General features: G+C 66.4%; 98 protein-coding genes, 1 tRNA gene and 3 pseudogenes (2 of these 102 running past the window's edge). 52 read left to right on the top strand and 50 right to left on the bottom strand.

All coding sequences use genetic code 11. The features are described 5' to 3' along the window. The 4 genes from dnaG to rpsU all read right to left on the bottom strand — a co-directional run. On the bottom strand, positions 1–1,420 hold the 5' portion of the coding sequence (gene dnaG, locus ACCQ10_RS18675; protein WP_372361546.1) for a DNA primase. 329 nt of this gene lie to the left of the window's left edge; 1,420 of the gene's 1,749 nt are visible here — the first part of the coding sequence; it begins with the start codon at positions 1,418–1,420; its stop codon lies beyond the left edge, outside the window. Positions 1,421–1,512: 92 nt separating this feature from the next. Then, positions 1,513–2,469 (bottom strand): YihY/virulence factor BrkB family protein, encoded by a 957-nt coding sequence (locus ACCQ10_RS18670; protein WP_047694568.1) that lies wholly within the window; start codon positions 2,467–2,469, stop codon positions 1,513–1,515. Between the two features lie 514 nt (positions 2,470–2,983). Then, positions 2,984–3,430, bottom strand: coding sequence for a GatB/YqeY domain-containing protein (locus ACCQ10_RS18665; RefSeq protein WP_039408646.1), 447 nt, complete (start codon positions 3,428–3,430; stop codon positions 2,984–2,986). A 224-nt stretch (positions 3,431–3,654) separates the two neighbouring features. Further along, entirely contained in the window at positions 3,655–3,870 is a 216-nt protein-coding gene (gene rpsU, locus ACCQ10_RS18660) for a 30S ribosomal protein S21 (RefSeq protein ID WP_002808376.1), read from the bottom strand. A gap of 279 nt (positions 3,871–4,149) precedes the next feature. On the opposite strand from rpsU, the gene tsaD reads away from it, so the two are divergent. The 3 genes from tsaD to ACCQ10_RS18645 all read left to right on the top strand — a co-directional run bounded on the left by tsaD (position 4,150) and on the right by ACCQ10_RS18645 (position 8,036). Beyond that, complete coding sequence (gene tsaD / locus ACCQ10_RS18655) at positions 4,150–5,208, top strand: tRNA (adenosine(37)-N6)-threonylcarbamoyltransferase complex transferase subunit TsaD (protein WP_372361545.1); 1,059 nt, start codon at positions 4,150–4,152, stop codon at positions 5,206–5,208. Positions 5,209–5,292: 84 nt separating this feature from the next. After that, positions 5,293–5,649 (top strand): dihydroneopterin aldolase, encoded by a 357-nt coding sequence (folB, locus tag ACCQ10_RS18650; protein WP_039408607.1) that lies wholly within the window; start codon positions 5,293–5,295, stop codon positions 5,647–5,649. Positions 5,650–5,864: 215 nt separating this feature from the next. Further along, the gene (locus ACCQ10_RS18645; protein WP_372361544.1) at positions 5,865–8,036 is read left to right on the top strand and encodes a glycoside hydrolase family 3 N-terminal domain-containing protein; all 2,172 of its coding nucleotides are present in this window, start codon (positions 5,865–5,867) and stop codon (positions 8,034–8,036) included. Positions 8,037–8,162: 126 nt separating this feature from the next. Here ACCQ10_RS18645 and ACCQ10_RS18640 read toward each other — a convergent pair whose 3' ends face one another. The 7 genes from ACCQ10_RS18640 to ACCQ10_RS18610 all read right to left on the bottom strand — a co-directional run bounded on the left by ACCQ10_RS18640 (position 8,163) and on the right by ACCQ10_RS18610 (position 15,903). Beyond that, positions 8,163–9,341 carry a PQQ-dependent sugar dehydrogenase gene (locus tag ACCQ10_RS18640; RefSeq protein WP_349776359.1) on the bottom strand — a complete coding sequence of 393 codons (1,179 nt, stop codon included), beginning with the start codon at positions 9,339–9,341 and terminating at the stop codon, positions 8,163–8,165. Between the two features lie 637 nt (positions 9,342–9,978). Beyond that, positions 9,979–10,308: a hypothetical protein gene (locus tag ACCQ10_RS18635; protein WP_039408600.1), complete on the bottom strand. Its 330-nt coding sequence runs from the start codon at positions 10,306–10,308 to the stop codon at positions 9,979–9,981. 149 nt (positions 10,309–10,457) lie between these two features. Next, positions 10,458–10,955: a hypothetical protein gene (locus ACCQ10_RS18630; protein WP_039408598.1), complete on the bottom strand. Its 498-nt coding sequence runs from the start codon at positions 10,953–10,955 to the stop codon at positions 10,458–10,460. A gap of 86 nt (positions 10,956–11,041) precedes the next feature. Continuing rightward, positions 11,042–12,349, bottom strand: a complete 1,308-nt coding sequence (locus ACCQ10_RS18625) for an APC family permease (RefSeq protein WP_039408596.1) — start codon at positions 12,347–12,349, stop codon at positions 11,042–11,044. Beyond that, a complete protein-coding gene (locus ACCQ10_RS18620; RefSeq protein ID WP_372361543.1) occupies positions 12,346–13,122 on the bottom strand; it encodes a L,D-transpeptidase family protein in 777 nt (258 codons plus the stop codon). The genes ACCQ10_RS18625 and ACCQ10_RS18620 overlap by 4 nt, the downstream gene beginning before the upstream one ends. 274 nt (positions 13,123–13,396) lie before the next feature. After that, the gene (locus ACCQ10_RS18615; protein ID WP_372361542.1) at positions 13,397–14,494 is read right to left on the bottom strand and encodes a dipeptide epimerase; all 1,098 of its coding nucleotides are present in this window, start codon (positions 14,492–14,494) and stop codon (positions 13,397–13,399) included. Beyond that, positions 14,491–15,903, bottom strand: coding sequence for a C40 family peptidase (locus ACCQ10_RS18610; RefSeq protein WP_372361541.1), 1,413 nt, complete (start codon positions 15,901–15,903; stop codon positions 14,491–14,493). The genes ACCQ10_RS18615 and ACCQ10_RS18610 overlap by 4 nt, the downstream gene beginning before the upstream one ends. Before the next feature lie 353 nt (positions 15,904–16,256). On the opposite strand from ACCQ10_RS18610, the gene ACCQ10_RS18605 reads away from it, so the two are divergent. The 10 genes from ACCQ10_RS18605 to hglS all read left to right on the top strand — a co-directional run bounded on the left by ACCQ10_RS18605 (position 16,257) and on the right by hglS (position 23,798). Then, positions 16,257–17,063, top strand: a complete 807-nt coding sequence (locus ACCQ10_RS18605) for an N-acetylmuramoyl-L-alanine amidase (RefSeq protein ID WP_372361540.1) — start codon at positions 16,257–16,259, stop codon at positions 17,061–17,063. Positions 17,064–17,183: 120 nt separating this feature from the next. Beyond that, complete coding sequence (locus tag ACCQ10_RS18600; RefSeq protein ID WP_372363173.1) at positions 17,184–17,852, top strand: M15 family metallopeptidase; 669 nt, start codon at positions 17,184–17,186, stop codon at positions 17,850–17,852. Positions 17,853–17,996: 144 nt separating this feature from the next. Continuing rightward, the gene (locus tag ACCQ10_RS18595) at positions 17,997–18,191 is read left to right on the top strand and encodes a CPXCG motif-containing cysteine-rich protein (RefSeq protein WP_039405377.1); all 195 of its coding nucleotides are present in this window, start codon (positions 17,997–17,999) and stop codon (positions 18,189–18,191) included. 193 nt (positions 18,192–18,384) lie between these two features. Beyond that, positions 18,385–18,768 carry a hypothetical protein gene (locus ACCQ10_RS18590; RefSeq protein WP_123137701.1) on the top strand — a complete coding sequence of 128 codons (384 nt, stop codon included), beginning with the start codon at positions 18,385–18,387 and terminating at the stop codon, positions 18,766–18,768. A gap of 220 nt (positions 18,769–18,988) precedes the next feature. Then, positions 18,989–19,366, top strand: a complete 378-nt coding sequence (locus ACCQ10_RS18585) for an EF-hand domain-containing protein (RefSeq protein WP_372361539.1) — start codon at positions 18,989–18,991, stop codon at positions 19,364–19,366. Between the two features lie 236 nt (positions 19,367–19,602). Then, positions 19,603–20,010, top strand: coding sequence for an EF-hand domain-containing protein (locus ACCQ10_RS18580; RefSeq protein WP_184441779.1), 408 nt, complete (start codon positions 19,603–19,605; stop codon positions 20,008–20,010). A gap of 37 nt (positions 20,011–20,047) precedes the next feature. Further along, positions 20,048–20,806, top strand: coding sequence for an HAD family hydrolase (locus ACCQ10_RS18575; protein ID WP_372361538.1), 759 nt, complete (start codon positions 20,048–20,050; stop codon positions 20,804–20,806). Between the two features lie 258 nt (positions 20,807–21,064). Next, positions 21,065–21,634: a hypothetical protein gene (locus tag ACCQ10_RS18570; RefSeq protein WP_372361537.1), complete on the top strand. Its 570-nt coding sequence runs from the start codon at positions 21,065–21,067 to the stop codon at positions 21,632–21,634. A gap of 31 nt (positions 21,635–21,665) precedes the next feature. Further along, positions 21,666–22,283 (top strand): hypothetical protein, encoded by a 618-nt coding sequence (locus ACCQ10_RS18565; protein WP_372361536.1) that lies wholly within the window; start codon positions 21,666–21,668, stop codon positions 22,281–22,283. 147 nt (positions 22,284–22,430) lie between these two features. Next, positions 22,431–23,798: a 2-oxoadipate dioxygenase/decarboxylase HglS gene (hglS, locus tag ACCQ10_RS18560; protein WP_372361535.1), complete on the top strand. Its 1,368-nt coding sequence runs from the start codon at positions 22,431–22,433 to the stop codon at positions 23,796–23,798. A 51-nt stretch (positions 23,799–23,849) separates the two neighbouring features. Here the strand turns inward: hglS and ACCQ10_RS18555 are convergent, their stop codons facing one another. From ACCQ10_RS18555 to ACCQ10_RS18545, 3 genes are all read right to left on the bottom strand, one after another. Further along, complete coding sequence (locus ACCQ10_RS18555; protein WP_372361534.1) at positions 23,850–26,993, bottom strand: efflux RND transporter permease subunit; 3,144 nt, start codon at positions 26,991–26,993, stop codon at positions 23,850–23,852. Positions 26,994–27,207: 214 nt separating this feature from the next. After that, on the bottom strand, positions 27,208–30,441 hold the full coding sequence (locus ACCQ10_RS18550; RefSeq protein WP_372361533.1) for an efflux RND transporter permease subunit: 3,234 nt from the start codon (positions 30,439–30,441) through the stop codon (positions 27,208–27,210). A gap of 99 nt (positions 30,442–30,540) precedes the next feature. Next, positions 30,541–31,782, bottom strand: coding sequence for an efflux RND transporter periplasmic adaptor subunit (locus ACCQ10_RS18545; RefSeq protein WP_372361532.1), 1,242 nt, complete (start codon positions 31,780–31,782; stop codon positions 30,541–30,543). Between the two features lie 257 nt (positions 31,783–32,039). On the opposite strand from ACCQ10_RS18545, the gene ACCQ10_RS18540 reads away from it, so the two are divergent. The 5 genes from ACCQ10_RS18540 (at position 32,040) to ACCQ10_RS18520 (ending at position 37,986) form a co-directional block, all read left to right on the top strand. After that, entirely contained in the window at positions 32,040–33,356 is a 1,317-nt protein-coding gene (locus tag ACCQ10_RS18540; RefSeq protein ID WP_372361531.1) for a M20 family metallopeptidase, read from the top strand. Between the two features lie 191 nt (positions 33,357–33,547). Then, on the top strand, positions 33,548–34,363 hold the full coding sequence (gene queF, locus ACCQ10_RS18535) for an NADPH-dependent 7-cyano-7-deazaguanine reductase QueF (RefSeq protein ID WP_372361530.1): 816 nt from the start codon (positions 33,548–33,550) through the stop codon (positions 34,361–34,363). 102 nt (positions 34,364–34,465) lie between these two features. Beyond that, on the top strand, positions 34,466–34,759 hold the full coding sequence (locus ACCQ10_RS18530; RefSeq protein ID WP_039564919.1) for a LysM peptidoglycan-binding domain-containing protein: 294 nt from the start codon (positions 34,466–34,468) through the stop codon (positions 34,757–34,759). Between the two features lie 82 nt (positions 34,760–34,841). Then, complete coding sequence (locus ACCQ10_RS18525) at positions 34,842–35,402, top strand: RodZ family helix-turn-helix domain-containing protein (protein WP_372361529.1); 561 nt, start codon at positions 34,842–34,844, stop codon at positions 35,400–35,402. A 352-nt stretch (positions 35,403–35,754) separates the two neighbouring features. Next, positions 35,755–37,986, top strand: coding sequence for an NADP-dependent isocitrate dehydrogenase (locus ACCQ10_RS18520; RefSeq protein ID WP_372361528.1), 2,232 nt, complete (start codon positions 35,755–35,757; stop codon positions 37,984–37,986). Positions 37,987–38,059: 73 nt separating this feature from the next. Here the strand turns inward: ACCQ10_RS18520 and ACCQ10_RS18515 are convergent, their stop codons facing one another. Continuing rightward, a complete protein-coding gene (locus tag ACCQ10_RS18515) occupies positions 38,060–38,320 on the bottom strand; it encodes a hypothetical protein (protein ID WP_372361527.1) in 261 nt (86 codons plus the stop codon). A 102-nt stretch (positions 38,321–38,422) separates the two neighbouring features. On the opposite strand from ACCQ10_RS18515, the gene ACCQ10_RS18510 reads away from it, so the two are divergent. Both ACCQ10_RS18510 and aceK read left to right on the top strand, forming a co-directional pair. After that, the gene (locus ACCQ10_RS18510; RefSeq protein ID WP_372361526.1) at positions 38,423–39,370 is read left to right on the top strand and encodes a LysR substrate-binding domain-containing protein; all 948 of its coding nucleotides are present in this window, start codon (positions 38,423–38,425) and stop codon (positions 39,368–39,370) included. After that, positions 39,367–41,106, top strand: coding sequence for a bifunctional isocitrate dehydrogenase kinase/phosphatase (gene aceK, locus ACCQ10_RS18505; protein ID WP_372361525.1), 1,740 nt, complete (start codon positions 39,367–39,369; stop codon positions 41,104–41,106). The genes ACCQ10_RS18510 and aceK overlap by 4 nt, the downstream gene beginning before the upstream one ends. A gap of 143 nt (positions 41,107–41,249) precedes the next feature. Here the strand turns inward: aceK and rho are convergent, their stop codons facing one another. Next, positions 41,250–43,088, bottom strand: a complete 1,839-nt coding sequence (rho, locus tag ACCQ10_RS18500) for a transcription termination factor Rho (RefSeq protein ID WP_179456333.1) — start codon at positions 43,086–43,088, stop codon at positions 41,250–41,252. 219 nt (positions 43,089–43,307) lie between these two features. Then, positions 43,308–43,649, bottom strand: coding sequence for a thioredoxin TrxA (trxA, locus tag ACCQ10_RS18495; RefSeq protein ID WP_039405310.1), 342 nt, complete (start codon positions 43,647–43,649; stop codon positions 43,308–43,310). A gap of 197 nt (positions 43,650–43,846) precedes the next feature. On the opposite strand from trxA, the gene rhlB reads away from it, so the two are divergent. The 6 genes from rhlB to rpoH all read left to right on the top strand — a co-directional run bounded on the left by rhlB (position 43,847) and on the right by rpoH (position 49,925). Continuing rightward, the gene (rhlB, locus tag ACCQ10_RS18490; RefSeq protein WP_372361524.1) at positions 43,847–45,568 is read left to right on the top strand and encodes an ATP-dependent RNA helicase RhlB; all 1,722 of its coding nucleotides are present in this window, start codon (positions 43,847–43,849) and stop codon (positions 45,566–45,568) included. A gap of 76 nt (positions 45,569–45,644) precedes the next feature. Beyond that, positions 45,645–46,331 (top strand): cell division ATP-binding protein FtsE, encoded by a 687-nt coding sequence (gene ftsE, locus ACCQ10_RS18485; protein WP_003484499.1) that lies wholly within the window; start codon positions 45,645–45,647, stop codon positions 46,329–46,331. Then, positions 46,328–47,278: a permease-like cell division protein FtsX gene (gene ftsX, locus ACCQ10_RS18480; protein WP_372361523.1), complete on the top strand. Its 951-nt coding sequence runs from the start codon at positions 46,328–46,330 to the stop codon at positions 47,276–47,278. Before ftsE ends, ftsX begins: the two co-directional genes overlap by 4 nt. 8 nt (positions 47,279–47,286) lie before the next feature. Next, complete coding sequence (locus tag ACCQ10_RS18475; protein ID WP_039405267.1) at positions 47,287–48,129, top strand: response regulator; 843 nt, start codon at positions 47,287–47,289, stop codon at positions 48,127–48,129. After that, positions 48,126–48,851 carry a uracil-DNA glycosylase gene (gene ung / locus ACCQ10_RS18470; protein ID WP_372361522.1) on the top strand — a complete coding sequence of 242 codons (726 nt, stop codon included), beginning with the start codon at positions 48,126–48,128 and terminating at the stop codon, positions 48,849–48,851. Before ACCQ10_RS18475 ends, ung begins: the two co-directional genes overlap by 4 nt. A gap of 198 nt (positions 48,852–49,049) precedes the next feature. Continuing rightward, on the top strand, positions 49,050–49,925 hold the full coding sequence (gene rpoH, locus ACCQ10_RS18465) for an RNA polymerase sigma factor RpoH (protein WP_039564933.1): 876 nt from the start codon (positions 49,050–49,052) through the stop codon (positions 49,923–49,925). A gap of 149 nt (positions 49,926–50,074) precedes the next feature. Here rpoH and ACCQ10_RS18460 read toward each other — a convergent pair whose 3' ends face one another. Next, positions 50,075–50,689, bottom strand: a complete 615-nt coding sequence (locus ACCQ10_RS18460; protein WP_372361521.1) for a trimeric intracellular cation channel family protein — start codon at positions 50,687–50,689, stop codon at positions 50,075–50,077. A 52-nt stretch (positions 50,690–50,741) separates the two neighbouring features. Next, on the bottom strand, positions 50,742–52,034 hold the full coding sequence (locus ACCQ10_RS18455; RefSeq protein ID WP_372361520.1) for an NAD(P)/FAD-dependent oxidoreductase: 1,293 nt from the start codon (positions 52,032–52,034) through the stop codon (positions 50,742–50,744). A 118-nt stretch (positions 52,035–52,152) separates the two neighbouring features. On the opposite strand from ACCQ10_RS18455, the gene ACCQ10_RS18450 reads away from it, so the two are divergent. From ACCQ10_RS18450 to ACCQ10_RS18440, 3 genes are read left to right on the top strand one after another with little or no spacing between them, the layout of a single operon-like run. Next, complete coding sequence (locus ACCQ10_RS18450) at positions 52,153–52,707, top strand: hypothetical protein (protein ID WP_372361519.1); 555 nt, start codon at positions 52,153–52,155, stop codon at positions 52,705–52,707. Beyond that, positions 52,704–53,534: an NYN domain-containing protein gene (locus tag ACCQ10_RS18445; RefSeq protein WP_280302528.1), complete on the top strand. Its 831-nt coding sequence runs from the start codon at positions 52,704–52,706 to the stop codon at positions 53,532–53,534. The genes ACCQ10_RS18450 and ACCQ10_RS18445 overlap by 4 nt, the downstream gene beginning before the upstream one ends. Positions 53,535–53,569: 35 nt before the next feature. Next, positions 53,570–54,193, top strand: a complete 624-nt coding sequence (locus ACCQ10_RS18440) for a glutathione S-transferase family protein (RefSeq protein WP_372363172.1) — start codon at positions 53,570–53,572, stop codon at positions 54,191–54,193. A gap of 242 nt (positions 54,194–54,435) precedes the next feature. Here the strand turns inward: ACCQ10_RS18440 and ACCQ10_RS18435 are convergent, their stop codons facing one another. Further along, positions 54,436–56,673 carry a primosomal protein N' gene (locus ACCQ10_RS18435; protein ID WP_372361518.1) on the bottom strand — a complete coding sequence of 746 codons (2,238 nt, stop codon included), beginning with the start codon at positions 56,671–56,673 and terminating at the stop codon, positions 54,436–54,438. 460 nt (positions 56,674–57,133) lie between these two features. Here ACCQ10_RS18435 and ACCQ10_RS18430 point away from each other — a divergent pair, with 460 nt between their 5' ends. Then, complete coding sequence (locus tag ACCQ10_RS18430; protein ID WP_372361517.1) at positions 57,134–58,162, top strand: hypothetical protein; 1,029 nt, start codon at positions 57,134–57,136, stop codon at positions 58,160–58,162. Beyond that, a complete protein-coding gene (locus ACCQ10_RS18425; protein ID WP_372361516.1) occupies positions 58,149–58,721 on the top strand; it encodes a DUF3106 domain-containing protein in 573 nt (190 codons plus the stop codon). The genes ACCQ10_RS18430 and ACCQ10_RS18425 overlap by 14 nt, the downstream gene beginning before the upstream one ends. 213 nt (positions 58,722–58,934) lie before the next feature. Here the strand turns inward: ACCQ10_RS18425 and ACCQ10_RS18420 are convergent, their stop codons facing one another. Further along, on the bottom strand, positions 58,935–60,098 hold the full coding sequence (locus ACCQ10_RS18420; protein ID WP_372361515.1) for a DUF3667 domain-containing protein: 1,164 nt from the start codon (positions 60,096–60,098) through the stop codon (positions 58,935–58,937). Positions 60,099–60,367: 269 nt separating this feature from the next. Between ACCQ10_RS18420 and ACCQ10_RS18415 the strand changes: the two genes are divergently transcribed. After that, on the top strand, positions 60,368–61,744 hold the full coding sequence (locus tag ACCQ10_RS18415) for an MATE family efflux transporter (protein ID WP_372361514.1): 1,377 nt from the start codon (positions 60,368–60,370) through the stop codon (positions 61,742–61,744). A gap of 84 nt (positions 61,745–61,828) precedes the next feature. After that, positions 61,829–63,730 carry a signal peptide peptidase SppA gene (gene sppA, locus ACCQ10_RS18410; RefSeq protein WP_166752331.1) on the top strand — a complete coding sequence of 634 codons (1,902 nt, stop codon included), beginning with the start codon at positions 61,829–61,831 and terminating at the stop codon, positions 63,728–63,730. A 64-nt stretch (positions 63,731–63,794) separates the two neighbouring features. Here sppA and ACCQ10_RS18405 read toward each other — a convergent pair whose 3' ends face one another. Further along, positions 63,795–64,010 carry a hypothetical protein gene (locus ACCQ10_RS18405; protein WP_039414920.1) on the bottom strand — a complete coding sequence of 72 codons (216 nt, stop codon included), beginning with the start codon at positions 64,008–64,010 and terminating at the stop codon, positions 63,795–63,797. Between the two features lie 106 nt (positions 64,011–64,116). On the opposite strand from ACCQ10_RS18405, the gene ACCQ10_RS18400 reads away from it, so the two are divergent. Further along, positions 64,117–64,893, top strand: a complete 777-nt coding sequence (locus tag ACCQ10_RS18400) for an SDR family oxidoreductase (RefSeq protein ID WP_047694792.1) — start codon at positions 64,117–64,119, stop codon at positions 64,891–64,893. A gap of 370 nt (positions 64,894–65,263) precedes the next feature. On the opposite strand, the gene ACCQ10_RS18395 is transcribed toward ACCQ10_RS18400, so the two are convergent. The 9 genes from ACCQ10_RS18395 to ACCQ10_RS18355 form a co-directional block, all read right to left on the bottom strand. Further along, positions 65,264–65,923, bottom strand: a complete 660-nt coding sequence (locus ACCQ10_RS18395) for a DUF4124 domain-containing protein (RefSeq protein WP_372361513.1) — start codon at positions 65,921–65,923, stop codon at positions 65,264–65,266. Then, positions 65,920–66,693, bottom strand: a complete 774-nt coding sequence (locus tag ACCQ10_RS18390) for a DUF4124 domain-containing protein (RefSeq protein WP_372361512.1) — start codon at positions 66,691–66,693, stop codon at positions 65,920–65,922. Before ACCQ10_RS18390 ends, ACCQ10_RS18395 begins: the two co-directional genes overlap by 4 nt. A 521-nt stretch (positions 66,694–67,214) precedes the next feature. Further along, positions 67,215–67,778, bottom strand: coding sequence for an L-threonylcarbamoyladenylate synthase type 1 TsaC (tsaC, locus tag ACCQ10_RS18385; RefSeq protein ID WP_166752327.1), 564 nt, complete (start codon positions 67,776–67,778; stop codon positions 67,215–67,217). An 8-nt stretch (positions 67,779–67,786) separates the two neighbouring features. Beyond that, positions 67,787–70,282 (bottom strand): DNA topoisomerase I, encoded by a 2,496-nt coding sequence (locus ACCQ10_RS18380; RefSeq protein ID WP_372361511.1) that lies wholly within the window; start codon positions 70,280–70,282, stop codon positions 67,787–67,789. A 182-nt stretch (positions 70,283–70,464) separates the two neighbouring features. Beyond that, a complete protein-coding gene (locus tag ACCQ10_RS18375; RefSeq protein WP_372361510.1) occupies positions 70,465–71,742 on the bottom strand; it encodes an RDD family protein in 1,278 nt (425 codons plus the stop codon). Between the two features lie 41 nt (positions 71,743–71,783). Continuing rightward, positions 71,784–72,506 (bottom strand): pilin, encoded by a 723-nt coding sequence (locus ACCQ10_RS18370; protein ID WP_372361509.1) that lies wholly within the window; start codon positions 72,504–72,506, stop codon positions 71,784–71,786. A gap of 40 nt (positions 72,507–72,546) precedes the next feature. Next, positions 72,547–73,020, bottom strand: a complete 474-nt coding sequence (locus ACCQ10_RS18365) for a DUF494 family protein (RefSeq protein WP_003484452.1) — start codon at positions 73,018–73,020, stop codon at positions 72,547–72,549. 42 nt (positions 73,021–73,062) lie between these two features. Beyond that, on the bottom strand, positions 73,063–74,199 hold the full coding sequence (gene dprA, locus ACCQ10_RS18360; protein ID WP_372361508.1) for a DNA-processing protein DprA: 1,137 nt from the start codon (positions 74,197–74,199) through the stop codon (positions 73,063–73,065). A 71-nt stretch (positions 74,200–74,270) separates the two neighbouring features. After that, positions 74,271–75,407: a LysM peptidoglycan-binding domain-containing protein gene (locus tag ACCQ10_RS18355; protein ID WP_184555630.1), complete on the bottom strand. Its 1,137-nt coding sequence runs from the start codon at positions 75,405–75,407 to the stop codon at positions 74,271–74,273. A gap of 130 nt (positions 75,408–75,537) precedes the next feature. Between ACCQ10_RS18355 and def the strand changes: the two genes are divergently transcribed. The 5 genes from def (at position 75,538) to ACCQ10_RS18330 (ending at position 81,892) form a co-directional block, all read left to right on the top strand. After that, positions 75,538–76,050, top strand: coding sequence for a peptide deformylase (gene def, locus ACCQ10_RS18350; RefSeq protein WP_047694659.1), 513 nt, complete (start codon positions 75,538–75,540; stop codon positions 76,048–76,050). 400 nt (positions 76,051–76,450) lie between these two features. Continuing rightward, positions 76,451–77,374: a methionyl-tRNA formyltransferase gene (gene fmt, locus ACCQ10_RS18345; RefSeq protein ID WP_039413618.1), complete on the top strand. Its 924-nt coding sequence runs from the start codon at positions 76,451–76,453 to the stop codon at positions 77,372–77,374. After that, complete coding sequence (gene rsmB, locus ACCQ10_RS18340) at positions 77,374–78,684, top strand: 16S rRNA (cytosine(967)-C(5))-methyltransferase RsmB (protein WP_372361507.1); 1,311 nt, start codon at positions 77,374–77,376, stop codon at positions 78,682–78,684. Before fmt ends, rsmB begins: the two co-directional genes overlap by 1 nt. Before the next feature lie 48 nt (positions 78,685–78,732). Then, entirely contained in the window at positions 78,733–80,454 is a 1,722-nt protein-coding gene (locus tag ACCQ10_RS18335; RefSeq protein ID WP_372361506.1) for an ArnT family glycosyltransferase, read from the top strand. A 151-nt stretch (positions 80,455–80,605) separates the two neighbouring features. Then, the gene (locus tag ACCQ10_RS18330) at positions 80,606–81,892 is read left to right on the top strand and encodes an O-antigen ligase family protein (RefSeq protein ID WP_372361505.1); all 1,287 of its coding nucleotides are present in this window, start codon (positions 80,606–80,608) and stop codon (positions 81,890–81,892) included. Positions 81,893–81,911: 19 nt separating this feature from the next. On the opposite strand, the gene ACCQ10_RS18325 is transcribed toward ACCQ10_RS18330, so the two are convergent. Beyond that, positions 81,912–82,736, bottom strand: a complete 825-nt coding sequence (locus ACCQ10_RS18325) for a glycosyltransferase family 2 protein (RefSeq protein WP_039413609.1) — start codon at positions 82,734–82,736, stop codon at positions 81,912–81,914. On the opposite strand from ACCQ10_RS18325, the gene ACCQ10_RS18320 reads away from it, so the two are divergent. Next, positions 82,737–83,795, top strand: a complete 1,059-nt coding sequence (locus ACCQ10_RS18320) for a CDP-glycerol glycerophosphotransferase family protein (RefSeq protein ID WP_372361504.1) — start codon at positions 82,737–82,739, stop codon at positions 83,793–83,795. It abuts the gene before it with no gap. 22 nt (positions 83,796–83,817) lie between these two features. Here ACCQ10_RS18320 and ACCQ10_RS18315 read toward each other — a convergent pair whose 3' ends face one another. The 3 genes from ACCQ10_RS18315 to ribA all read right to left on the bottom strand — a co-directional run bounded on the left by ACCQ10_RS18315 (position 83,818) and on the right by ribA (position 87,071). After that, positions 83,818–85,326 carry a PH domain-containing protein gene (locus ACCQ10_RS18315; RefSeq protein WP_372361503.1) on the bottom strand — a complete coding sequence of 503 codons (1,509 nt, stop codon included), beginning with the start codon at positions 85,324–85,326 and terminating at the stop codon, positions 83,818–83,820. Beyond that, positions 85,323–85,832, bottom strand: coding sequence for a PH domain-containing protein (locus ACCQ10_RS18310; RefSeq protein WP_228334838.1), 510 nt, complete (start codon positions 85,830–85,832; stop codon positions 85,323–85,325). The genes ACCQ10_RS18315 and ACCQ10_RS18310 overlap by 4 nt, the downstream gene beginning before the upstream one ends. 105 nt (positions 85,833–85,937) lie before the next feature. After that, a complete protein-coding gene (gene ribA / locus ACCQ10_RS18305; protein ID WP_372361502.1) occupies positions 85,938–87,071 on the bottom strand; it encodes a GTP cyclohydrolase II RibA in 1,134 nt (377 codons plus the stop codon). 241 nt (positions 87,072–87,312) lie between these two features. On the opposite strand from ribA, the gene ACCQ10_RS18300 reads away from it, so the two are divergent. Beyond that, the gene (locus ACCQ10_RS18300; RefSeq protein WP_166749411.1) at positions 87,313–87,834 is read left to right on the top strand and encodes a GNAT family N-acetyltransferase; all 522 of its coding nucleotides are present in this window, start codon (positions 87,313–87,315) and stop codon (positions 87,832–87,834) included. A gap of 290 nt (positions 87,835–88,124) precedes the next feature. Here the strand turns inward: ACCQ10_RS18300 and ACCQ10_RS18295 are convergent, their stop codons facing one another. Then, positions 88,125–89,039 (bottom strand): lauroyl acyltransferase, encoded by a 915-nt coding sequence (locus tag ACCQ10_RS18295; protein WP_166749410.1) that lies wholly within the window; start codon positions 89,037–89,039, stop codon positions 88,125–88,127. 99 nt (positions 89,040–89,138) lie between these two features. On the opposite strand from ACCQ10_RS18295, the gene dtd reads away from it, so the two are divergent. From dtd to ACCQ10_RS18270, 5 genes and pseudogenes are all read left to right on the top strand, one after another. Further along, positions 89,139–89,579 (top strand): D-aminoacyl-tRNA deacylase, encoded by a 441-nt coding sequence (dtd, locus tag ACCQ10_RS18290; protein ID WP_047694681.1) that lies wholly within the window; start codon positions 89,139–89,141, stop codon positions 89,577–89,579. A gap of 108 nt (positions 89,580–89,687) precedes the next feature. After that, entirely contained in the window at positions 89,688–91,562 is a 1,875-nt protein-coding gene (gene rpoD / locus ACCQ10_RS18285) for an RNA polymerase sigma factor RpoD (protein ID WP_039564462.1), read from the top strand. Positions 91,563–91,799: 237 nt separating this feature from the next. After that, the gene (locus ACCQ10_RS18280; RefSeq protein ID WP_166749409.1) at positions 91,800–92,048 is read left to right on the top strand and encodes a DUF6566 family protein; all 249 of its coding nucleotides are present in this window, start codon (positions 91,800–91,802) and stop codon (positions 92,046–92,048) included. A gap of 270 nt (positions 92,049–92,318) precedes the next feature. Beyond that, a tRNA-Ile gene (locus ACCQ10_RS18275) sits at positions 92,319–92,394 on the top strand. Positions 92,395–92,654: 260 nt separating this feature from the next. Next, positions 92,655–92,855, top strand: a pseudogene (locus ACCQ10_RS18270) (DNA methyltransferase); the annotation flags it as partial. A gap of 175 nt (positions 92,856–93,030) precedes the next feature. On the opposite strand, the gene ACCQ10_RS18265 reads toward ACCQ10_RS18270, so the two are convergent. The 7 genes and pseudogenes from ACCQ10_RS18265 to ACCQ10_RS18235 form a co-directional block, all read right to left on the bottom strand. Next, positions 93,031–95,394 carry a response regulator gene (locus ACCQ10_RS18265; RefSeq protein WP_243851645.1) on the bottom strand — a complete coding sequence of 788 codons (2,364 nt, stop codon included), beginning with the start codon at positions 95,392–95,394 and terminating at the stop codon, positions 93,031–93,033. Between the two features lie 31 nt (positions 95,395–95,425). Next, positions 95,426–95,899: a response regulator gene (locus tag ACCQ10_RS18260; protein ID WP_166749406.1), complete on the bottom strand. Its 474-nt coding sequence runs from the start codon at positions 95,897–95,899 to the stop codon at positions 95,426–95,428. Further along, positions 95,896–98,103, bottom strand: a complete 2,208-nt coding sequence (locus ACCQ10_RS18255; protein ID WP_372361501.1) for an ATP-binding protein — start codon at positions 98,101–98,103, stop codon at positions 95,896–95,898. Before ACCQ10_RS18255 ends, ACCQ10_RS18260 begins: the two co-directional genes overlap by 4 nt. Before the next feature lie 1,674 nt (positions 98,104–99,777). Next, entirely contained in the window at positions 99,778–100,818 is a 1,041-nt protein-coding gene (locus ACCQ10_RS18250; protein WP_372361500.1) for a hypothetical protein, read from the bottom strand. A gap of 15 nt (positions 100,819–100,833) precedes the next feature. Beyond that, positions 100,834–101,467: pseudogene (locus tag ACCQ10_RS18245) on the bottom strand (transposase); the annotation flags it as partial. 256 nt (positions 101,468–101,723) lie between these two features. After that, the gene (locus ACCQ10_RS18240; RefSeq protein WP_372361499.1) at positions 101,724–102,002 is read right to left on the bottom strand and encodes a hypothetical protein; all 279 of its coding nucleotides are present in this window, start codon (positions 102,000–102,002) and stop codon (positions 101,724–101,726) included. Next, positions 101,999–102,217: a hypothetical protein gene (locus tag ACCQ10_RS18235; RefSeq protein ID WP_184375476.1), complete on the bottom strand. Its 219-nt coding sequence runs from the start codon at positions 102,215–102,217 to the stop codon at positions 101,999–102,001. The genes ACCQ10_RS18240 and ACCQ10_RS18235 overlap by 4 nt, the downstream gene beginning before the upstream one ends. 614 nt (positions 102,218–102,831) lie before the next feature. On the opposite strand from ACCQ10_RS18235, the gene ACCQ10_RS18230 reads away from it, so the two are divergent. Continuing rightward, positions 102,832–103,095: a type II toxin-antitoxin system TacA family antitoxin gene (locus tag ACCQ10_RS18230; RefSeq protein WP_372361498.1), complete on the top strand. Its 264-nt coding sequence runs from the start codon at positions 102,832–102,834 to the stop codon at positions 103,093–103,095. A 4-nt stretch (positions 103,096–103,099) separates the two neighbouring features. Beyond that, positions 103,100–103,588: a GNAT family N-acetyltransferase gene (locus ACCQ10_RS18225; protein WP_372361497.1), complete on the top strand. Its 489-nt coding sequence runs from the start codon at positions 103,100–103,102 to the stop codon at positions 103,586–103,588. Between the two features lie 312 nt (positions 103,589–103,900). On the opposite strand, the gene ACCQ10_RS18220 is transcribed toward ACCQ10_RS18225, so the two are convergent. Next, entirely contained in the window at positions 103,901–104,815 is a 915-nt protein-coding gene (locus tag ACCQ10_RS18220) for a universal stress protein (RefSeq protein ID WP_372361496.1), read from the bottom strand. A 14-nt stretch (positions 104,816–104,829) separates the two neighbouring features. After that, positions 104,830–105,738 carry a bestrophin family protein gene (locus ACCQ10_RS18215; RefSeq protein ID WP_372361495.1) on the bottom strand — a complete coding sequence of 303 codons (909 nt, stop codon included), beginning with the start codon at positions 105,736–105,738 and terminating at the stop codon, positions 104,830–104,832. A gap of 212 nt (positions 105,739–105,950) precedes the next feature. Here ACCQ10_RS18215 and ACCQ10_RS18210 point away from each other — a divergent pair, with 212 nt between their 5' ends. Next, positions 105,951–107,390 (top strand): sensor histidine kinase, encoded by a 1,440-nt coding sequence (locus tag ACCQ10_RS18210; RefSeq protein WP_123137678.1) that lies wholly within the window; start codon positions 105,951–105,953, stop codon positions 107,388–107,390. Beyond that, a complete protein-coding gene (locus ACCQ10_RS18205) occupies positions 107,383–108,027 on the top strand; it encodes a LuxR C-terminal-related transcriptional regulator (RefSeq protein WP_039405954.1) in 645 nt (214 codons plus the stop codon). Before ACCQ10_RS18210 ends, ACCQ10_RS18205 begins: the two co-directional genes overlap by 8 nt. Before the next feature lie 106 nt (positions 108,028–108,133). Here the strand turns inward: ACCQ10_RS18205 and ACCQ10_RS18200 are convergent, their stop codons facing one another. After that, complete coding sequence (locus ACCQ10_RS18200; protein ID WP_372361494.1) at positions 108,134–108,982, bottom strand: YoaK family protein; 849 nt, start codon at positions 108,980–108,982, stop codon at positions 108,134–108,136. Between ACCQ10_RS18200 and ACCQ10_RS18195 the strand changes: the two genes are divergently transcribed. After that, on the top strand, positions 108,981–110,774 hold the full coding sequence (locus ACCQ10_RS18195) for a methyl-accepting chemotaxis protein (protein ID WP_372361493.1): 1,794 nt from the start codon (positions 108,981–108,983) through the stop codon (positions 110,772–110,774). The two genes, ACCQ10_RS18200 and ACCQ10_RS18195, sit on opposite strands and share 2 nt — an antisense overlap. A gap of 197 nt (positions 110,775–110,971) precedes the next feature. Here ACCQ10_RS18195 and ACCQ10_RS18190 read toward each other — a convergent pair whose 3' ends face one another. Both ACCQ10_RS18190 and ACCQ10_RS18185 read right to left on the bottom strand, forming a co-directional pair. Then, on the bottom strand, positions 110,972–111,523 hold the full coding sequence (locus ACCQ10_RS18190) for a CPBP family intramembrane glutamic endopeptidase (RefSeq protein ID WP_372361492.1): 552 nt from the start codon (positions 111,521–111,523) through the stop codon (positions 110,972–110,974). A 538-nt stretch (positions 111,524–112,061) separates the two neighbouring features. Continuing rightward, positions 112,062–114,314, bottom strand: coding sequence for a methyl-accepting chemotaxis protein (locus ACCQ10_RS18185; protein WP_372361491.1), 2,253 nt, complete (start codon positions 114,312–114,314; stop codon positions 112,062–112,064). Between the two features lie 223 nt (positions 114,315–114,537). Here ACCQ10_RS18185 and ACCQ10_RS18180 point away from each other — a divergent pair. Continuing rightward, positions 114,538–114,621, top strand: a pseudogene (locus ACCQ10_RS18180) (BLUF domain-containing protein); the annotation flags it as partial. Positions 114,622–114,691: 70 nt separating this feature from the next. Here the strand turns inward: ACCQ10_RS18180 and ACCQ10_RS18175 are convergent. Further along, entirely contained in the window at positions 114,692–114,865 is a 174-nt protein-coding gene (locus ACCQ10_RS18175; protein WP_166752305.1) for a hypothetical protein, read from the bottom strand. A gap of 284 nt (positions 114,866–115,149) precedes the next feature. Then, on the bottom strand, positions 115,150–115,343 hold the final stretch of the coding sequence (locus tag ACCQ10_RS18170) for a sensor domain-containing diguanylate cyclase (protein ID WP_372361490.1). The gene runs 757 nt beyond the window's last position; only the last 194 of its 951 coding nucleotides appear in the window; its start codon lies off the right edge, out of view — the gene reads right to left on this strand; the stop codon is at positions 115,150–115,152.

Raw genomic sequence — 115,343 nt, 5'->3', positions numbered from 1 at the left:
CGTGGTCGCCTTCCAGGCTCATCGCCAGCGACGGTTGTTGCAGCAGGATCGCGATCGATGCACGCACCAGGCTGCGCTTCTGCGTGGGGGCCACCATACGCGCGGGTGGCCGCGCTTTGGCCGGGGACTGTTGCGCAGCGGTGCTCGCGCCGACGCCGGTCATGCGCGCCAGTTCCTGCTTCATCAGATCGCCGAATGCGCCTTCCGGGATCTGCGCCAGCATCGGACGTGCGCGTTCGGCCAGGCGTGCCTTGCCGTCCAGCGTGTGCAGGTTGATCTCGCGCGACATCTCGTCGAAGAAGAACTGCGACAGCGGGGTGGCCTGTTTCAGGCGCTGATCGAAGGCCTGCGCGCCTTCCTTGCGCACGATGGTGTCGGGGTCTTCGCCATCGGGCAGGAACAGGAAGAACGCCTGGCGGCCGTCCTTCATGCGCGGCAGCACCGATTCGAGCGCGCGCCAGCCGGCCTTGCGCCCGGCGTTGTCGCCGTCGAAACAGAAGTACACATCCGGCGCGTTGCGGAACAGCAGCTCGGCATGTTCGGGTGTGGTGGCGGTGCCCAGCGTGGCCACCGCCTGGGTGACGCCGAACTGGAACAGCGAGACCACGTCCATGTAGCCCTCGACCACGATCAGCCGTTCGATCTTCTGGTTGGCCTGGCGCACCTGCCACAGGCCATACAGCTCGCGGCCCTTGTGGAATAGGGCGGTTTCCGGCGAGTTGAGGTACTTCGGGCCCGGGTCGCGGCCGTCGGCCGGCGCGCCCATGATGCGGCCGCCGAAGGCGATCACGCGGCCGCGGCGGTCGAAGATCGGGAACATCACCCGGTCGCGGAATTTGTCGTAGACGTGGCCGCGATCGTTCTTGGAAAACAGCCCGGCGCGTTCGAGCACGCTCATGCGGCGCGCATCGGTGCCCAGGGTGTCCTTCAAGGCGCTGTAGCCGTCGGGAGCGTAGCCGATCTGGAAGCGTGCCTGGTTGTCGGCATCCACGCCGCGCCCGTCCAGGTAATCGCGGGCGCGGTCGCTGGCTTCGAGCTGGCGCTGAAAGAACTTGGTGGCCGCTTCCAGTGCCGAATACAGCTCGCGGCTGTCGTCCTGCTGTTGCGGCGTGCGCTGCTGGGTGTCGCGCGGGATGTCCATGCCGGCACGCTTGGCCAGCTCGTCGACCGCATCGAGAAACTCGAGGCGGTCGTAATTCATCAGAAAACTAATGGCGGTGCCGTGCGCGCCGCAGCCGAAGCAGTGGTAGAACTGCTTGGTGGGCGAGACCGTGAACGAAGCCGAGCGCTCGTCATGGAACGGGCAGCGCGCCGAGTATTCCTTGCCCTGGCGCTTGAGCGGCACCCGGCCGCCCACCACCTCGACGATGTCGGTGCGTGCGAGCAGTTCGTCGATGAATGCGTCGGGGATGCGGGCCATCCCGCTAGGATATCCCAGCAGCTGGCACCGGCTGGCGCCAGCGGTCTACCGGTGGCGCAGCAGTCAGGCATGAGGCAGCGTGCGGCGCGGTCTCAGGGGCGCGGCGCTGCCTGTGGCGGGTTCGGCGGCACCACGGTATCCGGCGTTGCAATGACCTGCGGCGGATGCTCCGGGTCGACCCCGGCCTCGCGCAGCTTGCGATGCGAGCGCACGCGCTCGTCGATCACCGCGGTCAGCAATGCGCCGACGAAGAACACCACCGAGGCGTAGTACATCCACACCAGCAGGATCACCAGCGTGCCCATCGACCCGTACGCGCTGCCGGGCGCGGCCTTGGCGATGTACACGCCGATGGCATAGCGGCCCAGCGCAAACAACAAGGCCGTGATGACGCCACCGACAAAGGCCTGTCGCCAGTTCACGGTGCGATCGGGCAGGTAGCGATACAGGAACGCAAAGGCCAGCGAGTACAGCGCCAGCGTGGTGACATACCCCACCGCAGGCAGCACCGAGGGCAGCCGCGCGAACACCACCTGCAATGCGGTGGTCGCAATCATCGACACGATCAACAGGAAGCCCAGCGCCAGGATCACGCCGAACGAAAAGACGCGCTTCTTCAGCCACGCCATGAGCCCTTCCAGGCGCTGTTTGTCGGTACGGAAGATCAGGTTCAGGGCGTTCTGCAGCTGCGCGAATACCGCAGTGGCACCGACGAACAGCAACAGCGTGCTCCACAGACCCGCCAACGAGCCGACCCCGGGTTGATCGGTGGCGTTGCGGATCACCGTATCGGCCACCTCGGCGGCGCTGCCGCCGGCCAATTGCGCGATCTGCTGCACCAGCGCTTCCTGCGCCGGCGGATACAGCGATGCGGTCAGCCACAACAGCAGCACCAGCAGCGGTGCCAGCGACAACAAGGCATAGAACGACAGCGACGCGGCCTGCGTCATCACGTCGATTTCGAGAAAGCGATTGAGCAGCGCCATCGGCAGACTGCGTTGCAGGCGGCCCAGATGTTTCTGCAGGTGTTCGGTCGAGAGCTTCGTCACCGGCGAGGGTCCTTGAGGCAGACGGTCATGCGCGCAGAGGTCGTCAGGCAGTCCCGGGTGCGACATGCCTCGCCCGCGTCTGCGCTGGCGACCCGTTCTAGCAGGGCACTATCGAAGGTCTGGTGAAAGCGCCGGCAGTGGTGTTGCTGTGTGCGTACGCAAGCAGGCCTGCACCTGCCTGTTGCACGTCGCGGCTCTGGCGCGCAAACGGCGGTTTCGATCCGCTGCACTGCGCCTGCACTGTCGCGATGGAGCGGCCCTGGATGAGCCGTGATGGAATCTGCAAGCGATCTGCGCGCAACGCTACACGCAGCCGCGGGGCAACACTGCGCTGCGCCTGCCGGTGGACTGCGCGCAGGTCGCCAGCAATCAGCTACACGGCGCGTGCATCAGCTGCAGAGGTGCACTGCGCATCACGCCTTGCGCATCAATTGCAGGCGCACCCTGCAACCGTCCGGCGAGTGTCACGGCGATCGTGCCGTGTCGCGGCCGAACGACCACGACACGGCATGGCTCAGCCGGCCAGCTGTTGCTTGACCAGCGTGGAGACCAGGCCCATGTCGGCCTGCCCGGCGAGCTTGGGCTTGAGCGCACCCATCAGCTTGCCGATATCGGCCGGGCTGCTGGCGCCGGTTTCGGCGATGGCGGCCTGGATGGCCGCCACGATCTCGGCTTCGCCCATCTTGGCCGGCAGGTAACGCTCGATCACCACGATTTCCTCGCGCTCGATCTGCGCCAGGTCTTCGCGCGCGGCGCCTTCGTATTGGGTGACCGAGTCCTTGCGCTGCTTGACCATCTTGTCGAGCACGGCGATGACGGCGGCATCGTCCATCTCGATGCGCTCGTCCACTTCCTTCTGCTTGATCGCGGCGTTGATCAGCCGGATCACGCCCAGGCTGTGCTTGTCGCCGGACTTCATCGCGGCCTTCATGTCATCGGTGAGCTGCTGCTTGAGGGGCATGGGGTGACTCCTGGGTGGCAGGTGAGGAGAGGTGTCGACGCGCGCTGTCGGGCGCCTGCGTCGGCATAGAGGGAATGGGGCGGCGGCGTCCCGCGCCGAGTACCTGGCGGGACGGCCGCAGGCCAATACAAAAAGCCGGCGACGCTTGCGCGTGCCGGCTCTTGGGTTCAATCCCGCTGGGCCGCGCCTACAGCGCATGCCCGGCGGCAAGGAACCGCGTTCGATCAGTACAAGCGCTGGCGCTTGGTGACGTCGCGCGAGGAACGACGCAGCTGACGCTTCACGGCAGCGGCAGCCTTGCGCTTACGCTCCTGGGTCGGCTTTTCATAGAACTCGCGCTTGCGGGTCTCGGCCAGCACGCCGGCCTTTTCGCAGGTGCGCTTGAAACGGCGGAGCGCAAATTCGAAGGGCTCGTTCTCGCGGACTTTAACGCTGGGCATGTGTTCTCCAGAAGTGGGATTTCCGTCCGGGAGCCCCGGGCGGGTGCGAGCGGACTCGCGTGACGGAATTTCCGGGTTGCCCCGGCGAGCCGCGCATTATAACGACTTGCAAGCGGCCTGCAAGCCCCGGGTGAAAATTGCCGGGAACGGTGCGGCAGAGCGTGCGTCGGCGCGCGTTTCCCGGCAGCCGACGCGGCGGCTGCGCACCTGCGGGTCGGCGCATCTGCGCAACTCAAAAGCTGCGAAAATACGGGCCTGTTCCTTGTCTGCCGAGTTGCCGTGAAAGTCCTTGGGATCGAATCATCGTGCGATGAGACCGGCGTGGCGGTCTATGACACGGCCTTGTCCGGCGTGCCGGCGCTGCGCGCCCACGCGGTCTACAGCCAGATTGCGCTGCATGCCGAGTATGGCGGCGTGGTGCCGGAGCTGGCCAGCCGCGACCACGTGCGCAAGCTGCTGCCGCTGATCCGCCAGACCCTGGGCGAGGCCGGGCTGCGGATCGACGAACTGGATGGCGTGGCCTACACGGCTGGACCCGGGTTGGTCGGCGCGCTGCTGGTCGGTGCCGGGGTGGCGCGGTCGCTGGCCTGGGCGCTGGACGTGCCGGCGATCGGCGTGCATCACATGGAAGGTCATCTGCTGGCGCCGCTGATGGAAGACGACCCACCGCAGCCGCCGTTCGTGGCCTTGCTGGTGTCGGGCGGGCATACCCAATTGGTGTCGGTGAAGGCGCTGGGCAGCTACGAAGTGCTGGGCGAGACGCTGGACGATGCGGCCGGCGAGGCCTTCGACAAGACCGCCAAGATGATGGGTCTGCCGTATCCCGGTGGCCCGCAGCTGGCGGCGCTGGCCGAAACCGGCACGTCGGGGCGCTACAGGTTTGCGCGGCCGATGACCGACCGGCCCGGGCTGGATTTCAGTTTCAGCGGGCTCAAGACCCAGGTGCTGCTGGCCTGGCGCAACAGCGACCAGTCAGACACTACCCGGGCGGACATCGCGCGCGGCTTCGAGGACGCGGTGGTGGAGACGCTGGCCATCAAATGCCTGCGCGCGCTGGATGCGGCCGGTTGCGACACCCTGGTGGTGGCCGGCGGGGTGGGCGCCAACAAGCGCCTGCGTGCGCAGCTGCAGGAGGCCGCGCAGCGCCGTGGGGGCAGGGTCTGCTTCCCGCGCCCGGCCTTGTGCACCGACAACGGCGCCATGATCGCCTTCGCCGGCGCGCTGCGGCTGAAGGCCGGCGAACGCGCCGACGCGGCGGTGCAGGTGACGCCGCGTTGGGATATGGCGAGCTTGCCGCTGTTGGCGGCGGCGGAATCGGGAATGGGGAATCGGGAATAGGAAGAGCGTTACCCCGATCCTGTCCGTATCGTGTGTTGTTGCCCTTGCTTCTCCCCATTCTCCATTCCCGACTCCCGATTCCCCATGGATAAAGTGTTTATTGAAGGTCTCGACATCGATGCGCTGATCGGCATCTACGATTGGGAGCGGCGCATCCGCCAGACGCTGCGGTTCGATCTGGAGATGGGGTTCGACAACCGCATCCCGGCTGCCAGCGACGACATCGCCGACACGCTGAACTACAAGGCGGTGAGCAAGCGGCTGATCGAGTTCGTGCAGGCGTCGGATTTCGGGCTGGTCGAAACCCTGGCCGAGCGCTGCGCGGCGATCGTGCTGGACGAATTCGGCGTGCAGTGGCTGCGGCTGAAGCTGAGCAAGCCCGGTGCTGTGCGCGGGGCGCAGGCAGTGGGCGTGATCATCGAGCGGGGACGCGCCGCCTGAGTGTCGCGAACCGCCCACCTGGCTTGCATGCCTGGATCCCGGAGTATCGAAGGTTGCGGCGGACCAGGCGCTGCGCCATTGCCGCTCCGACGGCAACATGCCGTGCAACCGGCCTCTACAAACCCCAATCTCGAATCCCGGCCTGCAAAACTTGCCCTCCCGCAGCCGCGTCAGGCTAGAATTGCCGGCCATGTAAACGTTTTCTCAAGGATCTCATGGCTGCTGATCGCATCGAAACCCTGATTGCCCGGATGACCGTCGAAGAGAAGGTCGGACAGTTGGGTGTGTTCGCCGACATGGTGCGGCCGTTTGCGCCGGACGTGAATCCCGAAGCCAATGTGCGCAATGCCGACGAGGTGTTGCAGCAGGTGCGCGAGGGCCGGGTCGGCTCGCTGTTCAATGGCGTGGGCGCCGCGCTGGGCGTGCAGATCCAGAAAGTCGCTGTGGAAGAAAGCCGGCTGGGCATCCCGGTGATCCTGGCGGCGGACGTGATCCACGGCATGCGCACGGTGTTCCCGATCCCGCTGGGCGAGGCAGCCAGCTTCGAGCCGGAGCTGGCCGAGCGCACCGCGCGCGCCACCGCGATCGAGGCGACCGCCGCCGGCCTGCATTGGACTTACGCACCGGCCGTGGACATCGCGCGCGACCAGCGCTGGGGCCGCGGTGCCGAAGGTGCCGGCGAAGACGTGGTGCTGGGCGCGGCGTTTGCCGCCGCGCGCGTGCGCGGTTTTCAGGGCAGCGACCTCACCGCCGACGATGCGTTGCTGGCCACGCCCAAGCACTTTGCCGCCTATGGCGCAGTGGCCGCAGGCATGGAATACAACACTGTCGATATCGCGCCGCAGACCCTGCACGATGTGCATCTGCCGCCGTTCAAGGCGGCCTTCGATGCCGGCGCATTGACCGTGATGTCGTCCTTCAACGACATCAATGGCGTGCCGGCCAGCGCCAACCACGAGTTGCTGACCGAGATCCTGCGCGGCGAGTGGCAGTTTCCCGGCGTGGTGATTTCCGATTACACCGCCGACATGGAACTGATCGCGCACGGCTACGCCGCCGATGAGCGCGATGCGACCAAGAAGGCGTTCCTGGCCGGGCTGGACCTGAGCATGCAGAGCGGGTTCTATGCCGCGCATCTGCCGTCGCTGGTGGACAGCGGCGAGGTGCCGATGGCGACCCTGGACGCCAGCGTGCGCCGCATCCTGCAGCTGAAAGAAGCGATCGGCTTGTTCGACAATCCGTACCGCTCGCTGGACCCGGCGCGCGAAGCCGACACCGCGCATCTGCCGGCGCACGATGCGCTGTCGCGCGATGCGGCGCGCCGCTCGATCGTGTTGCTCAAGAACGAAGGCGCGGTGCTGCCGCTGAAAAAGAACGGCCAGCGCATCGCCTTGATCGGCCCGTTCGTGCAGGACCGCGAAAATATCGAAGGCTGCTGGACGCTGTTCGGCGACAAGGAACGCTACGTGACGCTGGAGCAGGGCGTGCGTGCGGTGGTCGGCACCGAAGATCTGAGCGTGGTGGCGGGCTGCGGCCTGGAAGAAGCACTGCCGGGTGGCATTTCCGCCGCGATCGATGCCGCACAGGCCGCCGACGTGGTGGTGCTGGCCCTGGGCGAGCCGCAGCGTTTCAGCGGCGAGGCGCAGTCGCGGACCGAAATCACCCTGCCGCCCGCGCAGCAGGCGTTGGCAGAAGCGGTGGCCGCGACCGGTACGCCGGTGGTGGTGTTGCTGCGCAACGGCCGCGCGCTGGCGCTGAGCGGTGCCGTGCGCGATGCCGATGCGATTGCCGTGACCTGGTATCTGGGCACCCAGACCGGCACCGCCGTGGCCGATGTCTTGTTCGGCGACTACAACCCGTCGGCGCGGCTGCCGATCAGCTTTCCGCAGGTGACCGGCCAGCAGCCGTACTTCTACAACCATCTGCGCACCGGCCGTCCGGAGTTGCCGACGTTGTCCGAGTACAAGGCGCGCTGGCGCGAGATGCCCAATGAGCCGCTGTATCCGTTCGGTCATGGCGTGAGCTACACCACCTTTGCCTACGCGCAGCCACAACTGAGCACCGTGAAACTGGGTTGGGACGACACGCTGACCATCACCACCCGGGTGACCAACACCGGTGCGGTGGCAGGTGAGGAAGTGGTGCAGCTGTACGTGCACGATCGCGTGGCCAGCCGGGTGCGGCCGGTGCGCGAGCTCAAGGGCTTCCGCAAGATATTGCTGCAGCCGGGCGAGAGCGTGGACGTGGCATTTACGCTGACGCGCGATGCGCTGGCGTTTACCAATCACAAGGGCGTGTTCGGCGCAGAGCCGGGCCTGTTCGATGTGTGGGTCTGTGCATCGGCTACCAGCGGCGACCCGGTCACGTTCGAGCTGCTGGACGCCTGAGGCGCGTCAACTGGCGTAGATACGCGCGCCTGCATCGACATCACCAGCGCTCAGCGAGCGCTGGTGATGCTGCAAGGCACTCCTGGATGCGCGCGGTGCGTGTCGCACGACCGCACCCCACCACGCTTACGCGTCGTTTTCGACTGCGGCCTTGCTCTTGGGGGTCAACTTGAGCAGGCGCCCGGTACTGCCGCTGGCTTCGTCCTCCAGCAACCACAGGGCACCGTCCGGTCCCTGTTCCACTTCGCGGATGCGTGCCCCCATGTCGTAGCGGGCAACCTCGCGTGGCTGGTCTCCCAACGAGACCTGCACCAGCGCCATCGATGACAAGCCACCGATGAAGCCGTTGCCGCGCCACGCGGGGAATTGCTTGCCGCTGTAGATCACAAAGCCGGCCGGCGAGATCACCGGGGTCCAGCTGATCTTGGGCGCGGCAAACTCCGGGCGGGTGTTGTGGTCGGGAATCGGCGTGCCGTCGTAATGGTCGCCGTTGGAAACGATCGGATAGCCATAGTTGGCACCGCGCTGGATCAGGTTGAGCTCATCGCCGCCGGCCGGGCCCATCTCGTGTTCCCACAGGCGGCCCTTGCTGTCGAAGGCGATGCCCAGAATATTGCGGTGACCCAGCGACCAGACCTGCGCAGCCACACCGCCCTGCGCGGCGAACGGATTGTCGGCCGGCACGCTGCCGTCGTCGTTGAGGCGGATCAGCTTGCCGAGATTGGCCTTCATGTCCTGTGCGGGATCGAATTTCTGCCGCTCGCTGGAGGTGATCCACAGCTTTCCGTTCGAGTCGAACGCAAGCCGATGTCCGAAGTGACCGTTGCCGGAGACCTTGGGCTCCTGTCGCCAGATCACCTTCAGGCCGGACAAGGTGCCGCCCCCGGTGGCATCCAGCGTAAGCTTGGCACGCGCAACCGCCGCTCCGCGCGTGTCGCCCTGGCCCGGTTCGGCATAACTCACATAGACCAAGCCGTTTTTCGCAAAGCGCGGGTGCGCGAGCACATCGCCAAATCCGCCCTGACCGCCATAGGCAACCGCAGGCACGCCGGTGACCGCGCTCTTGCGCTTGGTCTTTGGATCGAACCGCATCAACGCGCCGCGTTTTTCACTGACCAGCAGCGTGCCATCGGGCAGGAAGGTCATTGCCCAGGGCTCGTCGAAATCGGCAACGGTGGCGGCCTGGAACGGCCATTGCGCCTTGGGAATGGATGCTGCCGGTGCGGCGGCAGGCGCGGCCAGCGCGGCGCCGGAGGTCAACAGGGTGGCCGAGCAGGCCAAGGCAAGCAGACGACGGATAGACATGAGGTCCTCCAGGGGATGGGACGGTCACGCTGCAGCCCTCCCGCAACGTGTTCCGCGTCGGGTTTTCATTACCTTACACGACGCTGCGCGCCTCACCCTTGTCGCAGATCACTCTCTGCAGGGCAGGCACGTCGCACATCGTTGTTCGCGAACGGATAGTTCATGAAGCGGTTCTGACGGCGGTACAAACCTGTATGCGTTGTCACCATCCGGCTGGTCGCGTTGCGTGATCACGCTGCCGACCCGGTCCGCATGGGAATGCGTGGTGTTGCTTGGCCAAAAACCCATGGCCTTGTCCAATGCTGGTTCGGCCTATGTGCCCCTGCATTGCAGCAGTAACGAGTGCTCGTGTGACGAAATCCCAACACTCGCGCTGCGTACTGGTTCACTGAGCATCTCGCGGGTGCCGCTGGCGATATGCTCTCAATGCGAACTTGCTGCCCAGCAGAAAAGGATTTGCTGCACTGCATATGTGCCGAGTCCGTTCGCGTGAGTGACAGTGCACAACAACATATGCAGTGCGATGCGATGCAATCGAGGTCGGCGGCGCCACGTGCAACTCACCTGTGGCGCCGCCGACACTGAGGTGCTCTTACACGCCAAAAAACACCGCCACCTCGACGGTGGCGGTGTTTGTCTACGGTTTTGACTTGTCGCCGGTGACGAAGTCGGCTGCGTTTTCCCAGGCACGCTTGACCGCGTGACGGGCCTTGCTCCAACTCAGGCCTTCGGTGCCGCGCTTGGCTTCCCAATCACGGTGCAGTTCGGCTTCCACCTGATCATAGGCGCGGGCATTTTCGCGAATTCGCGCTTCGTGCCCGGCCAAATAGGCGCCCTCATAATCTTCGTAGCGGTCGCCTTCGGTGTAATACGGTTCTTCGGTGAAGCGCTCGCGCCAATAGTTGGATACGTTTTGGCTGCGGTCTTCGTCCGGTGCGCGGCCCGGAATCTGGTACGGCACGTTCATGCTCGTCTCCATCATTGCGAATGTGCAGATCAACTTAGGCAGCGAGGTGTTAACAGCGCGGCACGCGAGGTGACGACGGGATCAAGGCAACGCTGCATTGCAGGCGGATAGCCGCCGCCTTGTTGCCAGCCCAGCCCCCGGCATTGGCGTCATACCGCAGCAGACGCCGCTTCATACGGCAGGGGAGTTGCTCCGGCGGTCAGCAGCGCTGGCTCGGACGCGTGGAGTGTCTGCTCGTCGGCGTCGATGACCACCAACACGCGGCCGGATTCGATTTCATCTTCGAATTGGCGCCGTACCGGGTCGGGCACGGTCGCGCCGACCAGTGCCGACGACCAGCTGCCCACCAGTGCGCCCGCCAATGCCATGACCCCCACGCCGGCCAGGGTCAGACCGATCGGCGGCACGGCGACCGCCACCAGCCCTGCCACCAGACCGGCAGCACCGCCGGTTGCAGCGCCACGTGCCGCAGCCGGAACGAAATCGGTCTTGGCGTCCTTGCGCTCGTCCGGGACATCATGCAGTTCGATATCGGCACGCGCGATCAGCGACAGCGCGTCGTTGTCGATACCGGCACTGCGCGCTGACTGCAGCACGCGTTGCGCGCTTTCAAGATCGGGTGTGCTGTAGACGCGGCGCAGTTTCATCGCAAGCTCCCAGGCAGTGAGAGCCGCAGCGTTGGGCGTGCGCGGTTAGGCGTGCGTGAGCGCGGCGCGAGTGCATCGCGAAGCTGTCAGGCAGGTGTGCGCGGGAACAGATAAAACGCCCACCCCACCAGCACCGCCACACCGGCCGCTGCCAGATTCTGCCAGCTGGCGCTGGCCAGCAGCCCAAGCGAGAGCACCAGCGCGGCGACGGGAATGAGCGGGCCTCCTGGCAAGCGCAAGGTGTCGGTGCGGTGCCGATAGCGACGCGCCAGCACGATGACGGCGGCGGCAGTGCCGATGTAGGCAAACAGGCGCGTGACCATCGACAACAGCGCCAGCTGCGTGAATGAGCCCGACAACGCCAGTGCCAGCGACAGCACGCCCTGGGTGAGCACGGCCGCCGCCGGGGTGTGGAAGCGCGGGTGCACACGGGCCAGAAACGCCGGCCCATACCCGTCCTGCGCAAGCGCAAACAGGAAGCGCGGGCCCAGCATCACCGTATTGCTGGTGGTGCCCAGGATGGAAATGGTGGCGCCCACGGTAAGGATCAGCGCCAACGCCTCGCCACCGAAGCCGCTGGCCGCATCGGCCAACGGCGTGGGCGAAGCGGCCAGGTTAGGCAGCGTGCCTTGCGCCACCACCTGCACGGCGGCATAGATCAAGGTGACCGTGACGATCATGGTGATCAGGGCGAACGGGACGTCGCGGCGCGGGTTGCGGTATTCGCCCGCTGCGGCGGGGATGTTCTCGAAGCCGGCATAGGCAAACAGCAGCAGCAATGCGGCCTCGCCGAGATTTCCCATGTCGCGCAGGTCCGGCGCAGTGCCGGCAAACGCCCACGACCAGTCCACATAGAACAGGCCGATGGCCACGAACAGCAGCAACGGCACCAGCTTGCCGATCACCAGGGCGATCCCGGTGCGCGCGGCCGATTTGACGCCAATGACATTAATCGCGGTCAGCACGCCCAGCGAGCCGACCACCACCAGCGTGCGCGCCCAGGTCTCGGTGGACGCGGTCGGCCAGAACCGCGCGACCGCATCGGCCAATCCATTGCTCAGCGCTGCCGCCGAACTGATGCGGGTCAGCCAGATCATCCAGCCGATCTGGAAGCCGACGAACGGGCCGAAGGCTTCACGTGTGTAGAGATAGCTGCCGCCGGGCGTGTCGAAATAACTCGCCGCCTGCGCGTAGCACAACACCAGCAGCGCGACCGCCAGGCCGGCCAGCATCACCGCCCACAGGCTCATTGGACCGAGCAGCGCAGCCGTGGCCGCGGGCAACAGATAGATGCCGCTGCCGATGACGTCGTTGATCGACAAGCCGACGATCTGCCAACGGCTGACCACCCGTACCAGGCCGGTGGCATCGGGTGCGGGGGGCGGCGTGCTCATGGTGCGGCCTCGGCCAGCAGGGGAAGCTGCCACTGCGCCTGCAGGCGCGCGTAGTCGGCGCGCGGCAACAACACGAACAGCGGGTGGTCTTCCGGTTTCAACCACGCCAGCAGGCGCTGCATGTCGGCAGGCGCCATCGCAGTGCAGCCGGCGGTGAACTGGCCCGGCGTGCGCCACAGATGCGCGAAGATGCAGCTGCCGCGGCCGGGCACATTGCCGGGGTTGTGCGCGATGACGAAGCCCTCGCGGTAGCGCGTATCGCCGGGTTGCCGCAGGTCCAGCCGCATCGGCTCGGTGGAACCGGCGACGGCGCGTTCGCCGACCTGCGCGGCGTCGACGATGCGGTTGTACACCGGCGAGTCGGGCACATCCATGCAGTAATGGGTGGCGCTCATCGCCTGATATGGCATGGCGCTGTCGATACGGGCCGCATCACCGAATGCCGGGCCGATGGCGAAGACACCGGCTGGGCTGCGGCCATCGCCTTCGCGCTTCTGCGGGCCCTGCGGCTGGGCGGGGTGCAGGCCATCGCCCCAGGCGCTGCCGTGCCGGCCGAGCGCCACCGCAAATGCCGGCGCGGCCGGTGCCCATCCACCGGCCACTCGCGTAAAGGTCTGCAGGCGCGCCTGGGTGCTGTTCCAGTCGGGAGTGGTCACCACGATCAGCGCACGTGCCTGCTGCAGCGCCTGCATCGGTTCACCGGCGTGGGCGGCGCTGCCGCACAGTGTCAGGGCCATCAATAGGGTGGATCGCAACAGGATGGCAAGACGCATGCAGGCTCCGGAGGCTGGGGGTGAGCTGAAACGAACGCGGTGCGTCCGTGCCGATCGCCGTGTGATCGCGCGAGGCAGAGACCGCGCAGGGCAGGTGCCGATGAGCGCTACTGTACCCAGCAATGCGGCCGCGTGGCGCATGCCCGTGCAGCGTGCACGCGTGGTTTGCGGCGACAGGCGGGCACGCCGCTGGCACGGCCCCGCCTTGCACTTTGCCCGCGCTGGTGGCTCATGGGCGTCGGTATCGGCATGACCGACCTCGCCAAGGACGCGCTTAGTCCGGCAACAGCTCCAGCCCGCGGATGCGGCGGATGCCCAGCCCCGGCGAATCATCGATGTGGATCTGCGCGTGGTCGAACCGGACGCCGCCATCGGTGGGGTCGAACTGGCCAAGTGCCGGCGCGTCCAGGTCGGCCAGGGTGATGCTGTGGGCCTTGGCCACGGCCAGATGCACGGCGGCGGCCACGCTGACACTGGATTCGATCATGCAGCCGATCATGCACGGCACGTCGTACACGGCCGCGATATCGGCGATACGCATCGCGTTGGACAGGCCGCCGGTCTTCATCAGTTTGATGTTGACGATATCGGCGGCGCGGCGCTGGATCAGGTCGATCACCTGCGATGGCGAGAACACGCTTTCGTCGGCCATCACCGGGGTGTCGATGCGCGCAGTGACGAACGCGAGCCCGTCGACGTCGGCTGCCTTGACCGGCTGTTCGAGCAGCTCCAGCGCGATGCCGGCGTCTTCCAACGTCCGCATGCTGCGCACCGCCTGCTTGGGCGTCCACCCCTGGTTGGCATCCAGGCGCAAGGTCGCGCGGCCATCGACGGCCGCATGGATCGCCTTGATACGTTCGACATCCGAAGCGCTGTCCTTGCCGACCTTGATCTTCAGCGCCCGGTAGCCACGTGCAAGCGCCTGCTGCGCCTGCGCGACCATGATGTCGATGGCATCGGCGCTGATGGTGAGATCGGTGGTGATCTGAGGTGTGCCGCCACCCAGCAACTGGTAGAGCGGGGCGCCATAGGCCTGCGCCCACAGGTCGTACAGCGCGATCTCCACTGCAGCCTTGGCGCTGGTGTTGCGTTCCAGTGCGTGCTGCACCAGCCCGCACAGGCGATTCAAATCGGCCACGTCCTGGCCGATCAGGCGCGGGGCGATGCACTGCCGGATCGCGGCGACGATGCTGCCGTGGGTTTCGCCGGTGATCGCAGCAGTGGCCGGAGCGGAACCGTAGCCGATCTGGCCGCCATCGGTCTGCAGCAGCACCACCACGTCCTCGATTGCGTGCACGGTGCGCAGCGCGGTCTTGAACGGGGTGTGCAGCGGCACGCGCAGCATGCCGAGGGTGAAGCCGGTGATCTTCATGGGGAATCGATCGGTGCGATGCGCTGGATGCGGGTGATGTGGTCGATGAAGGCGGTGCCGTCGGTGGCCAGCAGGGGCAGCAGCGGCGTCACCGACACGCCATTCAGGCGCGCGCGCTGCACGCTGCCGTCCGCTGCGCGGTAGCTGGCACCGGCGACATCGTGAATCACCCAGGGCGCACCGTCTGCGTGCCCGATCACCATCATCACGTGGCCGGGAATATAGATCAGGTCGCCGATACGCAACTGCGCCAGCTGTTGCAGCCGCTGTTCCAGCGGTGCGTCGGCAGTGAACGCGACGCCACGCAGGACGCGGCTGCGTGCCTGGTCGCCGGTGTTGCGCGGCAGCGCAATGCCCACGCTGCGATAGACATCCAGCACGAACCCGCTGCAATCGCGCGCGTGGTAATCGTTGCCCCAGCCATAACGCTCGCCCAGGAATTTGAACGCCTGGCGCAGCAGTGCCTCATCGGTGACCGGCAATGGACCCATGCGCACATCGGCACCGCGCGGCACCAGCGCAGGGACCAACTGCAAGCGGCCATCGCTGCCACGCAGCGGCAGCTGCACCACATAGGCGGCCAGCGGTAACTGCCCGTTGACCGGCTGCTGCGGTGGCCAGGTGCGCTGCAAGGGCAGGCTGGTGCCCATGTCCAGCCACAGGGCAGAGACGGCCGGCAGCTCCGGCGTGTAGGCCGTCTGTACGCGTGCGCCGGTCACCATCAGGCGTGGGCGGCGCTGCGCGTACTGCAACACGTCCGCGCGCGGGCCTTCGGCAATCTGGTCGCTGGCGATCCATGCGGCGTAGTTGGACGCAAGCACGAACGCCCATGCGCCATCGGCACTGCTGTGCAGGACCGCGACCGGCGTGCCGGGGTAGAGCGCCGATTCCTGGAAGCGGTCGATGTCATGCTCGTCGGGGCCGCTGAACACGCGCAGCGTGCTGGGGAAGGTCCGTAACGCGGCGCGTTTTACTACCAGCGCAAAACGTGGCGTGACCTGGGCCGGGAGCGTGTCCAGTGCGAGCAGGCGGCGCAGCTCCGTCAACTGCGCTGGCTGGATCAGCTGCCCGTCTGCAGCGTAGAGCGTGCGTGTCGGTGGCGCCGACAGCGCCTCGATCTGCGCGCGCACCGTCGCGCCGGTCAGCAGCGCGGGCAGCTGCGCCAGATCGCGCATGGAGGCATCGTCGCGCAGCAAGCGTGTGGTGAACGCGTCGATCTGTGCGGCGTTCAGATGCGGCCGCTGCGCGTCGGGGCTGCGCCGGATCCAGTGGTCGGGCGTCAGCTGCGCATCGCCGACCGCAAACGGTGCGGCCGGAGGCGCCTGCACGCTGGCACGCGTGGTCGCTGCGCCGCAGGGCAGGGCAAGGGCGATCGACAGCAACGTCAGCAGGCAGCGCGGCAGGAACATGAAGAGCTCGGGATCAGGGCAGGCGTGGGCGAACTGCAAGGCACGTGACGCAAGCGGCAGCACGGCCGCACTGTGCGGTGGCGACCATGGCGCAGTGTACGCGGGGCGCCTGGCGCTGCGAACGCAGCGCAGGCGGATGCGGGCGCCGACGCCGCTGGCCGCTATCCCGACGCAGTGCACAGCCACGCCATCAACGGCGATGCGGGTGCGGCGCAATCGGCGCGTTGCTGCGTTGCCACGCGCAGGCCCGCGTTGCCGGCCACAGCGGCGACACTGGGCAGATAATGGCTGCGCCGGACGTAGCGCGGCCAACAGCGACGGCGCGGGCCGCGCGATTCCTCCAGGAGACAACGATGCTGTCCAGCTTCCCTCTACGCCCATCGGCCTGGCTGCGCGCAGCCATCTGCGCGGTGGCGTTGTCGCTGGGTGCCTGCGCCCATGCGCCGCAGCGCAACGCCCTGGCCGAGTGGGTGCCGTCGCCGAACTTCGATGCCCGGCGCCCGATCCTGATCGTGCTGCACTTCACCGACCAGCACTCGGTCCGGCAGAGCCTGGGCACGCTGCGTGGGCGCAACAGCGGGGGGCGCGTGAGCGCGCATTACCTGATCGGCGAGGACGGGCGTCGCTACCAGCTGGTCAGCGACGAGCAACGCGCCTGGCATGGCGGCGCCGGCCGCTGGGGCACCATCACCGATATCAACTCGGCCTCGATCGGCATCGAGCTGGACAACGACGGCAGCGAACCGTTCGCACCGGCGCAGATCGACAGCCTGCTGGTCCTGCTGGAAGACCTGTGCACGCGGCTGCGGATTCCACGCACGCAGATCGTCGGCCATGAAGACGTGGCTCCGACACGCAAGAACGACCCCGGCCCGCGCTTTCCCTGGAAGCGCCTGGCCGACGCCGGTTTTGGCCGCTGGCCGGCTGCCGCTGCGCCGCCCGCACCGGAAGGCTTCGATCCCTGGCAGGCGCTTGCCCTGCTCGGCTACGGCCTCGACGACCCTGCCGCCACCCTGCAGGCCTTCCACCATCACTATCGCGGCAACAGCGCCAGCACGCTGGATGCCGAGGATCTGCGGATCCTGCATGCGTTGACCGGGCCACTGCGGCCCTCGACGCCACCCGGTAGTGTGGCGTCAGGCGAGGGCGAAAGCCCGTAGCGCCACGACGGCAAGAGTGTCTGGCCCGGTAGAGGAACAGCCATGCATCACATCCACCACAACCAGCATGCAGCAGACCTGCCGCGCTCCAGTGCCCGCGCCTTAGTGGTGCTTCTGGCCATGCTGCTGTCGGGCGTGGGCGCGGCACAGCCGCATGTCTCACCTGCAACGACCGCAGCACAAGCCGGGTTGATCGATGTGCAGCGCCTTGCACCCAACCTCGCGGTGGACCTGCGCTACGCGGGCAGCAACAACTTTACCGGGCGCGTGGTGCCTGGATATCTTGCGCCGCGGTGCTATCTGCTGCGTCCGGCTGCCGAAGCGCTCGCGCGGGTGGCGCAGCGGCTCGAATCCGGTGGCTACCGCTTGCAGGTGTTCGACTGTTACCGGCCGGTGCGGGCCGTGCTGGCGTTCGTGGCCTGGGCAGCGGACCTGGGCGATCAATCGACCAAGGCCCAGTATTACCCGCGCGTGGACAAGCGCGCGCTGTTGGGCGACTACATCGCCGAGACGTCCGGGCATAGCCGTGGCGCGACGCTGGATCTTGGACTGCTGGACTGCCGGCACGGCGCCTGTGCGGCGGTGGACATGGGTACCGCGTTCGATTTTTTCGATACCCGGGCACACACCGATGCGCCCGAGATCACCGACGCGCAGCGTGCCCAGCGCAGGCGCCTGCTGCGCGCCATGGCGGCCGAGGGATTCGCCAATTATCCGATGGAGTGGTGGCACTTCACCTTCCGGCCGGAGCCCACGCCGGACACCGCCTACGATGTGCCGGTAGAGTGATCGCGGCGGCCTTGTTGCTCGCATTGGAAGGGTGCGTGCGCCCGATGCCTGCACCTGCCCGAACGCTCGTACACTTGCGCTCCCGTGTCGTGATTGCCGATCTGGCGCATTCGATCCGGCCTGCCCGCTGCCGAGGAACCCCTCATGTCCGATCCGGAACGCTTTGTGGATGTCGCCTGCCCGTACTGCGGGGAGTGGATCACGCTGACACTGGACCTGAGCGGCGGCGATCAGCAGTACATCGAGGATTGCCAGGTGTGCTGCAAGCCGATCTCGGTCAACGTGGGCTGGGATGAAGAGGGCGAGGCGCAGGTGACTGCGCGCGGGCAGGACGATTAGGGCGCACCTCACGGCCTCCAGTTGATTGCATGCGCATGGTGCAGCGCTCGTTCCCCGGCATGAGCGTCGTCATGCGTCGGTGTGCGCGGCCAGGGCGGCTGGCCCATTCGCGCCTTCGTGTGTCGATCTGGATTGCAGCCGGATCCATGGCCGTAGCGGCTAGACTGGCACGCCAGCTGCCCGGATCAACACGATGAATCTGCCCCTGCACTTCGGCCTGCTCGGTTCGCTGGAGGCCGGCCTGATTGCGCTGGTGCTCGGTGTCCTGATCTTCGCCGTCATCGAACATGTCGGGCGGCGTCTGCACTTCACCCATGGCCACACCCTGGGGATTGCCTGTCTGTTGGCGGTGGCGGTCGGCGCCGGTTACGACATCTGGCACTTGGTGTACACCAGCATCGTGCGACTGGAATCGCCGTTGTATGCACGTCTGGCACTGGCCAGGATCCATGACCCGAACGAACTGGGCTCGCGCGTCATCCTCGAGATTGCCGGCGCACTTGCAGGCGTGGTGGTGGGTTGGAAACTGTTCAGTTCCGGAAGCTGGGACGATGAGGCGCCCGGCGCGCAGCCATAGCTGAAAAAAGGCGGCGTGGTTCGCATAAATTTCCTCGTTGAATGCTCTGCTTCTGTTTGACTCACCCATGCCTAACACCCGGCTAGCGGCAACGTTGCAGGTTGTGGTTAAGAGGACGTTTTGCAGGAAATTGCGCCGGGTTGGGCGTTCATTTGCGATCGGTACGGTAGTGCCATGTGCGGCGACACCGCGCATTCCAACGCCCAAGGAGACCACCCAAATGAAGAATCGCAACCGCACCTCGCTGCTCGCTGCCACCGCCGCTCTTGCCGCCGCCCTGGCGCTGCCGGCCATGGCACAGAGCACCTCGCAGGACGCCGCAGCGCAGGCGAGCAGTCCTGCTGCCTCGGCACAGTCGGGGAGTTCTGCGACCTCTGCCCAGGGCGGTGCCAGCTCCGGCGGCGGGCAGACCTGGGCCAGCGTGGACACCGACAGCGACGGCGCCATCAGCAAGCAGGAAGCGCAGGTCAACGCGGGGCTGGTCCAGATTTTCGACCAGGCCGACGGCGACACCGACGGCAAGCTGACGCCGGACGAATACAAGGCCTTTGTCGCCAAGCAGCAGAGCGGCGGCGCGACGGGGTCGCAAGGTAACTGATCGAGTATCTTGAAGGCCGTCGCCGTCCGTAGTGCTCCGGACACGGACCTGCGGAGGGCTTGGCACCGCCACAGTGCGCGTCTGCATGCCAGGCACGCGTGATTGATCAGGATGGACACACGGGAGCGGCCTGCCAGGGCCGCTCCCGTTTTCTTTACGTGGCGCGCGTTACGGTGACGCCATTCGCTTCTGGTCTCGTCTTCATGCTGCAAACGCGCCTCAGCTTGCTCGCCGTCCTGTGCAGTCCACTGCTCGCGTCTGCCGCGCCGCCGGAGTTGCCGCCCGCCACCCAGCAGACAGCAGCACCGTTCACCGGCGGCACCAACGCTGCGGGCATGGCGCCCTTGCCCATCGAGCCGCCGCCACCTGCCACGACCCCGTTGTTGCCCGCCGACCCGTCCGGGCCGTCCCGCGGCAAGGGGGGCGCTGCGCCTTCGGGGGCGCCCACCGCCGGCACGTTGGCGCCGCGCAGCTTCGACAGCCTGGACAGCGATGCCGACGGCTCGCTGACCCCGGCCGAAGCCGGCGCCGACCCGATCCTGCGCGAGAACTTTGCCGGCTTCGACAGCAACGGCGACGGGCGCCTGTCGCGTGATGAATTTGCCAGCTATCAGCCCGGCCCCGGCGACGCGGCAGGCGACTGACTGCAGCTGCGCTTCAGCGCGCTGCTAGACTTGCGCAATGACTTCTCTTGCACAGCGCGATGGTCAGGCGATCCAACTGGTCGGCTTCGACGGCGACGATACCCTCTGGAAAAGCGAGGACTACTACCGCACCGCAGAAGCGGATTTCGAAGCGATCCTGGCCCGCTATCTCGACCTGGGCGACAGTCGCATGCAGCAGCATCTGCTGGCGGTGGAACGGCGCAACCTCAAGGTGTTCGGCTACGGTGCCAAGGGCATGACGCTGTCGATGATCGAAACCGCCATCGAACTCACCGACGCGCGCATCGATGCGCGCGACATCCAGCGCATCGTGGAGATCGGCCGCGCCACCTTGCAGCACCCGGTGGAGGTGATTGCCGATGTGCGCGAGGCGGTTGGCGCCATTGCCGCCCACTGTGCGGTGGTGTTGATCACCAAGGGCGACCTGTTTCACCAGGAGCAGAAGATCGAGCAGTCCGGTCTGGCCGACCTGTTTCCGCGGGTCGAGGTGGTGTCCGAAAAGGACCCCAAGACCTACGCACGCGTGCTGGGCGAATTCGACCTGCCGGCGCAGCGCTTCGTGATGATCGGCAACTCGTTGCGCTCGGATGTGGAGCCGGTGCTGGCGATCGGTGGCTGGGGGATTTACACACCGTACGCGGTGACCTGGGCGCATGAGCAGGAGCACGGTGTCGCTGCAGACGAGCCGCGCATGCGCGAGGTGCCCGATGCGTCGGGCTGGCCGGCGGCGGTGCAGGCGCTGGATGCGGTGGCGCGGCAGCAGCTGCCAGGCTGAGGGCTGCGGCGGCTGCGGCGGCTGCATCAGGCGGCCGCGGCAGGGCCGGCATGTCCACGCCGGTGGTCTTCATCGGCCACCGGCGCGCCGGCCTGGCAGGGTGCAACGTCGGCGGACCGGCCGCGCAAGAGTGGTGCCTGGCCGGCGGCTCTGGCGCGAAGTGCCCATTGCTGATGTAGTGACGATGCGGGCGCCCGACGGCGCCCGGTAACAGGACGTTCCGGCCAGCATGCATGGCCGACCTTGGAGGGAATGCCCATGAACATGTTGTCCGTGATCCGTCGTGCAGGGCTGGCCGTCGCGCTGGGTGCGCTGGCGGGCATTGCGCCGCTGGCGGCTGCCGAACTGGAAGAAGAAGTCATCAATCCCAGCGAGGTGATCTTTCGCAATGGCCAGCCGTATTACGACGATGCAGGCCAGCATGTCCGCCTGCACACGCGGCGGATGGGCGATGACGTGGTGTATTTCCGCACGGTGCGCTTCGATCGCGAACAAGGCTATGTGGATGCGCAGGGGCAGAGCATCGCCACCCTGCAGTCGCGACCACGGGCAAGTGACCGCGGCACTGCGTTCGTGGGCGACCGCGACGGGGGATATGTCGGTGCCTACAGCGGCTACGGTTACGGCTCCGCACTGCGACTGGGCGCGTCGCGCAACCGCCCCTACGGCCAGATCTATTACGGCAACGGCCTGTATGGCCCGGATCCGTACAGCAGCCCGCACAACCGCGATGCACGCCAGCGTTATCTCGGGCCCGGCTATGTGGGCGCCTGCGATCTGAACGGCTGCCGCGAGGTGCACTACCTTGGCATCTACGACCTGCGCTGACCTGCTCTGCATGCCTGACACCGGCACGGGCATGCGGCATCATCGCGGCATGTCTGCCCTGCGCTACTTGCTGTTGCGATCGCTGCCGTTGCTGGCCGCGTTGCTGGTTCCGTCGCTGGCGCTTGCCCAGGCTGCCGCTGCGCCGGCCGCCGGCGGCGCGCAGGACGCGGCAGTGCCTGCGGTGATGCCCGGCACCGGCGATGCGTGGGTGGACCAGCATCTGGCCGACATGGGCAGCTACGCGCAACGCTACCCGGACAGCTTCATCGACGAGGTGGCGCGTTACACCGGCACGCCGCGCGGTTACGTGCAGGCGCTGCTGCAGGTGCATGGCTGGCACGCAGGGGACATCTACTTCGCCTGCGTTTGGGCGCAGGCGGTGCAGCTGTCGTGTCGCGACAGCGTGCGGGCCTATAGCCGCGATCATCACGATGGGTGGCAAGGCGTGATCACGCGACTGGCGGTGGCGCCGGACAATGCCCACATGCGCGCGTTGCGGCACGCCATCGTTGCCAGCTACGACCGGTGGGAGCGGCCGATCACCCTGGACGCACTGTTGCGTCGCCAGCTCGGCGACCATGCGCAGCGGCTGGAGGCCGCGCGTCAGGCCAGCGAAGCGGCCGAGGCGGCGGCGCAGGCCGGGTTGTAACGCCGGCGGCGCGCGCACACGTCTTGCAAGGCTGTCTGCATTGCCAACGTGCGCACGTGATGCTGCCGTGCAGCTGGTCGCCGCAGGGCACGGTCGGCGAGAATGCGACCAACGCCGGCGTTGGCCGGCCTCTGCCAAGACCAGCCCATGCGCGATACCGTGTTTGTCTCTCCCGATCACATCCGCAGCCTGTTCGCCCAGGCGATGTCGGACATGTATCGCGCCGAGGTGCCGTTATACGGCGACCTGATGACGCTGGTGGCGCAGGTCAACGCGCAGACGTTGCAGGCCGATCCCGCGCTGGCAACGCGGCTGCAGCGCAACGACGAGCGGGCACGGCTGGATCTGGAGCGGCATGGCGCCATCCGGGTCGGCACGGCCGCAGAACTGGCCACCTTGCGTCGGCTGTTTGCGGTGATGGGCATGCACCCGGTGGGGTATTACGACCTGTCGGTGGCCGGCGTGCCGGTGCATTCCACCGCGTTCCGCCCGATCGACGATGCGGCGCTGTCGGCCAACCCGTTCCGTGTGTTCACCTCGCTGCTGCGCCTGGAGTTGATCGAGGATGCCGCGCTGCGCGCGCAGGCCGCGCAGATCCTGCAGCAACGGCAGATCTTTACCGCAGGCGCGCTGGAGCTGATCGACCACTGCGAACAGGTGGGCGGCCTGGACGCCGCACAGGCGCAGCAGTTCGTCGCCGAAGCGCTGGAGACCTTCCGCTGGCATGGCGATGCCACGGTGTCGCTGCCGACCTATCGCGCGCTGAGCGAGGCGCACAAGTTGATTGCCGATGTGGTGAGCTTCCACGGCCCGCACATCAACCATCTGACTCCGCGCACGCTGGATATCGATGCGGCGCAGGCGCAGATGCAGCGCGCCGGCATCGATGCGAAAGCGGTGATCGAAGGCCCGCCGCGTCGACGCGTGCCGATCCTGCTGCGCCAGACCAGTTTCAAGGCACTGGAAGAGCCGGTGCGGTTTGTCGGCGATGGCGGGCAGCCCGAACACGGCACGCATACCGCGCGCTTTGGCGAGATCGAGCAACGCGGGCTTGCGCTGACGCCCAAGGGTCGTGCGCTGTACGACGCGCTGCTGGCGCAGGCGCGCGATGCCGATGGTGCCGGCAGCACGGGCAGCGATTACGCCACCCGCCTGCAGACCGCGTTTGTGGCCTTTCCCGATGACGAGGCGCTGCTGCGCCAGGAAGGGCTGGGCTATTTCCGCTACACACTGACCGAGGCCGGGCGTGCCGATCCGGCGCAGGTGGCCGCGATGCCGGCAGAAACTGCGATCGCGCTGGGGCTGGTGAGTGCCGACCCGATCATCTACGAAGACTTCCTGCCGGTCAGCGCGGCCGGTATCTTCCAGTCCAACCTGGGTGGGGCCGAGCAGCGCGCCTATGCCGCGCATTCGAGCAAGCGCAGCTTTGAGCAGGCCCTGGGCGCCCAGGTTCACGACGAGTTCGCGTTATACGCGCAGCTGGAGCGCACCTCGCTGCAGGCCTTGGTGGCCTGAACCCGCGTACGTCGCCGCGCAGTGCGGCGGCGGCTGGTGTGCTGCGTCGCCTCAGCGCGCCGACGACGCGGCCGGGCGCCGTGCCGCCGCGCGCTCTGCCCGGCGTGCACGCGCACGTGCGCGACGCGCCTTCCAGCGTTCGCTCAGGCACGAGAAGATCACGTACAACGCCGGCGTGCTGAGCAGGGTCAGGCCCTGCGAGAACACCAGCCCGCCGATCATCGCGATGCCGAGCGGGCGGCGCAGCTCCGAGCCTTCGCCCAGGCCCACTGCCAGCGGCACCGCGGCCAGGATCGCCACCATGGTGGTCATCATGATGGGGCGGAAGCGCACGATCGAGGCTTCGCGTGCGGCCGCGCGTGCATCCATGCCGTGCACGCGCTGCGCCACCAGCGCAAAGTCGATCATCATGATGGCGTTCTTCTTGACGATGCCGATCAGCAGCACCAACGCGATCATCGAGATCACCGACAGCTCGGTGTTGCTCAGGAACAACGCCAGCAGCGCGCCGACGCCGGCGGCCGGCAACGTGGACAGGATGGTCACCGGGTGGATCAGGCTCTCGTAGAGCATGCCCAGCACGATGTAGACGGTGAGCACCGCGGCCAGCAGCAGCACGCCCATCGAATTGGGGCTCAGCTGCACGTTGAATCCGCCACCATCGCTGATGCGGATGCCATCTGGCAGGCGCAGGCCTTCCACCGTGTTCTTGATGATCAGGTCCGCCTCGCCGGTGCTCACGCCCGGTGCGAGGTTATAGCTCAGGTCCATCGTGGTGTACTGGTTGTCGTGGGTGATCTGCGGCGGCGCCAGCCCGGGCAGCTGGGTGGCGACCGCGGTGATCGGCACCATCTGACCGGCACGGTTGGGCACGAAGACCTGATCCAGCGCCTTGGGCGTGGCGGTCTGCGAGGGCAGTGCGTTGACCACCACGCTGTACTGGTTGAGATCGGAATAGATGGTGGAAATGGAGCGCTGGCCGAACGCGCCGTACAGCGCGCCGTCGATGGCGCCCACCGAGATGCCCAGGCGTGCTGCCCTGGCGCGGTCGATCACGATGTTCTGGCGCAGGCCCGAGGTGTCCACGTCGGTGCCCACATCGCGCAGACGCGGGTTTTTCTTCAGCGCGGCCTGCACCTTGGGCAGCCATTCCTGCAGCTGCGCCAGGTCGTTGCCCTGCAGCGACACCTTGTACTGCGCGCCCTGGCTGGTGCCACCGCCACCGTCGCTGGGCAGGTCCTGGATCGCGCGCAGGCGCAGGTCCAAGTCCGGGTAACGGTCGGCCTTGGCGCTCAGGCGCGCGACCACCTGCGCGGTGGTATCGCGGCGGCCCTCGTCGCGCTTTTTCAGCTCGATATTGAACGACGCGCTGGAGCCCTGCCGGCCGGAGCCCAGGCGCGCGCCGACGGTCTTGACGGCTGGGTCGGCCATCAGCATGTCGGTGATGCGGCGCTGGCGGCTGACCATGTCGGCAAACGACACCGTGGCGCTGGAATTGGCGCGCCCCCAGATCAAGCCGGTGTCCTGCGGCGGGAACGACCCCTTCTTGACCGCGCCACCCAGGAAGATGGTGGCGGCGATCAGCAGCAGCGGCGTCAGCGACAGCAGCAAGGCGTGCCGCAGCGAGAAATCCAGTGCCACCGTGTACACCGCGAGCATGCGCTCGTGCATGCGATCCAGCCAGGCGCCGAAACGGCTAGGTTTTTCCGGTTCGGTGTGAGCGGACAGAAAGCGGCTGCACAGCGCCGGCGTCAGGGTCAGCGACACCAGCATCGACACCACGATCGCCGCCACCAGGGTCACGGTGAACTCGCGGAAGAACGCGCCGATCATGCCGCTGGCAAACAGCATCGGGATGAACACCGCCACCAGCGAGGCGGTGATCGACACGATGGTGAAACCGATCTCGCGCGCACCGGCCAGTGCCGCGTCCAGGCGCGGCATGCCTTCATCGAGATGACGCATGATGTTTTCGATCACCACGATCGCATCGTCGACCACGAACCCAATGGCGATCACCAGCGCCAGCAGGCTGAGGTTGTTCAAGGTGAAGCCGAGCACGTACATCACCAGCGCCGAGCCGGCCAGCGACAACGGCACGGTGACCGCCGCGATCAACGTTGGCGCCAGGCGGCGCAGGAACAGCGCCATGGTCAGGACCACCATCGCCAGGCTGATCATCAGCGTGGCCTGCACCTCGTGCAACGACGCGCGAATGGTGGGCGTGCGGTCGAAGTAGGGCGTGAGCCGGGTGCCGGGTTGCAGGTAGTTGCGCAGCTCGGGAATCTGCGCTTTGACCTGGTCCACGGTTTCGACGATGTTGGCGCCGGCGCGGGTGAAGGCATACATCACCACCGCCGGTTTGCCGTCGAACCAGGCCGCTTGATAGGCATCCTGCTGGCCGTCGTAGACGGTGGCCACATCGCCCAGCCGCACGATGCGCCCGTTGGACTGGGTGGAGATCGCCAGCTGGGCGAAATCGGCGGCCTTGGACACCGAATCGTTGGCCACGATCGCCATGGTGGTGTTGCCGTCGGACAGGAATCCGGTCGGCGAGGTGACGTTGGCCGCGCGCACCGCGTTGCGCAGATCGTCCGGGGTCAGCCCCAGCGCGTTGAGCGCACGCAGGTCCACGTCCACGCGTACCGCAGGGGTGGAGGCGCCGGCGATGTCGACCGAGCTGATGCCGGTGATCTGGCGCAGCCGCTGCGCCAGTAATGAGTCGGCCACGTTGTACAGCTCATCGGCCGATTGCGTGTCCGAGGTAAGCGCAATGGCGATGACCGGGTCGTCGTTCGGATTGGCCTTGGAGTACATCGGCGTGCCGAGCCCGGATGGCAGATCCGATTGCGCAGCGTTGATCGCGGTCTGCACGTCCTGCGCGGCCGAATCGATGTTGCGGTTGCTCTGGAACACCATGAACACCATGCTGCTGCTCTCCGAACTGGAGGAGCGCATGCGGTCGATGCCGGGCAACTGGCCCAGGTGGCGTTCCAGCGGCGCGGTGACGGTGGAGGCCATGGTGCTGGCATCGGCACCGGACTGGGTAGCGTGCACGAAGATCACCGGAATCTGGATGTTCGGCAACGCCGCCACGCCCAGCCGCAGGTAGCACATCAATCCGATCACGAACAAACCGATCGCCAGCAACGAGGTACCGATCGGGCGCTTGATGAAGGGCGCGGAGATGTTCATCGGGAAAATCCCGGGACTCGGGACCCGGGACCCGGGACCCGGGCAAGCAGAAGCAAATGCAAGGGCGCTTGTGCCTGCAACTGCATGCCCACGCTGCCCGCTCCGTCCCAGACCCGAAGTGCTCGGCTTGCGTACTTGGCTTCACCACGGGTCCCGGGTCCCGGGTCCCGGGTCCCGCTCACGTGGCCCCCGGTCCCGACAGCGGCGCTCAGATTCATACCCGCCCCTCCACATGCCGATGCGCCGCCGCCGCACGCCGCGCGCGCCAGGCACGCATGCGCTCGCCGGCGCGTTCCATGTACAGATAGATCACCGGGGTGGTGTACAGCGTCACCAGCTGCGAGAGCAGCAGGCCACCCACAATCGCGATGCCGAGCGGGCGGCGCAGTTCCGAGCCGATGCCCGTGCCCAGCGCCAGCGGCAATGCGCCCAGCATGGCGGCGGCGGTGGTCATCATGATCGGGCGGAAACGCAGCAAACAGGCGCGCCGGATCGCATCGTGCGCGTTCGCCCCTTCGCGGCGTGCGTCGATGGCGAAGTCGATCATCATGATGGCGTTCTTCTTGACGATGCCGATCAGCAGCACGATGCCGACGATACCGTCCACCGACAGGCTCAGCCCGCACATCATCAGGGCCAGCAACGCACCGACGCCGGCCGGCGGCAGCGTGGAGATGATGGTGAGCGGGTGGATGTAGCTTTCGTACAGCACGCCCAGCACGATGTAGATCACCACGATCGACGCCAGCAGCAGCCACACGATGTCGGTCTGGCTGCCGGTGAATTCGGCCGCCTTGCCGACGAACTGCGCATGCACCTGGCTGGGGATCTCGAGAGTTTCGCGTGCCTTCTCGATTGCCGCCACCGCCTGCGACAGCGAATGCCCCGGCGCCAGGTTGAACGAGATGGTCACCGCCGGCAGCTGCTGCTGGTGGCTCACCACCAACGGCGTGTTGGTGACCTTGGCTTCGGCCAGCGCGGCCAGCGGAATGATGTTGCCGGCGCCGACCACGATGCCGGTGTTCTGCGCGCCCACGCCGGTGGCAGTGGACGAGTTGGACGAGGTCACCTGGCCGAAGCTGGTGGCGTTGGTGCCGGTCAGCGCGCCGCTACCATTGCTGGCCACCGCCAGCTGGTTCATCAACGCGGTGCTGCTGCGGAATTCCGGCGCCACTTCCAGCACCACCCGGTACTGATTGAGCTCGGTGAAGATGGTGGAGATCTGGCGCTGGCCGAACGCGTCGTACAAGGTATCGTCGATGGTCTGCATCGGCACGCCGAGCATGCTGGCCTTGTCGCGGTCGATGCTCAGTTCCAGTGCACGCCCCTGGTTGGCCAGGTTGTTGTCCACATCCGCCAGCTCGGGCAGCTTGCGCATCGCCTCGGTCATGCGCCCGGCCCAGGTGGCCAGTTCGGTACTGTCCACATCCGACATCGAATACTGGTATTCGGTGGCCGCCACACGCGTGTCCAGGGTGACGTCCTGCACCGGCTTGAGGAACAGCGCCACGCCGGGGATGCCGGCCACCGCGTCCTGCAGGCGCGGCAGCACCTCATCCAGTCCATCGCGGTCGCCGCGCGTCTTCAGCACGATCGACAGCTGGCCCTGGTTGATGGTCGGATTCATGGTGCCGGCACCGATGAAGGCGGCCACGCCGGTCACCGCCGGGTCCTTCTGCAATGCGGCGGCCACCGCCTGGGTGCGTTGCTCCATCTGCGGGAACGCCACGTTCTGGTCGGCCTGCACCACGCCGGTGATCAGGCCGGTGTCCTGCTCGGGCAGCAAGCCCTTGGGGATCGCCACATACAGCACCACGGTCAGTGCCACCGCACCGATCGCCACCGCCAGGGTCAGCGGCTGATGCGCCAGCACCCAGTCCAGGCTGCGCTCGTAGGTGCCGACGGTGCGCGTCCACAGGTTGGTCTTGCCGGCGGCTGCGGCGCGCTCGTGCGCGTCTTCGCCTTCGGGCAGCGCATCGGGCTTGAGCAGGTAGGCGCACATCATCGGCGTCAGCGTCAGCGACACCAGCATCGAGATCACCACCGCAATCGACAGCACCCACGCAAACTCGTGGAACAGCCGGCCGGTGACGCCGGGCATCAGCAGCAGCGGCAGGAACACCGCCACCAGCGACACGGTCAGCGACAGCACGGTAAAGCCGATCTGCTTGGCACCGATCTCCGCCGCTTCCGGCCCGCTCTTGCCCTGCTCGATGTAGCGCACGATGTTTTCGATCATCACGATCGCATCGTCGACCACGAAACCGGTCGCCACCACCAGCGCCATCAAGGAGAGGTTATCCAGCGACATGCCCGCAAATGCCATCACCCCGAAGGTGCCGGCCAGCGACAACGGCACCGCCACCGACGGAATGATGGTGGCCCACAGCCGGCGCAGGAACACGAAGATCACCGCCACCACCAGCGCGATGGTCAGCACCAGGGTGAACTTCACCTCGTGCACCGAGGCGCGGATGGTTTCGGTGCGGTCGGAGAACACCTCCAGATGCACGTCGGCCGGCAGCACCGATTGCAACTGCGGCAGGATGCTGCGGATCTGCTCCACCGTCTGCACGATATTGGCGCCGGGCTGGCGGCGGATTTCCAGCAGCACCGCCGGCTTGCCATCGGCCCAGGCGGCGAGCTGGTCGTTCTCCACCCCGTCGACCACCTTGGCCACATCGGCCAGCCGCACCGGGCGGCCGTTGGCGAAGCTGATGATGGTGTCGCGGTATTGCGCGGCATCCACCAGCTGGTCGTTGGTGCCGATGCTGTAGGACTGGGTCTTGCCGTTGAGCGAGCCCTTGGGCGCGCTGACGTTGGTCTGGGTCAGCGCGCTGCGCAGCGACTCCATGGTCAGGCCCATGTTCGACAGCTGCGCCGGGTTGACCTGGATGCGTACCGCAGGGCGCACGTTGCCGGCGATCGACACCAGGCCCACGCCCGGCACCTGCGACAGGCGCTGGGCCAGGATCGCATCGGCGTAGCGGTTGACCTCGCGCAGCGGCAGCGAGTCGGAGGTGAGCTTGAGCGTGAGGATCGCCGCATCGGCCGGATTGACCCGGTTGTAGACCGGCTGGTACGGCAGCGACGAGGGCAGCGTGGCCTGGCGGATCGCGGCCTGCACGTCCTGCGAGGCGATGTCGATATCGCGGTCCATCGAGAACTGCAGGATGATCGTGGACAACCCCGCCGACGAGTCGGAGGTCATCATCTGCAACCCGGAGATCTGCCCGAACTGGCGCTCCAGCGGGGTGGTCACCAGCGAGGCCATGGTGGTGGCGTTGGCGCCGGGGTACTGGGTGGTGACGACCAGGCTGGGCGCGTCGATTTCCGGCAACGCCGAGACCGGCAACTGCCGGTAGCCCAGGATGCCCAGCAGCAGGACGCCCGCCATCAACAACGAGGTGGCGATCGGGCGGCGGATGAAGATGGTCGAAAAGCCCACGGGGGGTGTCCTTGCTGAAGACGTCAATCGATGCCGGCGCGCACGGCGCCGACGCGCACTGGCGACGGGGCAGGCCCGTCGCCAGCGGTCAGGCCGGCATCAACGCGGGCCGCCGCCGCGACGGCCGCCGCCGCCGCCGCGCTCCTGCTTGTTCTGGGCAGCCTTGAGCTCGGCTTCGGTCGGCTCCGGCGGGGTTTCGCCCGGCTTGAGCGCACTGACCTTGCTGCCTGGCTTGAGCCGGAACTGGCCTTCGGTCACCACCCGCTCGCCGGGCTTGAGCCCCTTGGTGAGCTGCACATGGCTGTCGTCCACTTCCACGCCCTGCACCACGGTACGCATCTGTGCGGTGTTGTCGTTGCCCACCACGTAGACGTAATCGCCATCCGGGCCGCGCTGCACTGCCTGGGTCGGGACCACGGTGCCGCCGGAGATGGTGCGCAGCTGCAACCGCACGTTGACGAACTGGCCCGGCCACAGCGCGTTGTCGGTATTGTCGAAGATCGCGCGCGCACCGAAGGTGCCGCTGTCGGCAGCGATGCGGTTGTCGATCACATCCAGCTTGCCGTCGCCGCTGATCACATGCGCATCGCCACGGTCCAGCGCCGCCACGCCCAGCGGTGCCGCCGCCTGGCCGCTGCGCACGGCCTGCAGCTCGCGCTCGGGCAGGTTGAAGGACACGTAGATCGGGCGGATCTGGGTCAGCGTCACGATGGTGGAGCTGGTGCTGACGATATTGCCCACGTCCACGCCACGGATGCCGGCGATGCCGTCGATCGGCGCGGTGACGCGGGTGAACTGCAATTGCACCTGCGCCGAGCGCATCTGCGCATCGTTGGCGGCCACGGCGGCCTCGTACTGCGCCACCTGGTTGCGCTGCGTGTCCAGATCGGTGCGCGAGACATATTGCTTGTAGGCCGGGTCGTTGGAGCGCTGGTAATTCACCCGCGAGGTCGCCAGCAGCGCCTGGTTCTGGCGCTTGGCCGCCAGCGCCTGGTCGTAGCTGGCCTGCAACGTGCGCGGGTCGATCTGCGCCAGCACCTCGCCCTTCTTCACTTCCTGGCCTTCCTTGAAGTTCAGGCTCATCAGCTGGCCACCCACCTGCGGGCTGACCGTGACCGTGTTGAGCGCGGTCACCGTGCCCAGCGCGCTGGCATACACCGGCACATCCTGGGTGGTGGCGGCCACCACCGTCACCGGCACCGGGCCGCTGTTTTCGGTGCCATTGCCGTCCGGTGCGCCTGCGCGCTTGCCCTGGTTGCCCCCACCCATCATCCGCACTGCGACGAACACCACGACAAGCACCGCTACAACCAGCAGTGTGATCTTCCAAAAACGCGACATGCGACAACTCCTGATGGCGGGCCGGGCGCGTGGTGCGACCGTGGGGCGGCTATGCGCAGCATATCGTTGCGTTCCACCAATTGAGCGTTACTGAAGTAACGGCTCGGCTGGCGAAACGACCGCAACGGTCATGGAGGCACTGCAGCGGCAACGCGCCACGGCCGCAGCGGTTGACCGCCGGGCTGAATCGGGCCCCACTGCAGCCCATCGGGAGCGCACCTGCACTACATTAAGCAACCACCTTGAGAGGATTGCCGATGCGCCACTCCCGCCTGCTGACCAGCGCGCTGCTGCTCGCCCTGCCCACGCTCGCCGCCGCGCAGACTGCGCAACGGCCCGAAGTTCAGGCCGCCGCCGCCCCGTTGCAGGCCAAGGTGGTGCAATGGCGCCGCGACTTCCACCAGCACCCGGAGCTGTCCAACCGCGAGGAGCGCACCGCCGCCACCGTGGCCGCGCAGCTGCGCAAGCTGGGCCTCAAGCCGCGCACCGGCATTGCCCATCACGGCGTGGTGGCCATCATCAAGGGTGGCAAGCCCGGCCCGAAGATCGCCCTGCGTGCGGACATGGACGCGTTGCCGGTGAAAGAGCAGACCGGGCTGGCATTCGCCTCCAAGGCCACCGCCGAGTACCGCGGCGAGCAGGTCGGGGTGATGCACGCCTGCGGCCACGATGCCCATACCGCCATCCTGCTCGGCGTGGCCGAGGCGCTGGTGGGCATGCGCGAGCAGCTGCCCGGCGAAGTGATGCTGATCTTCCAGCCCTCCGAAGAAGGCGCGCCCGGCAACGAGGAAGGCGGCGCCTCGCTGATGCTCAAAGAAGGCCTGTTCGCCGACTTCAAGCCGCAGGCGGTGTTCGGCCTGCATGTGTTCTCCAGCGTGCAGGCCGGCAAGATCGCGGTGCGCAGCGGCCCGCTGATGGCGGCCTCGGACCGGTTTGCGATCAAGATGATCGGCCGCCAGACGCATGGTTCGGCGCCCTGGAACGGCATCGACCCGATCGTGGCCAGCGCCGACATGATCGGCGCCGCGCAGACGGTGATCAGCCGCCGCGCCAACCTGTCCAAGCAGCCGGCGGTGCTCAGCTTCGGCGCGATCAAGGGCGGCATCCGCTACAACATCATCCCCGACGATGTGGACATGGTCGGCACCATCCGCACCTTCGACGAGGGCATGCGCCAGCAGATCTTTGCCGATCTCAAGAACGTGGCCGAACACACCGCCGCTGCCCATGGCGCCAAGGTCGAGGCGCAGGTGCCGGACCAGCCCGGCAACCCGGCCACCGTCAACGACCCCGCACTGACCGCCAGGATGCTGCCCAGCCTGCAGGCCGTGGTGGGCGCTGAGAATGTGTACGAGCCGCCGTTGCAGATGGGCGCGGAAGATTTCTCGTTCTATGCCCAGCAGGTGCCGTCGATGTTCTTCTTCGTCGGCTCCACCGCCAAGGGCATCGACCCGGCCACCGCGCCCAGCAACCATTCGCCGCAGTTCCTGCTGGATGAGTCCTCGCTGGATGTGGGCTTGCGTGCGCTGTTGCAGGTGTCGCTGGATTATCTGCAGCAGGGTGAGGCGGGCTGAATCGGGAATGGGGAATGGGGAATGGGGAATGGGGAATGGGGAATCGGGTGCAGTTGCGCGATTCCCCACTCCGTTGGCGATCAAGTAGGCCGATGGGCTGCGTGAAGAGGTCAGCTGCTCCTTTCGTCGGCTCGGTGTTCCAGCGGCCGCCATACACCTCACGGCCAGCCCGTGCGGCCTAAAATGGCGGCATGAATACCCCAGAAGATTCCACCCTTGGTCGTGAGGTTGCCTACCCGAGCGGCTACGACCCGTCCTTGCTGTTTCCGATTCCGCGTGCGGCCGGACGCGAGGCGATCGGGCTGACCGGCGCACTGCCGTTCATCGGCCGCGATCGCTGGCATGCCTATGAGTTGAGCTGGCTCGATGCGCAAGGCAAGCCGTGCGTGGCCACGGCCACCGTGCATGTGCCCTGCGAGTCGCCATCGCTGATCGAATCCAAGTCGCTCAAGCTGTATCTCAACTCGCTCAATGCCACCCGCTTCAATAGCGCCGAAGCGGTGCGCACACGCATCGCCACCGACCTGTCCACGCGCGCGGGTGCCGATGTATCGGTGGAGTTCGGGCTGCCGCCGATCAATGCGGTGGGCGAGGGCGAGTCGATCGATACGCTGGATGTCAGCATCGACGACTACGGCCCGCCCAATGCCGATTATCTGCGTGCGCACGCAGGCGCTGCGGTGGACGAAGTTCTGACCTCCGCGCTGCTCAAATCCAATTGCCCGGTCACCGGCCAGCCGGATTGGGCCAGCGTCACGCTGCGCTATCGCGGCGCGCCGATCGATCGCGAAGGCTTGCTGCGGTATCTGGTGAGTTTCCGCGACCACGCCGAGTTTCATGAGCAGTGCGTGGAGCGCATCTTCAATGACGTGCTGATCCGTTGCGCACCCGAATGGCTGGTGGTGGAAGCGCGTTATACCCGTCGCGGTGGGTTGGACATCAACCCCCTGCGCAGCTCGCCCAGCGTGCCAACACCGCTGTCGATCTTCCGCGACCTGCGCCAGTAAATCGCGCCTGCACAGGATCGCGCCGGCTTCACGGTGGCGCGATCCACGCTTAACAGCCGCCCGCGCACCCTGCAGCCATCGTGAGGCACAAGGGTTGCAGCAATGAGCGCCGATAAAAAAGCAGATTTTTCCAATGTCACCGCATCGGTCGACAGCACGGCCGAGGTAACGCCGGCAGCGGATTTTTCCAACGTGCGCACCAGCGTGCAAAGCACAGCGCAGCTGGTCGACGAGTCGGTCACCGTGCAGGCAGGCGACACGCTATCCAGCATCGCGAAACGTCACCTGGGTGATGGCGCATTGTGGCCGCGTATCTTCGAAGCCAACCGCGAAACGCTCAAGGACCCGGACAAGATCTTCCCGGGCCAGGTGCTGCACCTGCCACCGAAGGCTTAAGCAGCTGCCGCGTCAATCATGCATTCGATTTAGACAAGGCGAGTCATTCGCCACCACCCATTCGCTCTTTGGAGAACGATCCATGCGTAGCAAAGCCGTTTCCAGTTCCCTCGTGCTCGCCCTTGCCGGCGTGCTGGCCCTGTCGGGCTGCCGTAAAGAAGCCAACGACGATTCCAACGTGTCGAAGGATCCCACCTCCGGCGCTGCCACCGACGCCATGCCGGGCCCGGCCGCGACGCCGCCGGCCAGCGACCAGGCCGGGCAGAGCACCGCGACCGGCGCTGCAAGCACCGATACCGCAACGAGCACCGGCGAGGCCGTCACCGTCTCCAGCGTTGCGGTAGGAACCAAGGCAGCTGCCGACAAGACAGTGACACCATCTGCCAACATCGGCACCAAGGACACCATCATCGTCTCGGTCAAGACCGACGGCAGTGCGAGCAACGTGCCGGTATCGGCCAAGCTCACCTATCAGGATGGTCAGGTGGCGGGCGAACAGAACGCCACCTTGACCACGTCCGGGGCCGAGACCACCAATCTCAGCTTCAGCAAGCCCGATGGTTGGCCGGCCGGCACCTACACCGCGCAGGTGATGGTGGATGGCAAGCCTGCCGGCAATCCGCAGACCATCACCGTCAAGTAAGCGGCGCTGGTTGAGGCACCGGATGGTGTGCAGCGCTGTATCGCACACCTTCGTAGCAGACACCCGGTTCTGCAGGGCAATCAGACAGGGCGCGGCCGCAAGGTCGCGCCTTTTCCATGCACGTCGCATTCGTTACAGCTGCATCCATCCCATTGGCCACGTGACGGGATGAAGCGTCCGCCCGTGGTCGCTTTACCCAGGCGCGGCTCAGACGCGACAATGCCGTGCTGATCCAATGCCGCGTCCAATGCGCTGGCCGATCGGCGTGCCATCACCGACCCCCGTCGCGCACGCCAACCTCGCCATCGCCGGACGTCGGCGCTCCTCCCGACCATAAGAGCCATCGCACCTCATGTCGAAGACACCGAAGATCCTCTACACGCTCACTGACGAAGCTCCCTTCCTGGCCACGCAGTCGCTGCTGCCGATCATCGATGCCTACACCGACACCGCCGGGATCGTGGTCGAGACGCGCGACATCTCGCTGGCAGGTCGCATCCTGGCGCTGTTTCCCGAGCAGCTGAGCGAGCAGCAGAAAATCGCCGACGACCTCGCCGAGCTCGGCGAACTGGCCACCACGCCGGAAGCCAACATCATCAAGCTGCCCAACATCAGCGCATCGGTGCCGCAGCTCAAGGCCGCGATCAAGGAACTGCAAGGGCAGGGCTATGCACTGCCGGCGTATCCGGACGAGCCCAAGGATGCCGCGGAAAAAGACATCAAGGCGCGCTACGACAAGGTCAAGGGCAGCGCGGTGAATCCGGTGCTGCGCGAAGGCAATTCCGACCGCCGCGCACCGCTGTCGGTGAAGAACTATGCCCGCAAGCATCCGCACCGCATGGGCAAGTGGAGTGGCGAGTCCAAATCGCACGTGGCGCACATGGACGATGGCGACTTCTTCGGCAGCGAGCAGTCCGCCACGCTGTCCGAGGCCGGCAGCCTGAAGATCGAGCTCGTCGTTGCCGATGGCAGCAGCACCGTGCTGAAAGACAAGGTGGCGGTCAAGGCCGGCGAGATCGTCGATGCCGCCGTGTTGAGCAAGCGCGCGCTGGCCAGCTTCATTGACGCGCAGATTGCCGATGCCAAGGCCAGGAACGTGCTGTTCTCGGTGCATCTGAAAGCCACCATGATGAAGGTCTCCGACCCGGTGCTGTTCGGCGTGGTGGTCGGCGAGTTCTACAAGGAGACGCTGAGCAAGCATGCCGATGCGCTGAAGTCGGTCGGCTTCGATCCCAACAACGGCATCGGCGATCTGTACGCACGCATCGGCACGCTGCCGGAAGACCAGCAGGCGCAGATCAAAGCCGATATCCAGGCCGAATACGCACAGCGCCCAGGCCTGGCGATGGTCAATTCGGACAAGGGCATCACCAACCTGCATGTGCCCAGCGACGTGATCGTCGACGCATCGATGCCGGCGATGATTCGCGATTCCGGCCAGATGTGGAATGCCGACGGCAAGCTGCAGGACACCAAGGCAGTGATCCCGGATCGTTGCTACGCCGGCGTGTATCAGGCGGTGATCGACGACTGCAAGGCGCACGGCGCGTTCGATCCAGCCACCATGGGCTCGGTACCCAACGTGGGGTTGATGGCGCAGAAGGCCGAAGAGTACGGCTCGCACGACAAGACCTTCCAGATCGCTGCTGCCGGCACGGTCAAGGTCACCGATGGCAATGGCAAGACGGTGTTCGAGCACGCAGTGGAGGCCGGCGATCTGTGGCGCATGTGCCAGGTCAAGGATGCGCCAATCCAGGACTGGGTGAAGCTGGCCGTGGAGCGCGCACGCCTGAGCGACACGCCGGCCGTGTTCTGGCTGGACAAGGCCCGCGCGCACGACGCGCAGGTGATCGCCAAGGTCGAGACCTATTTGAAGGATCACGACACCAACGGCCTGGATATCCGCATCCTGCCGCCGGTGGAAGCGACCACCTTCTCGTTGCAGCGCATCCGCAAGGGCCAGGACACCATCTCGGTCACCGGCAACGTGCTGCGCGACTACCTCACCGACCTGTTCCCGATCATGGAACTGGGCACCAGCGCCAAGATGCTCTCCATCGTGCCGTTGATGGCCGGTGGTGGCCTGTTCGAAACCGGCGCCGGCGGCTCGGCACCCAAGCATGTGCAGCAGTTCGTCGAAGAGAACTGCCTGCGCTGGGATTCGCTGGGTGAGTTCCTGGCGCTCGCGGCCTCGCTCGAACACCTGGGCAATCGCTACGACAATCCGTCGGCCACGGTGTTGGCCAAGGCGTTGGATGTGGCCAACGGGCAGTTCCTGGACAACAACAAGTCGCCGGCACGCAAGGTGGGCGAGCTCGACAATCGCGGCAGCCACTTCTATCTGGCGATGTACTGGGCCCAGGCCCTGGCAGCACAGACCGAAGACACCGCATTGCAGGCCAAGTTCGTACCGCTGGCCAAGGCCCTGACCGAGAACGAAGCTACCATCGTGGCCGAGCTCAACGGCGCGCAGGGCAAGCCGGTGGACATCGGCGGTTATTACTATCCTGACCTGGCCAAAGTCAGCGAAGCGATGCGCCCGAGCAAGACCTTCAACGATGTGCTGGCGACGCTGAAGGCCTGAGTCCACGCACCGCCTGTCGGTGCGGAGCACGCTGCCATCAAGGCCCGTCTCGTCAGAGGCGGGCTTTGTTGTTTCAACGGAACGGCGACAGCGCCGTCATGGCCCGAAGCAGGCGTCGGCTGAGCCGCGCCATGCGCCGTTCGCGCCGGAGGCGCTGTCGTGCTTCGGCCGTCAGCTGGGCGCCTTGCAGTGTCGGCGCGAGGGGCGTTGTTGATTCCACGGACTCAACCGATTCAAACGATTCAACTGGCGCGTCGGCTTCTGCCAGGCATCGAGCGAGCGCCGCGTCGGCAATGTGGCCGTGCTGGAACAACAAGTCGGTAAAGATGCGCATGCCCTGGCCTCCACTTGAGTGAAACCCACAGTAGGTGCAGGCTAAGGGGCGTAAAAGCGATGCTTTTGCAAGTGAGTGTTGAATCCTATTCAAGGGTTGGCCATGGCGCGTCCTCCGCTTCACGCATTGCAGGGTTTCGTCAGCGCGGTGCGCCTGGGCAACCTGTCGCGCGCCGCAAGCGCAATGCATCTCACCGTCAGCGCGCTCAGTCATCAGATGCGCGCGCTTGAACAACGGCTGGGGTATCCACTGCTGCAGCGGCATGCGCGTGGCGTCACCGCTACACCGCAGGGCCAGCAGTTGCTCGATCGCATCGCACCGCATCTGGATGCGATTGCCGAAGCGTTCGAGCCCTTCGGTGCGCGCCGCGAAGACACGCTGACGCCAAGCATCACGCCGTCGATGGCATCGGCCTGGCTGGTGCCACGCCTGGGCGAATTCCTGGCGGTCCATCCCACCATCGAAATCAACCTGCTGTCGAGCGAGCGACTGGTGGATTTCGAACGCCAGCAGCAGGTGGACGCCGCCATGCGCATCGGTGCCGGGCAATGGCCGGGCGTCATCGCCGAACCCTTGTTCGACGAATGGCTGGTGCCGATGGCAAGCCCGGCGCTGATCGCGCGCATGGGCGGCGTGGAGGCGCCGCCCTTGCACCACTGGCCATTGCTGGGCGACCCGGATGATGCCTGGTTGCGCTGGTTTGCCGCGTTCGGCGGCGATGCGCCGCGGCGCTATGTCGCCGTGCTCGACGAATCCGAGGCGCACCACCGCGCTGCGCTGGATGGCGTCGGCGTTGCCTTGGGCCGCGTGACGCCTGCGCGCCTGTTGCTGGCGTCCGGCCAACTGGTGACGCTGTCCACGCATCGGCTCAAGACCAGTTGGTCGCATTACCTGGTGTATCCGCCGCGTTCCAGTACGCATGGCGGGTTTCTCGCATTTCGTACCTGGCTACAGGGCCAGGCGCGCGAACACGCCGCGCACGCGCAACAGGCCACCGCCGTGCCACTTGCCGCGCGCGGCCGCAAGCGCACACGGACAGTGCAACCATGAGCCACCCACCATTGCCGCCGCAATCCGAGCGCCGCGCGCTGGCGATCGCCCAGGCCGTGTATGAAGCATTCGAGGACTATCACGCGCGGTTTTCCGAGATCACCGCACGCGCCAAACAGCGGTTCGAAACACGCGATTGGAGCGGCGCGCGCGACGACGCAGTTGCACGCATCGCGCTCTACGATCAATACATCGCCGAGTGCATGCTGCGGCTGCGTGCAGTACTGCTGGGCCAGGCGCACGACCGTGCGCTATGGATGCGCGCGCGCGATCATTACGCCGCGTTGCTGAGCGGCTTGATCGATCAGGAGTTGTACAAGACCTTCTACAACACCCTGACCCGGCGTTACTTCGGCACCCATGGCGTGGACGCCGACATCGAGTTCATCGCGCTGGATATCGAGCCCACCGATGCCATTACCGTGCCGGTGGCGCGCCACACCTATGCGGTTTCGCCAGGCCGCTTGACCGACATGCTGGTACGGGTACTGGGCGACTACGCATTCGCCGTGCCGTATGCGCATCGCACCCGCTGCGCTGCTGCGATTGCGGTGCGCCTGCTCGACGATCTTGCGCACTGGGGCGAGCATCCGGTACGCAGCGTGGAGCTGCTGGAGACCGTGTTTTATCGCGAGCGCCGCGCCTATCTGGTCGGGCGCGTCTTCGGCGAGCATCGCTTTTCGCCGTGCGTGATCGCCTTGATCAACGACGATGCCGGCCTGCGCGCCGAAGCGGTGCTGACCCGGCGCAGCGATGTCGCGCAATTGTTCAGCAATTCGCGCAGCTATTTCCAGGCCGACCTGTCGACGGTAGGCGATGCGGTGGTGTTCCTGCGCAGCCTGCTCACCCACAAGCCGGTCGACGAGCTGTACACGATGCTGGGCCGTGCCAAGCAGGGCAAGACCGAGCGCTATCGCACGTTCTTCAGCCATTTCCAGGCGCAGCCGTCCGAGCAGCTGGTGCATGCCGACGGCACGCCCGGCATGGTCATGGTCGTGTTTACGCTGCCCAGTTATCCGCTGGTGTTCAAGCTCATTCGCGACCGCTTTGCCTATCCCAAGACCATGAGCCGCGCGCAGGTGGAAGGCAAATACGAGCTGGTGTTCCAGCTGGATCGCATCGGCCGCCTGCTCGATGCACAGCCTTACCGGTTCCTGCGGTTTCCCAGGTCGCGCTTTTCACCGGCGCTGCTGGAAGAGCTGCAGACCAGCTGCGCGATGAGCCTGAGCGAAGATGGCGACGATGTGCTGATCGCGCTGTGCTACGTGCAACGGCGCCTGCGCCCGCTCAATCTGTACCTGCGCGAACAGCTGCCCGAGGCCGCGCATGCGGCCGCACTGGACTACGGCCAGGCGATCAAGGACATGGCGCGCAACAACATCTTTCCCGGCGACATGCTGCTGAAGAACTTCGGCATCACCCGGCACCAGCGCGCGGTGTTCTATGACTACGACGAACTGTGCCTGATCACCGAATGCACGTTCCGCGACTGGCCCGCGCCCACCACCTACGAAGAACAGATGGCCGCCGAGCCCTGGTTCCACGTCGGCCCGCGCGACGTCTTCCCCGAACGTTTCGCCTTGTTCATGGGCTTGCCCCCCTCGCAACTGGAAGCGGTCAAGCACATCCACCCAGAGCTGTTCGACCCGCAATGGTGGCGCAACCTGCAGGCCCGGCTGCGCGAAGACGATTACCCGGACACGCCGCCCTACGCGGAGTCGCGCAGGCTGGCGTGATGCGTCTGTCTGCATCGACCGGTCTGCCGAATGTCACTGAAATGGGCGGGCATTGTCGGTGCTCGTTGTCGCCAGCTTATGGCAGCACACCCACAAAAAAGCCCCGCAATGCGGGGCTTTTTTCTCGGTGACGCAGACCGGAATCAGCGCTTCATCGAGCTGAAGAACTCGTCGTTGGACTTGGTGGTCTTCATCTTGTCCAGCAGGAATTCCATCGCCGCGATTTCGTCCATCGGGTGCAGCAGCTTGCGCAGGATCCAGATCTTCTGCAGCAGCTCCGGCTCGATCAGCAGGTCTTCGCGGCGCGTACCCGAACGGTTGATGTCGATCGCCGGGTACACACGCTTTTCGGTGATACGGCGGTTCAGATGCACTTCGCTGTTGCCGGTGCCCTTGAACTCTTCGTAGATCACCTCGTCCATCTTGCTGCCGGTTTCCACCAGCGCCGTGGCGATGATGGTCAGCGAGCCGCCTTCTTCCACGTTACGTGCCGCACCGAAGAAGCGCTTGGGGCGGTGCAACGCATTGGCGTCCACACCACCGGTGAGCACCTTGCCGGAGCTGGGCACCACGTTGTTATAGGCGCGCGCCAGGCGGGTGATGGAGTCCAGCAGGATCACCACGTCCTTCTTGTGCTCGACCAGGCGCTTGGCCCGCTCGATCACCATCTCGGCAACCTGCACGTGACGCGCAGCCGGCTCGTCGAAGGTGGAGGAGATGACCTCGCCGCGCACGGTGCGCTGCATTTCGGTCACTTCTTCCGGGCGCTCGTCGATCAGCAGCACGATCATGTGCACTTCGGGATGATTAGTGGTGATGGCCGTGGCCACCTGCTGCATCATCATCGTCTTACCGGCCTTGGGCGGGGACACGATCAGCGCGCGCTGGCCCTTGCCCTGCGGCGCCATCAGATCCAGGATGCGGCCGGTGATGTCCTCGGTGGACCCGTCGCCACGCTCCAGCCGGAAACGACGACGCGGGAACAGCGGGGTCAGGTTCTCGAACAGGACCTTGTTCTTGCTCGCTTCCAGCGGCTCACCGTTGATGGTGTCCACGATCGACAGCGCGAAATAGCGCTCGCCATCCTTCGGGAAACGAATGCGGCCGGACAGGTGATCGCCGGTGCGCAGGTTGAAACGGCGGATCTGGCTGGGCGAGATATAGGTATCGTCCGGGCCGGCCAGGTAGCTGGCTTCGGCCGCACGCAGGAAACCGAAGCCGTCGGGCAGGATTTCCAGCACGCCATCGGCGGCAACGCCTTCGCCATGACGGGTCAGCACCTTGAGCAGGGCGAAGATCACGTCCTGCTTGCGCGCGCGCGCCACCCCTTCCTGGATGTTGAGCTGGTCGGCGATATCCAGCAGCTTCTGCGCCGGCATCCGCTTGAGGTCGCTCAGCGAATAGACCGGGAAGCCTTCCGGCACGGCCGGATGCGGACGCGCGATGAAGGGCTCGTTGCTACCGTCGGAGGACGGCATGCCACCGCCTTCATTGCCGAAGCGGTCGCGCGGACCGCGGTCGCGACGGTTGCGGAACCGGTCGCGGCGATTGCCCTGCTGGTTCTGCCCCTGGCCCTGCTGATTCTGGCCGCCCTGATTCTGACCTTGGCCCTGGTTCTGGCCCTGGCTTTGCGCCTGATTCTGGTTCTGCTGTTGCTGCGCCTGATTGAAGCGCTGCTGCTGCGACTGGCCGCCCTCGCGGGGCTCGCCGTGGCTGTCGCTGCCCTGGCTGGCGCTGGAAGCGCTGCTGGTGCCTGCGCCATCGCCGGACGTCTGCGCCGGTGCCGATTCGGCAGCGGGCGACGGTGCCTGCGGAGGGCGTGGCGCGTCGGGTGCGGGACTGGCGGGCAAGGGCAGGTTGGGCTGCTGCGCGCCGGCATCGTCATGGGCGACGGCGGTCTTGCTCACGCGCGGCTTGCGCACGCGCTTCTCGACGGGAGCGTCGACGCTGCTCCCGGTATCGGAGGAAGGATGATCGGACAAGTGCGTGATTCCTCGCTAAGGTGCGAGCGCCCGGCTGGGGGGCGAACTATTGGTAGATGGGAGTCTAGAAGAGGGTTCTAGAGGGGTACGGCGGCGCACGAACGTGTGCCGGACCAACTGACACTATCACCGCGGCGCGCAACCGCGCAAGCATCGGCCTTGGCCGGATTTAACTGCCGGCCTACCACGGCAGGCGCCCATCGCTGGACGCCCGCTCACTCAGGCGGCCGCGCCGCCCAGGGTCTTGTCGATCATCTGGGTCAGCTGGCCCTTGCCAACCGCCCCGATCTGGCTGGCCTGGACTTCTCCGTCCTTGAACAGCAACAGCATCGGGATCGAGCGCACGTGGTACTTGATGGCCAGGGCGCGGTTCTGGTCCACGTTGACCTTGGCAACCTTGAGCCGACCCTGGTATGTATCGGCCAGATCGTCCAGCACCGGTGCGATCATCTTGCACGGGCCACACCATTCGGCCCAGAAATCCACCAGGACCGGTTCGCCGGATTGCAGTACAGCTGTCTCGAAGTCGGCATCGCCGACATGTTGAACCTTGTCGCTCACGTTGGGTCTCCTGGAAACCAAACGGCCCACCCGATCGGGCAGGCCGCCACATTGCGTTAAACTGGGGCATTGCGCGACTGAATCAAGTGTCAGTCCTGAAGCCGCGCTGTCCGCCACAACTGCCGCAGTTTGCGACGCTGTCGGCATCGATGCAAGCCGCGCCCGGGCTGCCCAGGGCGCCTTACGAAGACGGAATAATGAGCGACAAACCGCTGACCGATTTGACCTTTTCCTCGTTCGACCTGCATCCGGCGCTGATCGCCGGGCTGGAGAGCGCCGGATTTACCCGCTGTACCCCGATCCAGGCGCTGACCCTGCCGGTCGCGCTGCCGGGCGGCGATGTCGCCGGCCAGGCCCAGACCGGCACCGGCAAGACCCTGGCGTTCCTGGTGGCGGTGATGAACCGCCTGCTGGTCCGCCCGGCGCTGGCCGACCGCAAGCCGGAAGACCCGCGCGCGCTGATCCTGGCGCCCACCCGCGAGCTGGCGATCCAGATCCATAAAGACGCAGTCAAGTTCGGCGCCGACCTGGGGCTGCGCTTTGCGCTGGTCTACGGCGGAGTGGATTACGACAAGCAGCGCGAGCTGCTGCAGCAGGGCGTGGATGTGATCATCGCCACGCCGGGCCGGCTGATCGACTACGTCAAGCAGCACAAGGTGGTCTCGCTGCATGCCTGCGAGATCTGCGTGCTGGACGAAGCCGACCGCATGTTCGACCTGGGCTTCATCAAGGACATCCGCTTCCTGCTGCGGCGCATGCCCGAGCGCGGCACCCGTCAGACGCTGTTGTTCTCGGCCACGCTCAGCCACCGCGTGCTGGAGCTGGCCTACGAGCACATGAACGAGCCGGAAAAGCTCGTCGTCGAGACCGAGACCATCACCGCCGCGCGGGTGCGCCAGCGCATCTACTTCCCGTCAGACGAAGAGAAGCAGACGCTGCTGTTGGGTCTGCTGTCGCGTAGCGAAGGCGCGCGCACCATGGTGTTCGTCAACACCAAGGCGTTCGTCGAGCGCGTGGCGCGCACCCTGGAGCGCCATGGCTACCGCGTTGGTGTGCTGTCGGGCGATGTACCGCAGAAGAAGCGCGAGTCGCTGCTCAACCGCTTCCAGAAGGGCCAGCTCGAAATCCTGGTCGCCACCGACGTGGCCGCGCGCGGCCTGCATATCGACGGGGTCAAGTACGTCTACAACTACGACCTGCCGTTCGACGCCGAAGACTACGTGCACCGCATCGGCCGCACCGCGCGTCTGGGCGAGGAGGGCGATGCGATCAGCTTCGCCTGCGAGCGCTATGCGATGAGCCTGCCGGATATCGAGGCCTACATCGAGCAGAAGATCCCGGTCGAACCGGTGACCACCGAGCTGTTGACCCCGCTGCCGCGTGCAGCACGCGTGCCGGTGGAAGGCGAAGGGGCCGGCGACGACGCTGGCGACAGCGTGGGCACGATCTTCCGTGAAGCGCGCGAGCAGCGTGCCGCCGAAGAACAGCGTCGCGGTGGCGGGCGCAGTGGTCCCGGCGGCGGTTCGCGCAGCGGCAGTGGTGGCGGGCGCCGCGATGGCGTCAGCGCCGGTGCCGACGGCAAGCCGCGTCCGCGCCGCAAGCCGCGTGTGGAAGGGCAAACGCCTGCGACGGCTGCACCGAGCGAAACACCGGTGGTTGCCGCTGCAGCGGTGGACGCACCATCCACCATCGCGGCCGATGCCGAGCGTGCACCGCGCAAGCGTCGCCGTCGTCGCAACGGCCGTCCGGTCGACGGTGCCGAGCCGGTCGCGTCCACGCCGGTGCCCGCACCTGCTGCCCCGCGCAAGCCGACCCAGGTGGTCGCCAAGCCGGTGCGCGCCGCAGCCAAGCCGGCCGGCAGCCCGTCGCTGCTGAGCCGCATCGGTCGCCGCCTGCGGTCGCTGGTCTCGGGCAACTGACGATCGCTTCGCTGCAATCGCATCGCCGTTACGCGGCGATGCGACGCAGGCACGGGCGCTCCGGCATAATCGCCGGATGACCGTTCTGCGTTTCGACAACGTCAGCAAGCACTACGCCGGGGGCCACCAGGCGCTGACCGATGTCAGCTTCGAGGTGGCCGATGGCGAGATGCTGTTCGTGACCGGCCACTCCGGCGCCGGCAAAAGTACCTTGCTCAAATTGATCCACCTCAGCGAGCGGCCCAGCCAGGGCGCGGTGCTGCTGGGTGAGCGCAACCTGCTCAAGGTGCGCGGCCGGCAGATTCCGCTGCATCGGCGTCAGGTGGGTGCGGTCTATCAGGACCACCGCCTGCTCAACGACCGCAGCATTGCCGAGAACGTGGCGTTGCCGTTGATCCTGCGCGGCACCCGCCGCGCCGAGATCGGCAAGCGCGTGCGCTCGGCGCTGGAACGCATCGGCCTGGCCCATCGCGAAAAAGCCCTGCCATCGCAATTGTCTGCGGGCGAGCAGCAACGCGTGGGCATCGCCCGCGCCATCGTCGGCGAACCGCGCCTGCTGGTGGCCGACGAGCCCACGGGCAATCTCGACCCGGCGCTGGCGGCCGAAATCATGCAATTGTTTGCCGAGCTTCCTGCGCGCGGCACCAGCGTGCTGGTGGTCAGCCACGACCTGGCGCTGCTCAAGCAGATGCGCAAGCGCGTACTGATCCTAGACCACGGCCGCCTGGTCGACGACATCTCGCCGCAGGACCTGGCCGAATGAGCAAGCTTGCCAATACCGAAGCGGTGGCACCGTCGCGCTTCGGCGTCTGGATCGACCACCATCTGCACAGCATCGCCTTCAGCCTGGGCCGCGCCATGCGCAAGCCGTGGGCCACGCTGCTGACCATCGTGGTGATGGCCTTGGCGCTGGCCTTGCCGCTGGGGCTGTCGATCGCGCTGGACAACGTCAAGCTGCTGGCCGGCAGCGTGCAGCAATCGCGCGAGATCAATCTGTTCCTGAAGGTCGATGTCGCGGCCGAGGCTGCGCAGGCGCTGGCCACCGAGCTGCGAGCCCGCCCGGATGTGGCGCAGGTCACGCTGCGCACCCCCGAACAGGGCCTGGCCGAGTTGCGTGAGAGCGCCAAGCTCGATGAAGCTGCCGAAGCGCTGGGCGAAAACCCGCTGCCCACGCTGCTGATCGTCACGCCCGCCGACACGGCCGACGACGCGCAGCTGGCCGGTGCACTGCAGGCCCTGCCGCAAACCGACCAGGTGCAGCACGACGCGCTGTGGCGCAAGCGCCTGGATGGCTGGCTGCACTTCGGCGAGCGCCTGGTACAGGTGCTGTCGGCCCTGCTTGGCATCGGTGCGGTGCTGGTGGTCGGCAACACCGTGCGGCTGGACATCCAGTCGCGGCGCGAAGAGATCGGCGTGCTGCAGCTGCTCGGCGCCAGCGATGGCTTCATCCGGCGCCCGTTCCTGTACCTGGGCGCGTGGTACGGGCTGGGCGCTGGCGCCGTGGCGCTTGCGCTGATCACCGCTTCGGGCCTGGCGTTGCGTGCGCCGCTGGCGACCCTGGCCGACAGCTATGGCAGTTCGTTTACGCTGCACGGGCTGGATCTGCTGCATTCTGTGATGGTGCTCATCGGCACCTTGGTGCTGGGCTGGCTGGGCGCCTGGCTGGTGACCGGCCATTTCCTTCGCCAGACCCGTCCCACCGAGACCTGAGGCCTGCCATGCATCCACCAGATCTCAAACACCTGATCAGCGACGCACCGCGCGTGATGGTCGTCGATGGTTCGAAGCTGGTGCGCAAGCTCATTGCCGACGTGCTCACGCGCGAGCTGCAAAACGTGCAGGTGATTGGCTGCGCCAGCATCGCCGAAGCGCGCGATGCGCTGGAAGCGGGCGCGGTGGATCTGGTGACGACCTCGTTGTCGCTGCCCGATGGCGATGGTCTGGCCCTGGCGCGCAGCGTGCGCGAAGCGGCCGGGCAGGCGTATGTGCCGGTCATCGTGGTGTCCGGCGATGCGCAGCAGCACTTGGTCGAGCGCCGCTTCACCGAATACGTCACCGACTATTTCGACAAGGCGCTGGGCCATGAGGCCCTGGCTACCTTCATCCGTGGCTATGTGCAGCCCGAGCCGGTGGTCGGCGCGACCGTGCTCTATATCGAAGACAGCCGCGTGGTGGCCGAGGCGACCAAGCGCATGCTCGAGCGCCAGAGCCTGAAGGTGGTGCATGTATTGACCGCCGAAGATGCCTTTGCGCTGCTGACCGCCGAATCGCTGGGCCGGACCGAGCGTCGTATCGACGTGGTGCTGACCGACGTCACCCTCAAAGGCGAGCTCAACGGCCGCGATGTGGTCGAACGTATCCGCATCGATTTCGCCTACGGCAAGCGCCGCCTGCCGGTGCTGGTGATGACCGGCGACACCAATCCGCGCAACCAGTCAGAACTGCTGCGCGCCGGCGCCAATGACCTGGTGCAAAAGCCCATTGAGGAGCGCTTGCTGGTGACCAAGGTGTTGTTCCAGCTGCGCCTGGCGCGACTTGAGGATCAGGCCGTCACGCTATGAGTGAAGTGGAAGGGCGCATCCAGCTGGAACCGTCGTGGAAGGCAAAGGTGGGCGATTGGCTGCTGCGCCCGGAGATGCAGGAGCTGTCCGCCTTCCTGCGCCAGCGCAAGGCGGCCGGGGCGAGGGTGTTTCCGCCGGGGCCGCAGATCTTTGCCGCTTTCGACGCGACCCCGTTCGATCAGGTCAAGGTGGTGATCCTGGGGCAGGACCCGTATCACGGCGAAGGCCAGGCGCATGGGCTGTGCTTTTCGGTGTTGCCCGGCGTGCCGGTGCCGCCGTCGCTGCTCAACATCTATAAGGAGATCCAGGACGATCTGGGCATCCCGCGCCCGGACCACGGCTATCTGATGCCGTGGGCGCGCCGCGGTGTGCTGCTGCTCAACGCGGTGCTGACGGTGGAGCAGGGCCGGGCGGGTGCACACCAGAACAAGGGCTGGGAAGGCTTCACCGACCATGTGGTGGAGACCCTCAACCGCGAGCGCGAGGGCCTGGTGTTTCTGCTCTGGGGCAGCTACGCGCAGTCCAAGGGCAAGGTCATCGACCAGGCGCGCCATCGGGTGTTCAAGGCGCCGCACCCGTCGCCGTTGTCGGCGCATCGCGGTTTTCTGGGCTGCAAGCAGTTCTCCAAGACCAACGAGCATCTGCAGCGCCGGGGCCTCTCTCCGATCGACTGGTCGTTGCCGCCGCGCGACGGGTTGGACACAACGTCGGCCGGCGGCTGAACAGCCTAGCCGGGCGCCGCATCGTCGCGGGTTTTGTCACGGTCTGCGCAGGCGTGGGGTGCTAGTTTGGCGTCAGAATTCGGGGAGCTGTACGGTAGAACGCCGGCAAGCGTGGAAGCCCGAACGTCCTATAAATGGAACGCTGGGAACTCTTTCTATACCCGGCAGTCCAATAGTTCGACTGCTAAGATGGTGCCTATGAACCAGACTACTTCGACTGCCCTCGTGGCAAACAATCTCCCGATTCCCAGTGCGCTCGGTTCGCTGGACGCCTACATCGGTGCCGTGCACCAGATTCCGGTGCTGTCGGTCGATGAGGAGCAGAATCTGGCCCGCCGCTTCCGCGACGAGCTCGATCTGGACGCCGCGCGCGAACTGGTCCATTCCCACCTGCGCTTCGTGGTGCACGTGGCCCGCGGCTACAACGGCTACGGCCTGCCGCTGGGCGACCTGATCCAGGAAGGCAATATCGGCCTGATGAAGGCGGTCAAGCGCTTCGACCCGGACATGGGCGTGCGCCTGGTCAGCTTCGCAGTGCACTGGATCCGTGCCGAAATGCACGAGTTCATTTTGAAGAACTGGCGCATCGTCAAGGTCGCCACGACCAAGGCGCAGCGCAAGCTGTTCTTTAACCTGCGCAAGTCCAAGACCCGCCTGGGCTGGCTCAATGCCTCCGAGGTGACGGCGGTCGCCAAGGACCTGAACGTCTCCGAACGGGAAGTGATGGAGATGGAGTCGCGCCTGTCCGGTCGCGATATCGGTTTCGACGCGTCCTCCGACGAAGACGACGACCACGGTCCGCCGTCGCCGGTGAGCTACCTGGTGGCCAACGACGAAGATCCGTCGCAGGCCTACGAGCGGCACGACAGCGAAGACAACCAGCTGCAGTTGCTGCGCGAAGGGATGGCTGGCCTGGACACGCGCTCGCGCGACATCGTCAAGCGTCGCTGGCTGGATTCCGAATCCAAGGTGACGCTGCAGGAGCTGGCCGACGAGTACGGCGTGTCGGCCGAGCGGATTCGCCAGATCGAAGCGAACGCGCTGAAGAAGATGAAGGCGCTGTTCGTCGCCTGATCTTCGGTCACGCGCTAGGTGCTGCACAAACGGCCCGGTTTTCCGGGCCGTTTGCATGTGAGCTACCGGTGCTGCGCAGAGTCCGAAGACGCGTGGTTGTTCATCGTGTTCGTTCGCGAATGATCGACCGCCCGCTGCGCCCGCCCGCGCTACTCCGGCAGGCGCGCCACCGGCAAATGCCAGCCGTAGCGGATCGCCATGAAGCGCAGTCCGAAACATACGCCGGCGCCGATCGCCAGCGACCAGGCCTGCGGCACGCCGAGCACATGGCCGATGGCCACCAGACCGCCACCGGCGAGCGCGGCGACGGCGTACAACTCGGCCTGCAGCACCACTGGCGTGCGTGCGACCAACAGATCGCGCGCAATGCCACCGCCGATGCCACTGAGCATGCCCAGCAGCGTGGCACTGAGCGGGCTGAGCTGATAGTCCAGCGCCTTGCTGGTGCCGTAGACCGCAAACAACGCCAGCCCGGCCGCGTCGAAAATCTGCACCGGGTTGCGCAGCCGCTCCACCGCTGCGTGCCAGTAAAACCCGGCAACGCCGGCCAGACAGGCGACCAGCAAATACTGCGGCTGCACTAGCGCAGCCGGCGGGGTGGCGCCGATCAGCACGTCGCGCACGATGCCGCCGGACACGGCCGCCGCGCAGGACAGCACCAGCACGCCGAACAAATCCAGGCGGTTGCGCACCGCCACGGTTGCGCCGCTCAGGGCGAACACGAAGGTGCCGAGCAGATCCAGCAGGAACAGGACAGTTGCCACGGTCAGGTCGTCGCATCAGGCCGCACAGCATCGCGCACGGCCTGTGGCGCTGTCATCCGTCCTTGCTGCTGGGCGGCGGGTCGTCGGTGGCGCCGCCGAAGATGATGCGTGCGGCGCGCTGGTAGCTCCAGTACGCCATTGCCCAGTTCACCAGCACCACGAAGCGGTTGCGGAAGCCGATCAGGAAGTAGACGTGCGCGGCCAACCAGAACCACCACGCGACGATGCCGGACAGCTTGAGCTTGCCGACATGCACGATGGCGGCCATGCGGCCGATGGTGGCCAGGTTGCCGAAGTCCTGATAGCGGAAGGCGGCCGCGGCCTGGCCGCGCTGGCGTGCGCGGATGGCCTTGGCGATGTGCTTGCCCATCTGCTTGGCTGCCGGTGCCACACCCGGTACCGGGCGGCCACCCTGCTGCACCGACGCCAGGTCGCCGCCGACAAAGATCTCCGGATGGCCGGGCACGCTCAGGTCCGGCTCAACCAGCACGCGCCCGGCGCGATCCAGTGGCACGCCGAGCGTGCGCGCCAGCGGCGAGGCGGCGACGCCGGCCGCCCACACCACGGTGCGCGCCGGCACGAAGGTCTCGCCGAGCCGATAGCCCAGCGCATCGATATGGCTGACCGGCGTGCCGGTGTGCACTTCCACGCCCAGGCGTTCCAGCTGCTTGCGCGCCTTGGCGGTGAGGTCGTCCGGGAACGAGGGCAGCACGCGCGGGCCGGCTTCGACCAGGCGCACCCGTGCCTGACGTGGATCGATATGGCGGAATTCGTTCTTGAGCGTGTGGCGGGCGATCTCGGCAAGGGTGCCGGCCAGCTCGACCCCGGTCGGGCCACCACCGACGACTGCGAAGCTCAGCCAGGCGGCGCGCGCCGCGGGGTCGGATTCGGCCTCGGCGCGCTCGAAGGCGAGCAGCAGCTTGCGGCGCAGGACCAGCGCGTCGTACAGGGTCTTCAGGCCGGGCGCGTGTTCGGCCCACTGGTCGTTGCCGAAATAGGCATGTGTGGCGCCGGTGGCCAGCAGCAACATGTCGTAGCCCAGCGACGTGCCATCGGCGAGCACCACTTCCCGGCGGGTCGGCGCAATCTCTGCGACGTCGCCGAGCAGCACCTGGACATTGCGCTGCTCGCGCAGGATGTGCCGCAGCGGTGCGGCGATGTCCGGTGCCGACAGGCCGGCGGTGGCCACCTGATACAACAGCGGCTGGAACAGATGGTGGTTCTGCCGATCGATCAGGGTGATGCGGATGCCGGGGTCGTCGAGCGCACGGGTCGCCCACAAGCCGGCGAAACCGCCGCCGACCACGACCAGATGCAAGGGAGCGGGAGAGGGGGAAGAGGTCATCGTCAGGTCCGATGGAGTACGACGCGGGCGAGACAGCATGCCAAATCGCCAATGAACATGACGCGTGGGCGTCGCACGCCTGCGGCATCATGTCGCATCTGCTGCCGACGGTCATTGCATGTCTTCACTGCCACCGCCCTTGCCACCGCTGCCGCCTGCCCCGGCGCACAGCGCAGCAGCAAACATTGCTCCTGCGGCTGCGGTCAGACAGCCACGCAGTGGCGTGGCCATCGGCCTGATCGGCATCCTGGTCTGTGCGAGCGTGTTCGGGGTGGTGGTGCTGGCTGCGGGCCTGTGGCTGGTCGGCACGGGCTGGTCGATGTTTGTCGACCAGGCGCGCACTGCGCTGCAGGACGATGCAGTGGTACAGGAACATATTGGCCAGATCCGCAGCATGCGGGTGGATCTGCTGCGCACGGGAATGGCACCGGGCGGCGAAGAGTTCGTGTTCGATGTGGAAGGCGACCGCGGCGCCGGGCGCGTCAAGGCGACCTGGGTCAGTGCCGGCGCCGATCAGGAGATCCTGAGCGATGGGGTGCTGACCCTGCGCGATGGCACCGAGTACACCTTGCCGGCGGCAGCGACTACAGACGTTGAGACGCCCGGTACCCCATCAGAAATGGACACCGATCCCGCACTCGATACCGCCCCTGAGACGACAGTGGAGCCATGAGCATGACCGACAATCCCGACAAGCGGATCGCCTTGCTGATCGATGCCGACAACGCGCCGGCGGGCAAGATCGATGTGGTGCTGGCAGAAGTGGCACGCTATGGCGTGGCCAACGTGCGCCGTGCCTACGGCAACTGGAAGAGCCCGCACCTGAAAGGCTGGGAGGCCGCGTTGCACGATTACGCGATCCGGCCGATCCAGCAATTTGCCTACAGCTCCGGCAAGAACGCCTCGGACATGGCGATGGTGATCGATGCGATGGACCTGTTGTATGCACGCAATCTGGACGGCTTTGCGATCGTCTCCAGCGATGCCGATTTCACCCCATTGGTGATGCGCCTGCTGACCGACGGCATGAAGGTCTATGGCTTTGGCGAGCAGAAAACCCCGGCGCCGTTCGTCAATGCGTGTTCCAAGTTCACCTATGTCGAAGCGCTGGGCGAGCAGGCTGCTGCCGCCAGCGACAGCGCGGCCGGCCGCAAGGACGCCACTGCATTGCGTAGCGACACGCGGCTGGTGCAGATGCTGCGCAATGCGATCGTCAGCGCTTGCGAAGACGATGGCTGGGCGCTGCTGAGCGCGGTGGGCAAGCAGGTCGCCAACCAGGCCTCGTTCGATCCACGCAATTACGGCTACCGCAAACTCAGCGACCTGGTCCGCGCGATCGGCCTGTTCGACATCAAGCAAGACGAGCAGGCATTGTGGGTGCGCGATACCCCCAAGGGTGGGCGCGGCAAACCGACGCAGCCCGCCACTGCGACGGCGCAACCGGCGGCTGCTGCCAAGCGCCCGGCGCGCGCGCCAGCCAAACCTGCAGCAGGGGGCTGAGCATGACGCATGACGCAAATGTGCCCGCTGCCGCGGTGCCCGCCATTACGATTTGGGGACGTCGGAATTCAAGCAATGTGCGCAAGGTGTTGTGGTGCGCGGAAGAAGCCGGCATGGCCTATGCCTCGATCGAGGTGGGCGGTGCATTCGGCGGTAACGACACGCCGGCGTATCGCGCATTGAACCCGAATGGCGTGGTGCCGACCTTGCAGGACGGCACGCTGGTGTTATGGGAATCCAATGCGATCGTGCGCTACCTGGCGGCGCAGTACGCACCGGCGTTGTACCCGCAATCACCAGCCGAGCGCGCGCTGGGTGACCGCTGGATGGACTGGACCACCTCGACGTTTGCAGGTGTGTTCCGCGATCTGTTCTGGGGGGTATTGCGCACTCCCGCAGCCGAGCGCGATGGCGCGCACATCGCCGCAGCGCTGGCGCAATCGGGCGAGCTGCTGGCACGTGCCGATGCGGCGTTGGCGCAGCAGCCGTATCTGTCTGGCGAGCGCTTCGCGATGGGCGACATTCCGTTGGGCAGTTTCATCTACGCCTGGTTCGAAATGCCGATCGAGCGACCGGCGCTGCCGCATCTGCAGGCGTGGTACCAGCGCTTGCGTGCACGGCCGGCCTACCAGCGTGGCGTGATGACGGCGCTGACCTGAGTTTGGGTCCGCGCTCAGGTTGGCGTGGTGCATTGCAGGCAGCACACGCCGACCCACACGTCGCTCCAGTACGTGGGCCTTGTACATTGCGCGCCAGGTAGCTTGCGTTGTCTGTAGGAGCGCACTTGTGCGCGAGGGCATTGCCGGTAACGCCGCATCGCGCGCAAGCGCGCTCCTACAAAACGTGAACACACCGCGCAAAACGTGAGTCTGGCGTCAGCTCCGTGTGCGATACGTCTGCACTAATACAAATCGATCGGATCCACATCCAGCGACCAGCGCACGCGGCGTGCCTGCGGGAGTGCGTAGATCGCCGGCAACTGGGTGTCGAGCAACCGGTGCAGCGCCGAGCGTTGCTGTGCGGACAGCAGCAACTGGGTGCGTTGGAACCCGGCGCGGCGCGGCATCGGGGCAGGCATCGGGCCATAGCATTCCACAGCGGCAAACGCTGGCGACTGCGCCGAGCTCTCGTCGGCGGTCAGCCCGCGTACCGCCAGCAGGAACTGATTGGCGGCGGCGACATCCTTTGCTTCGGCGCGGAACAGCGCCAGATGCGCAAACGGTGGAAATCCGGCCGCTTCGCGCTGCTGCAGTTCGGCATCGGCAAAGGCGTGGTAGCCGCCGTTGACCAGGGTCTGCAGCAAGGGGTGTTCGGGGTGATGGGTCTGCAGCCAGACCTCGCCGGGGCGGTCGGCGCGTCCGGCGCGCCCTGCCACCTGGATCAGCTGCTGGGACAGCTTTTCGGCGGCACGGAAGTCGGCCGAGAACAGGCCTTCGTCGATGCCGACCACCACCACCATGGTCAACCGCGGCAGGTCGTGACCCTTGGCCAGGATCTGGGTGCCGACCAGGATGCCGGCGTCGCTGCCGAGCCGGGCGAGCTGGGTCTCCAGTGCGTCGCGGCGCTGGGTGGTGCTGCGGTCGATGCGCACCACCGGGACATCCGGGAAGGCCTCGGTCAGGCGCTCTTCCAGCCGCTCGGTGCCGATGCCCTGCGGCTGCAGCGCCAGGCTGGCGCAGGCCGGGCAGGCCAGCGGTGCGGGTTGGCGCGCGCCGCAGTGGTGGCATTGCAGGCGGCGGCCGCCGGCATGCACGGTCATGGGCGTCTGGTGCAGCGGCGTGCTGCAGCGCTGGCAGGCGGCGGTCCAGCCGCAGTCGTGGCACAGCAGCACCGGTGCATAGCCGCGGCGGTTCTTGAACACCAGCACCTGCTCGCCACGCGCCAGGGTGGCGCCGATGCCAGCCAGCACCTCTGGCGACAATCCGTCCTTGAGCGGGCGCTTGCGCACGTCCAGCACCCGGACCCGCGGCGGGCGCGCCTCGCCGGCACGCCGCGACAGCCGCAGGTGCCGGTAGCGGCCGGAATAGGCGTTGTGCAGGCTTTCCAGCGAGGGGGTGGCGCTGCCCAGGATCACCGGCACGTCCAGCGCCTTGCCGCGGACCAGGGCGAAATCGCGGGCGTGATAGCGGATGCCGTCCTGCTGCTTGTAGCTGCCGTCGTGTTCTTCGTCGATCACGATCAGGCCGGCGTTGGGCAGCGGGGTGAACACCGCCGAGCGGGTACCCACGATCAGCTTGGCCTCGCCGCGCCAGGCCGCAGCCCAGACGCGGGCGCGTTCGCCATCGGAGAGCCCCGAGTGCAGCGCGTGCACCGGCACGCCCAGGCGCGCGCGGAAGCGCCCCAGCGTCTGCGGGGTCAGGCCGATCTCCGGCACCAGCACCAGCGCCTGCCTGCCGGCCGCCAGGCAGTCGGCGATCGCCTGCAGGTAGACCTCGGTCTTGCCGCTGCCGGTGACGCCGTCGAGCAGGTAGGTGGCAAAGCCGGTCTGCGCGCGGACGGCAGCGGCGGCCGCCTGTTGCTCGTCGTTGAGCGCCGGCCCGCTGCCGGGGCGGGCCGGGATGGCGTTGGCCGGCACTGCCACGCGTTCGGCAAGCTCACGTTTGGCCAGGCTGCGGGCGGCCTCGCGCCACTGCGGCAGCAACGGGTCCAGCTGCTCTTCGCCCACGGCGCCGGCCTGCAGCAGGCCGGCCAGCAACGCCGGCCGGCTGCCGGCGCGCAGGCTGCCGGCGCGCAGGCTGCTGGCGGCGGTGTGCCCGGCTTCGGTCAGCTGCCAGGCCCAGGCGTGGGTGTCGGCCAGGGGCTCGCCGCGGCGGAGCGGGCCGGGCAGGGCGCTGGCCTGGGCCTCGCCGAGCGGGGCATGGGTATAGCGGGCCAGCCACTGCAGCGAGCGAGCCAGTTCATCCACCAGCAGCGGCGCGTCGTCGCACCAGGCCAGTGCCGGGCGCAAGCCCTCGGCCGACGGCTGCCGGCCGATTTCCACCACCACCCCGATCAGCTCGCGCGAGCCGAACGGCACACGCAGCCGGCAACCGACCCGCGCCGGATCGGCGACGGGCACGTCGGCTGGGGGCAGGTAATCGAACAGCTGGGGCAGCGGCACCGGCAGGGCGACGCGCAAGGTGGGCACAGTCGAAGTCATCCACCAAGTCTACCGACTGTGTCCAGTGAACCTGTTCCTGCGCAATTTGGAGCGTGAAGGCCGCGTGATCACTTGCAGCGTCTTTCTGTGACCCAAGTGATAAATACGACGTAAACCTATGTGAGGACTGAGGAAACGGGTTTATCCACACTGCCTGTGGATAAACCTGTGAATTAACCGCGTGCTCCACGCCGTGAAGGCGGATTCACTTGCCTTGGCAACCCGTTGGACATTTTTTCGCCATCCGGTGAAATGCAATATGGATCAATCACTTAGGCGTGAAACACGATTGCAACAAAGAAAAAACAACAGTTGACAGACGGGGGCGTATCGGTATGCCTGCCGCTGTGCACAACGTGCGTGACCGGCGGTCGCGACCGGAGCAACGGCGGCGCGATCTGTCAAGCGGTCGGCGTGGCGGACCTGCGTCGGTATCATGCCGGCCGATGCTGGAGTTCACATGACCGTAGTCCCCGACGCCCCCGTGACACCTGCCGCGCTGTCAGCCTTCCTACGGGGCGTGGAACGCCGGGGTCTGGTGCTGGCGCAGTTGCAATGTGGCGACGTGGCCGCCGCCGAGCGGGCCCTGGCCGCCGCCTTGCGCGCCTTCAGCAGCCAGGCGGCGGGACGCCCGATGGCCGGCTGGCCGATGCGCTTCTGGAGCCTGCTGGCCACCGCGCCGCCGCTGCGCCGCGAACCCATGCCCGGCACCTGGCAGCCGCCGTTCACCGCGCTGGGCCGGATGCAGACGACCGACCGCCTGGCGTTGTTGCTGCGGATCGTGGCCGGGCTGGAAGAAGACGCCGCCAGCGAGGTGCAGGGCATCGCGGCGGCCGACTACCGGCAGTCGCTGGCGCGGGCCTGCCCGCGCGATGCGGCCGGCAACCCGGACGCGCAGGCCTGGCGGGTATTGGCGGAGGCGGCCCAGCAGGAACTGCGCGAGCTCGGTCCAGCCCAGCTGACCCGGCTCAGCCAGTTGCGCGATGCAGCCCTGGCCGGGGTGCCGTTGCAGACCCCGGCCACACCGGCACAAACCGCACCAGCAGTGGAGCGCCCGCCGCGCGTGCGCGCACAGCGGTCGTGGCGTTGGCCGCAGGTCACCCGCCGCCACGCCGGCATCGGCCTGGGCGTGCTGGCACTGGCCCTGCTGCTGGCGGTGGTCGGCTGGTGGTGGACGCACCGCCGGCCGGCGCTGCCGCCCGAGCCGGTCTCGCAGGCGCCCGCCGGCGTGCTCCATGTGACCGACGCCGCGCCAGTCTTGGTGGAGGAGCTTCCGGCCGCCGACCTGCCGGACTCCGCCGCGGCCGCCGGCCCGGACCCGCGCGATCAGGCCATGCTGGCCGACCCGGACCTGGAGCTGGCGCGCTCGGCGGACTTCTATGCCTGGTACGCCGCCGGCCACCCGGTCCCCAAGGACGAGTCCGGCGCGCATGCCACCGCTGCCGAGCTGCCTTCTGCACCACTGGAGACGGTCGATGACGATCAATAAGTGGTCCGGCCTGTTGATGCTGGCGATGACTGGCATTGCCTGTGCGCAGGCCTTGCCCGCAGCACTGGACGAAGGCAGTGCTGCGGCTGCCCCGGCCGCGCCCAGCGCCGCGCAGCAACGTGCCCGTTGGGCGGCGCTGACCCCGGCACAACAGGCCGACCTGCGCGCGCGCTACGCGGCCTGGAAGGATCTGACCGCCACCGACAAGGTGGTGCTGCGGCAGGCGCGCGAGCGCCTGCATGGGCTGCCCGACGACCAGCAGCGTGCGCTGCGGACCCAGTTCACTGCGATGGACCGCCTGCACCGCGACGGCTGGCGTCTGGGCTCGCAGCTGGGGGCGTTCTACCCGCAGCTGCAGCCGCTGATCGGCTATGTGCCGGTGGGGCAGCGCGAGCGTGTGCTGGCGGTCCTGCGCAGCCTGGATGCCGGCCAGCTGGAGCAGCTGGCGGTGCTGGCACAACGCACGCCGCCGCAGGAGCGCGATGGCCTGCGCGAGGCCTTGCTGGCCGAAGCCCCGGCCACCCGCAGTGCCTGGCTGAAGCGGCAACTGGCGCGCTGATCGCCGCAGGGCGCCGGGAGGCGGCGCGTGCCTCGTCCTGCGCCGTGCGACTGCACGACGGCCAGCGGGCTGTCTCGGCTTGGTGGGTGTCACCGAGGCGGTACCGCCCATGCGCGGCTCGCCATTCGGAACCGTCCGCGGCCAGGTCGCCGTCGCTGCGTCAGACCTTGGGCAACCAGAGCACCATGGCGATGTCACGCACGCCGTGTTCGATCACAGGCGCGCCAGGCTCGCCACCATCAGGAATGCGGCTGCCAGCGCGACGACGACGAAGTACACGCTGCCCAGGCCGAGATACTTCAGCACGGTCACCGGCCACGACTGTCCGTACACCCGTCGCTGCATCCACAGCAGATAGACCGGCATCCACAGCGCCAGCCCAAACTGCACCAGCCCGATGCTCCAGGCAATCGGGCTGGCAACCTGCGCCACCGCGTCGCCAAGCAGCGACATCAGTAGCATCGCCAGCAGGTTCAGGCACAGAAACGCATGGCTGTAGAGCGCCACCACCAGGTGCTCCAAATACACCCGCCCGCTGCGCAGGTAAAACACCCGTAACAGCAACGCAAACAGCGGCACCAGCACCAGCAAGGTGGATGGCACCGCCGCAAAGAACGCGTTGTAGAGCAGCTGCGGGTTGCTGCGCAGGCGCGGCAGGTTGGCGCGGATATGGCCGAGCTGGGTGTTGAGCCAGCGGTTGGCGAACGGCGGCAACGGCGCCACGGTCAACGGATTGCTGACCGGATCCCAGGGGGTGCCGCCGACCGAAAAGAACGTGCTGTTGTCGGGTGCATCGACCACCGGGGCCGCACTATTCAGGCGCGCGCCCTGGTGCAGTTGCGCCAGCCGCTTGCTCGCTTCGCTCTCGGCACGTGCAATGCCGGCATCCACGCCGTCGCGTGCGATGCCGGCTGGCACCACCGTGCGGGTGCTGGTCAGCGCACCGACCATCTGTGCACGCACCGCTTCCACCTGCGCCGGCGTGCGCGCATGCGCGAAGTCCTTCGGGGTGGCGCTGTGCGGTGCCGCTCCCGCCGCGACATCGGTGTCCTCGTCGGACGCGTGCACGGCGATGCGTGCGATGAAGAAGGTCAACAGACTCAGCACCAGAAACAGCCGCATCGGTGCCACATAGCGCACGCGTTGCCCGCTCAGAAACCGCAGTGCCACGCGGCCGGGCACCAGCAGGTCGCGCAGGGTGCGGAAGATGCGCCCGTCCAGGTGCCAGAACGACTCGAATACTTCTTCCACCGCATGCGCAACGCTACGCACCGGGTTGTGGGCGCTCTGCCCGCAAGCGTGGCAAAAGTCACCGTGCAGGGCGGTGGAACAGTTTTCGCAATCCGATGGGTGCGGCGCGGTCGGGTGCAGGGGCATGGCCAGGTCCTGTTGGCGGTTCCAAGGGGCCGCAGCGGCTGGCACGGCCACCCGAAGGGCCATGTCAGGCGCACGGTACAGCGTGATCGCGCGGCTGGCCGGGATTGGCGTGCCGCATTGTATTGCCCCGCCTGCGCGAGCGAGCGCGGCGGCAGTGCCCAGGCGCGCGTCAGGCCGCTGTCGGAAACTGCGCGTAAGATAGCGGCCCCACGCGACCCGGTGCCAGCGCCTCCCGGTACGGCCGTAGTCCGCGCAGCGATCGGTTTGTCATGTCTGTTCCTTCTGCACCCACGTCCGCGACGCCAGGCTTCGCCGCGGAAGTGCGCACCACCGGCCTGCTGGCCTTGCCGCTGGTGCTCGGCCACGTCTCCACCGGCCTGATCGGCTTCACCGACAACGTCATCGCCGGCCACCACGGCACTGCCACGCTGGCGGCGGTCACCATCGGGACCTCGCTGCTGTGGCTGCCGATGCTGGTGCCGATCGGCACGCTGATCTCGCTGACCGCTTCGGTCTCGCAACTGCTCGGCGCCGGGCGCGAGCGCGAGATCGGCCCGTTGTTTCGTCAGGCGTTGTGGCTGTCGCTGGGCTTGAGCGCATTGATGTTCGCGTTTCTGAGCGTGGTGCCGCCGCTGCTGCCCACCTTCGGCATTGCCCCGGACATCGTGCCGGGGGCCACCGACTTCCTGCATGCGGTGCGCTGGGGCGTGCCGGCGCTGACGTTCTATTTCTGCATGCGCTATCTCAGCGAAGGCATGCACTGGACGCTGCCGACCATGCTGCTGGGGTTTGGCGGGCTGCTGGTGCTGGCGCCGCTGGGCTATGCGCTCACCTACGGCAAATGGGGCCTGGCCGAGCATGGCGCCGAAGGGCTGGGCATGGCCTCGGCGATCACCATGTGGGTGCAGGCCGGTGTCTTTGCGCTGTACCTGTGGCGGGCGCGGCGCTTTGCGCATCTGGAATTGTTCACCCACCTGGAAGGGCCGCGTTGGCGCGCCATCGGCGATCTGTTGCGTACCGGCCTGCCCATCGGTATCACTGTGTTGATGGAGGGCGGCCTGTTCATCGTCACCGCCCTGTTGATCGGCCGGCTGGGCTCCACCGAAGCGGCCGCACACCAGATCGCCATCAACGTCGCGCAGCTGTGCTTCATGGTGCCCATGGGCGTGGCCGAGGCCACCACCGTGCGCGTCGGCCATGCGGTGGGCCGCGGCGACCCGCTGGCGATGCGTCGCGCCACCTGGGCCGGTTACGCCATCGTGCTGGGCACCCAGGCGCTGTCGGCCAGCGCGCTGTTGCTGGGGCACGACGCCATCGTGAGCGTGTATACCGACGATGTGGCAGTGGCCGCGCTGGCCTCGGTGTTGCTGCTGTTTGCCGCCACCTTCCAGTTTCCCGATGGCATCCAGGTGCTGTCGGCCGGCGCGCTGCGCGGGCTCAAGGACACCCGCGTGCCGATGTTCCTGGCGATGGTGTCGTACTGGGGCGTGGGCATGCCGATCGGCGCCGGGCTCGGCCTGGGGCTGGGCTGGGGGCCGCAGGGTATGTGGATCGGGTTGATCCTGGGCCTGACCGTGGCGTCGGTCCTGATGGGCTTGCGCTTCCGCCATACCAGCCGGCGATTGACCGCCCGCGTGGCCCCCTGACTTTCAGCGCATGCCGCGCGCGCAGCGCAGCCGGTATGCTGCACACCATCATCTGTACGCAGCGTCTTTTCGACGGAGTTTTCCATGAACCACCCCGTGCGTCGCAATCCCATCGCCAGCTTCTTCGTCGGCCTGTGGGACGTGATGAATTTCACCCGGCGCCTGATCTTCAACCTGGTGTTCTTTGGCTTTCTGTTCCTGCTGTTGCTGCTGTTCGTGGTGGCGATCGCGCGCGGCGACGGCACCAAACCCCTGGCCGAGCGCACCACCCTGGTGATCAACCCCGAAGGCACCCTGGTCGAGCAGTTCAGCGCCGACCCGGTGAGCCGGTCGCTGGCCAAGGCGGTGGGCGACAAGAGCGCCGAAGAAGTGCAGTTGCGCGACCTGGTGCGGGTGATCGAGGCGGCCGGCAAGGACCGCAAGATCGAGCGGGTGCTGTTGAACCTGGACAAGCTGCAGCCGGCCGGCTTCGCCTCGCAGCGCGAAGTGGCCGCCGCGCTGCAGAAACTGCGCGCCTCCGGCAAGCAGATCGTGGCCTTCAGCGAAAGCATGAGCCAGGGCCAGTACCTGCTGGCCGCGCAGGCCAACGAGGTCTATCTGGACCCGATGGGCAGCGTGCTGATGGAAGGGCTTGGCCGCTATCGCCAGTATTTCCGCGAAGGCCTGCAGGACAAGCTCGGCGTGGACGTGCACCTGTTCCGCGTCGGCGAATACAAGTCTGCGGCCGAGCCGTACATCCTCGACGCGGCCTCGGCCGACGCCAAGGAAGCGGACCTGTTCTGGATGAACGATGTGTGGCAGCGCTATCTGGCCGATGTCGGCGCCGCGCGCAAGCTCACGCCCGCGCAGCTGGCCGCCGGCATCGACACCCTGCCGGAGGGCGTGGTGGCCGCCGGTGGCGACCTGGCCAAGTTCGCGCTGCAGCAGAAGCTGGTGGACGGGCTCAAGACCCGCGAAGACGTCGATGCCCTGCTGACCAAGCGCGGCGTGGCCGACAGCGATGCCGACAGCGGTTTCCGCAACATCGGCTACAACGATTACCTGAGCCAGTTGCAGGCGCAGCGCTCGCCGATGGACAGCCGTCCGCAGGTGGCCGTGGTGGTGGCCGCCGGCGAAATCAGTGGCGGCGAGCAGCCGGCCGGGCGCATCGGTGGCGAGTCCACCGCGGCGTTGCTGCGCCAGGCGCGCGACGACGACGAGGTCAAGGCGGTGGTGCTGCGGGTGGATTCGCCCGGCGGCGAAGTGTTCGCCTCCGAACAGATCCGCCGTGAAGTGGTCGCGCTCAAGCAGGCCGGCAAGCCGGTGGTGGTGTCGATGGGCGACCTGGCCGCGTCCGGCGGTTACTGGATCAGCATGAATGCCGATCGCATCTACGCCGACCCGTCGACCATCAGCGGCTCCATCGGCATCTTCGGCATGGTGCCCAACCTGACCCGCGCGCTGGACAAGATCGGCGTGCACACCGACGGCGTGGGCACCACGCGATTCGCCGGTGCGTTCGACATCACCCGTCCGTTGGACCCGGCGGCTGGCCAGGTGATCCAGGCCGTGATCAACAAGGGTTATGCCGACTTCACCGGCAAGGTGGCGCAGGCGCGTCACCAGTCGGTGGAGGCCATCGACAAGGTCGCGCGCGGTCGTGTGTGGAGCGGGGCGCAGGCCAAGCAACATGGGCTGGTGGATGCCTTCGGCGGCATGCAGGACGCAGTGGCCGATGCGGCCGACCGCGCCAAGCTGGGCCGTGGCAAGTTCCGCGTGCGCTATGTGGAAAAACCGGCGACGCCGTTTTCGCAGTTCATGAGCGGGTTCGCCGGCAGCCGCATGGGCGCGTGGATGCTGGGCGACTCGGGCATGGCACGTGCATTGCTGGCCCGCTCGTTGCCGGAAGTGGACACGCAGCTGCGCTTCGTCGAAAGCGCCGTGCACGACAGCAAGGCGGGCGGCACGCCGGTCAAGGCATTGGCCTACTGTTTCTGCGGGTTCTGAGCCGTCGCGCTTGGACAGCGATTGCTGTATCGACAACGCCGGCCATGTGCCGGCGTTGTTGTTTCTACTGCGTGGCTGCGTCGATCGCCTTGCGCTGGTCTTCGGCGGCCTGATCGGTCGCGGCCTGCACTGCGTGCGCCTTGTTCAGCGGTTGCTGGATATGGTCGCGCAAGGCGGTGGCCTGCGGTTCGGGTTTCTGTTCGGTGGGTGCGGGCTGCGGCCGCTGACAGGCGCCCAGCGACACCGCCAGGCAGGCTGCAAGCATCCAATGCGTCTTCATCGTCGTGACCTCGCTCGGGGTGGCGGTATCCTAACGCTCGGCCCACGCATGCGCGTCAACTGCGCTGCAGCGGCCGTTTCCCAGCGTCTTGAAGAGGATCACCCACGTGACAATGCATCGCTGGCGGCTGGATGGACAGACCGCGCTCATCACCGGCGCCAGTGCCGGCATCGGTCTGGCCATTGCACGCGAGCTGCTGGGTTTTGGCGCGGATCTGCTGATGGTGGCGCGCGATGCCGATGCGCTGGCGCAGGCACGCGATGAGCTGGCCGAGGAATTTCCCGAGCGCGAGCTGCATGGCCTGGCGGCCGACGTGGCCGACGATGAGGAGCGCCGCGCGATCCTGGACTGGGTGGAAGATCATGCCGACGGCCTGCATGTGTTGATCAACAACGCCGGCGGCAACATCACCCGCGCCGCGATCGACTACACCGAGGACGAGTGGCGCGGCATCTTCGAAACCAACGTGTTTTCGGCGTTCGAACTGTCGCGCTATGCGCATCCGTTGCTGACCCGGCACGCCGCATCGGCCATCGTCAACGTCGGTAGCGTGTCCGGAATCACCCATGTGCGCAGCGGTGCGCCGTATGGCATGACCAAGGCTGCCCTGCAGCAGATGACGCGCAACCTGGCAGTGGAATGGGCCGAGGATGGCATCCGCGTCAACGCGGTGGCGCCGTGGTACATCCGCACGCGCCGCACCTCCGGGCCGTTGGCGGATCCGGATTACTACGAGCAGGTGATCGAGCGCACCCCGATGCGCCGCATCGGCGAACCCGAAGAAGTGGCCGCCGCAGTGGGCTTCTTATGCCTGCCGGCGGCCAGCTACATCACCGGCGAATGCATCGCGGTGGATGGCGGCTTTCTGCGCTACGGGTTCTGAGCACAGCGCCACGGCAGGGCGACGTTGCCGGTCGTTGCACTGGCGGCGAGGGCACAGCGTCGCTGCGCGGCGTCGCGTTCTGTGCGGCGCCCAGGTTCCGCCCGGCGGCAGTGCACATGGGGGCGATGGGTCACGTCGCGCAGCGCCTGCACCGCCTCGCGCCTGATCGAGATACAGCGCGGACTACCTGGCAACACCTGTCGATATATGCCGATCAACGTTCGTTTCATCGATGCAGTGCAGCCCATGATCGGAACAGCGCTGACGGCATCGCGGCAGGATTGGCGCGGCGGTTTTCATCCCGCGCACGCCGCAGCTGGTCGTAGCGCGGTTTGCGTAACGCATTGCAGCCGGTGATCAGGCCACGCGCTCAGGGCGTGGCGGCGGGATTGGCGCAGCGACTTTCATCCAGCACGCGCCGCATCTGGTCGTAGCGCTGTTTGCGCTCGGCCGATTGCGCCTCATCGGAGAAGCGCCAGGTGGATTCGGCCTGCTCGGCACGTTTGCGCCAGGCCTCGCACAGGCTCTGGTCCGGCACCGGTGCGCAGCGGTCGGTGACCACTTCGCAGGCGCTGCCGCCACCGGTGGCCGGCCCGCCGGCCAGATTGGTGGTCTGCATCGGCAGGCAACGCGTGGCCGGTTCGCGGTCTTCGGTGAAATAGCGGCCGTTATCGTGCGCGGTGCATTCGAACAGCGGCGGCGGTGGCAGTGTCGAGGTGGAGGTCGCTGCCGGCACCGGCGTGGTGGGAGGCGTCGCGGCTGGCGCGGCGGGCGCCGACGCAGCGGTTGGCGCAGCGGCGCGTGGCTGCGTGGCACGTGCAGGCGCAGCGGTTGCCGCTCCGCCTGGCGCGAATGGCACTGCGGCCGGGGCTGTCATCAGCTTTTTCTGTTGCTGCATGCCTTTCGGGCACGGCATGTTCTGCACCGTGAGCGCGCCGGTGGGATCGGTGCAACGGTAGATGGCCATCTCCTGGGCGCTGGCGCCCCACACCCCGCCCAATAGCAGGCATACCACCAGGGTGCGGTTCATGCGCCGCCGCAATCGCGTTGCTGACGCGCTTCGATGCCACGTTGTTCGCGGCTGAGGTCCTGGCGCTCGCTTTGCAGTGCGTTGTTGTACCGACGGATCAGCTCCCAGCGGCGGTCTGCCAACCGCGCGCAGACTTCCTGTTCCGGCAATGCGTGGCATTCGTCGCGGACCTGCACATTGCCGTAGGGCACGATCACGGTGCCGCCATAGTCGCCACCGTGGTATCCGCCCTGATAGCCACCTTGATAGCTGCCACCGCCAAAGCTGGCGCTGCCGCGCAGGCTGCCGCGTCCGGAACCACCCTGCACCGAGATCGCCGGGCGCGGGCTAACCGGTAGCGGCGGGCGCAGGGTGCCAGCGGGGGGCGAAGGCGGGGCGATGCCATTTCCCACATAGGCCGGCCCCCAGGTCGGCACCCAGCGCGGATTGCCTTCCGGGCTGTCGCTGGTATAGCGCTGGCCGTCTTCGGTGGTGCACTCGTACATCGGCTGCGGCGGTTGCACGGTCACGATGCGCACCTCGCGCGCGGGTGCGGCGGCGGCCGGGGCGGGCGCTTGAACGTGTGCCGGGCGTGGCGGCGGATCCTGCGGACGCTGCATGTCCAGCACCTGCTGGCGGCCGCCGCTGCACGGCGCATCCTGCAAGGCGACGGTACCGGTGCTGCTGACGCAGCGGTACACGCGCACGTTGGGGTCGGGCTTGCTGGCCGTGCTCGCTGCCGCTGCGGGCAGTGCGCAGGCCAGCAACAGAAGAGTCAGGGGAGTACGCATGGCCTGAGTGTGCGCGCTCGGCGGCCGCGCCGCAAAGTGGCTGGCGGTCGCCTGCGACGCCGTCGTGCCGCGGCATGGCAGCGTCACTGAAGGCGCTGAGCTTGCCAGGCTGGGCACTGCCGCAGGTGCCCGGGTGCTGCTTGTGGCGGAACCCGGCCGCTCCAGGAGACCGCTCGTTGATCGATACCCGGCCGAGAGCTCAGGGCCTGCCGCGCCGGGTCGTTACCGAGGACCTGCCGATCAGGCGAAGCGGGCTGGCATGCGTCGCATGCGGGAGGCACAGCCGCCGAAGACGGAAGAGGGGCGTCGGGACCGGGCGCGGCGTGGTCGAGCGGCCGGGCCAGGTGCGTGCCTGATGCGGCCTGCACGGCAGCGCAGCAACCGCCAGACGGGCGCTGTCCAGTGCACCTTGGACCAAACGCGGTGGCGCCGTGCCTTGCGCCAACGCACGCACACGGAAAGTAAAGATGACACCAACCCGCAGCATGCGCATGACGCCGGCTTGTTCGGCCGGCGGTGGCTCAGTCGCGCAGCACCTGGCCGGTCCGTGCGTCGCGGATCTGGGTGGGTTGCGCCTGCCCGCCGACATCGCCCGCCACCACGCCGTCGATGGTCGCCAGCAGGGCCGGGTCCAGGGCCTCGCGGCTGCGCGCGGGGGGCTCGCCTGCCAGGTTGGCGCTGGTGGACACCAGCGGGCCGCCCCAGGCCGCGCACAGCGCAGCCACCACCGGATGCGCGCTGATGCGCACGGCCAGCCCGTCGTGCGTGCCGGTGACCCAGCGCGGCGCGCGGGACGTGACCGGCAGGATCCAGGTATGCGGGCCGGGCCAGCTGGCCAGCACGTCCTGCCGGCGCGCCGGCGCCAGCGCATCGAGATCGATCCAGTCGTACAGCCGCTCGATGGCGGACGCCACCACGATCACGCCCTTGTCGACGGGGCGCCGCTTGATCTCCAGCAGCCGCAGTACCGCCGCTTCCTGTGCCGGATCGCAGCCCAGGCCCCAGACCGCTTCGGTCGGGTAGGCGATCACGCCGCCCCGTTGCAGGGTAGCGACCGCGCTGTTCGGGCTCAGCGTGTGGTCCATGCGCTGCCTCAGCCTGCCGCCTTGCTCACGGTTTTCTTGACCACGCGCTTGGCCGCCTTCTTGGTGGCGGCCTTCTTGGCCGGCGCTTTCTTCGCTGCCGTCTTGGTGGCGGTTTTCTTGACCGTGGTCTTCTTGGCGGCGTCCTTCGCTTCCTTGGCCGAATCCTTGACCGCATTCTTCTTCAGCGTGGCCTTCTTGGCGCCAAAGCCCTTGCGCACCGGCTTGCCGGTGTCGGCCAGCAGTTGCTGCACCTCGGCGAGCGTCAACGACGACGGCTCGCGCTCCTTGGGGATCTTGCCATTGAGCTTGCCATCGCTGATGTACGGGCCGAAGCGGCCGTTGAGCACCTGGATGTCGCTGCCCTCGAATTCCTTGATCACGCGGTTGCGCGCGATCTCTTCCTTCTCTTCGATCAGGAATACCGCGCGTTCCAGATCGATGGTGTACGGGTCGTCCTCTTTCTTCAGCGAGGCGTACACGCTGCCACGGCGCGCAAACGGGCCGAAACGACCGATGCCGACGCTGACGTCTTGATCTTTGTTCTGGCCAAGCGCGCGCGGCATCTTGAACAGTTCCAGCGCATCCTCGATGGAGATCGAATAGATGCTCTGGCCCGGCCGCAGCGATGCAAACGTCGGCTTTTCTTCGTCTTCGACGGTGCCGATCTGCACCATCGGGCCGAAGCGGCCGATGCGCGCACTCACCTCTTTGCCGCTGACCGGGTCGGTGCCGAGCACGCGCACGCTGCCGGCGTCGGTCTTGTCCAGCGAATCCTTCTTGTCCTCGACCAGTTCCTTGAACGGGCCCCAGAACTTCTCCATCAACGGGATCCATTCGGCTTCGCCGCGCGACACCGCATCCAGATCGTCTTCCAGGTTGGCGGTGAAGTCGTAATCCACGTAGCGGGTGAAGTGCCCGGACAGGAACTTGGACACCGCCCGGCCCACGTCGGTCGGGCGGAAGCTGCGGCCTTCCATCTCGACGTACTTGCGGAACTGCAGGGTCTGGATGATCGAGGCGTAGGTGGACGGACGGCCGATGCCGTATTCCTCCAGCGCCTTGACCAGCGCCGCTTCGGTGAAGCGCGGCGGCGGCTGGGTGAAGTGCTGGTCGGTGACGATGCGGTCCAGCGGGATGTTGTCGCCGGCCTTCATCAGCGGCAGCTTACGGCCTTCGTCCTCGTCCTCGCTGCTCTTGGTGTCCTTGCCTTCTTCGTAGACGGCCAGGAAACCCGGCACCACCACGGTGGTGCCGCTGGCGCGGAACACGTGCTCGCTGCCGGCCGACAGATCCACGCTGACGGTATTGAGCGTGGCCGGAATCATCTGGCAGGCCACCGCGCGGCGCCAGATCAGCTCGTACAGGCGGCGCTCGTCGTCGGACAGAAAGCGCGCCACCTGGGCCGGTGTGCGCAATGCCGAGGTCGGCCGCACCGCTTCGTGGGCTTCCTGCGCGTTCTTGGATTTGGTGGTGTAGGCGTTGGGCTGGTCGGGCAGCGAGGCGGTGCCGAAATCGCGCGCGATCACATCGCGGATTTCCGCCAGCGCGTCCTGCGACAGGTTCACCGAGTCGGTACGCATATAGCTGATCAGGCCGACCGAGCCTTCATCGCCCAGCGCCACGCCTTCGTACAACTTCTGCGCCACCTGCATGGTCTTGCGGGTGGTGAAGCCGAGCTTGCGCGAAGCTTCCTGCTGCAGCGTGGACGTGGTGAACGGCGGGGCAGGGCGGCGCTTGCGCTCCTTGCTGGCCACGTCGGTCACATGCAGCACGCCTTGCGCGGCCTGCTGGATGCGCAGGCGCGCCGCTTCGGCGGTGTCGCCGTCGGTGACGGTGAACTGCTCGAACTTCTGCCCGTCCAGCTTGATCAGTCGCGCGTTGAATGCCTGCGAGGGATGCCGGCAGTGCGCGTCGATGGACCAGTATTCGCGCGGGATGAAGGCTTCGATCTCTTCTTCGCGCTCGACGATCATGCGCAGGGCCGGCGACTGCACGCGGCCGGCGGACAGGCCGCGCTGCACCTTGCGCCACAGCACCGGCGACAGGTTGAAGCCCACCAGGTAGTCGAGCGCGCGGCGGGCCTGCTGCGCATCCACCAGGTCGGCGGCGATCGCGCGCGGCTTGAGCATCGCTTCCTTGATCGCGCGCGGGGTGATCTCGGTGAATACCACCCGCTGCATCGGCTTGTCCTTGAGCAGGCCGCGCTCTTTTAGGATCTCGGCGATGTGCCAGCTGATCGCCTCGCCCTCGCGGTCCGGGTCGGTCGCCAGGAAGATGTCGTCGGCGCCCTTGGCGGCGCGCGCGATGGCCTCGACATGCTTCTCGTTCTTCTCGATCAGGTCGTAACGCATCGCAAAGCCGTTGTCCGGATCGACCGCGCCCTCCTTGGGGACGAGGTCGCGCACGTGCCCATACGAGGCCAGGACGGTGAAGTCCTTGCCGAGGTATTTATTGATCGTCTTGGCCTTGGCGGGCGATTCGACGATGAGCAGGTGCTTGGGCATGGTGGCAACTTCTTGGGGCAGAGCCCGGGGGGCGGGTAGCGTGGCCTAATTGGCCGGTCGAGGGAAGCAGATCGGCCGTTTCCCACACGTTAACGCCCGGGGAGTAGTCCCGGGCGTTCAGTCGTCTTATTAGAAAGATCACGGCGGACGCCGCCGTGTCAAGCGCCTGGCGCGGCGAACTGCTAGCTCTGGCTCATTCCGACGGTTGCCAGCATGATCGCGACGACCACGATGGAGAGCACCAGCAGCACCGCATAAATGGCCAGCACCACGATCGTGACCGTGTCCAGGCCCCGCGACTGCAGCTCCGGGCGGTCGGTGAAGGCCCAGCGGTCCACCACCAGGGTGTCGCAGATCTTGTCGTGCGGGGTCTGTTTGCGCTGGGTCATGCCGGCCATGAAGGCCGCCACGACCGCGCCGATCCCCAAGGTCAGGACGCTGATCAGCATATAGGCCAGGTACCGCAGCACGTTGCGCCAGAACCCGACCCGGGCACCGTTGCTGTCGGCGCGCACCACCTTGATGCCACAGGCGAGTTTGCCCAGGCTGGCCTGCAGCCGGCTGGACTGCATCCAGGCAAAGTACAGCGTGGGAATGGCCAGGCCGATGCCGTAGGACATCACCAGGATCGCAATGCCGAGCGCGCTGCCGTCGTCCAGGGCCGAACCGGAGTCGCCGCGGGTGGTCATCAACGCCACCACGAACACCAGCGGGATCACGATCAGGTACACCGCGAAGGTGGTGATCAGGCTGTCGAGGATGCTGGCGGCCACGCGCCGCCACAGGCCGGCGTAGACGACCGGCGCATCCTGCAGTGCACCGCTTGCCGCGGGCGCGGCGAGGGCCGGGTCACCCCAGGCGTCGGGAAGCGGCGTCGTCGCACTTGCCGGTGCGTTTCCGGGTGCCGAAGCCGCTCCGGCGGTCTCGCTCAGGCTCGGCCCCGACGCTGGCGGTGGGGCGGTGGCGTCTGCCGGCGGGGCAGACCATGCCGGCCGGTCCGGTGATGGGGCGTGGTCGCGTGGCGGGTGGGCTGGAGAATCGACCGAAGGAGATTGACCGGCAAGGCCGGTGGCCACAGCGGCACCAGCGACGGCGCTGCCGCTGGCGTCGGCAACGGCCGTCTGCGCGGGCGATGCCGTGGCAGCGTGGTCATTGACCGGCCGGGCCGCGACTGGCGACGCCATCGCACGCGCGCCGTCGGCGCTGTCGGCAGCCGACAGCGATGCATCGGTCGGTGTTTCCACGCGCGGCGGCCCGCCGGCCTCGGGCACCGCAGGCCCCGCGTCATCAAGGCCCAGTTCAGCGGCGACCTCGTGCAGGGCCACCCATTGCGGCAGGCCTTCGCGCCAGACCAGGCTGGAGCGGTCGATGATGCCCTGCGACAGGCGCGCGGCAAGCGTGTCCGTGTCCACCGGTCCCTGGCGTTGCCGCTGTGCATCGGCGTAATACCACTGCGTCATGTCGTCCCCTTAACGTATAGCCATTGGCGTGCCGCAGGCGGTCAGCCGCGGCAATGCGGCGGAAGTTGGGCGTCGTCGATCTCGGAACTGCAGTTCCAGCTCCCGGCCTCCGCATCCAGATCCAGCCACAGCGCCTTGCCGTCGATTCTGGCCGACTTGGGCGCGTGGATGACCGCTTCGATGCCGCATTCGGTCGTCTCGAAACGGCCAATGCGCACGCTGCTCAAGCGCTCGCTCGCGTACTGCTCGGGTGGCTTAAAGCCAGCGTCATCGTTGACCGGGCAGCGACCTTCGCTCGCAAGAAATTCGGCGATCTGCGGCTTTAACGGTGCCAACTCGCCAATCGCCTCGGCCACCCTGGCACGGTTCAGATAGTCGTTGTAGGCCGGGAACGCGATCGCGGCAAGGATCCCGATCACGCCGACCACGACGAAGACGCCGGCCACCGCGCCCAGCACTGCAATCAACGGCCAGCCAGTGGTATTGCCGCGTGGGTGCAGAGGCGGTGCGGGCGCATGAGGAAGCGGAGCGTGCGCCGCAGCGGGCGGCAATGGCGGCGGAACCGATGCCGCACGCACATCAGTGGAAATTGGCGGACCAAGGGTGTCGGCGCAGGCGGACAAGGGCAGCCACTGGTCCAGTCCTTCTCGCCAGACCAACGTATCCAGGGCGATCAGGTGATCGCGATACAGACCCAGCAAGGCGTCCTCGGCCACCGGCCCGAGCCGATGGCGATTGCCATCGGCGTAATACCAACTGCGCATCCCCGTTCCCCTGCACGCACGTCCGTGGCGGCTTCAAGGCTCAGTGTACGGGTTCAGGCTCGTCTAGGAACATCTGGGTTTCCATCCAGGCATAGGCCGCTTCGGCGCCGGGCTGGTTGAACAGCACCATCAGCACCACCCATTTGAGGTCGTCCAGGTCCAGCTCGTCCTGGTCCAGCGCCATGGCGCGGTCCAGCACCAGCTCGCGCTGATCGGCATCGAGAATGCGGTGTTGCTCGAGGAACAGCAGGAACCCACGGCAGTCCACGTCCAGCTTGTCCAGCTCCGGCCCGTGATAGATCCGCACCGGCCCGTCGACATGCGGGCGCGCGACGCTGGGCCGCTGCTCGGAGAGCGCGTCCAGCCAATCGAAGGCTTTGCTGATTTCTGCGGGGCTGAAACCGGCCTGGATCAGGCCATTTTGTAGCGAGTCACGGTCACGGACCAGGTCCGCGTCTTCGCTGAAGTAATGTTCGAACAGGTACAGCAGTACATCGAGAATGCTCTCTTTCATTGCCCTCGGCCTGCGTCGCGCGACGCTGTGGAGGTGAAGAAACTAAGGATTGCGGGTATAGCGACCGTGCTCGGTGACCACGTCTCCCTCCAGTTCCATGATGAGCAGCATGGAGGACAGCGCGGCGGCCGTCAATCCGGTGCGCTGAACCAGGGAATCCATAGGGGTTGGGTCGTGGCCCAGCGCCTGCCACAAGCGCTGGTAGTCCGGGTCCGAGCGCACGGAAGTGGTGGTGCGCACCGGCCTGGCCTCCTGAGCGGGGGCGCTCAGGCGTTCGCGCAAGGCGCTGGCCAATTCGCCCGACAGCAGGCCCAACCCGTCGATGACCTGGGCCGGTTCCTGCGCGAGCGTGGCGCCCTGGCGGATCAGGTGGTGGCAGCCGCGGGCGAGCGGGTTGTGCAGCGAGCCGGGCAGGGCAAATACCTCGCGGCCGGCTTCTGCCGCCAGGCGTGCGGTGATCAGGGCGCCGGAGCGCATCGCCGCTTCCACCACCAGCGTGCCCAGGGCTAGCCCGGCGATGATCCGGTTGCGGGCCGGGAAGTGCGCCGCCACCGGGCCGGTGCCCGGCAGGTATTCGCTGACCACCGCGCCACGTGCGGCGATGCGATCGCGCAAGCCTTGGTGCCGCTCGGGATAGGCTACGTCGGTGCCGGTGCCGACCACTGCCACGGTGATGGCTTCGCGGTGGGTCAGCGCGGCTTCGTGTGCGATCGCGTCCACGCCTGCGGCCATGCCGCTGACGATGCTCAGCCCGGCGCCCGCCAGGCTGGAGGCGAACGCGCGGGTATGGTCGCGGCCGGCGGCGGTGGCCGAGCGGCTGCCCACCACGGCCACGCCCGGGTGCCAGAGCGCGTTGGGGTCGCCGTCCACGAACAGGGCCATGGGCGGATTGGCGATATGACGCAGCAGGGCCGGGTAGTCCGGATCGTGCCAGCCGATCAGGTGGTGCCCGGGCTGTGTGCACCAGTGCAGGGCCGCATCCAGCGCCTGCTGGTCGGGTGCGTGCAGGCGCTGCGATTGCACCTCGTCGCAGCCGGCGGAGCGCCACGCCTCGGGCCCGGCCGCCAGCATCTCGGCCGCCGACGCGAAGGTGGTCAGCAATGCCTTTCGCGGTGGGCTACGGCCGCCTGCCAGTAGCAGGATCAGCAGGGCGCGCAGGTCGGGAGCAGTCAGGGCCATGCATTCAGGCTAGGCCGCAAACGACGACGGCGCCCTCGGGCGCCGTCGCGTTGATGCATCGGAATTTTCGCTTACTGCGCGTCGGGATGCTTGACGAAGTACCCCAGGCCGGTCGGCTTGACGCTTTCCATCACCAGCGCATAGCTCACCTTGTCGAAGGTGCGGAACACCATCGCATGCGAGGCGTATTCGTCGGGCAGGCCGACGGTGGAGCCGGACGGGCCGCTGAAATCGTCGTCGGTCCGCGAGAAGCGCGCGTGCTTGACGCGGTCGCTGACCGTGCGGCCCTTGCGCCAGATCGAGAACACGGTGCCGTTGTTGATGCCTTCGCGGGCGCCGCCGGAGATGGCGATCACGTCGCGGGTGCCGCCGACGATGAAGGCGTCGGAGATGGCCAGCACGCGCAGTTCGGTCTGCAGCGCCTGTTCGGACGGCGGGTGCGGGATGAACTGCAGATCGTAGGGCTGTGCTTCGACCGCGACGATGCGATCGCCGGCGCGCACCTCGCGGCCGCTGTCCTGCAACAGCAGGGTCGCCGCCTTGGAGTTGCCGCCTGCCGCGCTTCGGGTGATGGTGCCGACGTTGACCTGCGCCAGCTCATAACCGAGGAACTCGCGGCGCTTGCTCGGCGCGATGAAGTTCTTCCAGATGTTGCCGGAGCCGGCGGTGATGTTGCCCGCCATGTCCAGGTCTTCGTTGTGCTTGGGCAGGCTGAACTTCACGGTGGGGCGAACCACCGCAAAGCGCTGGCCCGGCTGCGCGTTCTCCAGGCCGACCACGTAAGCGACCTGGCCGGTGGTGGCGCGCGTGCGGCCGCCTTCCAGGCCCACCACGTAGGGCAGCTGATCGAAGTCGTCGACCACGCGCAGGTTCTTCAGGAATGGCTCGACGTCGGCCAGCGGAATGGCGTTGATCGGCGCTTCCTGGCGCGGGCCGGGCTGGATGGTGCCTTTGCCGACGCGATCCAGATAGGCCAGGCTGATCACGTCACCCGGATAGATCAGGTGCGGATTCTGGATCTGCGGATTGGCCTGCCAGATTTCCGGCCACAGCCATGGTTTTTGCAGGAAACGCCCGGCGATGTCCCACAAGGTATCGCCCTTGCGGACCACATAGGTCTCTGGATGCTCGCCCACCGCTTGCGCGGCAGCGTAGGTCGCGACGGTCAGCATCGCCGCAGCGACGACCGTACGAAGTCGGTTCAACATGAGTGCCTTCTTGCCTGATTCCCCAACAGGTCCGCGCACTATAGTCCAGAAACCGGGGCGCCACGCAAGCATTGCGCTAGAATGACACCGTCTTGCCGGCGCCGCGCCGGTGTCCCAGACGGGTAACCCCATGGCTTTGCTCCCTATTCTCGAATTTCCCGATCCGCGGCTGCGTACCAAGGCCGTGCCGGTCGATGCGGCCGAGGTCACCAGCCCGGCGTTCCAGACCTTGCTCGACGACATGTTCCAGACCATGTACGAGGCGCCCGGCATCGGCCTGGCCGCCAGTCAGGTGGACGTGCACAAGCGCTTCATGGTGATCGACGTCAGCGAAGAGAAGAACGCCCCGCAGGTGTTCATCAATCCTGAAATCGCCACCCGCCAGGGCGAACAGGTGTACCAGGAAGGCTGCCTGTCGGTGCCGGGCATCTTTGCCGATGTCAGCCGCGCCGATGCGATCACCGTGCGTTACCTGGACCGCGACGGCAAGGCACAGGAGCTCAGCACCGACGGCCTGCTGGCGGTGTGCATCCAGCACGAGATGGACCACCTAGACGGCAAGCTGTTCGTGGACTATCTGTCTCCGCTCAAGCGCGAGATGGTGCGCAAGAAGCTGGCCAAGCAGCGCAAGCATGTGGCTTGAGGGCTGGGATTGGGGATTCGGGATTCGGGATTGGTAAGCGCGGGTTTTTGCACGCCTGTGAGTCGGCTGGTTTCAAATCGTTGAGCGCTGATCTCGGTGCGATTTGAGGGCTATGCCGGCACATTGCCATTGCGGCAAGTCCCGGGGTGGATGGCCTTGAAACCTCGGGCGCGGAATGCGTGACCGCCAAGCCGCTGCCTATTACGGGCTTCGAATTCCTGGATGCAATTCCCGCTTCTCAGCGCACCCGATCGATGATGGGGCACGCGGGTGCTGGCGCCGGTTAGCCCAATCTCCAGCGTAAATCCCGCTCTGCGCCTTTCAGCCCCACGCTACTCCCGCCCCGGCCAGCACCCCCGCCGTTGCCAATCCCGAATCCTAAATCCCGAATCCCCGCCCTATGAGAATTATCTTCGCCGGTACACCGGACTTCGCTGTCGCCTCTTTGCGCGCGGCCGCGCAGCGGCATGAAGTGGTGGCGGTCTACACACAGCCGGATCGGCCGGCCGGGCGCGGGCGCGGGCTGACCCCCTCGCCGGTCAAGCTGGAAGCGATCGCGCGCGGCATTCCGGTCTACCAGCCGCAGACCCTGCGCTCGCCCGAGGCGCTGGCCACGCTGCGCGGGCTCGATGCGGACCTGATGGTGGTAGTGGCGTACGGGCTGATCCTGCCCAAGGCGGTACTGGCCGCGCCGACCCACGGCTGCTGGAACGTGCATGCCTCGCTGTTGCCGCGCTGGCGTGGCGCCGCGCCGATCCAGCGCGCCATCGAGGCCGGCGATACCGAAACCGGTGTGTGCCTGATGCAGATGGAAGCCGGCCTGGATACCGGCCCGGTGCTGTTGTCGCAACGCATCGAGATCGGCGAGCAGGAAACCGGCGGGCAGCTGCACGACCGCCTGGCTGCGCTGGGCGCGCAGGTGCTGTCCGACGGCCTGGGTCTGTTGCGCGCCGGCATCCGTCCGGTGGCGCAACCGCAGCCGGCCGAGGGCGTGACCTATGCGCACAAGCTGGACAAGGCGCAGGCGCGGCTGGACTGGGCGCAGCCGGCGCAGGAACTGGCGCGGCGCGTGCGCGCGTTCAACCCGTGGCCGGTGGCCGAGGCGGTCCTGGCCGGCGAGCGGGTGCGCCTGCATGGCGCGGTGGCGCTGGAGCTGGCGCATCAACAGCCGCCGGGCACCCTGCTGGCCGCCAGCAAACAGGGCATCGACATCGCCTGCGGGCAGGGCGCGCTGCGGGTGCGCGTGTTGCAGCGTGAGGGCGGCAAGGCGATTACCGCCGCCGATTACCTCAACGCGCGCCGCGACCTGCCGGCGCTGCGCTGATGTCGGCCGATACGGTGGCGGCGGGCGTTGGCTCGCGCCTGGCTGCGGCGCGGGTGCTGACGGCGGTATTCGACCAGGGCCGCTCGTTGAAGGCCGAGCTGGCCGCCACCTTGCCCGGCGTGGCCGATCCACGTGATCGCGCGCTGGTGGAGGCGATCTGCTTTGCGGTCATTCGCCGGCGCCCGGCGTATGACGTGGCGTTGCGGCAATGGCTGGAACGTCCGTTACCGCCCCGCGATGCCGAACTCAAGGCGTTGCTGATGGCCGGCTTTGCGCAACTCGACGTGCTGCAATTGCCCGCGCACGCGGCGTTGTCGGCCACCGTGGAGGCGTGCCGCGCACTGGGCCGGCCCCGTCAGGCCGGCATGGTCAACGCGATCTTGCGGCGCGCCCAGCGCGAAGGATTTCCGGCGGTGGCCGACGACGCCGGTTGGCCGTCGTGGCTGCGCAAGCAGTTGCGCGCGGACTGGGGTGAGCGTGCCGAAGCCATTTTTACCGCCAGCGCGCAGATGGCGCCGATGTGGCTGCGGGTCCATCGCGGGCGCACCGACCCGGCCACCTATGTGACACGTCTGACCGACGCGGGCATCGCCGCGCAGGCCGACCCGGTGCTGCCGGATGCGGTGCGCCTGTCCATGGCCGTGCCGGTCAGCCAGTTGCCCGGCTTTGCCGAAGGCGAGGTCTCGGTGCAGGACGGGTCGGCGCAGCAGGTGGCCGATGCGTTGCCGCTGGCGCCATCGGCGCGCGTGCTCGATGCCTGTGCCGCACCCGGTGGCAAGGCGGCGCATCTGCTGGAACGGCACCCGGCGCTGCAGCTCACCGCGCTGGACGTGGATGCGCGCCGCCTGGAGCGCGTGCAGCAGACCCTGCAGCGCACCGTGCCGACGGCGCAGGTGGCATTGCACGCGGCCGACGCGGCCGATACGGACGCATGGTGGGACGGCCAGCCGTTCGATGCGGTGCTGCTGGATGCGCCGTGTTCGGCTACCGGGGTGGTGCGGCGTCAGCCGGACGTGCTGCTGCATCGCCGGGCCGACGACATCGATGCGCTGTGTGCGCTGCAGGCACGCCTGCTGGATGCAAGCTGGCGTACCTTGCGGCCGGGCGGGCAACTGCTCTACACCACCTGCTCGCTGCTGGCGCGCGAAAACCAGGCGCAGATCGACGCCTTCCTGCAGCGCACGCCCGATGCACAGGCACAGCCGCTGGGGGCGCAGTTCGGCCACGCGGCGGGGCCGGGGCGGCAGCGCTTCCCCGGCGAGCAGCACTGCGACGGGTTCTTCTACGCACGTTTGCTAAAAGCCTCCTGATCGCGCGCCGGTTCCGGCGCCCCCTCCCGCATCCCGCTGCTGCCCGCCATGCTCAAGACCCGTGCCTCGAAGGATTTCTGGCTGCTGGCCATCACCGCTGTGCTGGTGATCGGTGCCGGCCTCGGATTGCGTGACCCCTGGCCGTCGGACGAGCCGCGCTTTGCGCTGGTCGCCAAGCAGATGGTGATGAGCGGGGACTGGCTGTTCCCGCACCGCGGCAACGAGTTGTACTCGGACAAGCCGCCCATGCTGATGTGGCTGCAGGCGCTGTTCTACACGCTGCTGGGCAACTGGCGGGTGGCGTTTCTGCTGCCGTCGCTGCTCGCGGCGCTGGGCACCCTGGCCTGCGTCTACGACCTGGGCCGGCGGTTGTGGACGCGGCGGGTGGGCGCTTACGCGGCCTGGATGCTGTTGTTCACGCTGCACTTCACCTTCCAGGCAAAGAAGGCGCAGATCGACCCGCTGGTGGTGTTCTGGATCACCCTGGCCAATTACGGCTTGCTGCGGCATCTGCTGATGGGCCCGGCCTGGCGCTGGTGGACGCTGGGCTGGTTCGCCGCCGGGCTGGGGGTGATCACCAAGGGCGTGGGCATCATCGCACTGCTGATGCTGATCCCGGCCGGGATTGCCGCAGCGCGCGGCTGGCCGGGCGTGCGCGTGCATGTGCGCGACCGCCGCTTCTGGCTCGGGCCGCTGTTCTTTTTCGTGGCGATCGCGCTGTGGTTCGTGCCGATGATGGTCACCGCGCTGACTGCCGGCCAGCCCGAATACCGCGTGTATCTCAACGACATCCTGCTGCGCCAGACCGCCAAGCGCTACGCCAGCTCCTGGGACCATGCGCAGCCGGTGTGGTACCACCTGCAGAGCATGGCCACGATGTGGCTGCCGACCATCCTGCTGCTGCCGTGGGCGGTGCCGGCGTGGCGGCGGCGGTTGCGGCGACGCGATGCGCGTTATCTGCTGCCGCTGGCGTGGTGGCTGCTGGTGCTGGTGTTCTTCACCATTCCCAGCGGCAAGCGCGATGTCTACATCCTGCCGGCGCTGCCGATGTTCTGCCTGGCGCTGGCACCGTTGGCGGCCGGGCTGCTGCGCCGGGCCGGCGTGCAACGGCTGTTGTTCGGCTTCGTGGTGCTGCTGACGGTGGCCTTCGCTGCGGGTGGGGCGGCGATGCTGATCGGGCATCCGGGGTTCGAGCAGAAGATCATGGACAGCCGCGGTGTCGGCAGCGAAGCGACCGACCCGCTGGGCTGGCTGCTGCTGGCGGTCGGCGGTTGGGGCGTGGCCAGCCTGCTGCTGTTGCGCGTGCGCCGCTCCGCGCTGGCGGCCGCCTCGCTGCTGGGCGCGTGGTGGGTGGCGTTCGGGTTGGTCTGCTACCCCGTCTTCAACGACTCCAGTTCGGCCGGTTCGGTGATGCGCGAGGTTGGCCGGCGCATCGGCCCGGACGCACAGCTCGGCCTGGTGGCCTGGAAGGAGCAGAACCTGCTGATGGCCGACCGCCCGGCACAGACCTTCGGCTTCAAGGTGCCGTGGGAAGAACAGCTGCGCCGCGGCGTGGCCTGGCAGGCCGCGCAACCGGGCCAGCGCTGGCTGATGGTGCAGGAGACCGCCTTGCTGGGCTGCGTGGATCGCAGCCGCAGCCAACTGGTCGGCGTGGCCAATCGCCGCCGCTGGTGGCTGGTGCCGGCCGATGCGGTGCAGGGCGACTGCGTGGCCAGCTCCACCGAGAAGGCGGTCGAAGAAAAGGAGCAGGGCAACCTGGACGTCGAGTGAGGCGCGCATGCCCGCGGCCCGTGCGGCAGGCGCTGCGTCAATGCGCGCGCCGGTGCCCGTCTAGCAGGGATTCATGCGCCGCATCGTTAGCTTGGCCGGCGTCGCTGACACCCCCTGCCTGTTCCACCTCCCTTTTGCTGCCGATCTGTCGATGACTTCCTTGCACACCCCGCCTGCCTCGCGTGACATCACTGCGCCCGTCGTATCACGGGCGGGGGTGGGGATGGCCGAGCTGGGCGTGTTTGCGCTCACCGCCCTGGTGGTGAGCATGCCCAGCGGCCTGTTGCCGTTCGGCCTGTGCCTGCTGCTTGGGTCGTTGCTGGGGTGGCGCAGCCTGCGGGGCGGCATCGCCGCGCGTGATGTGACCTTGCGTACGCTGGGATGGCTGACGGTGGCGGTGATTGCGATGTCGCTGCTGTCGATCGCCTTGTTCGAGCATGGCCTGCGCGATGTAGGCAACCGTTCGCGCTTTCTGGTGCTGCCGTGGGCGGCGTTGTGGGCCTATGCCTTGCAGCCGCGCCAGATCTGGCTGTGGCGGGGCGCGCTGGCCGGCTTGGCGGCGGCCATGGTGATCGCGATCGTGCAGGTGATGCGTGGCGCCGACCGTGCCGAAGGCTTCACCAACGCCATTGTCTTTGCCGACATCGCAATGATGCTGCTGGTGGTGGTGGCGTTCTGCCGGCCCACCGGCGCCGTGCGCTGGCTGGTGGGCGCGGCCATCGCCACGGTGGTGGTGATCGTGCTCAGCGGCAGTCGCGGGGTCTGGCTGGCCTTGCTGGCAACCGTGGGCGTCCTGATCTGGGGCGCGCCCTGGCACAGCGCGCGCATACGCCTGCTCACCTTCGTCGGTGGGGCGGTCGTGGCCGTGGGTGTGATCGCCAGCGTGCCCGCCTTGACCGACCAGATGCGCGTGGGAGAGTTGCAGCGCGATCTGCAGCGTTATGAGGTCGGCGACAGCGATTCTTCCGCCGGTGCGCGCATCGAACGCCTGCACGTGGCCTGGGACACCTTGCGTGCACATCCGCTCGCCGGCGTCGGCGTTGGCCGTTTCGACGATGCGATGCATGAGCTGCCGGCGTGCGCGGCCGACAACGCCCTGTTTCGTTGCCATCTGGGCCATGCGCACAACGACCTGGCCGAATGGGGCGCCACCCAGGGCGTGCCCGGGTTGCTGTTGCTGATTGCGGTCTACGGCGTGCCGCTGTGGCTGTTCGTGCGCCTGCATCGGCGCAGTGGGCAGGTGCAGTTCCGCGGACCGGCCGCAGCCGGGGTGATGTTCGTGATCAGCTACGCGCTGTGCGGGCTGACCCAGTCGATGTTCGCGCACCAGGTGGCGGCCAGTTTCTATAACGCGATGGTGGGCGTGCTGGCGGGGCTGGCAGCGCGCCAGGCGCAGCAGGCCGCGACGGGATTGCAGGTCACCCGTAACGGGGTGTGACCCGGCAGCGCCCGCGCACTCAGTCGCCGCGCGGTTCCGCTGCGCGCGGCGGGTCCTGCACCGGCTGCCGGTGCTGCAACAGCCACAGCATGATGGTCTTCTGGCGCACGTAGTTGGCGCGCACATAAGCGTAGATCAGCCCGTGCCAGCCGTCGCGGAAGCCGCCGCGCAGCAGATAGCCGCGCCAGAAGCGCCACGCCGGCGCCAGCACCAGCTTGCTCCAGGTGGCGCGCTTGCCGCGCGCGTAATCGTGCTCGGCCATCATCTGTGCGTAGCGCTGGGTCTTGGACAGCTGCTGCATCAAGGAGCGATAGGGGTAGTGGATCAGGTCGCCGGGCAACGTGATCACTGCACCATCCACGCTGGCCGCCTCGTGGATCTCGCGCTTGCCGCGCCAGCCGCCGCGGCGTCGATCGAACAGGCGCAGCACTCGGTCCGGATACGCGTTGCCATGCCGCAGGAAGCGGCCGAAATAGTCCGACAGCCGCGCGAAGCGGTAACCGGCAGCAGCAGGAAACCCGGCATCGCGTGCGGCGATGATCGATGCGCGCAAGCGCTCGCTGATGCGCTCGTCCGCATCCAGGCACAGCACCCAGTCGTGGCTGGCCTGCTGCACGCAATACGCCTTCTGGCTGCGGTAGCCATCGAAGGCGCGTTGCACCACGCGCGCACCGTGCGCGCCGGCAATGGCCGCAGTGGCATCGGTGGAGCCGGAGTCCACCACCACGATCTCATCGCAGAACGCCAGCGAGGTCAGACAGTCGCGTAGGCGATCGGCCTCGTTGAACGCGATAATGCAGGCGCTGATGCGAGGCCGTTCGTCGGGTGCGGTCGAAGAGGACATGTGATGGCCGATTACCTGCTGTTCGCAACGGAGCGTTACGCGTTGCCTATTCTGGCGCCATTGGCGCAGGCATTACAGGCCCGCGGCGACACCGTGGCCGCCTGGTACGAAGGCGGTGCCCGCGGGCTGGTGCTGCCGGGAGTGCGCGAGGTCGGCCTGCGCGATGCGCTGGCCTTGCGCCCGCGCGCGGTGTTCAGCGCGGCCAACTGGGTGCCGCCATTCATCGCCGGTGCCAAGGTGCAGCTGTTCCATGGCTTCAACGTGCAGAAACGCGAAGACAACCGCGGCCACTTCCGTGTGCGCGGGCTGTTCGATCTGTATTGCACGCAAGGCCCGGCCACCACCGCGCCGTTTCGCGCACTGGCCGAGCGCGAAGGGCATTTTGTCGTGGCCGAAACCGGCTGGCCCAAGCTCGACCCGGTGTTCCGCGACGATGGCGGGCACAGCGCCGCGCTGCGTGCGCCGGCCAATGGCCGCCCGGTGCTGCTGTTCGGTTCCACCTTCACCGAGCGCCTCAGTGCAGCACCGGTGCTCTACGACGAGATCGCCGCCGACATCGCGCGCGGTGCGCACTACTGGCTGCTCACCCTGCATCCCAAGTGCGCGCCGGAGCTGTTTGACCGCTATCGCGCGCTGGCCGGTGCCAACGCGCGGTTCGTCGAGCCCGAAGAGGTGATTGCCGCGCAGCGTGCGGCCGATGTGCTTGTGTCCGATACCTCGTCGATCGTGTCCGAGTTCGTGGTGCAGCACAAACCGGTGGTGACCTTCCGCAACCGCGTGCCGCAGCCGCATATGCTGGACTTCCAGCAGCCCGGGCAATTGCCGCAGCAGCTGGCGCGCGCGTTGGCGCCGGATGCGGCGCTGCGCAGTGCGCTGGCCAGTTATGCCGATGCGATTCATCCGTATCGCGACGGGCAATCGTCGCAGCGGGTGATTGCCGCCACCGACGACTTCATCGCCGGCAAGCTCGGGACGTTGCGACCCAGACCATTGGGTGCGCTCTGGCGCGGCCTGCAGATCCGGCGCGAACTCGGTTATTGGGGGCCGGCGCAGCGCTGAGCACCGTTAGCTGGCGCTTGCGCTACCAGCGCAGCGTGCGACGCGCCAGTGCGGCGGCCAGTTGCCCCTGCAGCCGTTGCGCCTGCGCCAGTGGCACAAAGCGCAGCCGCAACGCCGGGCCGGTGGCGCTGGCACCGGCGGTATCCAGCCACAGCGTGGCGGTGCCGGTCAGCCGGTCCAGCGGCGAACGCCGCAATTGCAGCGCCTGCAGCTTGTCCAGTTCGGCCAGCCGCCACCAGCGTTTCCACCAGCCGCCACGCACCGCCACATAACGCGTGTCCACCGCATAGCCCATGCGCTGCACCTGGCGATACGCCTTGAACCCGCTCCACGGCAGCCAGAGCAGCAACCATGCGGCCTGGCTGCCGATCTGCCATGCCAGCGCGGCCACCAGCGGCACCAGCATCAGCACCGTGGGCAGGCTCAGGCGCCACCAGCAATGGGTGGCAACGGCCTGCCAATGCTGCGGCGGCCAGGCGATGTCGGGCAACAGGCGCTGCAGCAAGGCGTCACAGCGCTGCGGTGGGGCGATGGGTGCCAGTTCCTTGAGTGCGCTGTCGTGGGTGTCGCCGGTGCCGGACACCGCGGTGTCCACACGCAACTGGCGGCGGCCGAACAGCCGGTGCAGACGGCTTTCGTACAGCGTCCACGACTGGATGCGCCGCAATGCCACGCTGCTGCGGATGCGCGTCAGCAGACCACGCTCCACGGTCAGGCGCCGCTCCGATTCGCTGAGATGAAACCCGTGGTATTGCGTTATCGCCAGCGCCACCGAGAGCGCGCGCATGGCCAGCAACACGGCCAGCATGGCGATCACCACCAGCGTGGCGGTGACTGCTGCGCCCGGATGGACCTGACTGACGTAGCGGTAGGCCAGTTCGCCGTTGGTCTCGATGAACGTGGAGGCCACGCGGCGCGGAATCATCTGGTAGATCACACCGATACTGGCGGCCACCACCACCATGCCGCGGTTGGAGATCAGGCCCAGGCGAATCACTTCGGCCATCGGCAGACGTAGCAGGGTGCTGCGGTCCTGCGCCTGCAGTTGCACTTGCGCGGTGTGCGGGTGCTGCGCACGGCGGCGGATCAGGTCTTCCAGGGCCAGGGCCTGATCCAGCCGCAGCACGCGCATTTCCGCTTCCGGCTTGTGCCCGCCCGCCGACTCCAGCCGCACTTCGGCCACCCCGGCCAGCCGATGCAGCAGCGACTGATGCACCACCACGTTATGGATGCGCGCGAACGGAATATCGCGCCGGCTGCGCTCCAGCAGCCCGCTGCGGATCGCCACGCTGTCTTCGCCGATGCGGTAGCGATAGGTGAAATAGCGCAGCACCGAGATCGCCACCAGCACGGCCATCACCACGCCGGTGGCGATGTGGTCGGCAACGTCGCGGCTGCCATCGCGGCTGCCGAACACGATCAGTGCCACCAGCGGGATCAGGAACTGGCGGATCTGCTGCAGCAGCACGAACACCCACGACAGCGGATGCAGGCGCTGCTCGTCATCGCCGGAGCGCTGCACTGCGCTCACAGCGCGTCGTCGTGGTGATCGAGCTGGCGGGCCAGGCGGTCGCGCAGCTGTTCGGCATCGGCCTGATCCAGCCCGGACACCGCCACGGCGTTGAGCCGGCTGCCGGCGGTGTGTACCACCAGCGTGGTCAGCCGGGTGGCGCGTTCGATCGGGCCGCGGCGCAGGTCCACGTGCTGCACGCGCGAGATCGGCACCCGCGTATCGCTTTGCCACAGGTGGCCACGTTGCAGCGCCAGACCATGCTGGTCGAGTTTCCACAGCGTGAGCCGATGCCGTTTGACCGCCAGCCACGCGCACAGCAACGCGAGCACCAGCATCACGCCCGGCACCACCGGCCAATAGCGCCAGGCATGCAGCGCGGTGAGCGCAACGCCGGTGGCGATCAGCCCGGCACATCCGCCGCCGAGCACACCGTTGGCCGCCGCCACATAAGCGCCACGCCGCGGTAGTTGCTGCCACTGCGCGTGGTCCGCGGCCGCAAGCTGGGCAGGCCTGGCGGGGACCAGGATGTCGGGGTGCGGCGGTGGAACGTCGTGCACGAGGCGGGCCTGCAGAAGCGGTTCGCAAGCATAGCCGGGCGCCGAGTGCAGGCGCACCCGGCGCCGGGCGCGCTATTGCGCCGCCAGGATCAGCGCATCCACATCCAGCGCATGGCCGGCACGGGTGGCCTTGGTGCGCAGGTAGTGTTCGTTTTCCGGCGTGATGTCGCCGGTGACCGGAATGCGGTCCTCCACGGCGATGCCGGCTGCGCGCAGGCGCTCGGCCTTGGCCGGGTTGTTGGTCAGCAGCCGGATCCGGCCGATGCCCAGGCCGCGCAACATCGCCACCGCGCTGCCGTAGCGGCGCTCGTCCGGGCCGAAGCCCAGCTGCGCGTCGGCGTCGATGGTGTCCAGCCCGGCGTGTTGATAGCCGTAGGCGCGCATCTTGGCGGCAATGCCGGTTCCGCGGCCTTCCTGGTCCAGATACAGCAGCACACCGCCGCCCAGCTCCTTGAGCTTGGCCAGCCCGTGCCGCAGCTGGTCGCCGCAGTCGCATTTGAGCGAGCCGAACAGGTCGCCGGTAAGGCAGGAGGAATGCACGCGCACCGGTACGGCGGCGGTCAGATCCGGCTGGCCGACCACGATCGCCACCTGGTCGCGCTGCGCCACGCCGCCGCGGAACACCACAAATTCGCTCATACCCAGGCCGCGCAGCGGCACCGGGGTGCGGGTGACCAGCTCGAAGCCGGCGGCGGCCGCTGTGGCGCAACCGCTGCCCAGATCGTCCAGGGCCAGCGACTGGCAGCCGGCGAAGGCGGCATGGTCGTGCACATCGCGCAGCTTCACCGCCAGCATGGCCGGCAGCAGCAAACCCAGCCGCGCGATCTCCGCGCCACCGGCATCCAGCGCATCGCCGGCGGTCCACTGTGTCGGTACCGGGGTGTCGCGCAGATAGGCCAGCGCGGCCAGCTGGTCGTAGCTCTGGTCGGCCAGCGCAACCCGTGCGCCCTGCGGCGCGGTCAGCCCCAGCACCTGGGCGCGGGTCGGGGTGACAAACAGATAGTGGCGGCCCTGCGCGGCGCGTGCGAAGGCGGCGTACGACTGCGCCGTGCTGCTGTCCAGCGCCAGCACCGCACGCGACCGCCCGCCTGCGGCGGTCAGCAGCACCGGCCGGCCGGCGCGCAGTTCGGACGCGGCGCGCTCGCAGCGGATCGCCGCCGGATCGCCGAAGGCCTGTGCGCTGGGGGAGGGGACGGGGCTGCTCATGCACGACTCCAGATGGGGATTGCCACGGTCGCTTCAAGGCGGACGCCGCCGCGACGCGACCGGACGCATGGCGCCATTGTCGCGCGCTTCGCCGCCGCCAGTTGCCACCGCCGGCTGGAACGCTGCATCCAGCGGCCGCGCATGAGTGACCCCGCGGGTACCGGTTGGTTGCGCACCGGCCGCGTTGTTCAGCGCCCGGCAATGCTTTCTAATCGGGCGATCTTTCAGCCCAGCAGATCCCATGCGTCTTATCGACTGCAGCGAAGCGCGTCATGCCAGTGCGATTCTGGACATCTTCAACGAGGCCATCGCCCATTCGACCGCGCTGTACGACTACCGGCCACGGCCACCGGAGAGCATGGTCGGCTGGTTCGCCACCAAGCGCGCCGGCGGGTTTCCGGTGATCGGCGTGGAAGACGACGACGGCACACTGATGGGGTTTGCCAGTTACGGCACCTTCCGCGCCTGGCCGGCGTTCAAATACAGCGTCGAACACTCGATCTACGTGCACCAGGACCATCGCGGCAAGGGGCTGGGGCGCACGCTGCTGCAGGCCCTGATCGCCGCGGCCGAGCAGCGCGGCGTGCACGTGCTGGTGGGCGGCATCGATGCCAGCAACCAGGCCAGCATCGCCTTGCACGAACAGTTCGGCTTCACCCACGCCGGCACCGTGCGCGAGGCCGGCTTCAAGTTCGGGCGCTGGCTGGATCTGGCCTTCTATCAGCGCATCCTGGCCACGCCTGCGGACCCGCACGACGATTGAGCGTGGTGGTGATGCGGCGTGAAACGTTCTGAGCGCGAACCTGCCGCAAGCGCTTGATGGAAGAGCGCGCCGTGACGCGCGCGCCCGCGCGTGCGGGGCCGCAGGACGCGTGATGCGCCGGACCCGATTGCAGCGTCGTTTCCAGTGGCTGCACGGCATCTGGCACAACGCGCTATCCACGCCCGGCAGCTGTGCCCCGCCGACGGGACGGCCCGGGCGCCGATGGGATGGGTGTGCAGGCAGCACCGGCGCCCGTCTCGCAAGGCGAGTGGCCACTGGCGATCGGTAGCCTAGTGCGGATGCCGCTCGGTCGCGTAGGGATTGGCTTCGCCACTGCCCGGCGGGCGCAGCGTGTAGCGCTTGTAGGTCCATTGATATTGCGCCGGGTCGCGCCGGGCGATCTGTTCGATGCCGGCATTGAGCGCGCTGGCGGCGCGCACCGGGTCCGGGTCGGCCACGGCCGGGTCGGCCGGCTGCACATGCAGCGCAAACTGCAGGTCGTCGCCGGCGCGCTCGCACCAGCCGTACAGCACGGTGGCGCCGGTGCGTTCGGCCAACCGGTTGACCAGGGTCATGGTCAGCGCCTGCATGCCGAAGAACGGCGCAAACACGCCATCGCCCATCTTCGGCTGCTGGTCGGGCAGGATGCCGACCGCGCCGCCGTCCTTGAGCACCTTGAACAACTGCCGCACGGCCGGGCCTTCGGCGCGCACCTGGCGCACGTTGTCGCCGCCGCGTGCCAGCTGCAGGAAGCCGTCCACCGCCTCGGACTCCGGCGGCCGGTAGACAATCGCGATCGGCCCGCGTTCGGACAGCCACTGGTTGAGCAGCTCCCAGTTGCCGAAGTGTGGCGCGGCCACGATCACCCCGCGGCCGGAGGCCAGGGCCGCGTCGTAGAGCTCCTGGCCATTGCGCTGCAGACGCGCCAGGTTGTCTGCCGGCGGGCGGGTCCAGGTGCGCAGCACTTCCAGCGTCTGGCGTGCGGTCGATTGCAGGACCTGTGCATGCAGCTGCGCGCGCTGTGCCGCGCTCAACTCCGGGTACGCCAGTTCCAGGTTGCGCCACGCCACGCGCGCCTCGCGTGCATTGAGCTTGCGCCAGCTCCAGGCCAGCGCATCGGCCACGCGTTTGAGCAGCGGCCAGGGCAGGCGGCCCACGGTGGCGGCGGTGGCATACAGCAGGCGAGCGCGAAGATCAGGTGTCATCCGCGCAATTCTAAACAGCGCGGCCGGTGAAGACCCGCAGGTGACAGGGCGGGCAGCGCTGGGCATGCTGCGCGGCACAGTTTGCTGCCCGGGGTGCCCATGCTTGCCTTGATCCAACGCGTTACCCGGGCCTCGGTCACCGTCGATGGCCAGAGCGTCGGGCAGATCGGCCCCGGCCTGCTGGCCCTGGTCGGGGTGGAGCCCGGCGACAGCGATGCGCAGATCCGACGCCTGGCCGAGCGCCTGCTCGGCTACCGGGTATTTGGCGACGACGCCGGCAAGATGAACCGCTCACTCACCGACACCGGCGGCGGCCTGCTGCTGGTCAGCCAGTTCACCCTGGCTGCGGACACCAGCTCCGGCAACCGGCCGGGCTTCAGCACCGCCGCGCCGCCGCAGGAGGCTGAACGGGCGTTCAATCAATTGGTGGCGATCTGCCGCGAAAAACATCGCGGCGGGGTGGAAACCGGGCGCTTCGGGGCCCATATGGTTGTCGACCTGGTCAACGACGGCCCGGTGACCTTCCTTCTCAGACCCTAGATACACCACGTCCACCAGCGGTCCCGTCTTGAATCCGGCAGACCGGGCTTCACGCTGGTATAATGCTAGGTTCTCTTTCCAATCTCAAAGCCGGTGGCGCGAGCACTCATGGCCAACGAACGTCCTGCCCAGCAATCCGACATCAAGCTACTGATCAGCAAGGGCCTGGAACAGGGCTATCTGACCTACGCCGAAGTCAATGACCATCTGCCCGACGACCTCGTCGACCCGGAGCAGATCGAAGACATCATCAGCATGATCAACGGCATGGGCATCGATGTCCATGAAGTTGCACCCGATGCCGAAACCCTGCTGCTCAACGACGGCAACACCGGCAACCGCGAGGTTGACGACACCGCCGCCGAAGAAGCCGCCGCCGCGCTGACCGCGCTCGACACCGAAGGTGGTCGCACCACCGACCCGGTGCGCATGTACATGCGCGAAATGGGTACCGTCGAGCTGCTGACCCGCGAAGGCGAAATCGCCATCGCCAAGCGTATCGAAGAAGGCCTCAGCCAGGTCCAGGCAGCACTGGGCGTGTTCCCGCTGTCGACCGAAATGCTGCTGGCCGATTACGAAGCGCACAAGGAAGGCAAGAAGCGTTTGGCCGAGATCGTGGTCGGCTTCAACGACCTGATCGAAGAAGCCGATGCCGCTGCTGCTGCACTGGCCGCCGCCGGCCCGGTCGCCGTGGACGAAGACGCCGTCGATGAGGACGACGACGAAGACGGCGATGACGACGCGGCCGAAGAAGAGGCCGGCCCGACCGGTCCGGACCCGGTGGAAGTCGCCACGCGCATGGAGAACCTGGCCAACGAATACGCAAAGTTCAAGAAGATCTATGCCAAGAACGGCGCCGAGCACAAGCTGGTGGTCAAGGCGCGCGAAGACATGGCCGCCATCTTCACCACGCTCAAGCTGCCGCTGCCGCTGACCGACGCGCTGGTCACCCAGCTGCGTGGCGTGGTCAATGGCATCAAGGACCACGAGCGCAAGGTGCTGCACCTGGCCACCACCGTGGCACGCATGCCGCGCAAGGATTTCATCCGCTCCTGGGAAGGCAACCAGACCAACCTGGAATGGGTGGAAGACGCACTCAAGCGCAAGCAGAAGTGGTCGTCGGCGCTGCGCGACGTCAAGGACCAGATCGTCTCCGAGCAGCAGGGCTCGATCGAGATGGAGAAGGCCAACTACCTGACCCTGGCTGAGATCAAGGAAATCAGCCGTGCGATGGCCTACGGCGAAGCCAAGGCACGCAAGGCCAAGAAGGAAATGGTCGAGGCCAACCTGCGCCTGGTGATCTCCATCGCCAAGAAGTACACCAACCGCGGCCTGCAGTTCCTGGACCTGATCCAGGAAGGCAACATCGGCCTGATGAAGGCCGTGGACAAGTTCGAATACCGTCGCGGTTACAAGTTCTCCACGTATGCAACCTGGTGGATCCGCCAGGCCATCACCCGTTCGATCGCCGATCAGGCGCGCACCATCCGTATTCCGGTGCACATGATCGAAACGATCAACAAGTTGAACCGCATTTCCCGCCAGATGCTCCAGCAGTTCGGCCGCGAGGCCACGCCGGAAGAACTGGCCAAGGAAATGGACATGCCCGAGGACAAGATCCGCAAGGTGATGAAAATCGCCAAGGAGCCGATCTCGATGGAAACCCCGATCGGCGACGACGAGGATTCGCATCTGGGCGACTTCATCGAGGACACCAACGTGGAGTCCCCGATCGACAACACCACCAACATCAATCTCTCCGAGACGGTGCGCGATGTGTTGGCCGGCCTCACCCCACGCGAGGCCAAGGTGCTGCGGATGCGCTTCGGTATCGACATGAATACCGATCACACGCTGGAAGAGGTCGGTAAGCAGTTCGACGTCACCCGCGAGCGGATTCGTCAGATAGAGGCCAAGGCATTGCGCAAGCTGCGTCACCCCAGCCGCTCGGAACAGCTGCGCTCGTTCCTGGATATCGACTGACCTGTCAGTCGCATCCGCACGGTGGTCCTACAACAGCCCCGCACATGCGGGGCTGTTGCGTTTTAGGCGCTGACCCGGCAATGCTGCTGCAGGCTGCACTGGATGCAGGAGATCGGCTTCACACCTCGGTGACGAAGCCGCACGGCAACGCACTATTAAGTAGATGTTTCTTTCAATCTCACGTGGTATTCCAGCCGGCGCTTCTAAGTTGGTCCACGAAAGGAACGAGGCCATCCGATGAGTAGACAAAGCCGCTACGAAACCACCACGTACCGCGATCACGAGATCCGCGTGCGTGCCGAACAGGCCACGCCAACGGCCAAGTGGACGCTCTGGGTGGACGTCTATGCCGACGGAGGCAGCACGCGCCTGCCCCGCATCAACGACCGGACCCAGACCTGGGATACCTACCAGGACGCCATTGCGCAAGGCTTCCGCGAAGGTCGCCAGCTGATCGACAGGCAGCAGCAGACCGCAGATGCGTGATGGTTGCCCGCCAGCTTATGTGTGCCGATCGAACAGCACGTACAGCTTGGGCGGCCCGCCTATCTCCGCAGGCGTGTGCGGCGCGCTTGGGTTCGCGTGCAGCGCGGTTAGAGCAGCGCGCTTAGATAGGCTATCGGAAAGCCGACGAAAGATGCAGTAAGCAGGTAGCAGCAGGCATCCAGCAGACAAGCTTGTTGGCGGACAGGTAAACTTGCACCACTCCTGTGGGCCCGACGCATGGCATGCGGCACCAGCGAGTGCTGTGCAGCAGGGCCTATAGCTCAACGGTTAGAGCAGAGGACTCATAATCCTTTGGTTCCAGGTTCGAATCCTGGTGGGCCCACCAATAGATAGCAGGCACTTGGGATGCCCGCCCAAGTGCCTTTTTTGTTGCCGTCGGAACACTGTCGATAGTCTTCAGAGACCTATCGGAGAAGGTCTTTTTGCGTAGCTAATCGGCGTAGGCGTGTTCTCGATAAACGGCTGCGTGTGCGGGGTTCGTCGTCGCGCGTCAGCGCAATGCGCTTGCTTGCGCAGCCAAGTGGATTTCGGTCACCACCCTCGCTCTTACGTTCGCGCAGGAAGCCATGATCTTTTCTTCGGAAAAGCAAGGGCCACATGCCGCTTGATCGCCGCGCGTCGGTGTTGCCCGGCGTGATCCATGAGTCGGATGGTCGTGTACTTGACCTCTTTGCTGGCTCAGGCACGACATTGGTCGCAGCGCAGCTGGAGGGCTTCGAAGCGGTCGGCATTGAGATGACGGAGCAATATGCCGCTGTGACCTGCGAGCGTCTCCACCACCTCTGAGGTAAAAGAGGGCGCTTGAGCGCCCTCCCGCCTTACATCTTCAACGAGGCATCGCGCGGAATTTGGTCGATCCTCAGAAGGTCGTGAACAAGTTCCCAGACTGCATGAAAGGGCAATACCGACTGCCAATATTTTCTTCTACGCGTCAGGTGGACATGGCCTTATCCAACGGCAACTAAGCCGCCGCGTCAGATCCATCGATGCTCAAGCGAACCGCGCGTTCAAGGTCGCTGCGGGTGAAGGGCTTGACGAGGATGGCCGCGTCGCTTCGCGAGATTTCCTTGGCGTTGAAGTCGCGCGGGTATCCGGAGGCAAAGAGGATGCGTAAGGCCGGCAGTTGGGCTTTCGCCTTGCGTGCAAGCTCCCAGCCGCTCATTCCAGGCATCACGATGTCCGAAAGCAGCAGGTCCACCTTGACATCGCGGCGCTCCAGCAAGCGCATTGCCGAGGCCCCATCGTGTGCCTCGAGCACTTTATAGCCCAGCTGGCGCAACGCTTCGACGGTGTATGCGCGCACGTCATCGTTGTCTTCGGCGACCAGAACCGTTTCCTCGCTCGTGCGATACCGGTCGTGCTCGTGCCTGGCAGCCGATGCAACGCCGGACAGCGGCAGCGATGAGCGTGGAAACAGCATGGTGACGAGCGTGCCGCGGCCAGGCGTGGATTCGATCAGCACATGACCACCCGATTGCTTCACAAAGCCGTAGACCATCGACAGCCCGAGCCCGGTACCGCGCCCGACGTCTTTGGTCGTGAAGAATGGCTCGAAGACACGCGATATCACCTCTTCCGACATCCCGTGACCGGTATCGCGAATGCGCAACATCACGTACTCACCCGGAGGCACGTCGGCGAGTACGTTGGCGTAGTCATGCTCCAGATGCCCGTTGCCGACCTCGATGGTCAACTGCCCTCCACTGGGCATGGCGTCACGGGCGTTGACCGCCAGATTCAGTACAGATGCCTCGACCTGGCTTGGGTCGACCTCGACGCACCAGACGTCCGGGGCCGTCAGGATTTCCAGGTACACCAATTCGCCCAGGGTCCGCCGCAGCATGTCCTGCATCCCGAGCAACTGTTCATTGAGATCGACTGCCTGGCTCTGCAGCGGTTGCTTGCGGGCGAATGCCAACAGGCGCTGGGTCAACGAGGCAGCACGTGTCACGCCCTTCAGCGCATTGTCCATCGCCCTGGACGGAACGGCCGCCGCCTCACCCATGCGGTCGATGTAGAGCTTGGCGTGCTCGACGTTGCCGGCGATGACGGTCAGGATGTTATTGAAGTCATGCGCAATGCCACCAGTGAGTTGTCCCACTGCCTCAATCTTCTGACTTTGCCTTAGCGCTTCTTCGGCTTGACGTCGCGCAGTGGTCTCGACAGCTTCCGATACCACAGCGGTGATCGTGCCCTGGTAGTCAGACAGAGGGCGGAAGGAAAAGTCGAACGACCGCAACCCGGTTGGAAGGACCAGTTTGAGCTCGTGCTGCGAGGCGGTTCCTGCTGCTGCAGCGGCAATCGCGTCGGCGACCAGACTGCGGATGTCCGGCGTTTCGGAAAACCAGGGGGCATCGCAAAACAGCGTGCCGCAGACATCGTCCTTGTGCGCCAGGATCGCTGAAAGCGATGCGAGATTGGCATCGAGGATGTAGCCGTCTGGAGAGAGCAGATTCTGGTGCTGGAAACTGGATTCAAACACCGCTTGCAGGCGGCTCTCGCTGCTGCGCAAGTCTGCCGTGCGTTCTTCCACCTGACGCTCGAGCGATTCGTTGGCTTCTCGGAGCGAAATCTCCGCGTCCTTCAGGTCGCTGATATCCCGCACCAGCGAGTAATACCCGTTGACCTGCCCATCGCGGTCCGTCTCGGGGACGCAGTCGACCAGTGCGTAACGAAACCCGCCGTCCTGTCGCGGCAGACGCGCCTCGAACTGGACGCGCTCGCCCTCCGAAGCCTTGCGCAGGTAGGGCGCTATCTCATCGAACATCGTGTGGCCGACGATATCGCGCACATGCATGCCCACCAACTGCTCCGCCTGACGGCCATGCCACAGGGTGTAGGCATTGTTGACGAAGCGATAGCGGTGCTCGATGTCCAGATGTGCAATCAGTGCCGGCAGCGAATCGGTGATGAGCTGCAGGCGCTGACGGCTTTCCTGCAGGTCGTTTTGGGCCGCAAGCAGCCTTGTCTGTTCGCCGCTTTCCCTGATGCATCGCATGATCGCATCAGGCAGGCGCTGCAGGCGCTGCTTCACCACGTAGTCGCGCGCGCCGCGCGTCAGCGCCTGAACGGCCAACTCCTCGGTCAGCGTGCCGGAGACGAAGATGAAGGGTATCTGCGGGTAGAGCGTCTGGGCGATCTGCAGCGCAGCGTCGCCGTCGAAGCCGGGCAGGACATGGTCGGCCAGGATGACGTCGTGCTGCTGCGTGGCCAGCGCCTGCACAAACGCATCGCGTGTCCACACCCGGGTGATGTCGACCTTCAGCCGTGCGGCTGCCAGCTGCGCGCCGATGAGTTCGGCATCGAGGGCATTGTCTTCCAGCATCAGGACGCGAACCGGCGCGTCCGTCCTTGGCTCAGTCATTCTTCGGGCTCTTGCCAGGCGGTAGCGGACGATGCGGTGGTGGCTGGTTGGTGATGCCCCAGAACATGCCGAGCCCCTGGATGGCTTCGAAGAATTCCTTGAAGTCGACGGGCTTGACCACAAAGGCATTGACGCCCAACTGATAGCTCTTGATGAGGTCCGGCTCCTCGCGTGAGGAGGTCAGCATCACCACCGGCGTGCTGCTGAGCGCGGGATCGCCGCGAACCTCAGCCAGCACCTCGAGCCCGTTCACCTTCGGAAGCTTGAGGTCCAGCAGCACCACCACTGGCCCGCCATGTTGCGCGCCGGCGTAGGCACCTTCACAACGCAGGTAATCCAATGCCTCCGCGCCATCCCGCACGTGCGCGACATCGTTCAGCAGCTGGCAACGTGCCAGGGCCGCCATGGTCAGCTCCGCGTCCTTGGGATTGTCCTCCACGAGCAGAATGGGACGAAGATCTCTCACGAGTTGCCTCCGAGGAAAAAGGGAATGGTGAAATAGAACGTCGCGCCCGTGCCGATCTCGCCCTGGGCCCAGGTCCGGCCGCCATGTCGGCCAACGATCCGTTGCACGTTGGCCAGCCCGATGCCCGTGCCCTCGTATTCGTCGGAGTGATGCAGGCGCTGGAACACCCCGAACAACTTGTTGACGTAGCGCATATCGAAGCCACAGCCATTATCACGGACGAAGAAAACGTCCTCGATGTCGGTGCGCTCGTGCCCGACCTCGATGCGCGGGGTAGCGCTGTCGCGGGTGAACTTGATCGCGTTGGTCAACAGGTTCTGCCAGACCAGGCGCAGCATGGCCGGGTCGGCATCCACTCTGGGAAGGGGCGGCAACACCCATTCGATCGAGCGGCCGCTGTATTCCATCTCCAGCTTATGGCGGACATCGTCGACCAGCGTGCGCATGTCGATGCTCAGCCGCCCCAGCGTGGAGCGGCCCATCTGCGAGAAGCTCAGCAGGTCGTCCACCAGGATGCCGGCCGACTTGGCCGATTCGGCAATGGTCGCCAGATAGCGGCGTTCGGTGTCGGTCAGGCGCTCGGCTGCCGAGGAGCCAAGCAGTTCGGAGTAACCGACGATATGGCGGAACGGCGCACGCAGGTCATGACTGACCGAATACGAAAACGCCTCCAGTTCCTTGTTGCTGCGGAGCAGTTGCTCGTTGAGCTCGGCCATTTCCTCGGCCTTGCGCAGCACGATGTCGACGATGGCCACACGCAGTTCCATCGCCGCGTCCTGATCGACGTCCTCCCAGGGCAAGGCCTGCTTGTGCACGATTTCCTTCCAGGCCTCGAACGACATGCGAGGGGACAGCACCTGGCCGGATGCCTTCTTGCGTGGGTCGCCGCCCCAGCGAACCGTCCGCACGACCTCGGGCCGAAACCACAGCACGAAGCTGTCGTGCAACTGGGAGATCGATAGCGAGAGCACGCCACTGGCGACATCGGAGAACGCATCCGCGTCGTCCCATACCGCAGGCAGCCGGTCGGTGTGAAACAGATCCTCGCTCCCCTGATGGGAGGTCAGCCACTGCACCAGCTTCAGCACCTGCGGTTGGGTGGGGCATTCGCCCAGCAGCACGCACTCGTCGCGATGCACGATGGCTGCGCCATTGGAGCGCGTCAGTGCCAGCAGGCTTTGCGGGTCGCGGCCGAGTGCGGCCATGAAGTTTTCGTCGCCTGCCATTCGGCCCAACAGCTGCACCTGGATTGCGCGCCGGCTCACACGCTCTTCCACCCGCATCGCTCGCTCCTTGAGCGACACCTGCAGCGAGAAGATCTGCCCGATGAACTCGCACGCCGTGCGCACCGGATGGGACACCCGCAAGGGCGTGTGGTGGTGGCAGGAAATCAGGCCCCATAGGCGGCCTTCGCACACGATGGAAATCGACAGCGATGCGCCGGTGCCCATGTTTCGCATGTACTGCAGATGCACCGGCGACACACTGCGAAGCACGGCCAGGCTCAAATCGGTCGGTCTGTCGCGCACGTGACCAGGGGCGACGACCAGGGGTACCGGCACATAGGCGTTGTTGGCGATCAGCCGTACCCGGTTGCGCCGGTACAGCTCGCGCGCCTGTGCGGGGATGTCGGACTCGGGAAAGCGCAGATCCAGATAGGAGGGCAGGACATCGTTGCGATCTTCCGCCAGGACCGCGCCATTCCATTCGTCGTCGAATTTGTAGATCAAGGTCCGGTCGAAGCCGGTCAGTGCGCGGATGTGTGTGGCGGCGACCTGGCACAGCTCGGTCGGTGTGGCCGCCTTCTCGATGGTCTCGATGAACTGACGGATCGTGGGATACATATCTTCGAGCGCCCCAGGTGCGCCTCCCACCGGTTCCTCGAGTTCGACCAGGATGTCTGCGTCGGAGCGGTGGGCCAGGGCGGGATACGTGCCGTACTCGCCCAACGCAAGCATGCCCAGGAAGACCGACGCGCCAGGCTGGAGCGCCGAGAGTTGCGCGCAGGAAAACGCGAGTACGCCGTTCAGCACGGTCGAGAGCGCGGCGCCCAACGGGTCGCCGAAGTGCTCGAGCAGCGCAGGATTGGAGACGGCGCGCTCGACGACGCACAAGCTGGATGGATCGACGACCAGCAAGATCCCGTGAGGCTGGATCGCGCCCGGGATGTGGATCGGCTCCCTGGCACAGCTGGACAGATCCAAGACGGGCTCAAGAGTTGATTCGGACGACAATGCCTGCTCCTGCTGCTACACGGTTGAGGATCGGCAGCTCGGAAGCGACACCAGCACTGCCGCTGCGGGAGATCGCATCACCGTGTGCCGAGCCCGCTTATGTTGCCCGAAATGGGCATGGGTGCCTACTCGAAGACGCGGTCCTGATGTGAAGGAAGTCGAAGCAACGTACCAAAGGCTGACAGGCCAAGCATCTTGCGATGGCGGCGATGCTGAATGACTCAGGCGGATCGTCACATCGCGCGGTTACTGCGCCTGGCAGGAGCGCCGTCCACTGACACCGGGCATGATGCCGACGCCATACCAAGGCAAGGCATCTGACGCAGCACGCGAATGCGACAGCACACGCCATGCCGTCTTCAGGTGAGTCAGGTCAGCGTTTTTCAATGACGGCTATGCAGAACGTCGCTCACACGAAAGCAGCTGTGCTCGCGATGCGCTAACGGCGATGCCAACGTGGTCGACATCGCAGCATAGGAGCGTAGGGGCAATACAATGCAAGCCGGGCGAAAGGTTTGCGCGTGGAGCGCCATCGTGACCATCGGGCTGCCGTCGCACTCAGGTGTTATCTCTCGGTTCGATTGACTGGAGCGTCAGCAGGCATAGCCGTAGGCCTGCCCAGAACAATGCTTGAGCATCGAGTGCTGAATCGGTTTCGGGTCGCCCCAAGGGAGCGATGTTTTTGCCAGGCAAGGTATTCAGCCGCTCAACAGCGAGTCGATATGGGCAGAGCAAAGGCACTGCACACGTGGGGCATACCTGTCTCTTTGCATACTTCTGGTCGAATCTTCTGTGCTGCCGGGCTTGCTGGTGACCACGGGCCTCAGCGCGACGGCCAGCGCTTGTACCGAGGTGACGCCATCGTCAAGGTCAACGTCGCCAAGATGCAGCTGAGCAAGGCCATGTGCGATGCCAAGCCGAATATCTTCATTGCACTTTGAACGCCGGCGATGGTGGCGTCCGACGGGCTGAATCAGTTGGAACCTCCGCCGGTGCGGAGATTGAAGGCCAACATCCGCCTGGAGCAGTGGTATATGCAGCAGCCTGCGCAAACTATCTAGATTGCGCTGGTACCGATCGTTTCTGGACGTGACAGAATCGCCGGCCGCCCTCATCGGTCTTTGCCGAGCGCGGCGCAAGCCGGCGGCGCACCGCTGTTGGCCTTGTGGATGGCTGAACCACGGCACGGAAAGCCGAGCTAGATCAGAAGCGCGCTGACCGGCAGCCATGAAGGCGCCGGATTGAAACAGGCCGGGCCGAGTAAGAGGGCGTAGGTCAAGTGCCCGGAGACCTCTAACTGTGGATGGATCAACTTTACGGGGAGTCGACAAATTTTACGGGGAGTCAACAGTCCCCTGTAGAGTTTGAACGGCGCTACGCGCAGCGAGGGTATTGAGTGTTTACGGAACCCTGGGCGTATCAGATCGTGATATCGATACATTGCTGCCGCTACGGCGGGAATAGCCAGTCGGGTAGGTGTCGTCGGCGGAAGCTTACTGCCTGTCGTACATCTCTGGCAGTCGTGCCTGAAATTAGCTTTCGGAGATCCGCCTCTGCGCGCACTTTGCTTCACGAGAGCTTTCCTCAAACTGCACGCGCGACCTACCTTCATAAACTGATCAGCGTATCTTGCCACGCCATAAATCAGTCCTGATAAATGGGTTCAATTAAGAATTTCCGACCTATTCCCCGTTCGCCTAGCTCGCGCATCATCGTCAGCGAATGCGATCCAATAATATTCATCAATCCAGCCAAAGATATGGAATCAGGAATGAATCTAATAAACATGCCAGATCTGGACAGGATTCCAGAAATACGCCAGAGCTCAGACAGATCCTTGCCACAGCTGCTATCGAATACCACAAGAACATCGTTATGAACCGAATCCGCTTCGTCGCCAAGCGGCACGACGAGCGCCGCAACTATCCTAACACGAGAAGAAACTTCCCCTAACGCAGACCATACGGCTTCAGAAATGGAAAACGGCCTAGGCCCACATAAGTCAACTTTCAAAACATCATCACTTGGCGAAATCCAACCAGGCATCTCGTCTTGACCAGAAAAACGGATGAACTTTAACACGAAGATATCAATTCTTTTCGCAAGAGCCTGATGATATGCACCGCTTCCGCTGTATGACACTATAGAGATGTCTGAAAACTGACTCGCGTAATCACCCCTGAGAGCGCGGCATGAGCGCAATATCTCCTCCTTTATCTCGCAAGCCGGCATGTATTCGGGATAGATCATCCCCAGCCTGCTGTAGTCTGCAAACCGTTGCTTTATTTGATATGCAGTCCGAGAAGCAGGATTGTGAAGAGCTCGGAAGCCGTGAACCATGCTGAAGTTTGAAGTCGCCATCTTCGATGACTCAAAACATTTCCTTGAAAAATCAGCATTAGTAATCGCTATATCTAGATCCGAGGTTCCACGCTCGAAAGGCGAACTATGCTTGAGGCTCACGCCAAACCTGGCCGACCCCGCTACTCTTATCGACTCAAGGGGGACAGAAAGATCTCTTGAGAATTGCTTCCTGATCGCCAGAAGAAGAGCCGGATCGGCACTCCCTTTAAAATCACCATCGAAAGAATCAATCTTTAAAGCAATGCTTAAAGACGACTCATTTTTTTTGTGAAGTTCAGAAATGACATCGCCAACAAAAGGTCGTTCGCCGTGAGCTCTCAATTTCCACCTTCAATGCGTGAAGTGGTCCAGCACCGGCAGCAGCCGGAAGCGGCGGCCATCGAACAGCGCGTCACTGACGAAGTCAATGCACCACAGCGTGTTGGACGCCGTGGCAACCTTGATCGGTTGCCGGCGACGACTACTGCGACTACGTCGCGGGCGACAATGCCGCAACGACAGGCCTTCTTCCTTGTAGATGCGATGCACATGCTTGTGGTTGTCCCGCCAGCCTTCGCGCCGCAGCATGACCAACGCGCGTTCGCAGCCATAGTGGATGCGCGTCTGCGTGATCTCGCGCATCCGCAAGCGGATGGCGCTGCAGTCGCGCGCCTTGGCCTTGTACGAAAACGCCGAGCGCGACATCGCCACGATCCGCAACGCGTCGCTCACGCCGAAGCGCTCTCTCAAGCGGGCAACCCAGCCGCGCTTCTGGGGCGCCCTTAGAGTTTTTTTTTACCACCTCCTGGAGCATCGCCTTGTCCAGGCTCAGGTCGGCAACCAGCTGCTTGAGCTTGCTGTTTTCCTCTTCCAGCACGCGCAGGCGCTTCAGTTCGGAGGGGCCAAGCCCACCGTATTTCTTGCGCCACACATAGAACGTCGCCTCCGCGATGCTCATCTTGCGGCATACCTCGCCAACCGCCATCCCCAGCTCGACCTAATTGAGCGCGTACGCGATCTGCTCTTCGGTGAAACGCGACTTCTTCATCGCCTGATTCCTCGTGATCCACGGGGCCCATGTGGGGCGAAGTGTCTACTTTACGTTGGCACGGTTTTTCGGAGGTGGGTCACTTTTTTGTTGCCGTCGGAACACTGTCGAGAGTCTTCAGAGACCTATCGGAAACGGTCTTTTGTTTTGCTGATCGCGGTGTCGGCGTGTTCTCGATGAGTGACTGCGTGTGCCGGGTTCATCGTTCCGCTCCAGCGCGATGCGCTTGCTTGCGCAGCCACGTGAGGACCTCGATTGCCGGGTCCACGCGCATGCAGACATGCAGCCGGCCTAGCACAATGCTCTGCGCATCCCCGCCCGGCAAGACGTCATCAAAGCCAGTTGCTTCGCAGGCGATCAGGATCGGCGGTAGATCGGGCCGCGCATCGGAATGCAGCATGGCCAGCACATAGCCCTGCATGATCTCGAAGCTGAGGGTGATGCCGGTGCAGACGCGGAAGTGTTTGCTCGTACTCATTGCCGCACCTGCGCAGACAAGGCATTGAAAGCAACGATTGCTGCAGCACCGTTGCCAAACGTTAGCCCGTGGATGGCCTTGCTCGTAAATGCGAGGCGTGCCTTCAAGCGCAGCCACGGGGAATGGCTGCATGCGAGGGTGTTGGCGATCAGGTCGACATGCTGGTCGACTTGGCGCAACGCAGACACGGATACTTCATGGGTGTCGTAGGACATGCTGGACTCCTTTTGTATTTTGGAATCCGTCACCCAGACGCCAATCGGGGTGACGGACGGTGCGCGGTTGGCGTGCCGGCCAAAAGGAACCGGTGGGCCTTGCGGCCCCCGCGCACCGCCCGCCATAAAGCTGGCCGGCATGCACCCGCGGCGATGCGGGCGATAAAAAAGCGCCGTGCATCGATCGATGGGCGCTGGTGCGCCTTTTGGTTCGGAACGCCAATTCCGGTCGCCGATTGTGCGGCGACGCCCAAATACTCGCTCCGGCTCACGGCGCGTGTCAACGGGAAAGCGTTGGAGTCGGCGTAGCTCATTTCGAGAATCTCCGGCACGACGTGGTCGTGCCTGACGCTCTTTCAGCCTGGACGCTGTAGCCAGCGGGCGAGCACGCGCGGCGCAGTTCAACGCAGACAGCCGTGTCGCCCAATCTCTTGTGCCAAGCGTTGGCCGAAGCGCCCGTCTGCCGCTAACGGCTGTCACGCGCAACGCTTGTCTGCTGTCTTGTCCAAGCTGCCCAGGTCGTTGAAGGTCAACCACAACGCCCGCCAGGGGCAGGTAGGTCATTTGACATGAATGACATGTACGGTAATATTCCGTACAAATAGGAGCCTGCCATGAACAACGCCGCTGCCCGCCTCGATCTGCGCTTAGACCCTGCCGACAAGGCGCGGATTTCCCGTGCCGCCGATCTGCGTGGCGTGCCGCTTTCGGCCTTTGTGCGCGATGCGGTCATGCGCGAGGCCGAGAGCGTCATGGCTGCCGAGTTGACGGTGACGTTGTCGGCAGAGGAGTCCAGGCGATTCCTGAAAGCATTGGATGCACCCTTCCAGCCCAATGCCAAGTTGAGGAAGGCGCTCGCCCGCGTCGCGCAGGGCTGAGTGCGTGCTCATCGTTGAGCAACTCCAGGCAAAGCGGCATGACCGCAACAGCTTCAGCTGTGGGGAGCCGACACTGGATGCTTATTTGCGACGGCAGGCGGTGCAGCACCATCGCGATGGCATCAGCACGACCCATGTCCTGGTGGATGATGAGGTTGCTGTCAACATTCTGGGCTACTACACCTTGTCAGCGGCTCAGCTCTTGCTGACAGCGTTACAGGAGCAGGATCGCAAGCGCCTGCCCAACTACCCGGTGCCCGCGATCCGGATGGGACGCTTGGCGGTTTCGTCAGCAGAGCAGGGTAGGGGGCACGGGGATTACCTGCTGGCACATGCGGTCGCTCGCTGCTTGAGTTTGCGAGAGCAGTTGGGCGTGCGGGTGCTGCTGGTGGATGCCCTGCATACGAAGGCAGCCGGGTTTTACAAGAGCTACGGATTCCGTGAGGCTGCTGAGAGTGCGATGACATTGTATCTGCCGTTGGGGACTTCGTAATCCGACCCAACGTCGTTGTTGAGGCGCTCCGCCGCTGCAACGCGTGAAAGCTGCCGTGTGGCAGATCGGAGATGGTGTGCTCGGAGTTCGCCGGCGTTGCTCAAACGCGCATTGATTGCTGGACGGAGATACCCGCCGTCGCGCCCTGCCATGATGCGGTGGTGACGCAGGCCATTCCAATAGCGGTGCAGGGCTGAAATTCTCTCGCCTTCGATGTGTGCACGGTCTCGCCTTATTGCGTGCGGGTGGCAGGTGAGACAGCGAAGCGGTTTGACAGCCGGCATGCACGCACCGGGGCGGGAGAGAGGGCGTTTACGCACGCAGCAACCACCTGGTGCGGCCGCGGCGACGTCGCGGCGTGTCCTGGTTGGGTGTGGTGCCGATGGCCGGGCGGCGTAGATGCGACGGTGGCAGGCAGATCAGCACGCAGGGGGTCTTGGCCAGGGTGGCCTGCAGCGAGGAGCGCCAGACACCGCGGCGGACGACAGCGTCGTGTTCGACGACGAGCACGTCGGCACAGGCGCGTTTGAGCAGGCCGGCGATCTCGCGGCGTGGGTTGCCCACGGCCACATGCAGCCGTACGCGCAGGTCGTCATCGCGCAGTTGCAGGACCAGGTCGCTGAGCCAGCTGACGGCTGCGGCTTCGGTCAGGGGCTTGTCGTTGAACAGGCTGTCCACCAGCAGGCCTTCGCTGATGTCTGGCATGACGTGCAGCAGGTGCAGGTCCGCGCCGCGACGGCGCGCCATGGCGGCGGCATCGCGCAATGTGTCGAGACTGGTCTCGCGGCCGGTGATCCAGCAGGCGACATGGCCGCCACCTGCGCCGTCGCGCGGGATGGCGTCGGCGTAGGGAAGGGTGAGCATGGGGGTGGCGACGCGTTCGAGCACGCGTGCACGCAGCGAGACATGCAGCGGCCGTGGCAGCCCAGTGCGTTCGGACGGCGGCATGATCAGCAGTGCGTCGTCGCGGCTGCGGCAGAACGAGACGATGCCGGCGGCGGCCGGGCCGCTGGCAAGCGCGCGCTCGCAGCCCGGGTAGTTGGAGGCTTCGGCAAAGAACGCGTCCAGCGATTGCCGGGCCTGCGCGCGCTTGCCCTTGGCATGCACGTGCAGGATGGTGAGGCGGGCGCGCAGGCGGTCCACCAGTTGCGCCACGGTGGGAATGGCCGCGTGGCAGGTTTCGGAAAAGTTGGTCGCAAAGATCAGGTGGGTTGGCGTGGTCTGCATGGCACTCTCCGTGGTCAGTAGATGAAGCCGTCGATGGCGCGCACTTCGCGCAGTGGCACGCGCTGGCCCAGCATTTCGCGCAGTGTCAGCTCGATGCCGCGCGACAATGCGGTCATCGGGGTGTCGTGCACGGTGTTTTCGAACGGGTCTTCGATGGCGCTGCTGGCGCTGTCGATGGCAATCAGGGTGAAGCTGATCAGGACCGAGGCGATCGGCATGGCCAGGCCCATGCCGGCGATCAGGCCCAGCGGCACCAGCCAGCAGTACATGTTCACCAGCGTCCTGGGCAGCGATGAAAACTGCCGCGGCAACGGGGTGTTCTTGATGCGCTCGCAGGCGCCCTGGATATTGGCCAGCCCAGTGAGGTTGGCGTCCAGCGACGACCAGCGCAGGCTGTCGAGCATGCCGTGGTCGCGCGCCTGCTGCAGCTGCTGGCCCAGGCGCAGGGTGAGCGCGTTGGGGATGTTGGCGTAGCTGCGCAATGCGTCGGCACGTGCCTGCCCCAGCAGGCCGGTGATTTCGGGGAAGGGATTCTGTCGGCGCAGGTGGCAGCGCAACGCATGGACGAAGGCGACCTGGTGGACGACGATGTCATCGCGCAGTGCGCGCTGGCGCGGGTCGTCGGGGTCCACATCCAGTGCGGTCAACGCCTGGCGTGCGATGGCACGCGAGGTATTGACCAGCGCGCCCCATAGCTGGCGTGCCTCCCACCAGCGGCCATAGGCCGCATTGGCGCGAAATGCCAGGAAAATGGTAAGCGCCGAGCCCAGTTGTGCCAGCGGCAGCGCTTCGATGGACAGCCAATGCCAATCGAAGAAGGTGTACAGCACGGCCACGGCGCAGTCGAAGGCCAGCAGCACCAGCAGGCGCTTGTAGGTCTTGGGCCAGATGCGCCGCAACGGAAACGTATCGCGGGTGATCATGGAGGGGCAGCCAAGGTGGGGTGGCCGCATTACACCCGGCCTGCACGGTTGTGTCTGCCATCCTTGCGCCGGCATCGGACAGGCTGCAGGCGGTCCGAACGATGTGGCCGGGCTATCTTTCGATAGGGTGAAATCTGTGCCCCAGGCCGGCATGTTGTGGCGTTGAAAATGTGGCGAGGAGCGAATTTGCAGCGCAAGTGCACCGGTGGGCGATGGACAGACTGAGGCTGCCATTCAAGTGGCGCGGGCAGGTGGTCAAACTCAATCGCGGCCCGACGCTGTGGGCATCATTGGCGATGCTGGCCTCGCTGGTGTGGGCCGAGTGGTATTCGCACCTGGGCGTCTCGCTGGGGCTGCTGTACATCCTGCCTGTGGTGCTGGCCGCCACGGTGTTGTCACGCCGCGACATCGTCATTGCCGCAATTGCCTGCGCCGTGCTGCGCGGGTTGTTCGTGACCGAGGAGACCCTGGTCGAACAGGCGCTGCGGTTTTTCATGGCCACGATCGCCTATGCCGGCTGCGGTCTGCTGGTGGCAGAGATCAGCCGCACGCGGCGAGTGATCCTTGCGCATTACGTGCAGCTGCGTGCCGAGCAGCGGCTACGCCGACGGCTGGAGCGGCAACTGCGCCTGCTGGCCGAAAGCAGCCCGGCAGCGCTGCTCACCGTGGCCGGCGACGGCCGCATCGTGGCCGCCAACCGGGCCGCGCACGAGATCCTGGACATGGCCGACGACGGTGGACTGGAAGGCCGCGCGGTGCGCGAGTTCCTGCCCTTGCTCGACGATGCGCTCAGCATGAGCGCCAACCTGGACGGCATGCGTACTTCGGCCAGCACCTGGGGCTGCCGCAGCGACGGCACCCGGTTTCCGGCCACCACCTGGTTCTCGGTTTACGAAGATAGCCAGGAGCGCCATCTGGCCGCGATCCTGGTCGATACCAGCGAGGAAGTGCGCGCGCGCGAGTCCGCGCATTTTGACGATGTGTTGAAGAACAACCGGCTGTTGGCCGGTGCGGTGTCGCACGAGATCCGCAACCTGTGTTCGGCCGCAGGCGTGGTCACCTCCAACCTGGCGCGACATCCGGCCATCGGTGCAGACCCGGATCTGGCTGCGCTGCGCAGCCTGGTGGCGGCGCTGATGGAGCTGGCGTCGTTCAACCTGCGCCGGCAGCTGCCCGATGAGGTGCACGAAACGCGGCTGCAGACGCTGTGCAGCGAGCTGGACGTGATCATCCGCTCCGACTGGGAAGACATCGACGGCCAGCTGATCATCCAGATCCCGGCCGAGTTTCCGTCGCTGCAGGGCGACCGCCATGCGTTGCTGCAGGTGCTGCTCAATCTGGCGCGCAATTCGTTGCGCGCCGTGCAGGGGCTGCCGCCGCAACGCCGGCAGTTGATCGTGAGTGCGCGCCTGGAGCAGGGCCGTGCGGTGGTGAGCGTGCGTGACACCGGGCCGGGCATCGCCGAACCGGCCCGCCTGTTCCAGCCGTTCCGCAGCGACAGCGATGGCTCCGGGCTGGGGCTGTACATCTCGCGGGCGCTGATGGCCAACCAGGGCGGCCTGCTACGCTACGCGCCCGGCGGGCAAGGCGCGTGTTTCGAGCTGCATCTGCCGCTGGCGCACGCACCGCATGCGGAGCTGCCCGATGGATGAGGCGCCGCGCCCACCGGTCCGGCTGTACCTGCTGGACGACCACACGCTGTTCCGCGAGGGGCTGCTACGCCTGCTCGGCGCCGATGCGCGCTTTGAGGTGGTGGGCCAGTCCGGCGCGCTGGCGCAGGCCATCGTGCAGATCGCATCGCTGGCGCCGGACGTGGTGATCCTGGACTACGACATGGGTGAGTACAACGCGCTGGACTACATGCGCCGCCAGGCCGAGCAGGCGCGCCGCCCGGCCACGCTGGTGGTCACGGCCGGCCTGCCCGAGCGCGACGCGCTGGCCCTGATCCGCCTGGGCGTCTCCGGCATCTGCCGCAAGGATGTGTCTACCGATGAACTCATCGACAGCATCCATGCCGTGGCGATGGGCCGGGTACTGATCGACCAGCGCTACCTGCAATCGCTGGTGGTGCAGGGCACCCAGGAAAGCCGCCCCAGTTTCACCGATCGCGAGCGCGAGGTATTGCGGGGGCTGTTGCGCGGGCAGTCCAACAAATTGATCGCACGTCAGCTGGGCAGCTCGGAAAGCGCGATCAAGGCGACCTTCCAGCAATTGTTCAACAAGCTCGATGTGCGCTCGCGCAGCCAGTTGGTGATGGTGATCCTGCAGGATTACCGCGACCTGGTGTAACGGTGCCGCTGCACGGCTGCGAGGCGCTGTCGCGTGTGCGGATTCGAGCAGCGTGTCTGCCGGCTTGGTCTGCCGGTGGCCGGCAGCCAGGGCAGGCCGACGTTGCTCACTTGGATGCAGGCACAGGGCGCTCTGCGCCGCCATGCCGTGCGAGATGAAGCGCCAGGCCGGCGGCAAGGCTGGCCGCCAGTGCTGCCGGAACCAGGAGAACCTGGAAGCCGAAGGAATCGAAGGCCGTGGCGGTAAAGACGCCGCCTGCGACGAATGCGGCCAGCACCAGGCTGCCCAATGACAACCTGCGCCATGGCAGGGCATCGCCGCGCAGGCCTTGCCCCAGCAGCAAGCCCAGGTCGGTGAAAAAACCGGTGAGATGCGTGGTGCGGATCGCCGAGCCGTTGTAGAAGGTGGTCATCGCGTTCTGCAGGCCGCACGCCGCTGCCGCCAGGCAGCCACCCCAGCCATGGCCACTGCCGAGGAGCGCGCATGCGGCGAGCAGCAAGGCGGCCTGCACGCAGAGCAGGCCGACGTAACGCCACGAGAGGGCGCGCCCGCGCAGGACCAGCCCGACCAGCAGCCCGCCGCCCACGAAGCTGGTGACGATCGCGGCCAGTTCCGCGGCCAGGCGCCAGTGCCCAGCCCCCATGGCGAGCGCGCCAAGCGACGCTGTTCCGGTCAGATGGCTCAGCGCCTGGTGCTTGAATCCCAGATAGCCGGCAGCGTTGACGATGCCGGCGGTGAATCCCAGCACGGTTGCCCCCAGCCAGACGCGCCGCGGCAGATACAGTCCCACGTTCCGCTCCTGTTTGACCCAGGCGCCTATCTTGCCAGCGTGGGCGCTGCGGGCGGCACCTGCTACCAGACTGACTGACAGCCCACTCGTGGCGCTCCACCCGCTCAAGAACCACGCGGCTGCTGCCGCTAGCGGAATTTCCCCAGCAATCGAAGAGACCGCCATGTGGTTTGCCAAGACACCCAACACCGAGCAATGGGGCCGCGCACTGGACACGCTGCAGCAGGCAGGCGCTCCGCAATGGCCGTCGGTGGTGCCCGAGGGCGTGGCCAGGCGCTTGTCCGAACAGGTGGCCACCCTGCAGCGCGAACGCGCGCAGGCGCAGGCAATGGCGCAAGACGCCACACGGGCACTGCAGCATCTGCAGGGGCGCTTTGACCTGGTCGCCGACGGCACCACCGATGGCCTGTGGGACATCGGCATCGTGGCCGGTGACCCGGGGCATGCGGACAACCCGGTGTGGTGGTCGCCGCAGATGCGCCGGCTGCTTGGCTTCACGTCCGAGCAGGACTTTCCCAATGTGCTCGACAGCTGGGTGCAGCGCCTGCATCCGGAGGATCTGCAGCGCACGCTGGACGCCTTTGCGGCGCACCTGACCGACCGCAGCGGCCGCACGCCCTACGACGTGGAAAACCGCATCCGCCTGAAGTCCGGCGAGTACCGGTGGTTCCGCGCCTTCGGTACGACCGCGCGCGATGCAGACGGCACGCCGTTACGCGTTGCCGGCTCCATTACCGACATCACCGAGCGGCGCAAGCGCGACCGCTTCCTGGATATCACCCTGACGCGCTTCGAGCTGGGCTCGCAGATGCTCAGCGACGGTTTGTGGGACATGAGCGTGATCGCCGGTGATCCGATCAACCCCAGCAACGAATTCTGGTGGTCGCCGCAGTTCCGTAACCTGCTCGGGTTCGAGAATGAGCAGGAGTTTCCCAATGTGCTCGACAGTTGGGCCTCGCGGCTGCATCCGGAAGACAAGGCGCGCTCGCTCAATGCGTTCGCGGCGCATCTGAACGACCGTAGCGGCCGCACCGGCTTCGATATCGAATACCGCCTGCAGCTGAAGAATGGCCAGTACCGCTGGTTCCGGGCGCGTGGCCTGACCAAGCGCGCGGCCGACGGCACGCCGCTGCGTGCGGTGGGCGCGTTGATGGATATCCAGTCCGGACGCCAGCTGGGCGAAGTGGCGCAGACCCTGAGTCAGGCCGCGGGCGAGATCGTGCAGAGCAACGACAACCTGTCCCGCCGCACCGAGCAGCAGGCCGCCGCACTGGAAGAGACGGCCAGCTCGATGGAGGAGATGACCAGCATCGTGCGCAAGAATGCCGAAGGCGCGCGCCAGGCCAACACGCTGGCCAGCGGCGCGGCCAGCACGGCGCAGCAGGGCGGTGAGCTGGTCAATGGCGTGGTCGCCACGATGACACAGATCGAGGCGTCATCACGCAAGATCGGCGAGATCATCACCGTCATCGACGGCATCGCCTTCCAGACCAACATCCTCGCCCTCAACGCAGCAGTGGAAGCGGCACGGGCGGGAGAGCAGGGCCGCGGGTTTGCCGTGGTGGCCTCGGAAGTGCGCAGCCTGGCGCAACGCTGCACCAATGCCGCCAAGGAGATCCGCGACCTGATCGCCGACTCCGGCGCAAAGGTGAAGCAGGGCGCCGAGCAGGTGGCGGTGGCCGGCCAGACCATGCAGGAGCTGCTCGCGTCGGTGAGCCGGGTCAACCAGATCATGGGCGACATCGCCAATGCCAGCGCCGAGCAGAGCGCCGGTATCGAGCAGATCAACCAGAGCATCATCCAGATGGATACCGCCACCCAGCAGAACGCGTCGCTGGTGGACACCATGGCTGCGTCAGCACGCGCGCTGGAAGACCAGGCCTCGCTGCTGGTGCAGAGCGTGGCAGACCGTGGGCGCGGCACCGCTGCCAAGCCGGCGCTGGCGCTGGTGGGCTGATCGAGTGAGCGATTGCGGCGATGTGCGTGGGTTGCGCGCATCGTCGCCGGTGTCATCTGCGTGGCACGTCATGGCAAGGCTCGGTCACCGCCGTGCCGAGCCTTGTAGTTGTACATGGCGTATCCAATGGCTCTCACGCCGCCAGCGCGCAGGTCACCGCCCTGGCGTCGCCACCCGTCTGTTTGCGACGCATGGCGTTAATACCATCCCAGATACAAGGTGGCGATTCCCCAGGTGTCGATGAGTCCATGCGCCACTACCAGCGCATAGAGGTTGCGCCCGGAGCGCAGATAGACAACGCCCAGCAACGTGCCGACGATTCCTGTCAGCAGCACGCCGGAGATGCCTTGCGCGGCGTGCATCAGGCCAAACACCACGCCTGCGGCCAGCGCCGCAAGCAGCCGCCCGCCGCGATGGCGGCCCAGCATCTGATCGAGCTGGTGCAGCAGGAACGCGCGAAAGACCAGTTCTTCGCCCACTGCGGCACTGAGCCAGGCGCCACCGGCCAGCTGGACGGCCGCCGCCATGTTGCCGCGAAGCGCGCCGTAGGCGCTGTAGTCGGTCCGGGTTGCGGTCAACGTATCGATGAGTGGCTGCACCACCGGATTGATCAGTCCGATGACCAACGCCAGCAGCAATAGTGTCCAACCCAGCACGGCGCGAAACGCGGTTGGCGCCAGTCCGCACGCACGCGCCGAGCGCGTTTCGACCCAGACCAGCGCAAGACCAGCGATACCGACCAGAGGCATCCGCCAGGGAAACGGTAGCCAAGGCACGTGCGCCAGGGACAGGATGGCCGCGACCATGACAAGCCGCGAAAGAGGATGTCGCAACACGGCAAGGCCCGGTTGTACGGCGGGGCGTGATGGATCTGGATGATGCATGCCTGATGACACGTTGAACGGTGTCATCGACGTTAGCGGCGACACGCTGTGCGCGTCGCATGCCAGAAGTGATGGTCGTGCCGTTCGCCCCGTCAGCGGGCTTGCTTCGCGCGGTGCGTCGAGCGGTGATTGCAGTGCATCCAGACGCTGTCATCGCGGCTGGACGTTGCACGGCCGCTGTCTGACCAGAGCGGCGCTTGCAGATCAGGCGCCTGGAGATGCGCCGGACGATGCGAAAAACCGATTGTCACTACCTGGTTGTCCGGAGCCCTGCAGCGATGAGCAGCCGCAAGCACACCGGCCCCGCGCTTGGCTGCACTGGTCCGATGGCCAGCAGCATCATGTGATCGAGTCGGGCCGCGCCGGTCGCGGCCCGGTTGCGGCCCACGCATGCGCGCCGGCCCTAAAACTCCTGCCAGTTGCCGCCATCGGATGCAGCCACCGCCACGTGCGTCTGTTTGGTCGCGTGTCGGTTGGAGGTGACGGGGGCGGTCGTTTTTGCCTTGCCGCTGCCGGCCTTGCGCGCCGGTGCGACCGCCGCCAGTGCGTGCGCTGGCCTGGTCACGCCGCCATCGACCTTGAACACTGCAACGGCCTCGGTCAGCTGGACGGACTGCTCCTCCATCGCGCGGGCAGCCGCGGTCGCTTCTTCCACCAGCGCAGCGTTCTGCTGGGTGGTTTCGTCCATCTGGGTGACGGTGAGGTTGACCTGCTCGATCCCCTTGGATTGTTCCTGCGATGCGGCAGAGATTTCACCCATGATGTCGGTCACCCGCTGCACGCCGGCAACGATGTCGGACATGGTCGCCCCGGCAGAGTGCACCAGCGTCGAGCCCTCGGCCACGCGCTGCACGGAGTCATCGATCAGTGTCTTGATCTCCTTGGCGGCAGCGGTGGAACGCTGGGCCAGGGTGCGCACTTCCGACGCCACCACCGCGAACCCGCGCCCTTGTTCGCCGGCACGCGCCGCTTCCACGGCGGCATTCAACGCCAGGATGTTGGTCTGGAAGGAGATGCCGTCGATGACGCTGATGATGTCGGCGATCTTCTTCGACGAGGCTTCGATACCGGCCATGGTGCCGACCACCTTGCTGACGATCTCGCCGCCCTGCGATGCCACCCCTGCGGCGCTGATCGCCAGCTGGTTGGCCTGGCGTGCGTGCTCGGCGTTCTGGCGCACGGTGGAGGTCAGCTCTTCCATCGATGCGGCCGTCTCTTCGAGATTGGCCGCCTGCTGCTCGGTGCGTTGCGACAGATCCTGATTGCCCGCCGCGATCTCGCTTGCGGCCAAGTTGATGGCGCCGGCCGACTGCTGGATGCGCCCGACGATCTCTGCAAGCTGCGCCGCGGTGGTGTTGGCGTCGTCGCGCATCTGCGCAAACACGCCCTGGAAGCTACCCGTCATCCGCGCGGTGAGATCGCCGGCGGCGATGGACTTCAGCAGGGCCGACAACGACTGCAGATTTCCGTCTGCGGTGGACATCAGGGCATTCAGGCGCTCGACCATGGTGCGGAAGTCGTGCTGGAAGCGCGCGGTGTCGCCACGTACGCCAAAGTCGCCGGCCGCCGCTGCCGCGGCCAGGTGGCTGATTTCGTGATTGATGGCGGTCAGGTTGCGCTTGACCTGATCCATGGTCTCGGTCAGCACTGCCTTCTCGCCAGGCAGCCGGTCCATGTCTTCGGACAGGTCGCCGACCGCATAGCGGCCGGTGATCTGGGCCAGGCGCGTCATGACCTGCACATGCGAGTTTGCCAATGCATTGGCATCGCGCACCATGTGGCCGTATTGGCCCGGGAACGCGCTTTCATCCATGCGGTAGCTGATCTGGCCGGCATCGTGCTGACGTGCCATTTCCACCTGTGCTGCGATGACGGCCTTCAGCCGGTCACGAATGCGGTCAACGGCATTGGCCAGTTGCACGGTCTCGTCCTTGCCGGTCGCCTTGGGGCCGGCATCTGCGTCGAGGACGCCATTGGAGAGTTTTTCGACTTCGCCGACCGCGCGCCGGATGGCACGGGAGATCGTGTTTCCCAACACCAGCGCAGCGCTGATGCCACCCACCGCGATCAGGGCCAACGCAATGGCCGAGAGGATCATTGCGCGCGTGTTGGCTTCCTGCTGCTGCTCGTAACGGAGCTTGGCGGACCTGCCCAGCTCGTCGCGCAAGGTGGAGAGCCCGGCGAAGGTGGCGTTGGCGTTGTCCTTGACCTGGGTGCGATTGACCTCTGCGCCGGCCGGAATGTCGCCGGCTTCGATCAGCTCGACCTGGCGCCGCATGCCATCGTGCATCAAGGCGTAGCTGGCGGTGATCTTCTGCAGCTGCGCAGTGTGGTCGCTTTCATTGCTCAGCAGACGCTTGAGCTGCGCGATGTTGGATTCCACCTGGGTGAAGCGCGTCTCGTTCTCCTGCTTCCACTGGGCGATCGTGTCCGGCGTGCCGATGGCGATCATGCGCAGGATGTTGATGTCGACGCGGGTCAGCTGGCCATCGATGCTGCTCGCCAGGGCCGAACCGGTGAAATCCCGGTTGTAGAGCGTGCCCACCCGGTCCTTCGAACCATGCAGGCTATGCAGCAGGAAGAGGCAGAGCAGGATGCTTGGGATCAATGTCCCCAGCAATGCCAGCAGGAACTTGCGCTTGATGGTAGCGAGCATGGTGGACCTTGGTGAGTGGTGGATCTGCGTGTCGGAACAACGACCACCAACTGACCATCCGAAGGCGTCGTCCGCTCCGGTGCGAGGCTCATCAGCGTTCGGCTTCACCGGTTGGCACTGATACCGGTGGCTACACGGATTAGCGGCTGTCGGCAGGAACTCTTGATCAGCGACAGCGACAGCGACAGCGGCTGCGCGATCGCGGCCGGGGATGATCCTGGCCCGTCGTCCCATATCGATGGGGGAGGTGGGTCGCCTGCTGATTTCTTCGAGCGCGCACAATGCGTTGGCCGCCATCGCTGGCGTACAGGGCCCACGCCGCTCGTGTGGACAGGCGCACTCCCGGCGCTTGGTCGCAGCCCGCCGTTGTCGGAGCGTCAGGCCAGGCTGACGTTCGACAGGGTCACCAGGCCCGTACTCGACACCTGGCACAAGGCCATCGATTGCCGGGCATAGTCATAGGCCGTGTCGCGGTCCGCAAACGCAGCACCGGGCAGGCAATGGCGACGCAGGGTGATGCCGCCGGGCCGGGACACCAGAAGCTCCGGCACGAACTTTCCATGCAGTGGGCAGACGTGGGCGGTGAGCAGATACTCGCCCACGTCCCGGACAGTTGGGGTATCCAAAAGCAAGCCCTCTTGAAGACAGCGGCCGCCGCTGACGGTGCAGCAGCGTCAGCGGATGAGCGCCCGGTAGCGAGCGCGACAAGGCCGCAGTATCGAAGGGAGGGGATGAAGGTTCTGTCGGCGTGGGTGAGCCCGCTTGCAGGGGCTCTTATCGATCCACGTTGGGCGCTCGACATCGCAGTGCCTGGCGCATGCTGAAACGTTGCGCGTCAGTTGACCGGCGCCACGGCTGGCGCATCGCCGACCGGGCTGGATGGCAGCAGCGGCCCGACCTTGATGAGGTGGTCGATGTTGTTGAGCTGCCCCATCTCCTTGAACCAGCTTGCGCCCCACTTGGCGCTCAGGCCCTTGGAGCGCAGCGACGACTGGATGCGTCGTGCCACCGACAGCAGGCCGGATTCGC

It is taken from the genome of Xanthomonas sp. NCPPB 1325, from assembly GCF_041477645.2.
Classification (GTDB): Bacteria; Pseudomonadota; Gammaproteobacteria; order Xanthomonadales; family Xanthomonadaceae; genus Xanthomonas; species Xanthomonas cannabis.
This window is presented reverse-complemented; position numbering and strand designations above follow the sequence as displayed.

Bases quoted from the DNA above. Each gene is read 5' to 3' on its own strand.
- ACCQ10_RS18395 (WP_372361513.1), bottom strand. From the start codon at position 65,923: ATGAACCGCACCCTGGTGGTATGCCTGCTATTGGGCGGGGTGTGGGGC.
- ACCQ10_RS18595 (WP_039405377.1), top strand. From the start codon at position 17,997: ATGTCCGATCCGGAACGCTTTGTGGATGTCGCCTGCCCGTACTGCGGG.
- ACCQ10_RS18630 (WP_039408598.1), bottom strand. From the start codon at position 10,955: ATGAAACTGCGCCGCGTCTACAGCACACCCGATCTTGAAAGCGCGCAA.
- tsaC (WP_166752327.1), bottom strand. From the start codon at position 67,778: ATGGACCACACGCTGAGCCCGAACAGCGCGGTCGCTACCCTGCAACGG.
- ACCQ10_RS18185 (WP_372361491.1), bottom strand. From the start codon at position 114,314: ATGCTCGCTACCATCAAGCGCAAGTTCCTGCTGGCATTGCTGGGGACA.
- ftsX (WP_372361523.1), top strand. From the start codon at position 46,328: ATGAGCAAGCTTGCCAATACCGAAGCGGTGGCACCGTCGCGCTTCGGC.
- ung (WP_372361522.1), top strand. From the start codon at position 48,126: ATGAGTGAAGTGGAAGGGCGCATCCAGCTGGAACCGTCGTGGAAGGCA.
- ACCQ10_RS18615 (WP_372361542.1), bottom strand. From the start codon at position 14,494: ATGAAGATCACCGGCTTCACCCTCGGCATGCTGCGCGTGCCGCTGCAC.
- ACCQ10_RS18220 (WP_372361496.1), bottom strand. From the start codon at position 104,815: ATGCAGACCACGCCAACCCACCTGATCTTTGCGACCAACTTTTCCGAA.
- aceK (WP_372361525.1), top strand. From the start codon at position 39,367: ATGAGCCACCCACCATTGCCGCCGCAATCCGAGCGCCGCGCGCTGGCG.
- ACCQ10_RS18515 (WP_372361527.1), bottom strand. From the start codon at position 38,320: ATGCGCATCTTTACCGACTTGTTGTTCCAGCACGGCCACATTGCCGAC.
- ACCQ10_RS18450 (WP_372361519.1), top strand. From the start codon at position 52,153: ATGTCTTCACTGCCACCGCCCTTGCCACCGCTGCCGCCTGCCCCGGCG.
- ACCQ10_RS18575 (WP_372361538.1), top strand. From the start codon at position 20,048: ATGACTTCTCTTGCACAGCGCGATGGTCAGGCGATCCAACTGGTCGGC.
- ACCQ10_RS18525 (WP_372361529.1), top strand. From the start codon at position 34,842: ATGCGTAGCAAAGCCGTTTCCAGTTCCCTCGTGCTCGCCCTTGCCGGC.
- hglS (WP_372361535.1), top strand. From the start codon at position 22,431: ATGCGCGATACCGTGTTTGTCTCTCCCGATCACATCCGCAGCCTGTTC.
- ACCQ10_RS18605 (WP_372361540.1), top strand. From the start codon at position 16,257: ATGCTGTCCAGCTTCCCTCTACGCCCATCGGCCTGGCTGCGCGCAGCC.
- ACCQ10_RS18210 (WP_123137678.1), top strand. From the start codon at position 105,951: ATGGACAGACTGAGGCTGCCATTCAAGTGGCGCGGGCAGGTGGTCAAA.
- ACCQ10_RS18195 (WP_372361493.1), top strand. From the start codon at position 108,981: ATGTGGTTTGCCAAGACACCCAACACCGAGCAATGGGGCCGCGCACTG.
- queF (WP_372361530.1), top strand. From the start codon at position 33,548: ATGAATACCCCAGAAGATTCCACCCTTGGTCGTGAGGTTGCCTACCCG.
- ACCQ10_RS18540 (WP_372361531.1), top strand. From the start codon at position 32,040: ATGCGCCACTCCCGCCTGCTGACCAGCGCGCTGCTGCTCGCCCTGCCC.
- ACCQ10_RS18645 (WP_372361544.1), top strand. From the start codon at position 5,865: ATGGCTGCTGATCGCATCGAAACCCTGATTGCCCGGATGACCGTCGAA.
- ACCQ10_RS18375 (WP_372361510.1), bottom strand. From the start codon at position 71,742: ATGACGCAGTGGTATTACGCCGATGCACAGCGGCAACGCCAGGGACCG.
- ACCQ10_RS18475 (WP_039405267.1), top strand. From the start codon at position 47,287: ATGCATCCACCAGATCTCAAACACCTGATCAGCGACGCACCGCGCGTG.
- ACCQ10_RS18235 (WP_184375476.1), bottom strand. From the start codon at position 102,217: ATGTCCTACGACACCCATGAAGTATCCGTGTCTGCGTTGCGCCAAGTC.
- ACCQ10_RS18200 (WP_372361494.1), bottom strand. From the start codon at position 108,982: ATGGCGGTCTCTTCGATTGCTGGGGAAATTCCGCTAGCGGCAGCAGCC.
- ACCQ10_RS18380 (WP_372361511.1), bottom strand. From the start codon at position 70,282: ATGCCCAAGCACCTGCTCATCGTCGAATCGCCCGCCAAGGCCAAGACG.
- sppA (WP_166752331.1), top strand. From the start codon at position 61,829: ATGAACCACCCCGTGCGTCGCAATCCCATCGCCAGCTTCTTCGTCGGC.
- ACCQ10_RS18240 (WP_372361499.1), bottom strand. From the start codon at position 102,002: ATGAGTACGAGCAAACACTTCCGCGTCTGCACCGGCATCACCCTCAGC.
- ACCQ10_RS18365 (WP_003484452.1), bottom strand. From the start codon at position 73,020: ATGAAAGAGAGCATTCTCGATGTACTGCTGTACCTGTTCGAACATTAC.
- ACCQ10_RS18435 (WP_372361518.1), bottom strand. From the start codon at position 56,673: ATGACTTCGACTGTGCCCACCTTGCGCGTCGCCCTGCCGGTGCCGCTG.
- ribA (WP_372361502.1), bottom strand. From the start codon at position 87,071: ATGAGCAGCCCCGTCCCCTCCCCCAGCGCACAGGCCTTCGGCGATCCG.
- ACCQ10_RS18300 (WP_166749411.1), top strand. From the start codon at position 87,313: ATGCGTCTTATCGACTGCAGCGAAGCGCGTCATGCCAGTGCGATTCTG.
- ACCQ10_RS18625 (WP_039408596.1), bottom strand. From the start codon at position 12,349: ATGAGCACGCCGCCCCCCGCACCCGATGCCACCGGCCTGGTACGGGTG.
- ACCQ10_RS18570 (WP_372361537.1), top strand. From the start codon at position 21,065: ATGAACATGTTGTCCGTGATCCGTCGTGCAGGGCTGGCCGTCGCGCTG.
- ACCQ10_RS18405 (WP_039414920.1), bottom strand. From the start codon at position 64,010: ATGAAGACGCATTGGATGCTTGCAGCCTGCCTGGCGGTGTCGCTGGGC.
- rpoD (WP_039564462.1), top strand. From the start codon at position 89,688: ATGGCCAACGAACGTCCTGCCCAGCAATCCGACATCAAGCTACTGATC.
- ACCQ10_RS18635 (WP_039408600.1), bottom strand. From the start codon at position 10,308: ATGAACGTGCCGTACCAGATTCCGGGCCGCGCACCGGACGAAGACCGC.
- ACCQ10_RS18420 (WP_372361515.1), bottom strand. From the start codon at position 60,098: ATGCCCCTGCACCCGACCGCGCCGCACCCATCGGATTGCGAAAACTGT.
- ACCQ10_RS18425 (WP_372361516.1), top strand. From the start codon at position 58,149: ATGACGATCAATAAGTGGTCCGGCCTGTTGATGCTGGCGATGACTGGC.
- ACCQ10_RS18520 (WP_372361528.1), top strand. From the start codon at position 35,755: ATGTCGAAGACACCGAAGATCCTCTACACGCTCACTGACGAAGCTCCC.
- ACCQ10_RS18295 (WP_166749410.1), bottom strand. From the start codon at position 89,039: ATGACACCTGATCTTCGCGCTCGCCTGCTGTATGCCACCGCCGCCACC.
- ACCQ10_RS18640 (WP_349776359.1), bottom strand. From the start codon at position 9,341: ATGTCTATCCGTCGTCTGCTTGCCTTGGCCTGCTCGGCCACCCTGTTG.
- ACCQ10_RS18665 (WP_039408646.1), bottom strand. From the start codon at position 3,430: ATGCCCCTCAAGCAGCAGCTCACCGATGACATGAAGGCCGCGATGAAG.
- dprA (WP_372361508.1), bottom strand. From the start codon at position 74,199: ATGGCCCTGACTGCTCCCGACCTGCGCGCCCTGCTGATCCTGCTACTG.
- ACCQ10_RS18610 (WP_372361541.1), bottom strand. From the start codon at position 15,903: ATGTTCCTGCCGCGCTGCCTGCTGACGTTGCTGTCGATCGCCCTTGCC.
- fmt (WP_039413618.1), top strand. From the start codon at position 76,451: ATGAGAATTATCTTCGCCGGTACACCGGACTTCGCTGTCGCCTCTTTG.
- ftsE (WP_003484499.1), top strand. From the start codon at position 45,645: ATGACCGTTCTGCGTTTCGACAACGTCAGCAAGCACTACGCCGGGGGC.
- dtd (WP_047694681.1), top strand. From the start codon at position 89,139: ATGCTTGCCTTGATCCAACGCGTTACCCGGGCCTCGGTCACCGTCGAT.
- ACCQ10_RS18545 (WP_372361532.1), bottom strand. From the start codon at position 31,782: ATGTCGCGTTTTTGGAAGATCACACTGCTGGTTGTAGCGGTGCTTGTC.
- folB (WP_039408607.1), top strand. From the start codon at position 5,293: ATGGATAAAGTGTTTATTGAAGGTCTCGACATCGATGCGCTGATCGGC.
- ACCQ10_RS18330 (WP_372361505.1), top strand. From the start codon at position 80,606: ATGACTTCCTTGCACACCCCGCCTGCCTCGCGTGACATCACTGCGCCC.
- def (WP_047694659.1), top strand. From the start codon at position 75,538: ATGGCTTTGCTCCCTATTCTCGAATTTCCCGATCCGCGGCTGCGTACC.
- rsmB (WP_372361507.1), top strand. From the start codon at position 77,374: ATGTCGGCCGATACGGTGGCGGCGGGCGTTGGCTCGCGCCTGGCTGCG.
- rpsU (WP_002808376.1), bottom strand. From the start codon at position 3,870: ATGCCCAGCGTTAAAGTCCGCGAGAACGAGCCCTTCGAATTTGCGCTC.
- ACCQ10_RS18265 (WP_243851645.1), bottom strand. From the start codon at position 95,394: ATGCTGGAAGACAATGCCCTCGATGCCGAACTCATCGGCGCGCAGCTG.
- rpoH (WP_039564933.1), top strand. From the start codon at position 49,050: ATGAACCAGACTACTTCGACTGCCCTCGTGGCAAACAATCTCCCGATT.
- ACCQ10_RS18215 (WP_372361495.1), bottom strand. From the start codon at position 105,738: ATGATCACCCGCGATACGTTTCCGTTGCGGCGCATCTGGCCCAAGACC.
- ACCQ10_RS18190 (WP_372361492.1), bottom strand. From the start codon at position 111,523: ATGCCTCTGGTCGGTATCGCTGGTCTTGCGCTGGTCTGGGTCGAAACG.
- ACCQ10_RS18325 (WP_039413609.1), bottom strand. From the start codon at position 82,736: ATGTCCTCTTCGACCGCACCCGACGAACGGCCTCGCATCAGCGCCTGC.
- ACCQ10_RS18335 (WP_372361506.1), top strand. From the start codon at position 78,733: ATGCTCAAGACCCGTGCCTCGAAGGATTTCTGGCTGCTGGCCATCACC.
- ACCQ10_RS18600 (WP_372363173.1), top strand. From the start codon at position 17,184: ATGCTGCTGTCGGGCGTGGGCGCGGCACAGCCGCATGTCTCACCTGCA.
- ACCQ10_RS18555 (WP_372361534.1), bottom strand. From the start codon at position 26,993: ATGAACATCTCCGCGCCCTTCATCAAGCGCCCGATCGGTACCTCGTTG.
- rhlB (WP_372361524.1), top strand. From the start codon at position 43,847: ATGAGCGACAAACCGCTGACCGATTTGACCTTTTCCTCGTTCGACCTG.
- ACCQ10_RS18445 (WP_280302528.1), top strand. From the start codon at position 52,704: ATGAGCATGACCGACAATCCCGACAAGCGGATCGCCTTGCTGATCGAT.
- ACCQ10_RS18510 (WP_372361526.1), top strand. From the start codon at position 38,423: ATGGCGCGTCCTCCGCTTCACGCATTGCAGGGTTTCGTCAGCGCGGTG.
- ACCQ10_RS18390 (WP_372361512.1), bottom strand. From the start codon at position 66,693: ATGCGTACTCCCCTGACTCTTCTGTTGCTGGCCTGCGCACTGCCCGCA.
- ACCQ10_RS18565 (WP_372361536.1), top strand. From the start codon at position 21,666: ATGCGGCATCATCGCGGCATGTCTGCCCTGCGCTACTTGCTGTTGCGA.
- ACCQ10_RS18205 (WP_039405954.1), top strand. From the start codon at position 107,383: ATGGATGAGGCGCCGCGCCCACCGGTCCGGCTGTACCTGCTGGACGAC.
- ACCQ10_RS18355 (WP_184555630.1), bottom strand. From the start codon at position 75,407: ATGTTGAACCGACTTCGTACGGTCGTCGCTGCGGCGATGCTGACCGTC.
- ACCQ10_RS18620 (WP_372361543.1), bottom strand. From the start codon at position 13,122: ATGCGTCTTGCCATCCTGTTGCGATCCACCCTATTGATGGCCCTGACA.
- ACCQ10_RS18530 (WP_039564919.1), top strand. From the start codon at position 34,466: ATGAGCGCCGATAAAAAAGCAGATTTTTCCAATGTCACCGCATCGGTC.
- ACCQ10_RS18370 (WP_372361509.1), bottom strand. From the start codon at position 72,506: ATGCGCAGTTGGTATTACGCCGATGGCAATCGCCATCGGCTCGGGCCG.
- ACCQ10_RS18455 (WP_372361520.1), bottom strand. From the start codon at position 52,034: ATGACCTCTTCCCCCTCTCCCGCTCCCTTGCATCTGGTCGTGGTCGGC.
- ACCQ10_RS18590 (WP_123137701.1), top strand. From the start codon at position 18,385: ATGAATCTGCCCCTGCACTTCGGCCTGCTCGGTTCGCTGGAGGCCGGC.
- ACCQ10_RS18430 (WP_372361517.1), top strand. From the start codon at position 57,134: ATGACCGTAGTCCCCGACGCCCCCGTGACACCTGCCGCGCTGTCAGCC.
- ACCQ10_RS18585 (WP_372361539.1), top strand. From the start codon at position 18,989: ATGAAGAATCGCAACCGCACCTCGCTGCTCGCTGCCACCGCCGCTCTT.
- ACCQ10_RS18280 (WP_166749409.1), top strand. From the start codon at position 91,800: ATGAGTAGACAAAGCCGCTACGAAACCACCACGTACCGCGATCACGAG.
- ACCQ10_RS18230 (WP_372361498.1), top strand. From the start codon at position 102,832: ATGAACAACGCCGCTGCCCGCCTCGATCTGCGCTTAGACCCTGCCGAC.
- ACCQ10_RS18415 (WP_372361514.1), top strand. From the start codon at position 60,368: ATGTCTGTTCCTTCTGCACCCACGTCCGCGACGCCAGGCTTCGCCGCG.